The organism is Roseovarius sp. (genome assembly GCF_027019125.1).
Lineage (GTDB): Bacteria > Pseudomonadota > Alphaproteobacteria > Rhodobacterales > Rhodobacteraceae > Roseovarius.
The window spans coordinates 225,770-338,335 of the sequence record NZ_JALUXE010000002.1 but is presented as its reverse complement, the minus strand read 5'-3'; the positions used below and the strand labels follow the sequence as shown (position 1 = coordinate 338,335).

Here is a 112,566-nt window from a genome sequence, read left to right as displayed (position 1 = left end):
ACCGGCAAGATCAATGTCAATCTCGACGCCAAGACGGTGGATGCGGGCGGCAAGCCGGTGCATCTGACCGGCAAGGAATATCAGATGCTGGAGCTGTTGAGCCTGCGCAAGGGAACCACGCTGACCAAGGAGATGTTTCTCAATCATCTGTATGGCGGCATGGATGAACCGGAGCTCAAGATCATCGACGTGTTCATCTGCAAACTGCGCAAGAAGCTGTCGGAGGCCACGGACGGTGTCAATTACATCGAGACGGTCTGGGGACGCGGCTATGTGTTGCGCGATCCCGAACAAGGGGCAATCACAGGACGGCCGTTGGCCATCGGGGCCTGAGGGCTGCACAGGCTCTGGACGCTGGACGGGTCGGGCACTATCACTCTGATCAGGCATGGGGCGGGCAGGCAATGGCCGCCGCATCCGCGATCAGAGAGGGGCCGATGACCGACAGGATTGCCGTTGAGGATCTGACCGAAGGTGAGGCGGAGGCCGAGTTGGCGCGGCTTGCCGCGCTCTTGGCGGCGGCGAACCGGGCCTATCACACCGAGGATGCACCAGAGATCACGGATGCCGACTATGACGCGCTCAAGGCGCGGAATGCGGCCATCGAGGCGCGGTTTCCCGCGCTCAAGCGGGCGGACAGCCCGTCTGAACAAGTGGGTGCGGCCCCGTCCGAGGGCTTTGCCAAGGTGGCGCATAGCGTTCGGATGCTCAGCCTTGGCAATGCGTTCGAGGCCGAGGATGTGGCGGAGTTCGATACCCGCATCCGCCGTTATCTGGGCCTGTCCGATGACGCTCCGCTTGCCTATACCGCAGAGCCCAAGATCGACGGGCTGAGCCTGAGCCTGCGGTATGAAAGCGGCCGGTTGGTGCAGGCCGCGACCCGCGGCGATGGCGAGGTCGGCGAGAACGTGACCGCCAATGCCCGCACCATCACGGATATTCCCGAGACGTTGAGCGGCGCGCCCGAAGTTCTGGAAGTGCGCGGCGAGGTTTACATGAGCCACGAGGATTTCGCGGCTTTGAACGCGCGGCAGGCGGCCAAATCGGACAAGGTCTTCGCAAATCCGCGCAATGCCGCCGCCGGATCGTTACGGCAATTGGATGCCACCATCACCGCGGCGCGGCCGCTCAGGTTCTTTGCCTATAGCTGGGGCGAGGTGAGCGCGCCCCTGGCCGAGACGCAGATGGCGGCGATTGATCGCCTGGCGGCGCTCGGGTTTCAGACCAACCCGCTGACCATGCTCTGCGAGGGAACCGAGGCGCTGCTCGACCACTATGCGCGGATCGAGCAGGCGCGGGCCACCTTGGGCTATGACATCGACGGTGTGGTCTACAAGGTCAATGATCTGGGGCTGCAAGCGCGGCTTGGGTTTCGCTCGACCACGCCCCGTTGGGCGATTGCGCACAAGTTTCCCGCCGAACTGGCCTGGACGCGGCTTGAGGCGATCGACATTCAGGTGGGGCGCACCGGCGCGCTGAGCCCGGTGGCAAGGCTGACGCCCGTCACAGTGGGCGGGGTCGTGGTCAGCAATGCCACGCTGCATAATGAGGATTACATCGCCGGGCGCGACAGCAAGGGTGAGGTCATTCGCGGCGGCAAGGATATTCGCGTGGGCGATTGGGTGCAGGTCTATCGCGCGGGCGATGTGATCCCCAAGGTGGCCGATGTGGATTTGGCGAAGCGGGCAGAGGATGCCGCACCGTTCGTCTTTCCCACCTCATGCCCGGAATGTGGGTCGGATGCGGTGCGCGAAGAGGGCGACGCCGTGCGCCGCTGCATGGGCGGTCTCATCTGCCCCGCGCAGGCGGTGGAAAAGCTCAAGCATTTCGTGTCCCGCGCGGCGTTCGACATCGAAGGGCTGGGGGCCAAGCAGGTGGAGCAATTCTACCGCGATGGCTGGATCAAGGAACCGGCGGATATCTTTACCCTGCAAGAGCGCTATGGCTCTGGTCTGCAACAGTTGAAGTACCGCGAGGGTTGGGGAGAAAAGAGCGCGAAGAACCTCTTTGAAGCAATTGAAGAAAAACGGAAAATCCCGTTTGCTCGGTTGCTCTTTGCGCTTGGCATCCGGCATGTGGGCGAGCAGGCCAGCACGCTCATTGCGCGCAACTACGGCACTTGGGAGGAGTTCATCGTCGCGATGGATGCGGCGGAGGGTTTTGACGGGCCGGAATGGGAGCGCTTGCTTGGCATCGACGGGGTTGGGACCGTCATGGCGCGGGCCCTTGTCGGCGCCTTTGCAGAGCCACATGAGCGCGACAGCATCGAGCGTTTGACCCAGCATCTCACGGTGGAAGAGGCCGCGCGCCCCAGGACCGAGGGCAGCCCGGTGGCAGGCAAGACGGTGGTTTTCACCGGCACTCTGGAAAAGATGACGCGGGCCGAGGCCAAGGCGCGGGCAGAGAGCCTCGGCGCGAAGGTTGCAGGCTCGGTCAGTGCCAAGACTGACCTGTTGGTGGCCGGGCCGGGGGCCGGGTCCAAGGCGAAGAAGGCCGAGGAACTGGGGATCGAGACGATTGACGAGGATGGCTGGCTCGCCCTCATCGGGGACGCATGAGCGGGCGGCCGGAAATCCTGTTTCCGCTTTTTGCGGGGCTCGAAACGCTGGAGGGGATCGGCCCCAAGACCGCGCAGAGCCTTGCCGCGCTCGAGATCTCGCGACCACGCGATCTGTTGCTGACGCTACCGCATACGGGTGTGGATCGCCGCCGCCGCGCCACGGTGCAGGGGGCGGAGTTGCCGGGCATGGTGACGGTCGAGGTGACGGTGGGCCAGCATCGCCCGCCCGCGCGCAAGGGGGGGCCGTACCGCGTGGTGGTCGAGGATGCCGCGACCAGCTTTCACCTCATTTTCTTTCATGCCCGCGACGAGTATTTGCGCCGGATGCTGCCCACCGGCGCGCGGCGGATCGTGTCGGGCAAGGCCGAGCTTTTCGATGGGATCGCGCAGATGGTGCATCCCGACCATATGCTGCCGGTGGAGGACGCAAGCGAGATTCCAGAGTTTGAGCCGGTCTATCCGCTGACCTCCGGTGTCACGCAAAGAGTCATGGCCAAGGGGGTGCAATCGGCGTTGACGCGTCTGCCCGATCTGGCCGAATGGATCGACCCGGTGCAAAAGGCGCAGGCGGGCTGGCCCGATTGGGCGGATGCGATACGCGCCGTCCACCGGCCGCAAGAGGCGCGGGATCTGTCGCCCGCGCATCCCGCGCGCGAGCGCCTCGCCTATGACGAGTTGATGGCGCATCAGATGACGCTGGCCCTGGCCCGTTCAAAACTGCGCCGTGCCAAGGGACGTGCGACAGTAGGCACCGGGCGCTTGCAGGCGCGGGTGCTCGCGGCGCTGCCCTATGCGCTCACCGGGGCGCAGACACGGGCGATTGCCGAGATTGCCGCCGATATGGCCGCCCCACAACGGATGAACCGGCTGCTGCAGGGTGATGTGGGCGCGGGCAAGACGCTGGTGGCGTTCAAGGCGCTGCTGATTGCCGTTGAGGCAGGCGGGCAGGGGGTGATGATGGCCCCCACGGAAATCCTCGCACGACAGCATTTGCAGGGGCTGCGCCCCTTGGCCGAGAGTGCCGGTGTCGTGCTCGAAATCCTGACGGGGCGCGACAAGGGGGCCGAGCGGCGCGCCAAGCTGGCCGCCTTGGCGCGGGGTGATATTCAGATTCTGGTGGGCACCCACGCGGTGTTCCAAAAGGACGTCGAATTTGCCGATCTGCGTCTGGCGATTGTCGATGAGCAACACCGCTTTGGCGTCCGCCAACGTCTTGAACTGGGCCAGAAGGGCGCGCAGGCGGATGTGCTGGTGATGACGGCGACGCCGATCCCGCGCAGTCTGGCGCTTGCGCAATATGGCGATATGGATGTCTCGGTGCTGGATGAAAAGCCGCCCGGGCGTCAACCGATCAAGACCGCGCTCATCAGCATGGGGCGGATTGACGAGGTGGTCGACCATCTGCGCCGCGCCATCGCCGAGGGGCGGCAGGCCTATTGGGTCTGTCCCCTGGTCGAGGAAAGCGAGGTGGTGGACCTCAGCAGCGCCGAGGAGCGGTTCAAACGCCTGCGCGCGGCCTTGGGTGAGGGGGTCGTGGGGCTGGTGCATGGCCAGATGCCGCCCGAAGACAAGGATGCCGCCATGGCCGCCTTTCAGCGCGGTGAGACCAGCGTGCTGGTCTCGACCACGGTGATCGAAGTGGGGGTGGATGTGCCCAACGCCTCGATCATGGTGATCGAGCGCGCCGAAAGTTTCGGTCTCGCGCAGTTGCACCAGTTGCGCGGGCGCGTGGGGCGCGGGCAGGCGGCGTCGACCTGTCTCTTGATGTATCAGGCGCCGCTCAGCGAGGGCGGCGAGCGGCGGCTGACCACGATGCGCGACACCGAGGATGGGTTTCGGATCAGCGAGGTCGATCTCGAGATGCGCGGCGCGGGTGATCTCATTGGCACGGCGCAATCGGGTTTGCCACGGTTTCGGATTGCCGATCTCGAATCGCAATCGGCGCTGATGGCGGTGGCGCAATCGGACGCGCGCAAGCTGTTGCATGACGATCCCGACCTTGTGTCAGACCGGGGACGGGCGGCGCGGGTGCTCTTGTTGCTGATGGAACAGGATCAGGCGATCCGTTTGATTTCAGTGGGTTAGATATTTTGTTCACTTATGTTCTCAAAAAGTTCTTTACTTGATCGCTGCGGTGTGAGAACAAAGTAGCAACACAGAGGTTTTCAGAAGGAGCCCCCAGATGTTGCACCAGATCAAGACGACTGCGACTCGCGCGCAGGATACGATTGTGGGCGATGCGATTGGCGCGATTGCGCTCATGGTGACGCTCGTGGCTGCGCTCTATCTGCCCGGTCTCTTGTGATTTCTGCCTGAGTTTCTGCCTGCGGGTTTGTCCCGGCCCTGGCGCCATCCCTCCTGTCCCAACTTTGGGGATGCGCCACACCACCTGTCCTAGCCGGTTTTCGGGAATTGCCTCATTCCTCCCGAATGTCCGGGGCTTGTGACCCGCTCAACTCTGCCGCCGCCGCTGTCCCAAGCGTGCGGCGGTTTTTTCATTCCGGTGGCATGGGGGCGGGGCGCAGGCGCTGCACCAGCACGCTGCCGGTCTCGACGATGCCTTTCATCCGTTCTTCCAGGCGGATCATCTCGGACATGACATGGCGCAGGCACGTGTCAGGTTGCTGACCACCCTGCGCAGGCCCAAGAGCGGTTCGAGCCGGGCGCGCAGGATCAGGAACAACAGGACCGGGTGCAAGACGATCTTGGCCAGGGCCAGTAGGCCGGTGAGGCGCATGTCCTCGATCCATTGCGCAAAATCGGTGGCCAGATCGCGCCTGATGGTGACTTCGCCCAGCACATCGCCCACCGCCGCCTCGGTATGGCAGGCAAGGCAAAAGGGCTCTGCTGTTATGGCGAGCGTCGCACTGTCATGGCGCTGTCCCCGCCGTTTCTGCAAGGGAGGTAGCGCGCATTTCAGGAAAGATAAGGGGGGGTGGCCCTCACAAAGGATCGTTTTGGCGCGAGGGGGCGATCAGGCGCAGGAAGTTTCGGCGCGCACTGTCTCCATAGCCTCGACCGCGGCCTCGAGCGTGAGGAGGATCGAGGCGTGACGGTTCTTGTAGTCGCGCGCGGGGCGCAGAACCTCGAGCCCGTCAAAGGGTGCGGGCGGTGTGGGGCCGTCGGATTTCAGCATTTCGCGCAGGGCGTCGCGCGCCGCCGTCACCTGTGCGAGATCGCAGCCGATGATCGCGCGGCCCACAACACTTGCCGCCGCCTGACCAAGGGCGCAGGCCTTGACCTCGGCCGCGTAGTCCGCGATGCGCCCGTCCGCGCAGCGGATGTCGACGGTCACGGTCGAGCCGCAGAGCGGCGCGCGGCGTTTGACGCTGGCCTGCGGATCGGCCAGACGCCCGTGATGCGGTATGTCAGAGGCCAGTTCCAGGATCCGCGCGGAATAAAGCTTGATCAGGTCGGTTTCGCCGCTCATGGCTTTCCCTTTCGTGTGTTGCCCCATAAATAGGCGCGTGACGCGCAGATGCAAAAGGAAATCCGCCATGCCCTTCGATCCGGCGACACTAAAGTATGATGCAAACGGCTTGATTCCTGCCATCGCCCAGGAGGCCGAAACCGGCGAGGTGCTGATGATGGCCTGGATGAACGCGGACGCCGTTGCGCGCACGCTCGCGACAGGCCGCGTGACCTATTGGAGCCGCTCGCGGCAGGCGTTCTGGGTCAAGGGCGAAACCTCGGGTCATGTTCAGGAACTGATCGAAATGCGTGTTGATTGTGACCGCGATTGCCTGTTGGTGCAGGTCCGCCAGAGCGGTCCGGCCTGTCACACCAACCGCCGCTCGTGTTTCTACACAGCCGTGAGGGACGGCGACGAGACCGAGATCATGGCACCGATGGCGGGCGCGAAATGAGGATTTCCGGAACGCTGAAAGCCTAGAGGCCGACCATAGCGCGGATGTCTCTGGGACTTGCCCCCTGGGCGCGGTAGGTGGCGATGGCGCGCGCGTCGTCGCGTTTGGCCAGCCGCTTGCCCGCGTCATCGCGGATGAGCGCGTGATGATGATAGGTAGGCGTGGGCAGGCCCAGCAGGCGCTGCAAGAGCACGTGAATTTGCGTGGCCTCTTGCAGGTCTTCGCCCCGGATCACATGGGTGATCCCCTGATCGGCATCGTCAACGACCACCGAGAGGTGATAAGAGGCCCCCATTTCCCTACGGGCCAGCACCACATCCCCGACAGTCTGTGGCAGATCGCGCAATGTGATGATCTCGTTCTTTTCTTGGTAGAACAAGGGAGTATCTAGTATTTCGCAGGCGCGGGCCATGTCGAGGCGCAGGGCGGACTCCTCGGGCATCGGGCCCTGCGGCGGGGTCACAGGGCGACAGGTGCCGGGATAGATCACGCCATCGGGCCCCAAGAGCGGCGCACCCTCTTGCGGGGCGGAGGCGGCGGCGCGAATATCGGCGCGGCTGCATGAGCATTGGTAGAGAAGGCCCTGATCCCAAAGCGTTTTGAGCGCAGCGCGATAATGGGGCAGGCGGGTGGATTGGCGCAGCACGGGCCGGGGCCAGTCGAGACCGAGCCAGGTGAGATCGTCGAAAATCTGCGCCTCCCATTCGGGGCGGCAGCGCGTCTGATCCAGATCGTCGATGCGCAGAAGGAAAGTCCCGCCCTCTGCCAGCGCCCGGTCATGCGCCAGCATCGCGGAATAGGCGTGCCCCAGATGCAGCGGGCCGGTCGGCGAAGGGGCAAAGCGCGTTATGAACATTTTTCAATGGGTTAAGAGGCAATGCTCATGTCTTGCGCGGCCAGCCAGTCGCCCCAGGCCGCCTTGGCGCGGTCGGTGTAGCCCTTGTAACGCGTGACGCGCCCGCGCCGGCCGCCTTTCATGCCATCCAGGGGGCGAAACAGGCCGAAATTCACGTTCATCGGCTGAAAGGTCTTGGCCTCGGCCCCGCCGGTGATGTGATGGATGAGCGCGCCCATCGCGCTGTCATGTGGCACGGGAGGCAGGTTTTGCCCGAGGATCTCGGCTGCGGCCAGGCGCCCCGCCAAGAGGCCCATGGCGGCGGATTCGACATAACCTTCGACCCCGGTAATCTGCCCGGCAAAGCGGATATGCGGGCGTGAACGCAGGCGCATCTGCGCGTCAAGCAGCGTCGGAGAATTGAGGAATGTGTTGCGATGGATGCCGCCCAGGCGCGCAAATTGTGCGTTCTCAAGGCCCGGAATCATTTTGAAAACAGTAGTTTGCGCGCCATATTTCATCTTGGTCTGAAAACCCACGATGTTGTAGAGCGTGCCAAGCGCGTTGTCGCGGCGCAGTTGCACCACGGCATGCGGTTTGACGTCCGGCGCATGGGGATTGGTCAGGCCAACGGGCTTCATCGGGCCGTGGCGCAGGGTCTCGCGGCCGCGTTCGGCCATGACCTCTATGGGCAGGCAGCCGTCGAAATATCCCGCCGTTTCGCCCTCGTGAAACTCGGTCTTGTCGGCGGCCAGCAGCGCGTCGATGAAGGCCTCGTATTGATCGCGGTCCATCGGGCAGTTGAGATAGGCGGTACGCTCTGCCTCGGTCTCGCCCTTGTCATAGCGCGATTGCATCCAGGCGCGCGTCATGTCGATGCTGTCGTAATACACGATCGGCGCGATGGCGTCGAAAAAGGCCAGCGCCTCGGCGCCGGTTTCGGCGGCGATCGCGCGACCCAAGCCTTCCGAGGTCAGCGGGCCGGTCGCGATGATCCAGTGGCCGCTATCGGGAAGATCCGTGATTTCATCGTGTCGCACGGCGATGTTGGGGTGATCCAGGAGCCGCGCCGTGACCGATTGGGAAAAGCGGTCCCGGTCCACTGCCAGGGCCCCCCCGGCGGGGAGACGGTTTTCATGGGCCATGGCCATGATCAGCCCGTTCGCCGCGCGCATTTCCCAATGCAAAAGGCCCACGGCGTTCTGTTCGTCATCATCCGAGCGAAAGGAGTTGGAGCAAACCATTTCCGCCAGATCGCCGGTGCGATGGGCAAAGGTTTTGACGTTCGGGCGCATTTCATGGATGACTACGTTGACGCCCATGTTGGCGGCTTGCCACGCCGCCTCTGACCCGGCCATGCCGCCGCCGATGATATGCAATGTCTTGTCCATGGGCTGCGATCTAGGCCATTGAGTCTGGTTTGGAAAGGGGCGTCACTGATCCCAATCGGGGGCGCGTTTGTCGATGAAGGCGGCGATGCCTTCGGCGGTGTCGCGGTCGAGCATGTTCTCGACCATCACTGCGCCGGTATGGGCATAGGCAGCCTCCAGCCCCATTTCGAGTTGCTCGTAAAAGGCGCGTTTGCCGATGCGCACGGCAGAGCCGAGTTTGGCCGCGACGGTCTGGGCGAGGGCCATGGTCTCGGTCTCCAGATCCTCGGCCGGAACGGCCCGGTTGATGAGGCCAAGCTCTGCGGCGCGGGTGGTGTCGATGAACTGGCCCGTGGTCAGCATTTCGAACGCCTGTTTGCGCGGGATGTTACGGCTGAGCGCCACCATGGGGGTGGAACAGAAAAGGCCGATGTTGACGCCATTGACGCCAAAGCGCGTGCCATGCGCCGCCACGGCCATGTCGCAGCTCGCCACCAACTGGCACCCTGCCGCCGTGGCAATGCCGTGCGGGGCCGCAATGACGGGCTGGGGCAGGGTGCGGATCGTGGTCATCATCCGGGCGCAGCGTGCAAAGAGATCTGCGAAATAGGCGCGCCCACCATCCTCTGCCTGTCGCCCGGCTGTCATCTCCTTGAGATCGTGGCCAGCGCAAAACGCCTTGCCGGCGCCCTGGATCGTGATCACGCGGATGCTGCGATCCTGTGCCAGCCGGTCGAATTCGGCCTGAAGGGCCACCAGCAGCGCATCCGAGAGCGCGTTGAGATTTTCGGGTGAATTGAGCGTAAGCCGGGCGATTGCGCCCTCGTCGGTGCGGTCGAGAATTGCCATCTTGTAACCTTTTGTGCGTTGGGGCCATTCTAGCGTGGAACGAGGCAAGGAGCAAAGCATGAGCGTCAAGATGACCGCCGAAGACCTGATGGAATTTCTGGACCGGGAATTTCCGCAGGTCTCGGGCGAGTTTGCGATTGAAGAGGTGGGCGACATGCGGGTGCGCACGCGGCTCCTCGTGGGAGAGCGGCATTTGCGGCCCGGTGGCACGGTCTCGGGGCCGTCGATCTTTGCTCTGGCCGATGTGTCGGTCTATCTGGCAATCCTTGCGATGATTGGACCGCAAGGATTGGCTGTGACCACCAATTGCAGCATTGATTTCATGCGCAAACCGGCATCGGGCGTGGATCTGATCGCCGAGTGCCGGTTGCTCAAGCTGGGACGGGTGCTGGCGGTGGGGGATGTTCTGATCTATTCCGACGGGCTGAGCACGCCGGTGGCACGCGCAAGTCTGACCTATTCGATTCCTCCCAAGTGAGGACGCGGGCGGGGGGCGGTCTGCCCTTTGGATCACGCCGAAGGTATTTTGCGACGGGTGAGGCGGGAAAGGCTTGGGGTAATATAATACCTATTTTTTAAGGCATTGTTTTTGAACGTGTAATTTGAACACATGGCGGTTGACCTGCGCATCGAACTGATTATAACCCGCCCATCGCATCAGAGGCGCCCATTGGGTGCGAAACCTGATCAAGACCAAAGACCAAGCACAAGGTTCTGCCTGACATGAAAACATTCTCTGCTACCCCGGCAGATATCGACAAGAAATGGATCCTGATCGACGCCGAGGGCGTTGTTCTGGGCCGTCTTGCCTCGATCATCGCCATGCGCCTGCGCGGCAAGCACAAGGCCAGCTTTACCCCCCACATCGACATGGGTGACAACGTGATCGTCATCAATGCCGACAAGGTGCAGCTGACCGGCAACAAGCGCAACAAGCCCAACTACTGGCACACTGGCCATCCGGGCGGCATCAAATCCCGCACCACCGGCGAGATCCTCGAGGGCAAATACCCCGAGCGCGTCGTGATGCAGGCCGTCAAGCGCATGCTGCCTGGCAACCGCCTGAGCCGCACGCAGATGACCAACCTGCGCGTCTATGCAGGCGGCGAGCACCCCCACGAGGCCCAGAGCCCCGAGGTGCTGGACGTCAAATCCATGAACTCCAAGAATACGCGGGTGGCTTACTGATGGCTGACGAAATCAAATCCCTCGAAGGTCTCGAAGCCGTCGCTGGCGGTGTGAGCGCTGCAGCCGTGGCTCTGGATGCTCCGCGTGAGCCGGTGCGCGATGCGCTTGGCCGGTCCTATGCCACGGGCAAGCGGAAAGATGCGGTTGCGCGCGTCTGGATCAAGCCCGGTTCGGGCAAGGTCGTCGTCAACGGCAAGCCGATGAACGAGTATTTCGCACGCCCCGTGCTTCAGATGATCCTCAAGCAGCCCTTCACCGTGTCGGGCACCGAAGGTCAGTTCGACGTGATGGCGACGGTTGCCGGCGGCGGTCTGTCGGGTCAGGCCGGTGCGGTCAAGCATGGCGTGTCCAAGGCGCTGCAGCTTTATGATCCCTCCCTGCGTGGCGCGCTCAAGGCGGCCGGGTTCCTGACCCGCGACAGCCGCGTCGTGGAACGGAAGAAATACGGTAAGGCCAAGGCCCGCCGCAGCTTCCAGTTCTCGAAGCGCTGATCCATATCGGATTACACTCAAAGGGCCGCCCAGTGGGCGGCCCTTATCTTTTGTGACACAGGCGTCAGACGGTGGGCTGCGCCGGTGTGGGATTGCGGCGCTCGTCGATGAACTGATCGAATTCGGCCTTGTCGCGTGCGGCGCGCAGGCGCTGCAGGAAAGCTTCGAATTGCTCTTGCTCTTCTTCGAGGCGGCGCAGCGTGTCGGCCTTGTAGGCGTCAAAGGCGGCGTTGCCGGTGTTGCGCGTGGCGTGGCGGCGTTGAAAGCGGGGTGTTGCGCTGCGGCAGGTCATGCGGTTGCTCCAGATCATATAGCCGAGTAGGGCGAGGCCGATGGGCCAAAAGACGATGAAACCAAGGATCATGGCGATGATCCAGGCGGGTTTGCCTTGGCGATCAAGCCAAGATTCGGCCTGTGAAGGCCAGGCGGCGATGGCGGACATGTGGTCTCCTTCTTGGTTGTAAATGTTACTTACATTTACATAAGTGGGATGCCAGGTCCGCCATGCAAGAGGTATGTCCGGATTTTTTGATTCAGGCGTTGCTGTCCGGCGGAATGAGGCCCAGACCGCGCAGATAGACGCTGATCCCGGATTCAAGCAGGTCTTCGGGAGGGAAGGGCGCGCGCGCCCCCGGAGCACCGCGTGCGTAGAGTTCGACGACACCGTGGCTCATCGCCCAGACATGGGCCGCGAACATTGCCGCAGGTGGGCGGCGATCGGGTGGCAAATGCGCAGAAAGGGCGGCCGCGGCGCGGGTGAGGATCGCTTGCGCGCGCCCCGCCGCGTCGGCCAGTTCCGGGTTGGTATTGACAGACAGACCGGATTCGAACATCGCCACGTAATGCCCCGCATTCGAGCGGGCAAAGGCCAGATAGGCGCGCCCCGTCGCCATGAAAGCCGTCAGCGGATTGGGGCGGGCATCGTTGAACGCGGCCTCCATCCGGGTGACGAAGATTTCAAAGCCCTGACGGGCGGCCTCTGCTATGAGCGCCTCGCGGCCGGAAAAATGCCGGTAGGGGGCGGCGGTCGACACGCCAGCGAGCTTGGCCGCCTCGGCCATGGTAAAGCCCTGCGGCCCTTTTTCGGCAATCAGGGTCAGCGTGGCCTCGACCAGAGCCTGCCGCAAATTGCCGTGGTGATAGCCCTGTTTACCCATGCCAGATTTCAGGACCACCGACGATCCCCGGATCGCAGGTGCCCACCGCGCGGGCATCCTTGCGGGCATAGTCGAGTTTGCTGAGGACATGGCGGATGGCCTCGATCCGCGCCCGCCGCTTGTCATCCGAGCGGACCACGGTCCACGGGGCGTGATCACTATGACTGCGGGTCAGGGTTTCGGCGATGGCGGCGGTGTAGCTGTCCCACTTCTTGAGACCCTCAACGTCGATCCAACTCAGCTTCCATTGCTTGAGCAGGTCTTGCTCGCGCTCCAGAAACCGGCGGAGTTGCTCGGCGCGCCCGACATTGAGCCAGATCTTGAAGAGATGAATGCCCTCATCAATGAGCATCCGCTCGAATTCCGGCACTTGGGCAAAAAAGTGTTCGCGCTGTGCGTCAGTGCAAAAGCCAAAGACCTTTTCCACCACGGCGCGGTTGTACCAGCTTCGGTCATAGAAGACGATTTCGCCACCCGAGGGCAAGTGGTCGATATAGCGCTGGAAATACCATTGCGTCGCTTCGACGTCCGAAGGTTTGCTGAGCGCCACGACGCGCGCGCCGCGTGGGTTGAGATATTCGCGGAACCGCTTGATCGTGCCCCCTTTTCCCGCCGCGTCACGTCCCTCAAAGAGGATGGCAATGCGCGCGCCGCTTTCCTTGGCCCAATGCTGAAGCTTGACCAGTTCGATTTGCAGCTTTGCGATCTCTTTTTCATAGGTCTTTTTCGAAAGCTCCTCGGAATAGGGGAAATCGCCGCCCAGGATGTCATCCTTGTCGGCTCGGCGGATTTCCTTGCGGATCGCATCGGGGGCTTCGGTCTCGAAAAAGGCGCTGATTGCGCCGTCAAAGGGCAGGTCCATGGAGCCTCTCGCAATGGTTTCGGGCCAGTATGGCGGCTCAATCGGCGGGGCGCAATCCGGCGCGGGTTGCGGCGCGGTGGATTGCGGCGATGACCGCCTCGGGGGCGCTGTGATGCGGCATATGGCCGATGCCGTCGAGAACCGTCAGATGGGCGTCCTTGACCTGCGCCGCAAGCGGCTCGGAGTGGATCGAAAGGCCCACGGTGGTATCGGCAGTGCCATGTACGATTTCGACGGGCATGTCTATCTCGGGGTAGCGCTGATGCAGCGCTTCGATCTCGTGCAGCAGGTTGGCGCGTTGCAGGGCATTGGCGCGCAAGGAGTGGCGCCGCAATGTGAGCGCCGCGCCGATCTGATCCATATAGTCGGCGGGCGGCTCTTGCGGCGCGAAGATCTCTTGCACGGCATTTTCAACGCGGCTGTCGCGGACAAAGGCCGTGAGGAGCGGTATCACAAGGGGCCCCAGCACGGGATGCGAGAGCACGCGGTAATAGGTGGAGAGGCCCGCATCCCAAGGTTTCGCGGGACCGGCAAGGCTCACCATCGCCGCGATGTGATCGGGCTGCGTCACAGCCCAGGCAAGCGCCACGGCGCCCCCATAGCTGTGGCCCAGCACGATCGGTTTGTCGGCCCCCAGCTGCGCCGCCGCCTCTTGCAGGAGGGCCGCCTGCTGAGTGATCGTGGCACCGGTGCAATTGATCCGCGCGGTAAATCCAAGTCCGGGCCGGTCGAAAACGATCACGCGGTAGTCCTGCGCCAGACGTGGTGCAAGATCAAAGGTCATGTCGCGGGTGTTGCCAGAGGCCCCGTGAATGAGCACGAGATCGGGGCCCTCGCCCATCACCACCGCATGAACGGGGTGGCCTTGGACCGTGATGATCTGTCCTTCGGGGGGAAAGGCCGCCTCGGCGCGTGCCTCGTGGCTGCGCGCGCGATGCTGGGTCCAGCCCCAGAGCGCGGCCAGGCAGGCCGCGAGCAGGATCAGGGATTTAACCGCCAATGGCATTCATATCGAACGGGGTCGTTTGATAGATCTGGTTCACCCAGTTGCCATAGAGAAGATGCGCGTGGCTGCGCCAGCGGTTCTGGGGCGGGCGCGCGGGATCGTCGCCGGGATAGTAATTGCAGGGCACATTGATAGGCGTGCCATTGGCGACGTCCCGGTCATATTCCTGTTTGAGCGTGTCGCTGTCATATTCGAAATGGTTGAAGATATAGAGCGCGCGGCGCGTGGTATCTTCGACCAGGCAGGGGCCGACCTCGTCGCTGTCGAGAAGGATCCTGAGACCTGGCACAGCCTCGATCTCGGCGCGCTTCATTTCAGTCCAGCGGCTGACGGGGATCACGCAATCGTCGGAAAACCCGCGCAGATAGGGCGAGGCAGGGGCCATGTTGCGATGCCGGAAGCACCCGAACGCCTTGGCGGGCAGCATGTGCTTTTTCACCCCATGAAAATGGTTGATCATCGCCATCCCGCCCCAGCAGACGCCAAAGGTCGAATGCACGTGGGTCTGGGTCCAGTCAAAGACACGCTCCAGCTCTGCCCAATAGGTCACGGCGTCGAAATCGAGATGCTCGATCGGCGCGCCGGTGATGATGAGGCCATCGTATTTGTCGCCAGAGGCGGCGACCTCGTCAAAAGGGCGATAAAAGCTCTCCATATGCTCGGCGGCGGTGTTCTTGGTCTGATGCTCGCTCATGCGGATCAGGTCAAAGTCGATCTGCAGCGGCGTGGCCCCGATCAACCTGGCGAACTGGTTTTCGGTCTGAATCTTTTTCGGCATGAGGTTGAGGAGGCCGATGCGCAGCGGGCGGATATCCTGCCGTGCTGCCTGATCCGGGTCCATGACCGACACGCCTTCGCGCGTGAGCACGTCATAGGCGGGCAGGTCGGCGGGGATCTTGATGGGCATAGGGCGGTGTTCCTTGATTGTCTGGCCTTAGATAGGCGTGGCGGCGCGGCGCTCAAGGGCGGTGGCGATCAGCCCCTCGAAGTCTTGCGCGTTCTTGACCGCCGCCACCTCGTTGGCGCTTACGCTCACGCCCCATTTGACCATCGCCTCATAGCGCGGCTGACGATGGGCGAGCGCGCGCGCATAGGTCCAGCGAATGAAACTGTCAGGATCAACTTCGCTCTCTTGGCATTTGTTTTCGCTTAGATATTCCGTCCAGGCCGAATCGAGGAACTTGGGCTGATAGGCCATCGGCTTGGGCGCGCGATCAAAACGGCGGATGAGTTCGGCGGTATGCGCTTCGGACCCTTCGATATAGATGAGAAGGCAATGCGCCGAGAGTTCGGTCAGGATCGGATCGGCGGGATCGTCCCCGTCCACCCATTCGCAGATCGAGCCGCCGGTGTCGCAGATGAAATGCGGATAGCCATAAAGGGCACCCGCGCGACGGATGAAATAGGCGGTATCCATAAGAGCGTGAATTTCCGCCTGCCGGAACTGTTCCTGCCGGATGCGGTATTCGTCGATGGGCAGGCCGCCCTTGGCCGGGTTCCCCGGCTTGCCCAGATAGGTCGAGACCGGGGTAAGATTGTTGAAGGTGATGTTGGAGCCGATATAGATCGAATCCGAGAGCAGCAGGTCGCGCAGGAAGGGCACCTGCATCGCATGCGCCTTGGCGTTGTCGGCGATCAGCTCGCCCATGTAGCGCGTGCCGATGCGGTAATCGATGGAATAGTGAAACCAGTCGCCGGCGTCGCGAAGCATGTTGGAAAGATGCGTCTTGCCAAGCCCGGACATGCCGTAGAACAGCACCCGTTTATGCGTGGCGTCGCGCCAGTCTTGGGCCGAAGTATAGATCATGACTGCTCCCTCTCGCGGGCTTGGTACAAAGCGCGTGGCGCGGGGTCAAATGCAATCATGCAAAAGCCCCGCCCGGATGAGGGGCGGGGCCTGAATCTGCGAGGTCAGAGCGCTCAGAAGCGGAAGGCGACCTTGGTGCCGATGGCGATGGCATCGCTGCCAGAGAAGGCGGTCACGTTGGAATTGGCGTCGCCGATATCGAAATAGCGAATGCCTGCGGTGACTTCCCAAGCCTCGGTTTCATAGGTGGCGGCAAGGCCGTAGCTGAAATAGCCGTCCTTACCGGAAAGGTTGCCCACGATGTCGCCTTCGTCCTTTTCATAGCCAAGGATCAGCGCACCGCTCCAGTTTTCGTTGAACCGGCGACCGATACCCAGCTCATAGGTCCAGATGTCGCTCGGACCGCTGGCGATCGGCACGTTGACCGGAACGCCGGTGGCCACCGAGAAGAAGTCGCCCGGCTGAACGGCGAACTTCGACCATTCCCGCCATCTGACCGAGCCAAAGAGCAGCGTATCCTTGGCGATACCGGATTGCGCATGCAGCGTGAAAGATTGCGGCAGTTCCACCTGGAAATTCGCGCCGGTGTTGTCCTTGAAATCGTGCTCGGTCTTGGATTCGTAGGTCAGCGCCACACGCAGGGCGATATCAGGGATTTCATAGGCCGCGCCAAGCAGGTAGCCCAGCTGGAAATCCTTGGCCACGCCGAGGGTGTAGGGCGCGCCGGGGGCGGGGACCGCACTGCCGAGGGTGGCGGGCGAAATGACGGTAATATTGCCCGAGAGGCCGACATAGCGCAGACCGCCGTAAACGCTGAACCGGTCCGTGGCCTTGTACTTTGCGAGGCCCGTGAATGCGATGGCGTTCACCTCTGCATTCGACCCGCCAAAGAACGACCCGCCCAAGGCGGCAGGCAGCGCGCCGTAATCGACCGAGGCGCCAACAGGCTCGTCGATCACGAGGGCCAGCGACACGCGGTCATTGAGGTCGTGCTTGTAACCGCCCGCAAAGGACTGATACCGCTTCTGGATATTGCCGGTCGCCGGGGTCGGAATACCCGGACGGGGCGTGCCCGAAACCGATGGGTCGACTGTGGCGGCCGAAAACTCGAGATAATTCTTGCCCTTTTCGAACAGGATCATCGAGGGATCGCCCCGACGTTCGATTTCGCCGCCAAAGGCCGTTGATGCGGTAGCGGCGATCACTGTCGCCGCGAGCCAGGTCGTCTTCATGATGTCCCTCTCCTCCAGAGTTATTGACGTCACATTACCGTTACGCCGAATCTGGTCAATCTTTGACGCGGCGTCACGAATTGAGACGTGGCGGCGGGTGGCGTGTGGGACACACCTTATTGGGGAAAAAAGCGCGTATTCAGGCGCTTTTGCGCGTTTCGCGCCAAAGATTGAGGTAATTCGCGCCAAAGATTACAAGCGCACCCAAGATCACAAATGCGTCAACAGGTTCCGCATACACCAAAACACCGATGATCGCGATCACGGGCAGGCGCAAAAAATCTACCGGCGTGACCAGGGTGGCGGGGGCGAGCGAGAGTGCCGTGGTCAAACAGAAATGCGCCACGAGTCCCGCGCAGCCGATCAGCACCAGCCATGGGGCAGAGGTGAGCGAGGGCACAGCGATGTCGCCATCATACCCGGCGCAGGCCAAGCCAAGCCCGATTTGCAGCAAGGTCATCCAGAACAGAATGCAGGTGAGGGTCTCGGTCCGGGTCAGGCGCTTGGTCATCAGGATGGAGCCGGCAAAGCCGATGGCGGCGGCGGCCGCGGCGAGAGTGCCCATGTTGAGCGTCTCGGGGCTTGGGCGCGCGACGATGAGGATCCCGGCAAAGCCGATCACGGCGGCGAGGGCGCGGGTCCCGGTCAGACGTTCGCCGAGGACAAGAGGCGAGAGGATCAGAACCCACAGGGGCGCGGTAAATTCGAGGGCAAAGACCTGGGCCAGCGGAATCACGGTGATGGCGTAGAACCACAGGTTCTGCCCGGTGAAGTGGCACAGATTGCGAATGACATGCGTGCCGGGGCTGCGCGTGGTGATGGTGCCGATCTGGCCGGTCAGGCGGGCGACGCCAAGCACGAGGACAAAGCCCACGATGCTGCGATACATCATGATCTCGAACGTATCGAGTTCAAAACTGACTGCGCGGCCTGCAACCGCCATGGAGGAGAAGGAAGCGACCGCGCCCAGCATCCAGAGCGCGGCGCGCAGGGTTTGCGGCGCGGGCGCGGGTGCCGCGAGGCTCATTCTTCGACCACTTCGAAGCTGCGCGGCATGTGTGAGGTGACGCGCCACCAGTCGCTCGCTCGGGTGCGGGCCTGGTGCGCATCAAAGGCTGCGCGGTCAACGAACCGCTCGGCCACGGTGAATTCGCATCGCGCGGTTTCGGTCACGTCAAACGCAAGGCAGCCAGGTTCGGCGCGGCTGAGGCGGATATGCTCGGGCAGGGCGGCGCGCACGGTTTCGGCCTCTGCGGGCGCGCAAGTGAGCGTGCCGGTGAGCCGGATCACTCCCACTCGATTGTTCCCGGAGGTTTCGAGGTGATGTCATAGGTCACGCGGTTGATACCCTTGACCTCGTTGATGATGCGCGTTGCGGTTTCGCCCAGAAACTCGTGGGTGAAGGGGTAGTAATCCGCCGTCATCCCATCCACGCTCGTCACCGCGCGCAGCGCGCAGGCGAAATCATAGGTGCGCCCGTCGCCCATCACACCGACGGTGCGCACCGGCAAGATTGCGACGAAGGCCTGCCAGATTTCATCGTAAAGCCCGTGCTTGCGAATCTGGTCGATATAGACGGCATCGGCCTTGCGCAGGATCTCGAGCTTTTCGCGGGTGATCTCGCCGGGGCAGCGGATGGCCAAACCGGGGCCGGGGAAAGGATGACGGCCTATGAAGCTCTGGGGCAGGCCCAATTCACGCCCCAAGGCACGAACCTCGTCCTTGAAAAGCTCGCGCAACGGCTCGACCAGTTTCAGGCCCATTTTCTCGGGCAGGCCGCCGACATTGTGATGCGACTTGATGGTCACAGAGGGACCGCCGGAAAAACTGACGCTTTCGATCACATCGGGGTAAAGAGTGCCCTGGGCAAGAAACTCGGCGCCCTCGATTTGCCCGGCGTATTTCTGGAATACGTCAATGAACAGGCGGCCGATGGTTTTTCTCTTTATCTCCGGGTCACTTACGCCCTCAAGCTCACCCAGGAAAAGATCGGCCTCATCCGCGTGGATGAGGGGGATGTTGTAATTGTCGCGGAACATGGCCACGACCTCTTCGGCCTCGCCCTGTCGCAGCAGACCGTGATCGACAAAGACGCAAGTCAGCTGATCGCCGATGGCCTCGTGGATCAGAACGGCGGCAACCGAGCTGTCGACCCCGCCCGAGAGGCCGCAGATCACCCGCTTGTCGCCCACTTGAGCGCGGATTTTGGCAATCGCCTCTTCGCGATAGGCACCCATCGTCCAGTCGCCTTTAAAGCCGGCCAGACGCACGAAATTCTCATACAGCCGCGCCCCGTTCGGGGTGTGATGCACCTCTGGGTGAAACTGCACCGCGTAAAAGCGGCGCGCCTGATCGGCGGTGATCGCGAAGGGGGCACCGGGCGACGTGCCCAAGACCTCGAATCCGGGAGCGATTTCAGAGACATGATCGCCATGGCTCATCCAGACCTGCTCGCGCGCACCGGCGTCGAACCAGCCTTCGACAAAGCCGCTGGCAACCCCGGTGGGGGTCACATAGGCCCGCCCGAACTCGGCGGTGGCGTGCTCTCCGGCTTCCACCTTGCCGCCCAGATCCTGCATCATCACCTGTTGGCCATAGCAGATGCCAAGGATCGGCACGCCAAGATCATAGGCTGCGCGTGGCGGGCGCGGGCTGCCCTCGCGCATCACGCTGTCAGGGCCGCCGGAAAAGATGATCGCGCGCGGCGCCATTTCCCTCAAAAAGGCATCCGTCACCTTTTGATAAGGGTGGATTTCGCAATAAACATTCAGCTCGCGCAGGCGCCGCGCGATCAGCTGCGTCACCTGGCTGCCAAAGTCGATGATGAGGAGGCGGTCATGGGATATCTGGCTCATGTCCTGCCTAGTAATTGGCGTCCCGCGCCTGTGCAAGCGAAAGCAGCGCGCCTTACCAGCGATAGCTGAGGCCTGTAGCAATCTCGTGCTGGTGCATGCGTATTTTCACCGGCTGCGCGACGCCCGTCAGCGCGGGATTCGCCCCAGAGAAGCTGTTGGAAAACGCATGGGTGTAGGAGAACGTGAAAGACCAATGATCGTCGATCTTGTAGCTGCCGCCCGCAGAGAGATGCCATTGCGGCGTGCCGGGCGCGATGGTGTTGATCACCACGTCGCCATCGTTCTTGATGAACTCGGTCGAATAGCTGACACCGGTGCGCAGCGTGAGCTTGTCCGATGTCCGCCAGATGGCCGCGAGACGCCAGACATCAATATCCTGCCAGCCAAAGCCTACACCGTTCGGCGCGCCAAGCGGGCCATTCGGAGGTGCGCTCGGGTTGGCGATGGATTTTACATTGCCATAGAAAATGCGCTGATATTCGCCCGTGATCGTCCATTGTGGCGCAGAGGCGGGGGTATAGGCCGCGCCAAGGGTCAACATGGCGGGCACGTCGAATTCGCCCTCGGCAAAAAGGCCCTTGTAGCGGCTGAACTTGGACATCTGGATTTCATTGCGGTAGGCCGCGCCGATGGTCCACTCTGGACTGGCCTCGTAGAGAAGGCCAAGGTTCACGCCAAAGCCGGTGGACCAGTCGTGACCGCGATTGGTCACATCGCCGGGGCTGACCGAGAGGCCCGAAAAAGCCTGCAAGCCCTGCGCCTTGAACCGTTGGACCGCGAGAATGGGCGCAATTCCGAGGGACAGGCGGTCATTCACCTTGCGGGCGTAGTTCAGGGTGATGAACGCCTGTTCGAGATTGACCCCAAGCGGTGCGGAGCCTGCGCCGAGACCGGCAAGAAAATTCGTGTCGTATTCAGTGTTCATGCCGCCATTGGCAAAGACGAAGGCACCAAGCGATGAGCGGTCATCGAGCTTCCAGTTGGCGCCGCCGCAGGGAATGAAGAAGACGTCATTCTGGCTCTTGTGAGTGCCGGGGGTCAGCGGGCCACCCGGCGCGATTTCCACATCGCGGTTGGGTGAAAACGTGGTCAGGCAAAAGCCGGCCTGATTGCCCACTTTGACGCCCGTCGCCGGATTTTGCGCCATGCCAAGAACGCCCGTGGGCACCGCGACGCCCGCACCGGCCATGCCCTTGGACTGGCCGCCATATCCATTGGCGAAATAGCCGTTGGTGGCTGTTGCGGGGCTGGCTAGCATTGCTGCACTGATCAGGGCACACACCTTGGCCAAATGGCCGAAACGTATTTTCATCATACAATCCCTCGCGATGCAGTGCAGTTTAACCGCATCTGTCAGTTTGTCCCGCGCTTTTCCAGACCAGAAGTGTTGGTGCTGAAAAGATCAGGCTCAGGCTAAACCATTAGGGTTTGTGAATATATTCTGACATTCACTTTTCTGTGTGTCGAAATCAATCGCGTTCTGGGGGGAATTGATCTGCGACGCGTGTCGCTTTTTCCCCGCAATCGCCGGAATCTTCGCCTGAAGGCGGCGGGCAAACAGGTATGACCACAGTAGACCTGCCCTGAGGCGGGAGCCTTGGCTATTGCAATTGACCACACACGAAGGGTGCATCCATGTCAGAAGCAGCACTGAGCAGCAGACGGTCCCGGGGCGGCGGCGGGGCCGCGCGCCGCGCCGAACGCACCGCCGTCAGCATCGAGACCGCGCGCTATATCGAGCGCAACATTCCCAATTTCGAGGTCCTGACCGAAGAGGCGCTAGAGATCATCGAAGCCAATGCCGAAACGGTGCTGGCAGAGGTTGGCGTGAACTTTGTGCAGAACCCGGCGGCGCTGGAGCGTTGGCGCGCAGCGGGTGCCGATGTGCAGGGCGAGCGCGTGCGTATTCCGCGCGGTCTGGCGCGGCAACTCTGCGCGACCGCCCCGTCGCGGATTATCCAGCATGCGCGCAACCCCGAGCGCACGGTGGAAATCGGTGGCAAGTCGCTGGTTCTGGCACCGGTCTATGGTCCGCCCTTCGTGCGCGACATGGAAGGCGGCCGCCGCTATGCAACGATGGAGGATTTTCGCAAGTTCGTGAAGCTGGGCTATATGTCGAAATGGTTGCACCATTCTGGCGGCACGGTGTGTGAACCCACCGATATTCCGGTGAATAAACGCCATCTTGATATGCTGCTGGCGCATATGACCCTGTCGGACAAGCCCTTTATGGGATCGGTGACAGAGCCTAGCCGCGCGCAAGACAGCGTCGATATGTGCAACATCCTCTTTGGAGAGGAGTTCGTGCAGAACAACACTGTCATGACGTCGCTCATCAACGTGAACTCGCCGATGACGTTTGACGATGTCATGATGGGGTCGCTGGAAATCTATGCTGCCAACAATCAGGCCTGCATCCTGTCGCCCTTTATCGTGGGCGGGGCCATGGCACCGGTTTCGGTGGCGGGCACGCTGACGCAGGTTCTGGCCGAGGTTCTGGCGGGCATTGCCTATAGCCAGCTTGTGCGCCCCGGCGCGCCGATGATCTTTGGCGCTTTTGTGACCTCGATCGACATGAATTCGGGTGCGCCGACATTCGGCACGCCGGAGGCCGCACATATCACCTATGGTGCGGGTCAATTGGCGCGGCGTCTGGGGCTGCCGTTCCGGTCCTCGGGGTCGTTCAACGGCTCGAAACTGCCGGATGCGCAAGCCGCCTATGAGACGGCCAACAGCCTCAACGTGGGCCTGTTGTCAGGCGTCAACTTCATGCTGCATTCCTGCGGTTGGCTGGAGGGGGGGCTGGTGTCCTCGTTCGAGAAATTCGTGATGGATGCCGATCAGTTGGGCACGCTTCACCATCTGGCGCGCGGCGTGCAGGTTGATGAAGAGGCACAGGCGATGGATGCCATCCGCGAGGTCGGACCGGGCGGGCATTATCTCGGCTGCGCGCATACGCAGGCGAATTTCAAATCCGCCTTCTGGCGGTCTGACTTGCTGGATTACAAGCCGTTCGAGACCTGGGCGGATGAGGGCGAGCGCGACACGATGGTTCTGGCCAATGCCCGGGTTCACAAGCTCTTGGCGGATTATCAGCAGCCGCCGCTTGATCCGGCGATTGCCGAAGCGCTTGCGGCCTATGTCGCCAAGCGCAAGGCCGAAATGCCGGATGCATTCAGCTAAAAGACCCAAGACCTGATGTAAAAAAGAGCGCGCCGCACCCGTTTGCGGCGCGCTTTTTTGTCAGGTCTCGATCAGGGACGGGGCGATTGCAATATCCCGTGCCTCGCCCATCATTGCGATCAGCACCTCAACGTGGCGCGCGGGAGAATAGGCCGAATTGTCAAGGCGGCGTTCCTCATCCAGAGCGGCTTCGGTCTCCAGCAGGCGGATCAGCGCCGTGGCGCTCTGAGGGAGGGGGCCATCGCGGAGCAAGCGCCGCAAATGCACCTCGCGGCGATAGTCTTGCAGACCGATGCGCGCGGCGCGGATCAGCAGCGGGGGGCGGCGCAGCGCCCGGAGGGTTCCGAGAATATCATGCATGAGAGGCTCCTGTGATCGTGCATATGCTTCGTCGCACAGGTTGGATGGCTGTTGCGTTTTGGGGTGCTGCGGCGCGCGCAGGGCTTTGGATTTGTTTACGATTTGTCAATGAAGGTTGCATTTCTGGAAACAATTAACGAACCGGTAATCTTTGCACTCTTAAGTTGTGGATAACTCTGTGGGTAAGTTGCCAGGTTGCGATCTGGTGCCGGATGGCCGAAAATCTGGGGGACGGGCGGTGCACGAGGGGTATGCATTCAGAACCATTTTGCATGACGTGCCGTCCTGGGTGCCGGAAGCGGCGCTGCACTATCTGGCCCATACCGAATCCGGCACGCCGATCCGGGCATTGGCGCGGCACGCGGGGCGGCATGCCTCGACCGTGATGCGCCAGATCCGCGCCTATGAGACCCGCCGCGATGATCTCTTGGTGGATGAGGCGCTGCGGCGGCTTGGCCAGAGGGTCAGCCATGACAAGATGCCCGGTTCTCCTGCCAAGGAGGCCCCGATGACATCCCAGACCATCTCGCAAAAAGATCAGGCGCTTGAGTTGACTGAACTCCGGTTGAAATCTGAGGCGCAGCGCGTCTTGCGCCGCCTGTGTGAGGCGGGCGCTCTGTTGGCTGTCTCTGCCGATATGGACAAGGCCGTGGTGGTGCGTGACACTGGCATCGGTCAGACCCTGCGCACGGCCGTGGTCGAGCGCCAAGTGGCCGAGGCAATGGCGCTCAAAGGTTGGGTGGCCTGTGACGCGCCGGGGCGCATCGCGCGCTACCATATCACCGCAACGGGCCGCAACGCGCTGAGCCTGATGCTGGCAGAGGCGGAAAATCAGGCAAGCGGGTTCGGCGACGGGCCGGTGATGGCGTCGGGCCGCGCGGTGGCGCGCCCCGCCTCGGGGGCAAGCGGGCGGCGCGCGCGTTATGGGATGGTCGACTCGCCGCTCGTGGCACTGGCCCGACGACGCGACAAGGACGGTAGCCGGTTCTTGACGTCGGACCTTGTACGCGCGGGCGAACGGCTGAGAGAGGATTTCGAACTGGCCCATATGGCGCCGCGGGTCACGCAGAACTGGGATCATTTCCTGAGCCATGTCGACGACCAAGCCAGCCCCTCCGTCTCGCGGGGATATGATGCCGAGGCGGCCCGCCTACGCGTTCTGGAGGCGTTGCGTGAGTTGGGGCCGGGGTTGGGGGATGTGGTGCTACGCTGCTGTTGCTACATGGAAGGGCTGGAGCGCGCCGAAAAGAAAATGGGGTGGTCTGCGCGGTCAGGCAAGATCGTGTTGCGTATCGCGCTGCAACGGCTCAAGCAACATTACGAGAGGCTGGGCGACGCGGGCGGCTTGATCGGCTGACGGCGAATGAGCGCGCTGGCTGCAAACCTGTCATGCGATAATTCAGGGTTGTCCTTGGGTTGGTTAGCCATAAGCTGAAGATATGAACATCACTCTGCGACAGCTTGGCTATTTCAAGGCGCTTGCCGAACAACGCAATTTCGGGCGCGCGGCAGAGGTGGTCAATATTTCGCAGCCGGCGCTATCGGTTCAGATCAAGGAGTTGGAAACAACGCTTGGTCAAAAACTGGTGGAACGCCGCGCGCGCGATGTCGTGTTGACCCCGTTTGGCCGTCTTATACTGGCCCATGCGCAGCGCGTTCTGGACGAGATGCAGGCGTTGACCGAGGCAGCGCGCTGGCAAGGCGGGCTGGCTGGGCGGCTGTCTTTGGGCATTATCCCGACCATCGCGCCCTATATCCTGCCCGGCGTGCTCGAGGCGCTGCGCAGCCGCGACATCTCGCTCGATGTGCAGGTGCGCGAGGCCAAGACCGACCAGTTGATCGCGGATATCCAGAGCGGGCAGCTTGACGCCGCGATTCTGGCGCGGCCGGTCGGGGCCGAGGGGCTGCGCGAGCGGTTGTTGTTCGAAGATCGGTTCTTGTTGGCGGGCACCTCGGTCCGGTTGTCGGCACTCGGGCAGGGTGCCGAGGCGTTGCGCCCCACCTCGCTCGTCCATAGCCCGCTGCTGTTGCTGGAAGAGGGGCACTGTCTGACCGATCAGGCGCTGGAGGTCTGCGGTCGGGGCCGGGGCCATGCGCAGATCGACATGGGGGCCTCATCCCTCGGCACGTTGTCACGGCTGGTGGCGGCGGGATTTGGCCTGACGCTCATGCCCGAGATTGCGGCGGCAACCGAAGTGCAGGCCGCGCCGGGCATCCATCTGCGCCGGTTCGACCCGCCAGAACCCGCCCGCCAGATCGTGCTGGTGCGCCGTCAGAGCACGCACGACGAGGTCTGGTTCGAGAAACTGGCCGAGGTTCTGGAAACGGTTGGGGACGCGCTTATTGCTCTTGCGCGGACAGATGTACCGAACGCCGCCACCGTAACGCGACCTGCGCCGCAAGCGACGCAGGCCGACATTTACAGGGACACTCACTAAGCGCGATGGATACTCTTTACCCATGGCGCAGACGTCGGGATGTAACGCTGCGTGACTGGCACTCTCCATCGCTATGACTTATACTAGCGAAGCCTTACCAATTCATTCGCGGGGAAAAATTCGTGCGCGATCTCAAACTTCCGGACCAACGCCATCCTGAAAAGGCGCATCGCCCCGATAACGCCCAGCCGCGCAAGCCGGACTGGATAAGGGTGAAGGCGCCGACCAGCAAAGCCTATTTCGAAACGCACCGGATCATGCGCGAGCACAAGCTGGTGACGGTCTGTGAGGAGGCAGGCTGTCCCAACGCTGGCGAATGTTGGAGCCAGGGGCATGCCACCATGATGATCATGGGCGAGATTTGCACGCGGGGCTGCACCTTTTGCAATGTGGCGACCGGCAAGCCGCAAACGCTCGACGCGTTCGAACCGGGGCGCGTGGCCGATGCCGTGTCGAAACTGGGACTGAAACATGTGGTCGTGACCAGCGTTGACCGTGACGACCTTGCGGATGGCGGGGCCGAGCACTTTGCCCAGACCATTCGTGCGATCCGGCACCGCGCACCCGGGACGACGATCGAGATTCTGACGCCCGATTTCCTGCATTGCGATGAGGGCGCGCTGGAAACCGTGGTGGCCGCCAAGCCGGATGTGTTCAATCACAATCTCGAAACCGTGCCAGGGCTCTATCCGACCGTGCGCCCCGGTGCGCGGTATTTCCATTCCCTGCGTCTCTTGCAGCGGGTCAAGGAACTGGATCCCACGCTGTTCACCAAATCGGGGATCATGGTGGGGCTTGGCGAGGATCGGCAGTCCGTGCATCAGGTGATGGACGACATGCGCGCAGCAGGAATAGATTTCCTGACTATCGGCCAATATCTGCAGCCAACGCCCAAGCATCATGCGGTTGACCGTTTCGTGCATCCGGATGAATTTGCCGCCTATGAAAAGGCAGCCTATGGCAAAGGGTTCCTGATGGTTTCGGCGTCACCTCTCACGCGGTCCAGCTATCATGCCGGGGATGATTTCGCCCGGTTGCAGGCAGCGCGGAACGCGAAATTCGCCTGAAGGTGATGGCAGTCTGTTCCATGAAAAAGAAAACCGGCCTCAGGGCCGGTTTTTCGTTTGTGCCATGTCAGAGCCTGCGGTTCAACGGCCCCACGTACGGACCGGACCACAATCCATATGCACGAAATTGCTGCCTGAGTAGCGCCCGACACCGCCGCCGCCACAGGCCACGCCCGCGCGGTAAATCTGGCTGACCGAGCGGCTGCCAAGGCGCAGGTCGGCCGCTTCGCCGACCATATGCCGGGAATTGCGGGCAACGCCGCTGGATCGGCTGCGCAACATGGCGTTGGTCTGGGGGCTGCGATAGCCGCTCAAGAGCGTGTAGGGCTCGGAGACGTCAAGAAGATTGTGACTGGCGGCCATGATGTCGATGGTGCGAATGTCGATGTCGCGGACCTGATTGGTGCGCCAGTCGCGCATGAAGAGCGAAATCTCGCGGACCGCTTCCTTCAGGTAGTCGCCCTCAATCCAGTAAATCGTATCGAGCCGCTCACCGGTGCGCGGCGAAACCAGACGGATCCGGCGAATATCGCCCGCGCCACGTAGAAACCCGGCTGCATTCGAAAAAGTGGGAGCCGCTGACACGGCCGTTGCCGCGAACGCCAGCAGAACGCCACGCCGCGAGATGCCAGTTGAACTGATTTCTGTCATTGTTTCAATCGCCTGTCCCGTAGCCTACCTGTTGTTGCTGTCCCGCAACATTCCGTATCATCCCCAAGATGTGCGAATTGTATGGCACAGCAGGAATCAATGACCAAGCCCTGATTTTTCGTGTCGTTCAATATTCAAGTCCTTTCGGCGAGATTTCGCGCATAATTTCCTCGATGTGGCCTGAATGCGCATTCGCCGCTGCATTTTCGCCGCAGTCACGCGCTTGTCGGTGAATGTGACAGGGAATCCTTAGGAAAAAATTGAGAACGAACAGATATCCCGGCTATAGTTTCACAAAGCGATCCCGTGACTTAGAGGTAGAAAAATGTTCTTGGCACTTGGCCAATCGTGTATCCGCGCAGCTTCCAGGCCGTTTGTGATCCTGTTGACAGGTGTCTTCTTGCTGTTTGCAGGGATTGTGCCAGCTGCGGCACAAGAGGCGGCCTTTCGGCAGGCCGTGGCAGAGGCGGCAGCCGAGGATCGTGATCTGGCGGCCTTTTATCAGGAACAGGCGTATCGCCCGGTCTGGACGGGTAACGGAGCAGAGCACCTTGCGCGGCGTCAGGCCCTGGTTCAGGTCTTGGCGCGGGCAGGGGTGCATGGTCTGCCTGCGCAGCGCTACGACCTCAATGGGGTGATGACAGCCATGCGCACCGCGCGGTCGCAGCGCGATCTGGGACAGGTCGAAGTGGCATTGAGCCGTGCCTATTTGCGCTATGCGCGGGATGTGCAATCGGGGGTTCTGGTCCCCTCGGAGGTTGTCGGCGACATCAAGCGCGAGGTTGCACGGCGTGAGGCCGGGGCGCTTTTGACCGAGATTTTATCCGGCGATCCCGCGCGCAAAATGCGCAACCTTGCGCCTCAGAGCAATGAATATGCCCGGCTGCTCAAGCAAAAACTTCATCTTGAACACCTGATCGCCGACGGCGGCTGGGGGCCGACGGTGACGGCGGAAAAACTGCGCCCCGGTGACAGTGGTCCGGCAGTCATTGCCCTGCGCAACCGTTTGATTGCAATGGGTTATCTCGCGCGCAGCGCGGCGCAGACCTATGACATGCGGCTGCAACAGGCCGTGCAGGCCTTTCAGGCCGATCACGGGCTTGAACAGGATGGCGTTGCCGGGGCGACGACGCTTGCGGCGCTCAACACGCCCCCGAGCGAGCGGCTCAAATCGGTGATCGTTGCCATGGAACGGGAACGCTGGCTGAGCGAAGAGCGGGGTCTGCGGCACATCCTTGTCAATCTCACGGATTTCAGCGCGCGGATTCTCGACAATGACGAGGTCACGTTCGCCACCCGCGCCGTGATCGGCAAGAATGACCAGAACCGTCGCAGCCCCGAATTCTCGGACGAGATGGAGTATATGGTCATCAACCCGACGTGGCACGTGCCCTATTCCATCGCGGTCAATGAATACCTGCCGCAAATGCAGCGCAATCCGGGGGCGGCGTCGCATCTCAAGCTCTACAATCGCAACGGCCGCGAGGTAAGCCGCGGGGCAGTCAATTTTGGGGCGTATAACGCGCGGAATTTCCCCTTTGCGATCAAGCAACCGCCATCCGAGCGCAATGCGCTTGGGCTGGTCAAGTTCATGTTCCCGAACAAATACAACATCTATCTGCACGACACCCCGCAGAAGGCCCTGTTTGATCGGGAAAAGCGCGATTTCAGCCATGGCTGTATTCGCCTGCATCAGCCGTTCGATTTCGCCTATGCGCTCTTGGCGCGGCAGGAAAGCGATCCCAAGGCATTCTTCAAGTCCGTTCTGGACACAAGGCGCGAAACCTATGTGCAGCTCGAACAGCATGTGCCGGTGCATATCATCTATCGAACCGCATTTACCCAGGCACAGGGGCGTCCGCAGTATCGTGGCGACGTCTACGGGCGTGATGCGCGGATTTGGGAGGCGCTTGAAAAGTCCGGTGTGTCTCTGGACGCGCCACAGGGCTGAGCTGTAATTTTCTCGTGGGTTGAGGGTCCGTGCCGCAAGGTGCGGGCCTTTTTTTATGGGGTTTCGTGTGATAGCGCAGAGGACGCGCCGCGACGCCGTGTTTGGGTGCATTGAAAAGATTGTCTGGGCGTGGGACCGATCTTAAATAAACTGTTACAAAACCGACGCAAAAGACCAGCATCCGCCCGGGCCCCGGGCGTCAGAATGAAAGACCTTGCCATGAGCAGCATTCAGGACCGTGTGATCGCCATCATCGCCGAACAGGCTGTGCTTGAACCCGCGGATGTCACTCTCGACAGCACCCCCGAGGATCTGGGGATCGACAGCCTCGGATTGGTCGAGAGCATCTTTGCAATCGAAGAGGCGTTTGACATCTCCGTGCCGTTCAATGCCAACAACCCGGCAGAGAGCGATTTCGACATTTCCTCGGTGCGTTCGATCATTGCAGGCATCGAGCGGCTGGTCGCGGAGCAATCGTGAAACGCGTGGTCATTACCGGGGCGGGCACGATCAACGCGCTTGGCGCCGATGTGCCCAGCACCCTCGAGGCGATGCGCGAAGGGCGATGCGGCATTTCCGATCTGGAGTTTCAGGATGTCGAGCGTCTGTCGATTCGTATCGGTGGACAGGTCAAGAATTACGACCCCGAAGCGCAGTTCAACCGCCAGCAACTGGCGCTCTATGACCGCTTTACCCAGTTCACCCTGATCGCGGCGCGTCAGGCGATCGCGCAGGCGGGATTGGAGTTTACGGGTGAATTGGCGGCGCGGGCAGGGGTGATCCTTGGCAATTCGGGTGGGGGTATGACCACGCTCGACGAAAATTACCGCTCTGTCTACGAAGAGGGCAAGAACCGGGTACACCCCTTTGTCGTGCCCAAGTTGATGAACAACGCCGCGGCCTCGCATTTGTCGATGGAATTCAACCTCAAGGGGCCGACCTTTACCGTATCCACTGCCTGTGCCTCGTCCAATCACGCGATGGCGCAGGCGTTTCAGATGGTGCATGGCGGGATTACGCCGGTGATGGTCACGGGCGGATCGGAGTCAATGCTGTGCTTTGGCGGCGTCAAGGCGTGGGAAGGGTTGCGCGTCATGAGTCGCGATGGCTGCCGCCCGTTTTCCGCAAATCGCAACGGCATGGTGCAGGGCGAGGGGGCCGCGATCTTTGTTTTCGAAGAGCTGGAGCACGCCAGGAAACGCGGGGCCGAGATCCTCGCAGAGGTCGCGGGCTTTGCGATGACATCGGACGCGTCGGATATTGTGATGCCATCGAAACAGGGGGCGGCCAGGGCCATAACCGGAGCGCTCAACGACGCGAGGGTCAACCGCGAGGACGTGGGGTATATCAACGCCCATGGGACTGGCACAGCGGCCAATGACAAGACGGAAAGTGCTGCCGTTGCGGATGTGTTTGGCCATCATGCCGATCGGCTTATGATCTCCTCGACCAAATCCATGCATGCGCATCTGATTGGTGGCACGGGGGCGGTCGAGCTATTGGCCTGCATCATGGCGCTGCGTGACGGGATCATTGCGCCGACCATTGGCTATGAGGAACCCGACCCGGAATGCGCGCTCGATGTGGTGCCCAATGTCGCGCGCGAGGCGCGGGTGAACGTGGCGCTGAGCAATGCCTTTGCCTTTGGCGGGCTGAATGCGGTTCTGGCGCTCAAACGCTTTGCCTGAGATGTGAGACGCAAAACGCCGCCCGAATGGGCGGCGTTCGTTTGTGGCACAGGGCGCGCTTACTGCTGAAGAACAGAGGCTTCTTCGAAGGCGGCGGTAAAGCCCTTGAGCGAGGCGTCGATCTTGACCTTTTGCTCGGGGGCCTGTGCCGGGACGATCTCGATCGTCACTTTCACACCGCGCTTCATCGCATCGACATCCTGTTGCGTCAGGCCGATGCGTGCGAAACAGCCGGCCATGGTGCAGAACGAGTAGGCGTAGCTTTTGGCGTTTGCCCCATCGACCGAGAGCTTGATTTCCTCTGTCAGAAGCGTGCCGAGCGGGGCGGCAATCGTGGCCCCCGCAATTACGGGCGATCCTTCCGGCAGGCGATAGATGCTGAACTCCGCCACGGGATTTCCCGCGCTCTCGGTCAGCAGTTGATACATCTGGCAGAGGTCTTCCTGCCCTTCCACGCCGGTGCGGAAGCACTTGATCTGCCAATCGTCATGGGTGGATTTGATATAGGCCGGATCCTCTTGCACGGGGCGCCCTGTGTCGAGACCGACGGTGGGGGTCTCGGTCTCCGGCTGCGCTGCCTCTGCCGGGGCTTCGGGGGCCGGTTGTGTTGCCTCCTGCGCACTCAGGGCACCGCCCATAGCGAGGAACGCCATGATCGAAAAGCTGGTCAATAGTTTAGGCATCATTTCCCCATATCGGTCTATGTTTCCGCCGCGCTTTAGCATGGCGTGACAGGAGAGTCAGGATCAAAACAGCAACTATGCCGTCTTGCCAGCAGCTTTGCGCCATCTTGTAATATGCCGTGATTGCGCGCTTGGCTCAAAACGCACGGCACAAAAAGAAAGAGGCCTTGCGGCCTCTTCCTGCGTTTCTCCCCGTCGGACTGGCCGACTTAGTTATTGATCGGGACGCTAGGACAGAAGCGCGCATGCGTCAACAGGGAAGGTCGCAAAATTGCGAAAAAAGGCCGCACCCATTGGGCGCGGCCAGTCTGACAGGGAGGAAGTCACCCAAAACCAGAGGACAATCGGTTCCGGGCATGGATTCAGACTGGCATGAAAGGGTTAATTAAGTATGGTCGGCCCGTGACCTTTTCTGGACAGGGGGTGTAGGGGTGCAGACTTCGATTTTTGTAGGTGGCGGTGGCGTGGATTACGCCGAGCCTCAGGAGCTCTTGCTGAAATACGGCAATCGTCATGGTCTGGTCGCAGGGGCCACGGGCACCGGCAAGACCGTGACGCTGCAAGTGCTGGCCGAGGGGTTCTCGGACGCCGGCGTGCCGGTCATCCTGTCGGATATCAAGGGCGACGTGTCGGGCATGGCCGTGGCAGGTAGCCCCGATCACAAGCTGCACGGCCCCTTCACCGAGCGCGCCCGCAAGATCGGTTTCGACGGGTTTCGCTACGACACGTTTCCGGTGATCTTCTGGGATCTTTTCGGCGAACAAGGCCATCCGGTGCGCACCACCCTGTCCGAGATGGGGCCGCTCTTGTTGTCACGGCTGATGGGGCTGACCGACGCGCAGGAAGGCGTGCTCAATATCGCCTTTCGCGTGGCCGATGAAGAGGGGCTGCCGCTTCTTGATCTCAAGGACCTGCAGGCGCTGCTGACATGGGTGGGCCAGAACAGCGCGGATCTGTCCTTGCGCTATGGCAATGTCGGGACATCTTCGGTCGGCGCCATTCAACGCGCGCTTCTGGTGCTGGAAAATCAGGGGGGCGCGCATTTCTTTGGCGAGCCTGCCCTGGCGCTTGAGGATTTGATGCGTGTGACGCCCGAGGGGCGCGGTTATGTCAACATCCTCGCTGCGGACCGGTTGATCAACTCGCCCCGGCTCTATGCGACGTTCCTGCTCTGGCTCTTGAGCGAGCTGTTCGAGACCCTGCCAGAGGTGGGCGATGTCGAGAAACCCAAGCTGGTGTTCTTCTTTGACGAGGCGCATCTCTTGTTCGACGACGCACCCAAGGCCCTTGTGGACAAGGTCGAACAGGTGGCACGGCTGATCCGCTCCAAGGGCGTTGGCGTTTACTTCATCACCCAGAACCCTGATGATGTGCCCGAGGATATTCTGGGCCAGCTGGGCAACCGGTTTCAGCATGCGCTGCGCGCCTTTACCGCGCGGGACCAAAAGGCGCTCAGCCGCGCCGCCGAGACCTATCGTCCCAATCCGCGCTTTGACACGGTCGAGGCGATCCGCGATGTGGGCGTGGGCGAGGCCGTGACCTCGATGCTGCAGAACAAGGGCGTGCCGGGCGTGGTGGAACGCACGCTCATTCGTCCCCCCGCGACACAGCTTGGCCCTTGCGATGCCGCTACACGGCGCGCGGTGATTGCAGCATCGCCCGTGGCAGGCAAATACGAGGTGGCGATTGATCGCCATTCGGCTCATGAGATTCTGGCTGCCCGCGCCGAGGCTGCGGCGAAAGAGGCAGAAGAGGCTGAGGCCAAGATTGCCGCCGCTGCCGCCGCCGAAGAGGCGGAGGCGGAGCGTGCTCGTGAATTCAAGGCAGCGCGGCGTTATGGTGCCGGGACGTCTTCGGGCCAGAGCCGCCGTGCGCGCGAACCCGAAAGTCTCGGGGGGGCGCTTGCCTCGGCGGTGATGAAGGAATTGACCGGCACCACGGGACGCCGCATCGTGCGCGGCATCTTGGGCGGGCTCTTCAAGGGCCGCTGAGGCGCGACCGCTCAGGGTCTGGCCGCGCGTTGCAGCATGCCAAAGAGGTCGCGGGGATCGTCCGGATCGGCCAGAAGGTCGAGGTCGAGGAATAGTTCGGTTCCCGCGATATGGTCGCGCACATAGCGTAGGGCCGAGAAATCCTCGATCGCAAAGCCCACGCTGTCGAAGAGCGTGATCTGATCATTGCTGGTCCGGCCCTTCGCGGTGCCGTTGATCACCTGCCACATCTCGGTCACGGGGTGATCCGGGGCAAGCTGCTGGATTTCCCCCTCGATCCGGGTCTGTTCGGGATATTCGACGAAGATGCTCGCGCGGTGCAGCACGCCGGGGGCCAGTTCCGTCTTGCCCGGACAGTCGCCACCGATGGCGTTGATATGCACACCTGCGCCAACCATGTTGTCGGTCAGAATGGTGGCATATTGCTTGTCCGCCGTGCAGGTGGTGATGATCTGCGCGCCTTCCATGCTCTCCTCTGGGGTGGTGCAGGGGATCACCTCCAGCCCAAGCCCTTGCAGATTGCGGGCGGCCTTGGCGGTGGCGGCGGGATCGATGTCATAGAGGCGCACGGATTTGAGGCCGCAGATTGCCTTCATCGCCAGCGTCTGAAACTCGGACTGCGCGCCATTGCCGATCATCGCCATGGTATCCGCGCCCTTGGGGGCCAGATACTTGGCCACCATCGCCGAGGTGGCGGCCGTGCGCAGCGCCGTGAGCACGGTCATTTCGGACAATAGCACCGGATAGCCGTTGCCCACATTGGCCAAGAGGCCAAAGGCAGTGACGGTTTGCAGTCCCTCACGGGTATTCTTGGGATGGCCGTTCACATATTTGAAGCCATAAACCTCGCCGTCCGAGGTGGGCATGAGCTCGATCACGCCCTCCTTGGAATGGCTGGCGATGCGGGGGGTCTTGTCGAACAGTTCCCAGCGGCGGAAATCGGCCTCTATATAGTCGGCCAGACCGCGCAACATCGGCTCTATCCCGATGTGATGCACCAGTTTCATCATGTCGTCGACAGAGACAAAAGGCACCAATGCCTTGTGAGAGGGGGCGAGCGTCATATTGGGGTCCTCAGCTATAGGCTTGGGTCGGGCGGTCAAAGACGCGGCGGCCAAGGGCCGACGCCGCGAGATCGACCATCACCTGTGCGGTGCGCCCGCGTTCGTCCAGAAACGGGTTGAGTTCCACGAGATCGAGCGAGGTCATGAGCCCACTGTCGCAGATCATCTCCATCGTCAGATGTGCCTCGCGGATTGTCACGCCACCGGGCACCGTGGTGCCCACGGCGGGTGCAAAGATCGGGTCGATGAAATCGACATCGAGGCTGACATGCAGCGCGCCCCCCGCCGCAGCGACACGGTCGAGAAAGGCCGCGAGCGGGCGGGAAATCCCCTCTTCGTCGATCACCCGCATGTCGTGATAGCGGATGCGGCTGGCCTGAAGCGCCTCGCGTTCCGCCCGGTCCACAGAGCGCAGGCCAAGGATACAGATATTCTCTTCGGGCACCGGATGGGCCACCGGGGGAAAGCCGTGAAACCCGGCGCGTCCTGTGACATAACCAAGGGGTGTGCCGTGCAGATTGCCCGAGGCCGTGGTCTGCGGCGTGTGAAAATCGCTATGGGCATCGAGCCAGAGCACGAATTGAGGGCGCCCCATGGCGGCGGCATGGCTGGCCACACCCGCGACAGAGCCGAGCGACAGGCTGTGATCGCCCCCCAGAAAGATCGGAAGCCCCTCTTGCATGGCCGTTTCCGCGGCCTGCATCAAGGAGGCCGTCCAGCCCGCCGTTTCCGCGGGTGCATGAACATGCGCGGGCAGGGCGGGGTCGGCGGCGACCGAAGCAGGGCTGAGATTGCCAAGATCGCGCAAGCTGTGCCCGAGATCGCCAAGCGCCTCGGCCAGCCCGGCCGTGCGATAGGCATCGGGACCCATCAGGCAGCCGCGCCGATCCTTGCCACTATCCACAGGGGCACCGATCAGAAGAATGGTTTGTGGCGTCATCCAAAGCCCTCCCTTTGTGGTTTGGGGTCAGGATGCCGCCGAATTGGGTTGATTTGAAGCGGCTAATTTGCGCAAATAGGGCAGCAATTGCGCAAATTGGATCAAAGGTTTTGCGAAATGGATGATGCTGATCAGAGGTTGATCTCCATGCTGCGGCATGACGCGCGCGCCTCTCTGTCAGATCTGGCAATCGGGCTTGGCATGTCGCGCACAACGGTCCGCGCGCGGATCGAACGGCTGCGCGCCAGCGGGGCGATTGTTGGCTTTACCGTCGTGCTGCGCGGCGACGCGGCCCGCGATCCGGTGCGGGGCCTCATGATGCTGGGGATCGAAGGGCGCGGTACCGACCGGATCCTGCGTCAGCTCAACGGGCTGAGTGCCGTGCGCGCGACCCACACCACCAATGGCCGGTGGGATGTGATCGTCGAGATTGGCACCGAGACGCTGGAGGAACTCGACAAGGTGCTGGCGCAAATCCGGCGGTTCGAAGGGATCGCCCAGTCCGAGACAAGTCTGCTCCTCAATACCTGGAAATCGGGGGCCTGACGCTGTTTCAGCGCGCGCGCAAGGCCATCAGCCAGAGTGCGGCCAACCCCAGCGACACGAGCATGTTCCAACTGGCCATTGACAGGCCAAGCATTTCCCAAGGCACCTGATCGCAGCGAACCAAGGGGGCCGCCATGATCTGTTCAAAGAGCGCATCGGCGCTGATCCCGTCCGTACCGGAGGAGGAGCAACTGGTCGGACCTTGCCACCAGCCACGCTCGACCCCGGTGTGATAGCCACCAATAGCCGCGGTGGTCATGGCCGCGAGGAGACCTGCAAGGCTGAACAGGCGGGGCAGGGCAATGAGGGCTGCGGCGCCGAAACCGATTGCGAAAACATGTGGCCATCGTTGCCAGATGCAGAGCTTGCACGGGGCCATGCCGCCCAGGTGCTGAAACCCGAGTGCGCCCAGCATGAGGGCTGCGGACCCGCCTGCGGCGAGGAGAATTAGGTGCTTCTGGCTTAGTTTCATCAAAGGAACCTCGTCGCGTAAAAGCCGCCAAAGAGCAGGACCACAAAGGCGATGGTCACGAGGCCAAGACGGCGCTCGATGAAATCGCGCACTGGGGCCCCGAATTTCCACAACAGGGCCGCGACCAGAAAGAACCGGATGCCGCGCGCCAGAATCGAACTGGCGATGAAAACGCCCAAAGGCATCGCGGTCCAGCCAGACATGATGGTGATGACCTTGTAGGGAAAGGGCGTGATGCCGGCGGTCAGCACCGCCCAGAACCCGAAGTCGTTGAACCGCCCGCTGAAGGCGGCCATCGCGTCGCCCTTGCCGAGGGCTGCGAGGATCGGTTGGCCAATCTCCTGAAAGGCAAAGGCACCGATGGCATAGCCCAAGAGCCCCCCCAGAACCGAGGACACAAGGGCCACGACCGCGATCAACCATGCGCGCGACGGGCGGGCGAGGATCATCGGGATCATCAGCACATCGGGCGGAATCGGAAAGACCGAACTCTCGACAAAGGACACCGCCGCAAGGGCCCAAAGCGCATGGCGGTGATCGGCCATGCGGATCGTCCAGTCATAAAGCGCGCGGATCATCTGTGTCTCTCGGGTTGCCTGACGCGAGACACCACGCCAATTGGCCGGGGTCAAGGCCCGAGAGATTTCTTGTGCAATTTCCGCCGAGAGACTCCGTTTCGCCACTGGACGCCGGTCGCTTGCTTGGCTAGAGAAAGGACAGTGCCCAAGTGGCGGAACGGTAGACGCAGCGGATTCAAAATCCGCCGCCTTTACGGGTGTGTGGGTTCGAATCCCACCTTGGGCACCATTCGCTTTCCCAGACCAGTATCTGAAAATAATGTCTGTCCGGTGTCCTGGCTCAGGGCGCGAAGGCGAAGGTGTCGGGGCGGGCGTGATCCCAGTATTTCGCAAAAGCCGGATGCGTGACATGACCGCTGAGCAGCTCACCCGGTTGCAACCAGAGATATTGGCTGGCGGCGGACCGCACTTCGCGACTGTTGACACGGATCATCAGGTGATGCGGGGTGAATTCCTGTGGGCGGTGGAGACCAGAGGATTCCACCGCCTCCTTGAGTGCAAAGACCGTGTTGCGGTGATAATTAGCGACGCGCAAATGCTTTTCCGTCACGACGATGGCGCGGTAACGCCCGGGGTCCTGCGAGGTAACGCCCGTGGGGCATTTGCCGGAATGACAGACCTGCGCCTGAATGCACCCTACCGCGAACATGAAACCGCGCGCGATGTTACAGCCATCGGCACCCAGGGCGAACATGCGGCACATGTCGAAGGCGCTGATGATCTTGCCCGATGCGATCAGGCGGATGCGGTCGCGCAACCCCATCCCGACGAGGCTGTTGTGCACCAGCATCAGCCCCTCGCGGATGGGGGCCCCCTTGTGATCGGCGAATTCCACCGGGGCCGCGCCGGTGCCGCCTTCGGCCCCGTCAATGGTGATGAAATCGGGCGTAATGCCGGTGGCATGGAAGGCCTTGACCATGGCGAACACCTCCCACGGATGGCCCACGCAGAGCTTGAGCCCCACAGGCTTTCCGCCTGAGAGTTGCCGCAGGCGGTCTATGAACCGGCAGAGTCCCTCGGGCGAAGAGAATTCGGAATGGGCGGCGGGGCTGATGCAGTCCTGGCCGACGCGCACGCCGCGCGCCTCTGCGATCGCCTCGGTCACTTTGGCGCCCGGCAGGATGCCACCATGCCCGGGTTTGGCCCCTTGGCTCAGCTTGATCTCGATCATCTTGACCTGGTCGTTGGCGGCATTCGCGGCAAACATCTCGGGGTCAAATGCGCCATTGGCCGTGCGGCATCCGAAATAACCGGACCCAATCTGCCAGATCAGATCGCCGCCATGTTTGCGATGAAACCGAGAGATGGAGCCTTCGCCGGTGGTATGCGCAAAGCCACCCAGTTTCGCGCCCCAGTTCAGCGCCTCGATCGCCGTGGGCGAGAGCGCGCCATAGGACATGCCAGAGATGTTGAGCACAGAGCTGTCGTAGGGTTGGGCGCAGTCCGGGCCGCCGATAAGGTGACGAAAGGAAATGTCGCCAAGATGGCTTGGTGACATGGAATGATTGATCCACTCGTGACCCACGACATTGACGTTGCGCAAGGTGCCAAAGGGGCGCAAGCCCTCGATCCCCTTGGAGCGACGATAGACGAGCGCGCGCTGTTCCCGAGAGAATGGGGTCTCGTCATGGTCGCTTTCGAGAAAATACTGGCGGATCTCGGGGCGAAAATGTTCGAAGAGAAAGCGCAGCCGTGCAGAGAGCGGGTAGTTCTTGAGCACGGCGCGTTTGGTCTGGAACAGATCGTAAAGGCCGATAAAGGCGGCCACACCTGCAAGCCCGGCCAGCAATCCGCCCCAGAAGGGAAACCAGAGGGCCAGCAGCCCGCCAACAGGCACGAGCAGAATACTGAGCAAAAGTGGAATATAACGCATGTAATCCTCCCTTTTGTCCGACCGCTGCACAAATCGCTCCAAGCGCCGAGACCTTAGGTCAGTTTTTTATGCACTAAGTCTAAGCAATCCGTGAAAGACTTTTCGTAGACTCTCAATAGTCGCGTTCAAAGAACACGCCGACTCCTGAGGAGCCGTCGTTAGAGGCCCCGCCCTTGAGTGTGACACTGTCGCTCAGATCAAAGTTGAGGTTTATGCGTTGTTTCCCGTCGCTGTCGGCTGTGACCTCGGTATAGACCTTTTCCGAGACATACGCCCCAGCACTGACCTCGGTGCCGCCATCTTCGGTTTGGGTGACATCCAGATCCGAGAGGCCGATGGCACCGCGCAGCTTGCCGACCACATCTGCGTTGCTGTTGCCCGACAGTGTCGCCACTGCCGAGGCCATCTGCGCGGCCTGAAACGCCGAGATATTGTCGAGACCACGGCCAAAGATAAGCCGCGAGACGACCTCTTCCTGTGGCAGATCGGGATCAGAGGCAAAACGCACCTCGGGCGCGCTTGCCAAGCCTTCGACGATGACCTGAACGGCAACATCGCCGGCATCGGTTGTGGCCACAAATCGTAAGAATGGATCGAGCGAGCCTTGCATGGTGATGCGCCCCTCGGTCATCGTAAGCCTTTGGCCGAGGATGTCGATCCGACCACGGATCAGCTCAAAGAACCCGTCTGGGGCAACCGCTTCTGTGGTTCCCGCAAGCCGCAAACGGCCGCCCAGTTCGGCATCAAGCCCGCGCCCTCGAACAAATATCCGGTTGGGCGCGGTGATCGACAGGTCGAGCACATAGGGCCGTGCGCGCCCTGCGGTTTCGGTCTGGATCAGGCCGGCGCGCGCGCGGGTCTGGCGCACCGCGGCCGGTTCGTTCCGATGCTGAAGATCCGGCAGCGAGACCGAAGACGCCCCCAATCCCGATGGGATGCGGATATTGGTTTCCTCGAGTGTCAGCGCCCCGCCGATCCGTGCGCCGCCCGTCAGGGGGCCCTTAACGCCGATGTTGCCATTCACGGTGGTGGTGTAGATCAACTGGTCGGTCAGCACGAGACCGTCAAGCCCAACCTCCAGATCACCCGAGAAACCGGGTGTCAGGCCAATCGGCCCCGTCACTCGTATCTCACCACCATCGCGCATCCGGGCGGTAAAGTCTGTCTGCACACGGCTTTGACCGAGGGTTGCGGTGCCGCTCAGGGTTTCGACCGTCAGGCCGGTTGCGGGCAGGGCGATACGTGTGTCAGAGGTGCTGATCGTGCCCGAAACAGAAGGCAGGGCAGGGGCCCCGTTGATCCGCAGATCATAGCGCGCCGTGCCCTGAACCGCATTTGGCCGGATAAAGCCATTGGCAAGCGCCAAGGGGAGCGCGCCGCTGGCGCTCAGATCAAGCCGCGCGCCGTGATCTACGATGTCGCCCGAGACCTGCGCCGTCGTGCCCCCCGGACCCTCTGCCGAAAGTGTCACGGTCACACGTTGTGCAAGATCGCCGGACAGGCTGGCGCGCCCCGTAGCCGTCACGGGGCCTGCAAAATCCGGGGCAAAGAGCCCCAGATTGGCCAGACGCACACTGAAATCAACGGGGTCCTCAGGGCCGGGCGAGCCGGCTGATAGCGTGAGTTGCGGTGTCTCAAGCTGGACCGTTTCAATCTCGATCCGGTCAAGGCGCCGCGCACCGGCCGCCGTCAGTGTAAGTTGTCCGGCGATGAGCTTGTCAAGCTCCGCGATCCCGGTCCGCAGATCAAGCCCGTCAACCTTTGTGTTGATTTCCACATCCTTTCCGCGATCCCTGGCTTTACCCGCGACCCTGAGGTCAAGCGCGCCGCGCAAGGGCTGACCAACCAGAGCGCTGAACCGCGCCAGATCGGTGATCTCGGCCCTGAGTTCGCCGCTTACCGGCAGGCCCGTCACCTCGGGCGAGAGCGATGCATCGGCGCGCAAGCGGCTGCCCATGAAGGCTGCGTCAAGCCCGGTCAGCGTCACGTCACCGCCGGTTTGCCACGCAACATTGCTGCTGAGTTCCGCCGGGCCGGACAGACGCGGATCGGCGAGCGCGAGATCAGTCAACCGCGCTGCAAGGCTGAGCGCGCCGCTGTCCCCGTTCAAACGCCCCGATGCCGTGGCGCGAATAACCTCGTTCTCGACCTGAAGTCGGTCGAGCGCGATGCCTGTTGTGTCGCGGCGTGCCGCGAGCGAAAGCGTGCCCACGCTCGCGATCAGGGGGTCAACCTGGGCAATACCGAGCGCCAGTTGCTCCGTTTCGGCATCGAGCGTGATGTCGAAATCCCCCCCAAGCAGGCTGCCGGACCCTGTCATGGTGGCCTTGGCGGCACCTGCGATACTCTGTCCCGTGAGGGCAGCAAAGCGTTTGAGATTGGGTGCCTCCAGCGTTGCGGTGCCGGAGACGGGAAAACCCTCGGCAAAGGCGGCGATCTGCCCCTTGCCCGTCAGCTGTGCCGCGCCGGACGTAAGGCGGAGCGCCCTGAGCATAAGGGGGCGGTCTTCGGTGAAATCGAAAGAGGCGAGCCCGGAAAGCTCTGTTCCGACGGCCTCGGCCAATGCCGGATCGTCAAGGCGTAGCCCGCCAACGCCGAATTCCATCAGCGCGGTCACGCCGCGTGGCGCGGTGCGCTCCAATGCACCACGCCCCGAGAGTGTCGCTGTGGCAAGGTCGATGCCGGGGCGCTCGAATCCGGTCAATCCCAGCTGGGCGCGCCAACGGTCACCGCGCGCGGCATCAAAAGCGGCGTCAATCGTGGCGCCGAGGACATGGGTTGCCGGACCGCTGATCGGCAAACGCACTCGGGTGTCGCCGTCCCCCAATTGCCCGTTGAGCCTGAATCGCTGTGGCCAACCCGCCGCATCGAGCGACAGCGCACCGGAGACAGAGATCTGCGCCGCCGAAAGCGCGAAATTCGCGATCTCCAACGCCCCGCTCTGTTCACGCGTGCCGGTCAGTTCAAGCGTGCTTTGCGGGCCAAAGAAAGGGCGATACTCGGCGGCAAAGAGCGGAGTGAGGTCGCCAGAAAGGTCCGCGCGAAAGGCCTTGGCTGTTGCCCCCTCCGTGGCCGTGTCGCGGATTGTGACTTGCCCGGTCAGACGGGGGGTGCCGTCCGAAGCAAGGCGGATGTCGGCGGTATAGTCATTCAACGGGGCCGTGCCGTTGATCCCGAGCGCGAGCGCGGGCTGCCCCGGCAGTTGCAGCAATGTGGCAGCGATGCCGCCTGCGTCCTCTTGCAACGACAGATCAAGCGCCAGAACCTCTGCCGCATTGACAAAACTCGCGTCGAGCGTGACCGCGCCGCGCCCGTCCAAACGGGTCACGTCGATCTCTGCTGCGCCCTCACCGCCGCCCAGGGACAGTCGGCCGAGCAGGCGCAGGTCGATTTCTTCGCCCAGCAGGGGCGCGCCAAGCGTGAGCGTCTCGGCGCTGATCTCGCCGATGTTGACCGAGACCGGAAGCTCTGGCAGGCGGAATGGCGTGGCCTCTGCCATCTCTGGCGAGAGCGGTTCTTCGGCGATGGGCGCGCGTGCCACAATGATTTCTCGTGCGGTCAGGCGGTTGACCTCGACCCGGCCCCGTAAAAGCGCCGTGCGCGTCCAATCGAGCGCCACCTCACGCAGCGTGAGCCAGATACCATCGCGGTCGGCAATGGTCAGTTCCTCGATCGTCGCCCGCGACGACAGCGCCCCGGCAAAGCCGGTGATCCGCACGTCGCGCCCGGCACCGGACAGGTTGTCTTCAAGAAGGGCTTGCAGATAGCCGCGATCCTCTTCTGCGGATTGCGCCAAGAGCGGGCTCGCAAACGTCGTCAGCACCAGCGAAAGGATGAGGAATAGACGCGCCATCAGAACGCCTGTCCAATACCGATATAGATTTCGAGGTCTTCCCCGACCTTGTCGCCCAAGGGCGTTGCGATATCCACGCGAATTGGGCCCACAGGGGTGAAATAGCGCGCGCCAATCCCGGCACCGCTGTGCCAATCCCCGCGACCCGTGCCAAGGGCATCCTGACCGACAAAACCCGTGTCGGCAAAGGCGACGGCCTGAATCTTGTCGGTAACGGTGGCGCGAAATTCGCCTGAAAAGCCGACAAAGGCGCGCCCGCCAACGGTGACGCCCGGGGCAAGATCGACCCCGAGAGATTGGTAATCCTGTCCGCGCACAGTGCCCGCCCCGCCGGAGTAAAACAGCATGTCGGCTGGAATTTCGCCAACCGATGGCCCTGCGACCGATCCGATCTGCGCGCGCCCGGCCAGGGTAAAGCGGTCGCCATCCCCAAAGCTGCGGTAATGCCGGGCATCGGCAAACATGCGCACACCGTCCCCTGAATTGTCGTCGAGACCGATAAAGGGCGTCAGCGTGACGTCGATGAAATGTCCAGAGGTTGCGTTGAGCGGATCATTGCGCTTGTCCCACGTGAGGCTGGCGGGGAAGAGGAGATGCTGCAATTCACGCCGCCCGAGATCATCGTCGATGTCGGAATAGCGATAGGAAATCCCCGCTTCGCCGCGCAACTCCTGCGAGAATATCCGGGTAAAACCACCGCCGACCTCGACCTTGGATTCGGTATAATCCGGTTCGTCATTGCCCTCGACCACTGCCAACAGGAAGAGCCCGGTATCGGGGTGCAAGGTTGCGGGCCGGTCAAAGCGCGCGCCAAGGCGGTAATCCTCGCCGCCGGAGTCGCCACCGATGCCGCCGATCATGGCATCAAGCCGCAATCGTTCCGCGCCCCCAAAAAGGTTGCGATGCAGCCAAAACCCCGAGAGCGTCAAGCCTTCGAGCGAGGCCAGTTCCGCGCCAAAGCCAAGGCGGCGCGGTTTGGCGTCGCTGACGCGGGCCGTAATGTCGAGACTGCCGTCGGCATTGGGCCTGTCCGCCTCGATCATGACGACCGACCGAAAGGCACCGCTGCGGCGCAGTCGCGCGGCGGCCTCGTCCAATTCCTTGGGCGAGAACTGTCGTCCGGTCGGCAGGCCCGCAATATCGCGAATGCGCTCTGGCCGCACATGGCTGTCCCGACTTTCCTCGGCAAGCAAAAGCCTGCCGAAACGCAGCCGCGGGCCTGGATCGAGGCTGATGTCGGCAAAAAGCGTCGAGTCCGCGTGATCGGCGATAATGGTTTGCTCTGCAACAAGCGCCTTGGCATGGCCGCTGGCGCGCCACGCGGCGATACTGCTGCGCGTGGCCTCGCCGATCAGATCGCCCTTGGCCCGGTTGCCGGGGGCAAATTCAGGCGGCAGGGCTGTTTCGGGCGCAAGCGGCATGACGCGTGCGGTTGAAAAGACGAAAGGCGCGTTGCGTTCGACCGTGATGTCGATCTTCCGGATTTCGCTCGGGGCGCGCAAAGGCGGGATGCTGGCGGCTTCTTGCCCGTCCACACGGATGCGGATCACACCCCCGTAGAAGCCTTCGGCGTAGAGCACGCCAATCAACCGCCCGTAATCCGCTTGCGCGGCGGCCAACAGATCCTGCGCGGTCGCTTCTTCCTGCGCGGCGGTGGTGATGGAGAGAGAGGCGCTCCGCAAGCGGTCCGCAAATCCGTCCCCGGCCTCGGGCGCGGTCAATACCACCTCTGCGGCCGATGCAAGCGGCGGTGAAAGACACAGGCAAAACGCGGTCAGGACAGATTTTCCGAACCGTGATTGCAGCACCTCATACCCCCCTTTGATTAGGTCTTATATGGCATTGCCCCCTTGGAATTGCCACCCTTGGAGACCGTAAAACGGGGCGCAGACAGCGCTCTTGGCGAAAAATCACTCAGCGGGCTGGCCGCTCTTGCCAAGGGCTGCATCGAGCGTCTTTTCAATCGCGCCGCGCGGACGGGTGAAGCGTGCCATGAGGTCATAGAGGATGGGCGTGACAAAGAGCATGAGCGCCGTGGCCATCGCCAGACCGGCGATAATGACCGTGCCCACAGCAATCCGGCTCTCGGCCCCCGCACCCGAGGCGGTGACAAGGGGTACGGCACCCAGAACGGTCGAAATAGCGGTCATCATGATGGGGCGCAGGCGCAGTACCGAGGCCTCGATCACCGCCTCGCGCAGGCCATAGCCTTCGTCGCGGAGTTGATTGGCAAATTCGACAATCAGGATGCCGTTCTTGGATATAAGCCCAATCAGGAGAATGATCCCGATCTGGCTATAGACATTGAGCGACAATCCCCCCGCCGCCATGGCATAAATTGCGCCCGCCACTCCGATCGGCACGGTCAGCATGATGACGAGCGGATGCACGAAGCTCTCGAACTGCGCGGCCAGCACAAGATAGACAATCAGCAGTGCCAGCAGGAACACGACGCCCACCCCGGCCGAGGTGTCCATATAGGTGCGCGATTGGCCATCGTAGCCCAGCTTGGCCTCGGGGGGCAGGATGTCTGCTGCGATGTCCTGAAGCTCAGCCAGAACGTCCCCGAGTTCGGCATCCGGGGCAAGCGCGCCCGACAACTGGATAGAGGGCAGGCGGTCAAAACGTCGGAGCGACGGTGTTGCGGCATTCTCGTTCAGGGACACGAGCGCGCCAAGTGGCACCAGCGTTTCGCCATCGCCTGCGCGCAGAAAAATGTTCTCGATGTCCGTGGGCGAGCTGCGGTCCGCATCCTCGGCCTGCACCAGCACCGGGTATTCGCGCCCGCGGCTGACAAAGGTCGTCACCTCACGCGACGCAAGCATGGTTTGCAGCGTGGTCGCGATCACATCGGCAGAGATGCCCAGATCATCGGCGCGGGCGCGGTCGATCTCGATATCAAGCTGGGGCAGGTTCTGTTCGAAATTGATCTCGGGATTGACGAGGCCCTCCACGGCTTCGGCGCGTTCCAGCAATGTTGTCGCCCATTCCTTGACGCTCTCGAAATCTGGCCCACCGATGACCACCTGGACAGGTGTCGAACTGCCGCGCAGGCCAAGGCCCGCCGGGGTTACAGGAAAACCGCGTGCAATAGTGACCTGACCCATCTGCGGGGCGATTTCGCCGACGATGGCGGATACGGGGCGATCGCGCTCTTCCCAAGGGGCAAGGCGAAACACCACGAACGAGCGCCAGGCCCGTCCGCCCCAGCCGGTAAAGCTGAACACGGTCTCGATCTCTCCGGATTGGCGGAGGGGTTCGAGAATTGTCTCGACTTGACGGGCGGCCATGTCGGAGTGGCCCACGGTTGAGCCTTGCGGTGCCGTGAGCGGCACAAAGCCTACACCGCGATCCTCGCGTGGGGCCAACTCGCGGGGCAGGCTGTCATAAAAGAGTGCAGCCCCCGCCGTGATGGCAAGGGTCAAGGGCAGGATCACCAGAGGCATGCCGATGGCGCGGGTCAGAAGCGCGCGATAGACGCGCTGTATCCACGACGGCGGGCGTGGGCCGGTAGGGGCGTTTGCGCGCAGTTTGCGCGCGCTCAGCACCTTGGAGGCAAGCGCCGGGCAGGCGGAGAGGGCGACGAAGGTCGAAATCGCGACCGTGCCGGCCATAACCCAGCCAAATTCCACAAAAAGGCGCCCCACCTGACCGGGCATGAACGAGAGAGGAACAAACACCGCGATCAAGGTGACAGAGGTGGCGATGACCGCAAAGGTCACTTGGCGTGCGCCCTGCACGCTGGCCACAAGCGGCGTTTCCCCATCCTCGATCCGCCTCTGGATGTTCTCGAGCACCACGATGGCATCGTCCACCACAAGTCCGATGGCGAGTAGCAGCGCGAGCAATGTCAGCGTGTTGAGCGAAAAGCCCCACATGCCGATCAAGAGAAAGCTGCCGATCAAGGATACGGGGATGGTGATGAAGGGCACGAGCGTCGCGCGGAGGCTGCGCAAGAAGAGGAGGATGACCGCGACGACAAGCGCCAGCGAAATGAAGAGCGCGATGACCACTTCGCGGATCGAGGCCCCGACAAAGAGCGCATCGTCCGAGCCCACGATGATCCGCATGCCTTCTGGCAGGTTGGGTTGCAGTGCCTTGATCTCGGCGCGCACGGCCTTGGAAATCTCGAGCGTGTTGGACTGGCTCTGCCGCAATATCCACATACCCACGGCTTCTGTCCCGTTGGTGCGCACGATGGTGGAGTCGTCGGCCACTCCCGGCACAACGCGCGCCACATCGCCCAAACGCACCGGATAGCCTGCCACGCGGTCGATCACGATGTCGCGGAAATCCTCGACGCTGTGCAATCGGCTGTTCAACCGCACCGTCATCTGCCGGTTGATCGATTCCACCTCGCCTGCGGGAAGTTCGAGGTTGTTGCGCAAGAGCGCCGCCTCGACATCAGAGACCGTGAGGTTGCGCGCGGCAAGGGCGCGGCGATCAATCCATATCCGCACGGCAAAGGGCTGCGCGCCGATCACATCGACATTGGCCACCCCGTCGAGGGTAGAAAACCTGTCCACCACGAAACGGTCTAGATAATCCGTGATCTCGGCCGTGCTCATACGGTCAGAGGTCACAGCGACACGCATCACCGGGTCGGCGTCGGCATCGCTCTTGACCACTTCCGGCTCGTCGGCCTCTTCGGGCAGATCGCCGCGCACCCGGCCGACGGCATCGCGCACGTCATTGGCGGCCACGTCGATATCGACACTGGTTTCGAATTCGATGGTGACGCGGCTGCGGCCCTGACGGCTCTCGGAACTGATGGTGCGAATGCCGGATATGGAGGCGATGGCACCCTCGACCGTTTCCGTGATGTCCGTGTCGATCACTTCGGGGGCAGCCCCCCGATAGGTGGTGGTCACGGTCACGACGGCGTTGTCCACATCGGGCAATTCGCGCACGGGAATGGACCGAAGCGCCGCGACACCGAAGATCACGATCAGGAGGCTGGCCACAGCGGCCAGAACCGGACGTCTGATCGAGATGTCCGACAGTGTCACGTGGCACTCTCCGGCTTGGCGAGATCGGTTTTCGCCGTGGCGTCCTTGTCTGCGCCCAGGACCTTGAGCGTGCTGCCGTCACGAACGCGTTGCAGCCCGCGAATGATCACCTCTTCGCCCGCCTCCAACCCGGACAGGATCGCCACCCGCCCATCCTTGCGCTGACCCGAGGTGACGGTGCGGCGGCTGGCCTTGCCGTCCGCAACGACGAAAACATAGGTTTCTGCGGCCTGAAAGACCAATGCCTCTTCCGGCACGGTGACATGCGCGCTCTCGGATAGCACCAGCGTCAGGGACAGGAACATACCCGCCGCCAATGTGCCATCGGCGTTCGGGATACGCCCACGAGCCCGAAAAGCGCGACCGACCGGATCAATCCTGCTATCGACCACGTCGAGCGTGCCCTCAAAAACCCGGTCCGCAAAGGCAGCGCTGCGGGCGATCAGGGATTGGCCGGGGCGCACTTGGGCAAAAACGGTTTCAGGCAGGGAAAATTCCACCTCGACCTCGCTCAGATCATCCAGCCTGGTGAGAACCTGACCCTCGACCACGCGCGCACCGACATCGTAATTGGTCAGCCCGACCACCCCCCCGAAGGGCGCGGTGATGGTGCGATCCTCAAGCCGCCTGCGCGCGCGCTCGACCTCGGCCTCGGCCAGACGTGCCACGGCCTCTTCCTCGGTCGCCTGCGACACGGCGGCGGTCTGACGCAGTTGGCGCGTGCGCTCGAGGGTTTGCCGCTGTTCGACCAACACCGCCTCGGCTTCGGTCAGGTCGGCACGCTGGATTGTGTCGTCAAGCTGCGCCAGTACATCGCCTTGCGCGACGCGGGCGCCGGGGGTGATCCTGAGGCTCGTCAGCCGGCCGTCGACCTCGGGGACGATGTCGATGGATTGCAACGCCCGTGTCGTGCCGACCGCTTCGATGGTTTGTTGCAACGTGCGCTCTTCTGCGACGGCAATCTCAACCGTCACGGGTCGCTCTGTCGGCGCATCTGCCGCCGCATCGGGCGCGTCGACAAGATAGGACTGATAGCCGACATAGCCGCCATAGGCCGTGCCGCCGATCAGGCAGAGCAAGAGCAGTTGTTTCCATATCTGCATAGGTGCGGCAATCCGTTGTCAGAGGGCGATAGTGTGCACGAGGGGCACGGGCACAGTCTAGCTTCATGCAAACGTATAGTCAGCCCGCGAAAAGGCAATTCTTTGTGCGACAGTCAGCTCGCGCGATTGTACTCGTTGAGTTGGCGCAGCGTCTCCTGCAACAGGGAGGGCAAGGCCGAAATCGCCGTTTCCGCCGCTTTCGTGTCGCCCCCACGCAGCGCGGATTCCGCGCGGCCCAACAGGGCTTGCAACGCGAGCCCACCCGTCGCCGCCGCCGTGCCTGCGAGCTTGTGGATACGGTCGGCAAGATCCGTGCCGGTCAGAGGATCGTCTCGCTTCAGATCGTCGAGAATGGCTGTGCCTTCGGTCTCGAACTCGACCAGAAGGCGGTCGATGCGGTCCTGCGGCAAGGCGATGCGCAGTTGTTCCATGTAAATCGGATCGACTTGGCGGGGTTTGTCGGAAGGTGCGCCGGCGGTTGATTCAATCCCCGCCACAAGAGCGCGCAGGGCCTCCCGGCGCAGGGGTTTCGTTTCGACCCGGTCAAAGCCCATTTTTTCTAGATCGCCGCGATCCTCGGCCCGCACATGCGCGGTGAGTGCGACGATAGGCGTCCGCGCATTCGGCCCCTGACTGGCGCGGATATGCAGCGTCGCTTCGCGCCCGTCCATTCGGGGCATGCTGATGTCCATCAGGATGAGGTCAAAGCGCCGTTTCTGGGCCGCCTCGACGCCTTCGATCCCGTCGCAGGTCAGATGAACCTTGTGGCCGTCGCCCGTCAGCATTCCCTCCAGCACGATGCGATTGGTGGCATTGTCCTCGACCACCAGAATGTCGAGGGCGCGCACCGGGGTGTGGGGCTGCGGAGGGGTCGCCACCGCCATTGGTTCCGGCGCGGCTGCGACGACTGCATCGGGGAGGGGCAGGCGTACCCAGAAGAGACTGCCTTCGCCAAGCTCGCTTTCGACGCCGATCGCGCCTTTCATCAGCTTCACCAGTTGACGCGCGATGCCAAGGCCCAACCCGGTTCCCTCGGGGCGGTCCCCCGTAGTGTCCTGAACCCGCATAAAATCGTCAAACACCTTTGGCAGGTTGTCCCTGCTGATGCCGATGCCAGTGTCAATCACCTGAAACTCGATCATGTCCGGCTCCGTGTGTGTCGCGGGCAGACGGGTTACGTCGAGTGTTATTTCCCCATCTCGGGTGAACTTTATCGCGTTCGAGACAAGATTGAGCAAAACCTGATAGATGCGCGCCCGGTCCCCGACAACACGGCCAAACCCGTCCTTGGGGGCCACCAGCCGGAGGCTGTTGCCGCGTGACTGCGCGGGGCCCTGCTGGGTCTCCGTCAATTCCCCAAGCAGTTGGTCAAGATCAAAGGCCGCAGGCCGCAACACGATCTGACGCGCGGCGGCCTGCGTGAGGTCCAGCGCGTCGGTGATCTGCGTCAGCAAAAGCTGGCCGGAGGAGCGCATGATGCGGGTGAATTTCTCTTGTTCCGGGGTGAGCCCGGTGTCCCCCAAGAGTTCCAGCGCGCCCAGGATGCCGTTGAGGGGCGTGCGCATTTCGTGGCTGATCATGGCCAGGAACCGCGCTTTGGCGCGCTCACCGGCCAGGGCCTTTTCACGAGAGCGTTCGATTTCGGCTTCTGCGGCCAGACGTTCCGAAATGTCGCGGATGAAAAGAATGCATATGGTACTCGCACCCTGCCGTGCGAGATCGGCGGAGAGTTCCGCCGCAAACTCCCGACCTTCGAGATCGCGCACGATCACATCCTCGCGCCGCGAGGGTCCGGTGGCGCAGCTGTTGCGCAAGAGCGTTCCTGTGAGCGGCTTCAACGCCCCGTCTTCGCCCTTGCAAAATAGAACATCGCCCAGTTCGACCTTTGCGTTCAGCCGATTGTTCAACGCCAGGAGATCATCGGCGCGTGCATTGGTGTCGCCGATGAGACCATCGGCGCCTACCACCAGCACCGCGTCCTGAGATGTATTAAGAGTGGTCGCTAACCTATTGGATTTGCTTTTGTTCTGTTTGGCCTCGGTGCGATAGTTCCGGTAGAGACGCCAAAGCAGCAGCAGGAGCGAGGACAATGCGGCCAGCATCATCAGGATGAGCATGGCGAGGCTCAGGATCTTGGCCGTGAGGGCTGCCCGTTCGGCATCCGAGCGCTGCGAGTGCGCCGCCAGCCCGCGCGCGGCAATGTTGCGGATGGGATCAGCCATCTGGACGCCAAGCTGGATCAACCGCGCGCGGTCCTTGAATATATTGCTCTGGTCGCCGTCGATGATGGGCACCATGGTCGTCAAAAGCTCGGTCAAGAGCTCGATATCCGCATGTTCAATGTCATGTGCGAGAACCTCGCGGTACACCCGGCCATCCCGCAGGGCGGTCGCGCGGCTGTAGAGTATATCGAATTGGCGGCGCACCTTGTCGATCAGCTCTGCCTCTGGGCCCGTGAGGGTATAGAGCGAGGCGAGGAATTTGAGTTGGTCCACCTCAAGACGCGAGGTGGTCCAATAGACGTTGTCCTGACTGGCGCTTCGATAGTCGTCCAGCTGCACGAAAACCCGACTTGTTTGCAGGACGGCAGCCACCATGCACCCGGCGGCGAACAGGCTCAGAAGCACCAAAACCACTTTGCTGCGACCGGAGAACCTGCGGGAGAATGGGACGGGCATGTCGGGCCTTACACTGGAAAACTTGAGCGGCGGACGACGCGGTTTGATCGGGGTCCCCGACGTGATGAGGTGGGCACAGTTTCCGAGTGATCTTCGGCGCTTGCCTGTGTAATGTATATCAACCGGGGCGGTTCCTTGTCACGCGGGGTCATCATCACGGGCGAATTTCTTGTAGTCTGATTGGCATTTGCTTTTTTTACAACGTTTGACCAGCCCCCTATCCCGAAAGGTAGGTGGGATTTGAGTTTGGCACGGAATTTGCCGGGTAGGGGGATAGGTAGGGCATACCTGCCTATGGTTGTCTTGGGATTGTCATGGCTCGACGGCTGTCTTAGTTGTTGAAAAAGGTGATAAAAAGGACATTTGAGGTGGCAGAAGAAAGGACGCGCCGATGACCAAACTCTTGTTGGCCGACGATCATGATCTGGTTCGGGAAATGATTGCGGCCTACTTGCGCGCGCAGGGCGGGTTCGAGGTGCATGTCGCCGAGAGCTTGGGAACCGCCTTGAATGTTCAGGAAAAACACGGCCCCTTTCAATTGGTTATGCTGGATCTGATGATGCCGGGGATGGATTCTCTGACCGGTCTCGGGGTCATGAAGGCGCGTGCGAAATGCCCTGTTGCGATTTTGTCGGGGACGGCGACGGCGGAGATCGGGCGCAGGGCGCTGAGATCCGGGGCGGCCGGGTTCTTGCCCAAGACGCTTGATCCGCAATCTCTGGTTGCGGCGGTCCACCATATGTTGTTGGGGGAAACCTATGCGCCGCTAGATTTTCTTGAACCTGCCGAGGATGAGGCGGAGGGGCCGGTGCGCCTGACCCCGAGGGAAACCGATGTTCTGGTTGGCATCCTGCATGGCAAGTCCAACAAGGAGATCGCCAGAGACCTTGATATTCAAGAGGTTACGGTGAAATTGCACCTCAAGACGCTGTCCCGCAAACTTGGTGCCAAGAACCGCACCCACGCCGCCATGATCGCCCGGGATATGGGCCTGACCTGAGGTTGACTGTGTAAGGTCTGTAAGGTTTGGGTGGGGGTTTTGTAAGGTCGGGGGAGCGGTTCGTCGGGACTGAGATGCGCCAGTCAAAGCATGTTGCATGAGCGGCAATCCCGGTCGTGAAAGATAACATCGTCGCGGCATGTCTCATGTCGCCCTCGCGCAGAGTGCAGTCGCCGCATTTTCATTAAACCGGCCCAACCCGGTCGCCAGTGCTAATTCAAATACCTGAGTACGACCAAGGCAAAACATGACCGCTCTAGTCATCAGTGACGACTCAAACATCGAACTATCCTTGACGTTGGTAAAAACCGCGCTTGGTCTCGCTGTTTCTTGGGCAGCCTTGTCGTTGGCGCTCGGGGCACCACATCTCTTCAGTGCTGCAATCGCTGCAGTGGTGGGGTTTTCGGCAGCCTTATATCTACACTCTGCCGGACGGCATTTGGCTGCGCGGACGCTGTGGATTGTCACGGCGAACCTTGCGATCTTTTTCGGTTCCCTTGTCGTCCACGAAGACGGACACGTAGCCTTTATGCTGGTCGCAACGGCCGGGTTGCCGTTTCCGCTTTACCATTGGGAAAGGCGCAGGAGGCTTATTATTTTTCTGTCCGCGCTGTCGTTTACCTTATGGGGTGTTGCTCTCTACTTACACGTGGCTGTTTTGACCGATTATGAAGTTGCCAACGCGACAGCGACACTTGCATCGACGATATTGGTCGGTGTGACTGTTTTTTTGATGGTCGTCTCGGAGTTGGGATATTTCTCGTATTTTCAAGCAAGATACCGGGCACGGTTACAAAGCGAATTTCAGCTTTCCCAACTGCTGGGGGAAAGCCGGTTGAAATTCCTGGAGTCGATCAATCACGAAATCAGAACGCCCTTGAATGCCATTGTCGGTCTGTCCAGCCTGCTGAAAGACACGGCGGTGCTTGATGAGGGGCGGAAAGAGCATGTCACTTTGATTCACGACGCAGGCCTGAAGATTGCTGAGATGATGGAGAAGTCAGAAAGGCTGGTCTCCCTTCGGAGTGACGACCGGCTGGAGGCGCTGACGACGGAGAATATCCCTGAGCTTGTTGCAGACGTGGCTTGGCAATTTTTTCGGAATGACCCTGACAGGCATGTTCGCGTTCAGTCGGAGAAAGAGATCAACGCGAGGGTGAGTAAGAACCTTTTGCGCACCGCACTCACGGAACTGCTTGATAACGTGCAGAAATACACTCCGAAAGGATCATCCGTCGATGTGAGCGTTCAGGAGGTTGGCGAACAGATCGTGATTTCCATGGAAGACAACGGCCCTGGCTTTGATCCAGAGAGACTGGGCGAAATGGGCAATGATTTCTTGCGGCTCAATCATGGGCACGGCACCATTCGAGGGTTGGGTATCGGGTTGATCATCGCCATGGAAACAATGCTGAGGGTGGGGGGGCGCCTCGAAATCCGCAATCGCGAGCAGGGCGGCGCGGTGCAAGCGCTGCTCATTCCCAAGAGCTAGGCAAACAGGCGGCGACGAGGGGCGCCTTGGTGCCATCGGCAAGTGGCTGGACCGGTTGTGCACTGGTTCCGCACAACGAAAAAGCGCGACCCTGTGGGGGCCGCGCCTGGGTCTTCGAGATGGCTTGTGCCTTAGCCGCGGCGGCGGCTGCGGGAACCGGCGCGGCCGCCGCCGCGGGCCTCTTCGCCGGGCTTGGGGGGGGCCTTGTTGAACTTGATCCAGTTGCCGCCGTGGGGGTCGTTGTTCATCAGGAAGTTGGCGGCCATGATCGCCTCCATTTCCTTGCCCGCACGCGCCTTGGTGGAGCCGAGGCCGAAGAGCTGGCAGAAGGTCTCGTCATCCATATCCTCGGGCAGGATCAGGCCGGAGGCGGCGACTTCGGCCTTTTTCGCCTCGATCTCGGATTGTTTCACCGGCAGGGCGATGGGGTTCATGATGGCGGAGGTCATGCCCGACTCGATCGCCATGGGCAGGAAGGCATTGTTGATGCCATGCCGGTTGGGCAGACCGAAGGAGATGTTGGAGGCGCCACAGGTGGTGTTGACGCCCAGTTCCTCGCGCAGGCGGCGCACCAGGGTAAAGACCTGACGGCCCGCGGTGGCCATGGCCCCCACGGGCATGACGAGCGGATCGACCACGATGTCATGGGCGGGGATGCCGAAATCGGCCGCGCGCTCGACGATCTTTTTCGCCACGGCGAAACGCACGTCGGGATCCTCGGAAATGCCGGTGTCGTCGTTCGAGATGGCGACGACGGGGACGTTGTATTTCTTGACCAGCGGCAGGACGTATTCGAGACGCTCTTCCTCACCCGTCACCGAGTTGAGGAGGGGGCGGCCATGGGCGGCCTTGAGACCGGCCTCGAGCGCGGCGGGCACCGAGCTGTCGATGCAGAGCGGCAGATCGACGAGGCCCTGAACCAGCTCGATCATCTTGGTCATGAGGGGCGGTTCGGTCTCGTTCGGGTTGGGGTTGGAGTTGTAGACCACGCCCGCGTTGATATCGAGCACGGTGGCCCCGGCGGCGGCCTGAGCCAGCGCGTCGGATTCGACGGTGGAGAAATCGCCCGCCTCAAGCTCGGCGGCTAGTTTCTTGCGGCCGGTGGGGTTGATGCGTTCGCCAATGACGCAGAACGGTTCGTCAAAGCCGATGACGGCGGTTTTGGTTTTGCTCTCGACGATGGTGCGGGTCATGGTCTGGTCTTATCCTTGCTGGTTGGCGGGCGTGGCGGAGGCCCCGCCGTTTTCGATGGCCCATTCGGCATTGGCCTTGATCCCGCCAAGCGGGAAGAAATGCACATGCTCGATGTTGAAGTTCGGGTTCGCGGCCTTGTGGGCGGCGAGGTCGCTCAGAACGTCTGTCGGCTCGTAGGGCAGGAGCAGTTTCGAGACGTCCATGGCGCGTTTCTGCAGGACCTTGAGCGAGGGGCCGACACCGCAGGCGATGGCGAACTTGATCAGGGTCTGCAATTTGGCGGGACCGGCGATGCCGATATGGATGGGCAGGGTGATGCCCGCCGCGCTGAGGCTGTCGGCCCAGGCGATGATCGGCTTGGCGTCGAAGGCGAATTGCGTGGCAAGGGCCATTTTCGCGTCCGTGGTTTCCGAGAATTTCTGTTTCCAGCGCAGCGCATCCTCGACGTTCTTCATGCTGCCGTCGGGGTCGATGTCCTTGTTGCCCTCGGGGTGGCCGGCGACATGCAGGCGTTTGAAACCGGCGCGGTCGAATTCACCGGATTCGAGGAGCTGCATGGAGCTGTCGAAATCGCCATGGGGCGTGGTGACGCCACCGGCGAGCAGGAGAGCCTGATCGACATTGGCCTCACCCTGATAGCGGGCGATCCAGTCGGCGAGCGTGGCGCGGTCCTTGATGATGCGCGCGGGGAAGTGCGGCATCACGGGATAGCCTTCGGCGTTGAGGCGTGCGGCGGTGGCGACCATATCCTCGATCGGCGTGCCCTCGATATGGGCGATGTAGACGCGGGTGCCGGCGGGCAGCAGGTCGCGGAAGTTCTCGACCTTTTCGGCGGTGCGCGGCATCACCTCTATGGAATAGCCTTCAAGGAACGCCTCGAGCTGGCCATTGGCGGGGGTGAATTTCTCACGCTTCTTGAAATTGAACAGTGCCATCGCGGCCTCCCATAGAGATCCAGGGCGCATTCACGCCCAGCCATCATTTGCGATCAGGGCCTTGATACGCTCCTGATCGTAATCTGCGTCGATCCGGGCCGCCTCGGATTGGGCGACGGCGTCGGGTTCGCCTTCGATGGAATAGGGATCGGCCTTGCGCCATTCGGCGAGGTAGGCATCGGTGCCCGCTGCGCCGCATTTCATCGCCGCGCGGTCGATGGCCTGCTCGAAACGCTCGGGCAGCTGAACCTTGCTGCCGCGACGCCCCTTGCCGACGATGACCTGCGCGGGGATGTCCCGCCAGTAGACGATGGTGACGTCAACCATGGCTGATTCCTTTTTCCTTCGTGGTCACTACCTAATGCAGGAGCGACGTTGCACAGGGTCGGATTTCGACAGAACGGGCGCGTCATGCGACCTGTGCACCCTAGCCGCAGGTCGCAATAGGGACCATGGGCGGATTTGCGAAAAATACTCATCATCATCATGACCGCTCGCAACGCTTGCGTGCGCTTTCGCTTCGGATTACTTTGGGAGCAACTTGAAATGGAGGGCGTGTTGCTATGGCGCCCAAGCGTCCCGAAAGTGCGGGCGCGGTCCCGAAACCGGTTGAGAGCCCCGCACTGACCCGTCCGGATCGGGGGCCGCTGTATGCGGCACTGGATCTGGGAACAAACAGTTGTCGCATGCTGATTGCCCAACCCGAGGGCCATCAGTTCAAAGTCGTGGACAGCTTTTCGAAGTCGGTGCAGTTGGGCGCGGGGCTCGAAGGCTCTGGCCGTCTGTCGCGGGCGTCGATTTACCGGACGATTCAGGCGCTCCGGGTGTGCAAGCAGAAGTTGAAGCGGCACGGGGTGACGCGGATGCGGCTGGTCGCGACCGAAGCCTGTCGGCGCGCCAGCAACGGGGCCGATTTCATGCTGCGGGTGGAGCGCGAAACCGGGCTCAAGCTGGACATCATCGCACCGCAGGAAGAGGCGCAACTGGCGGTCGTGTCCTGTGCGCCGCTGGTGAGCCAACGCACCGATCAATTGCTGGTGGTGGATATTGGCGGTGGGTCGACGGAACTGGTCTGGATCGACCTGACGGCGGTTCCGCATGACGAGCGGCGGCGCGCGATCATGCGGATGCATATGGGCTTTCATGCCAGCCCCGTGGGCCTGCCTGCGGCGAAGGTCGTGGACTGGATCAGCGTGCCTTTGGGCGTGGCGACGCTACGCGACCAGTTCCGCGATGTCGAGGATGACGCGGCCCGGTTCGCGTTGATGAGCTGGTTCTTTGAAGAGAACCTCGCCGAATTCGCGCCCTACAAGGACGAGCAATCGCGCGAGGGGTTTCAGATCGTGGGCACGTCCGGCACGGTGACGACCGTAGCGGCGAGCCATCTGGGCCTCAAGCGGTATGATCGCAACAAGGTGGACGGGCTGACCATGACGAGCGACGAGATTGACCGGGTGATCCGGTCTTATCTGGCGCTTGGGCCGGCGGGGCGGCGGCGTGATCCGCGCATCGGGCAGGACCGGCAGGCGCTGATCATGTCGGGGGCCGCGATCTTGCAAGCGTTGCTCAGGTGTTGGCCCACGGATCGGTTGAGTGTGGCGGATCGCGGCCTGCGTGAAGGTATGCTCTATGCCCAGATGGCGGCGGATGGCGTGCTGACGGAAAAGGACGGATAGATGGTGCACGACGGATCGGCGCAATCGCAAGACCTCTGGCCATTGCGGAAGTTTCATTTTCGGGTGACCTGGGATACTTTGGAGCTGAATTTCCAAGAGGTTTCGGGGCTGGATGCGGACACCCAACCGATTGAATATCGCGCGGGCAATGCGCCTGTGTTTTCGCCGGTGAAAATGCCCGGGATGCTGAAATCGGGCACTATCACCATGAAGAGAGGGGTATGTGCCAAGGAAAGCGGACTCTTTGATTGGTTTGCGGAGATCGGGATGAACAGGATCACGCGCAAGGAGGTGACGATTTCCCTGATAGACGAAAGCGGCGCGCCGACGATGATCTGGAGGGTCAAGAATGCCTTTCCGGTGAAGATCAGGGGCACCGATCTGAAGGCCCAGGGCAATGAGGTGGCGGTTGAGTCCATTGAGCTGGCCCATGAAGGACTGACAATTGAAAACCTGTGAGACGGAATAGATGGCCAAGACACCGGATGGCAAGAACACCTCGGGGCGCGGACAGCGCGACCTGACGGTCAAGGTCAAGACGGCGCGCGGGCGGCGGTCGTCCTCGACGCGCTGGTTGCAGCGGCAGTTGAACGATCCCTATGTCAAGCGCGCGCAGGCCGAGGGCTATCGCGGGCGGGCGGCGTTCAAGATCATGGAACTGGATGACAAGTTCCGCTTTCTGGTGCCGGGCGCGCGGGTGCTCGATCTGGGGTGTGCGCCCGGTGGCTGGTGTCAGGTGGCGGTGCCGCGGGTCAATGCCCTGGGGGAAAAGCAGGGCAAGGCGATTGGCCGGATCGTGGGGGTAGACCTGCAAGAGGTGGAGCCGCTGGCGGGCTGCGAGATCCATCAGTTGGATTTCATGTCCGACGATGCCGATCAGCAGGTCAAGGCCTGGCTGGGCGGCAAGGCGGATGTGGTGATGTCGGATATGGCGGCGGCCAGTTCAGGGCACAAGCAGACCGACCATTTGCGGATCATCGCGCTCTGCGAGGCGGCGGCGCATCTGGCCTTTGACGTGCTGGAAGTGGGGGGCACATTCGTGTCCAAGGTGTTGGCGGGCGGTGCCGAGGGCGAGTTGCAAAAGCTGTTGAAGCAGCGGTTCGACAAGGTGGCCAATGTAAAGCCGCCGTCGTCGCGTGCCGACAGTTCCGAGAAATTCGTGGTGGCCACCGGCTTTCGCGGCTGACGCCTCAGCGCGGTGCGCGCTCGTCCGGGGCGATGGACCGGGCGGCGGCGGCGGCAAAGAGATGCAGGTCGGCAGGGTCCATTTCGGGAAGGTTGGCGGATCTGCGCGACACATGGTCCGCCATGCTGCGCTGCCGGATCAATTCGAACAGAAGCGCGTGGCGCGCACGGTCGAGTTTGGGGCGGGGCCACGGAGTGGACTGGGACATGAATTACCTCGTGAGAACGCTCGAACATGTGAATGCAAATGTCTTGTCAAAGGATTGCGGCATTTTTAGCCCCATATCCAAGCGGCGGTGAGGCGTTTTGCGCAACGCGCCACGGGTGGCGCAGGCAGGCGGCGATACGTCGGCGAGCGATTTGCGTCTGGGCGCGAGTTGCGGGATAGTCGGCGCAAACAGGGCCGAGTCAGGCGGGGTCTGACCGGCGCAACAACAGGAAAGGATGGCCGAAATGCGATATGAGGCACCTCAGGATGTCGAGGCCGCAGTGCGGATCCTCGCGGCGGAGCAGGGGGCGTATGTGCTGGCGGGGGGCACGGACCTGTTGGTCAAGCTGCGCTCGGACATGATCGAGCCGGAGGTGGTGGTCGACATCAAGCGCATCGCGGGGATGAAGGCGATCACCGCCGAGGATGGCGGCTGGCGGATCGGGGCTGCGGTTTCCGGCGCCGAGATGGGCGAGCACGCCGGGCTCTGCGCGGATTGGCCCGGTGTGGTCGAGGCGGCGGGTCTCATCGGCTCGACGCAGGTGCAGGGGCGGGCCACATTGGCGGGAAATCTCTGCAACGCCTCGCCAGCGGCGGATTCGGTGCCGGCGATGGTGGCGGCGGGGGCCGTGGTGCGCGTGGTTGGCCCCAAGGGCACGCGCGATGTGGATGTGATTGATATTCCCAAGGGGCCGGGCAAGACGACGCTGGCAGCGGGTGAATTCATTGCTTCGGTCTTTCTTCCGGCGCGGGGCGCGCGGTCGGGCGATGCCTATCTGCGTTTCATCCCGCGCACCGAGATGGATATTGCCGTGGTGGGCTGTGGCGTGGCGCTCGGTCTGGACGAGGCGGGCAAGGTCAGTGCCGCGCGGGTGGCCCTGGGCGCGGTTGGCCCCAAGGTGATGCTGGTGGATACCGCGGCAGAGGCCCTCATCGGCCGGGTGTTGGACGAGGCGGCGCTGGCGGATCTGGCGGCGGCCTGTTCCGCGGCGGCAACGCCAATCGAGGACAAGCGCGGCACGGTCGATTTCCGCCGCCATGTGTCGGGTGTTCTGGCCCGTCGCGCGGCAGTGATCGCAGAGGCGCGCGCGAAAGGAGAAAAGGCATGAGCCGGATTCATGTGACGACCAAGATCAACGGCGACGAGACAGAGTTTCTTTGTGACGCCGAGGCGACGCTGCTGGATGTGCTGCGCGACGAGTTGGGCCTGACGGGCACCAAGGAGGGCTGCGGCACCGGCGATTGCGGGGCGTGTTCGGTGACGGTGGATGGGCGGCTGGTCTGCTCTTGTCTGATGCTGGGGGCCGAGGCCGAGGGCCGCGAGATCGCCACCATCGAGGGCATGGCGGCGGGCGAGGTGCTGCATCCCTTGCAAAAGAAATTCATCGAGATGGCGGCGCTGCAATGCGGGATCTGCACGCCCGGCATTCTCGTGGCGGCGAAGTCGCTGCTCGAGCGCAACCCGGACCCGTCCGAGGAAGAAGTGCGCTATTGGTTGGCGGGCAATCTCTGCCGCTGCACCGGCTATGACAAGATCATCCGCGCCGTTCTGGAAACGGCGGCGGACATGCGGAGGGCGTCGTGATGGCACTGGATGACAGCAAGAAAGTCAAGAACTTCAAGGTCGTAGGCACGCGGCCCAATCGCCCTGACGGCATCGACAAAGTGACGGGGCGCGCGCGTTTCGGGGCCGATATGGTGGCGCCGGGGATGCTGACCGGGCGCATCCTGCGCAGCCCGCATGCCCATGCGCGCATCCTGCGGATCGACGCCTCCAAGGCCGAGGCGCTGCCGGGGGTCAAGGCGGTGGTGACACGCGCCGATTTCGGCGATGTGCCGGATCACGTGGCCGATGTGATGGACAACTGCATGGCGGGCGACAAGGCGCTCTATGACGGGCATGCGGTGGCGGCGATTGCCGCCAGCTCGGCGGCGGTGGCGCGCAAGGCGCTGAAGCTGATCGAGGTCGACTATGAGGTGCTGCCGCATGTGACGGATGTGGACGAGGCGATGAAGCCCGGCGCGCCGGTGCTCCATGAGGGGCGGCAGCAGGAAACCGTGCCGTCGGGCATGTCGGGCAATGTGATCGCCCGCTCGGAATTCGGGCATGGCGATATCGAGGCCGGATTGGCCAAGGCTGACCGCGTGGTCGAGCGGACCTATCGCACCGGGGCCACGCATCAGGGCTATATCGAACCGCATGCCTGCCTTGCGACGATGAGCGCGGATGGTCAGGGTGATCTCTGGGTTTGCACCCAAGGCCATTACATGGTGCGCAACGTCTGCGCCGCGATCCTCGGGCTGGAGCAGGGGCAATTGCGGGTCACGGCCAGCGAGATCGGTGGTGGCTTTGGCGGCAAGACGGTGGTGTTCCTTGAGCCGGTGGCGTTGATGCTGGCCAAGAAATCGGGCCGCCCGGTCAAGATGGTGATGAGCCGGTCCGAAGTGCTGCGCGCCACGGGGCCCACGGCCTCGACCTCGATCGACGTGAAGATCGGGATGACCAAGGAGGGCCGGATCACCGCCGCCTTTGCCGAGTTGCGCTATCAGGGCGGCGCCTATCCGGGCTCGCCGGTCGATATGGGCGCGATGTCGGCCTTTGCGCCCTATGATCTGGAGAACGTCAAGACCGTGGGCTGGGACGTGGTGACGAACCGGCCCAAGGCGGCCGCCTATCGCGCGCCCGGCGCGCCGATGGCGGCCTATGCCGTGGAGAGTGCCATTGACGAACTGGCCAAGGGTTTTGGCCTTGATCCGCTGGCGGTGCGGTTGATGAACGGGGCGGATGAGGGCACGAAAGCCTCTTACGGTCCGACCTATCCGGCGATTGGCCTGAAGGCCACGCTTGAGGCGGCGCATCGGCATCCGCATTGGACCGCCCCCTTGGGCGAAAACCAGGGGCGGGGTGTGGCCTGTGGGTTCTGGTTCAACTTTGGCGGCGATACCTGCGTGTCGCTCAACGTGACACCGGACGGGACGGTGACGGTTTCGGAGGGCAATCCCGACATCGGCGGCTCGCGCGCCTCGATGACGATGATGGCCGCCGAAGAACTGGGCATTCCCTATGATCAGGTGCGCACCATCATTGCCGATACCGGATCGCTGGGGCAGAACGAGGTGACGGACGGCAGCCGCGTGACCTTTGCCGTGGGTCTGGCCACGATCGAGGCGGCGCGCGCCGCCAAGCGCGAGATGTGCCGCCGCGCCGCGATGATCTGGGGCATCGACGAAGAGGCGGTGGAATGGGAAGACGGGGCCGCGCGCCCCGCTGGCCCGAATGCCGGGAAATTCCCGCCCATGACCATCAAGGAAATCGCCGCCGTGGCCAGCAATACCGGCGGGCCGATTGCGGGGCACCATGAGGTGACGGCAGAGGGCGCAGGCGTGAGTTTCGCCACCCATATGGTCGATGTCGAGGTGGACCCCGAGACCGGCGCCACCAAGATCCTGCGCTACACGGTGTTTCAGGACGCGGGCCGCGCGGTGCATCCGTCCTATGTCGAGGGGCAGTTCCAGGGCGGGGCCGTGCAGGGCATCGGCTGGGCGCTCAACGAGGAATATATCTATGGCGAGGATGGTATCCTGCAGAACGCGGGCTTTCTCGACTATCGGATTCCCGTGGCCTCGGACCTGCCGATGATCGACACGGTCATTCTGGAAATCCCCAATCCGGGCCATCCTTATGGTGTGCGCGGGGTGGGCGAAACCTCGATCGTGCCGCCGCTGGCGGCGGTGGCCAATGCGGTATCGGCGGCGGCGGGGGTGCGGATGACGCGCCTGCCGATGTCGCCGCCGCGCGTTCTGGCGGCGATGCAGGCGGCCAAGGGCTGATGGTCAAGGTCGTGCTCTGGGGGTCTCTGGCCGAGAGCGCGGAGGGCCAACGCGAGGTGGCGGTCGAGGCCGCCACCTTGCGTGACTTGCTCGACGGGCTGGGAGAGACATTCCCCGGCCTGCGGGCCGAGTTGGAGCGCGGCGTGTCGGTGTCGATCGACGGGCGCGTCTATAACGACAGCTGGTTCACGCCCATTCGCCCAGATAGCGAAGTCGTGTTGCTCAAGCGGCTGAAGGGCGGCTGAGCCGCGCGGATTCGCCGCTTTTCCTGCGCTGTAGCTTGGCCTATGCCGGTTGCAGACCTAGGAGATTTACGATGATGTCTGCCTCTGTTCCGCTGACCCGTGATCTGGTGCTGATCGGGGGTGGTCATGCACATGCGCTGGTGCTGCGGATGTGGGGAATGGACCCGCTGCCGGGGGCGCGGCTGACGGTGATCGACCCCAATCCGGTGGCCCCCTACACCGGCATGTTGCAGGGGTTGGTGGCGGGGCATTACCGGCGCGAAGACCTGGAGATAGATCTGGTGCGGCTGGCGCGGTTCGCGGGGGCGCGGCTGATCGTGGGCGCAGTGACGGGGATTGATGCCGGCGCGGGCCGTGTGACGGTCGCGGGGCGGGGCGAGATCGGCTTTGACGTGGCCTCGGTCGATGTGGGGATTCATTCGGGCATGCCACAGGTGCCGGGGTTTTCCGAACATGGTGTTGCCGCGAAACCGCTTGGTCCCTTTGCCGGGGCGTGGGAAGCGTTTCTCGACCGGGTGGCGCAAGGGGCCACACCGCAAGCGGCGGTGATCGGCGGCGGGATTGCCGGGATCGAGCTGGCCATGGCGATGGCCTATCGGTTGCGGGGCGTCGCGGGGCGGGCGGAGGTCACGCTGATCGAGCGCTCGGCAGAGATCGCGCCGGGCGCGCCGGTGATCCGACCGCGCCTGATGCGGGCCTGCGCGGCGGCGGGGGTGCGGATCGTGACGGGCGCTGACGTGGTTGAAGTGACGGGCGCGGGGCTGGTTCTGAACGATGGACGCGCGATTGCGGCGGGGTTTGTCGCAGGCGCGGCGGGTGCGCGGGCGCATGGCTGGCTGGCCGAGACCGGGTTGCCGGTGACGGAGGACGGGTTCCTGCGCGTGGGGGCGGATTTGCGGGTTGAGGGGCAAGAGGCGATCTTTGCCGCCGGGGATTGCGCGCATCTGACCCATGCGCCGCGCCCCAAGGCCGGGGTCTATGCCGTGCGCGCCGCCCCTGTGCTGCGGGACAACCTGCGCGCGGTGTTGAGCGGGGGCAGGACGCGGGCGTTTCATCCGCAGCGCGATTACCTCAAGCTGATTTCCCTGGGCGAGAAGTCAGCCTTGGCCGAGAAACTGGGCATGGCCTTTGGCGGGCCTATGCTCTGGCGGTTGAAGGATCGGATCGACCGGAAATTCATGCTGCAATTTGGCGATTTGCCTGCGATGGCGGCGGCGGAGGCACCACGCCTGCGCGCCTTGGGGGCTCAGGGGCCGGAGCCGCTCTGCGGCGGGTGCGGGGCCAAGGTGGCACCGGGGGTGTTGTCGGCGGTCTTGGCACAAGAAGGGCGCCCGGTGCGTGCGGATATAATGACCGGGCCGGGGGATGACGCGGCGGTGATCCGGGTGGGCGATGTGCAGCAGGTGCTGACCACGGATCACTTGCGGGGCTTTACCGAGGATCTGGGCGTGATGGCGCGGATTGCGGCGCTGCATGCCATGGGCGATGTCTGGGCGATGGGGGCCAGACCGCAGGCGGCGCTGGTCTCTGTCACCTTGCCGCGTATGGCCGAGGCGTTGCAGGCGCGCACGATGGCCGAGATCATGGCGCAGGCGGGCGACGGCCTGCGCGCGGCGGGGGCCGAGATCGTGGGCGGGCATTCGACCATGGGGGCGGAGGCCAGTATCGGCTTTACGGTGACGGGGATATTGGAGCGCGCGGCGATTACGGTCGCGGGGGCAAAGGTTGGCGATGCGCTGATCCTGACGCGGCCTGTCGGGTCGGGGGTTCTTTTGGCGGCGGAGATGCGCGGGCAGGCCGATGGGCGCGATATTGCGGCCTTGATGGCGGCGTTGCAGGTACCGCAAGGGGATGCGGCGGAGATTTTGGGCGATGCCCATGCGATGACGGATGTCACGGGCTTTGGTCTGGCGGGGCATCTGATGGCCATGTGCCGGGCGTCGGGTGTTGGGGCCGAGGTCGATCTGGCGGCGGTGCCGGTCTACGAGGGGGCCGAGGCGCTGGCAGAGGCGGGGGTGCGCTCGACGATCTGGGCAGCCAATGCGGCGGCGGCGCCGGTTGAAGGGGGAACGGGCGCGCGGGTGGCGTTGTTGCACGATCCGCAGACGGCGGGCGGAATGCTGGCGGCTGTCGATGGTGGAGAGGCAGAGGCGTTGGTGGCGCGTTTGCGCGCGGCGGGGCATGAGGCGGCGGTGATCGGGCGGGTTGTGGCAGGGCCGGTGGGGATCAGGGTGAGCCAAAAGCGCTGAACCGCGCGGATCGCTGGGCCGGGGACTAGCGAAGCAACGGAAAAGGCTGCCACTTTATGCCAGCAAAGTCCGTATGACACATCAGATTTGCGCTCCCTCTCGAAATCGCTAGGCCGCGGGACGGCCCAGCGATCCGCGCGGCGGCGCGTGCCGCGCCTTGATTCCGCGCGGGGAACTGGGGTCGATGTTTGCAATAATCCAAGCCTACGCGTTGTGGATCAAATCCCTTGCTGCCGCTTGCAGCGTGGCCTCTGACAAATCGGGCAACTCCAGAGGCGTTGTTCCTTCGGGGCGGGGTTTGCGGATGTAGCGCGGATCGTAATGGGTCTCGATCAACTGCGCCACGAGGGTGGGAAAATCGCCCGTGGCGGCAAGGGCGCGCCATTGGTCAACCTGCGCATGGCCGTGATAGGGCACGAGCCGGGTCAGGATCGCGTTGAGCCGGTCGGGATCGGCGATGAGGTCGGCGTAATCGGCGCAGACGTTGGACACGCGCGCCGCAAGCGGCACTTCTAGCCGGATCGCCGGTGCGCTGCGCATGGCGTGGGTGAGCATGGGGGGCAGGTTGATGCGACCGATGCGGCTGCTCTCGGCCTCGATATAGACCGGGCGGGTGGGATCGAGCCGGGCCATCTGTGCGGCCAGAGCGCTCTCAAAGGATTTTTGCGAAGGCTGACCGCCGAGCATGGGACCAAAGAGCGAGCCGCGATGGGCGGCGAGCCCCTCAAGGTCGATTACCTGTGCCCCGTGGGCCGCAAGATGGGTCAGCAGATGGGTCTTGCCGGTGCCGGTGCCGCCGTCGATGAGGCGGATGGGGGCGGGAAACGCCTCTTCATAAAGCGCGCGGGCGACGAGGCGGCGGTAGGATTGATAGCCGCCCTGGATGGTGTCGGCCTTCCAGCCGATCTGTTGCAGGATGACGGTGAAGGAGCCCGAGCGCTGACCGCCGCGCCAGCAATAGACCAGCGGACGCCAGCCGCCGTGACGATCCGCGAGCGGGCCCTCAAGATGGGCGGCGGCATTGCGCGAGACGAGGGCTGCGCCGATCTTGCGCGCGAGAAAACGGTCCTGTTGCACATAGATCGTGCCCACGCGGGCGCGTTCCTCGTTCGAGAGGACGGGAAGATTGAGCGCGCCGGGGATGTGATCCTCTGCGAATTCGGCGGGAGACCGGACGTCGATCACCTCGTCAAAGGGCAGAGCCGCGAGCGCCGCGAGACTATCGAGGGCAATCGGCATCAGGGAAAATCGGCATGAGGGCGGGGATGGGACATGGCCCTTTGCATGCGATGCCACGCGCGCAAGATCAAGCCCTGTTGCAGCGATAAAAAAAGGGTGGGCAGCACGAGGCCGCCCACCACAGGTAGGGAAAGTCAGTTCTGGAGGTAAACTTCGAGGCTGTCGTCGAGGGCGTCTTTCCATGGCGTGTGGTGCAGGGGGGCCATGGTGCCGGTGATGACAGATTTATAGGAATTGTTGCGGAAGCCCATGATGTCTTTCTTCTTGTGGCCTTTCCATTCCTTGAAGGCCTGACAAGCCCCTTCGACATCGAAGCTGGGATAATCGGTCTCGTCGATCAGTTCCTTGACGTAATCGCCCTGATACCAGATCGCGTCATAGTCATCCTGACCGGCATCCTCGCGGGCGACACGGTCGGCGACGTCGGCCTCCATCGTGGCGCGGTCGGGAAGCGCGATGCGGCCCATGATCGCGTCGCGCACCCACCAGGCCTGCGCGTCGAACATGTTGAAGGTGAACCACTGATCCTGCATGCCGATGTAGAACAGATCGGGTTCGCGCACGAAAACCACGCCCTTGTAGAGATCGGCGGTGGCAAGACGGTTGGCGGTCTTGAGGCGCAGAGCGTCGGGCAGGAAGGGGAAGTGGTGCTTGTAGCCGGTGCAGAGGATCACGGCATCCACGTCCTTGGTGGTGCCATCCTTGAAATAGGCGGTGTTGCCCTCGACCTTTTGCAGGAGCGGCACCTCTTGCCAGTTGTCCGGCCATTTGTAGCCCATGGGCGCGGTGCGGTGGCTGACGGTCACGGATTTGCAGCCGTATTTCCAGCATTGCGAGCCGATGTCTTCGGCGGAATAGCTGGTCCCGACGATGAGGATGTCCTTGTCCTTGAATTCCAGCGCGTCGCGGAAATCATGGGCGTGCAGGACGCGGCCCTTGAAATTCTCGAAGCCGGGGAAGTAGGGCACGTTGGGCGTGCTGAAATGGCCCGAACAGACGATGACGTGGTCGAACTGTTCCGTATAGGTGTGATCCTCGGGGAGATGGCAAACGGTGACGTTGAACTTGTCGCCGTCTTTCTCGACCCAGCGGACGGCGGTGGAGAAGCGGATGAGGTCACGCACGCCGGCCTTTTTCACGCGGCCTTCGATATAGTCGAAGAGCACGGCGCGGGGCGGATAAGAGGCGATCTGCTTGCCGAAATGCTCTTCGAAGGAATAGTCGGCGAATTCCAGGCCTTCCTTGGGGCCGTTCGACCAGAGATAGCGATACATCGAGCCATGGACCGGCTCGCCGTATTCATCGAGCCCGGTGCGCCAGGTGTAGTTCCAGAGGCCGCCCCAATTGTCCTGCTTTTCAAAACAGACGATCTCGGGGATCTCTGCGCCCTTGGCGGCGGCGGATTGAAAGGCCCGCAACTGGGCCAAGCCCGACGGTCCCGCGCCGATGATCGCAATTCTTTTTTTGGTCATGTTGCCCTCCAAGCTGGTATGGACCAATTTCATGTATTGGTGCTTTTGGTTCATGCCAGATTGGAGTCGGTTCGGCGGGCTTGTCAATAAATATTCTTTCTAAGAATAATATTTTCCCACGAGATGGCTGGTGCTGCGCCGGGAACCTGCTAGGAATTGATCATGTCCAATTCGAGTTTCGCCCAAAGACTGGCCATCAGAAGCGCATTGCCGCGGTTTTCCGTGGGCATGCGAAAGACGTTGACCATCGGATTTCTTGCCCCGCTGAGCGGCCCGGTCGAATCCTGGGGCTTGCCGGGATTGCAGGGGTGTCGGCTTTGGGTGGACTGGCTCAACCGTGCGGGTGGCGTGCTGATGGGGGGGCGGCGATTCCCTGTGCGGCTCGAGGCCTATGATTGCGGATATGACGGGGCGGACGCCCTGGCCGGGGCGCGGCATCTGGTGCAGGAGCATGATGCCGCGCTGGTGATGATGCTGGGGGGCGATTCGTTCACCGAGGTGCGCGACTACCTGATGGGGCAGAAGGTGCTGACCTCATCCTTGCTGACCAGCGACCTGTCGCCGGACACGCCCTATCTCATTGCGCCGGGCGAATCGCTGCCGATCTACACGGTGACGGCGGTGGAATGGATCGCAAGGCACCGGCCCGAGATCCGGACCGTGGCGCTTTGTGCGCAGACCGATGCGCTTGGGTTGCCGGCCCTTGCCGCCTATCGCGCGGCGTTCAAGGCGGTGGGTATCGAGATCGTCGAGGAAATCCGCTATGACCCCGGCACGGCCACGGCCCCCGAGGTGGTGGCCCCGATGCTGGCCGCGGCGCCGGATATGTTGTGCTGGTGTACGAGCTATACGCCGATGGTGCATGCGATGACCGAGTACGCCTATCATCAGGGCTACGCGGGCCAGATCCTGAGTTGCACGGCGGATTGTTATGAACAGTTGATCGCGCTCACCTCGCCCGAGTTCATGGAAGGGTTCCTGTTCCAGTTCCCCGACTTTGACGATCCGGCGCTGGCGGAAAAGGCGTTCTTCTTTAACCAGCCCCAGGCGTTCTACGAGGAATACAACGCGCGCTTTCCCGGAAGCTGGACAGCGGTGAGTTGGGAATATGCGGCGATTCTCGACATATGGCAGTCAGCGGTGGAACGGGCAGGGACGGTCAATTCGGTGTCGGTTCTGGCGGCGATGCGGCAGTTGGGCGAGGTCAACCACGCCTTTGGCCCGGCGCAATGGTGGGGCCAGGATATGTTTGGCCTCGACCACACGCTGATCGGCGATTGGCCGGTGGTGCAGATCCGGGGCGGCAAGGCGCGGATCGTCGATTTCGGGTCGATCCCCGATTGGCTTGCGCGGCATGAGGCGCTGTTGCGGGTGGAAATGGCGGCGCTCGGCCAGCTTTGGCATCAGCGGCACGGGCAGGGCACTGGCAAGGCCTGTCTGGAGGCGCGCCTGGTCGGCAGCTGATCCTGCTCAATCCTCTTGCAGCAGGGTCTTTTGTTCTTCGATCAGGTGCAGCTTGATGTATTCCACGGCAGTTTCGACATCGCGCGAAGAAATGGCGTTGAAGAGCGCGTTATAGCGTTTCTGGTAATCCTCGATGCGTTTGGGCGTCAGGTGCCGCCGCATCATGCTGGAGCGGTGGGTCTGCAAACAGGCCTCGATTGCCAGATCGTAACAGGAGGCGAGCAGGGGGTTGCCCGTGCCCGCCGCGATCTTGCGATAGAAATCCTCTTCGCAGGCGACGAATTCCGCGGCGTCGGTGCTGATGCCTTCCATCCGGGTGAGAATGTCGTCGAGTTCCATGATGTCGCGCGGGGTCATGTTGATGACCGCGAGGCGGATCATCTCGGGCTCGAGAATGCCGCGGACGACGAGATGATCGAGCGGGCTGGTGTTCTCGGCCAAGGCGTTGCGGCTGGGGGTGCGGGTGAGTTCGCTCTTGTAGGTGACAAAGCTGCCAGACCCGGCGCGGCGGCGGATGATGTTGCGCGCCTCGAGCACGTCGAGCGCGTCGCGCACGGTGTTGCGGGCGACACCCAGTTCCGACGAAAGGGTGCGCTCGGAGGGCAGGCGCGCGCCCTCGGGGTATTCTTCTGATTTGATCCGGGCAAAGAGGCTGTCGATCACCACCTGCACGGTGGCCCCGACCGAGTGGCTGGTGACAAGCTGGGCTGTGGTGCTCTGGTTGGCCATCGTAGCGGGGTCCTTGGTGTGGTGCGGGGGGCCGTTTACGGTAAATCTAGGCGGAACCGGACACTGGCACAAGCCGCAGGTCAGGGCCAGAGAACCAATTTCGATCCCCTTTCGGACCAGTTTTGCGGGCAAAAAGAGGGGTTTTGCGAGGTGCCTCTAAAATGACCTTTTGGAAATTATATTTAAATTGAGTGACTTGGTCGGTTGGCCCGGCTAAATTATAACTCTAAGAAACAAATTTTCTTGTGAGTTTCAAATCGCTTTGCTAGCCTTTGTTCGTGGGCCGAAACCAATTTCGGAAACTGGTATAGTCTCTGGGGTTGTCAATGAACCAGAACAGGTCGTCCTTGGCTCCGCTCTGCTGCGCGATACCGCGCGGTGCCAACAGTTGGAGGAATGCATGCTTTCCAAATATATATCCAAGGGGTTCACACGTCGGACCTTTCTGAAAACCTCCGCGGCGGCGACGGCAGCGCTTGGCTTGCCGAAAGTGGCGCTGGCGGCGGGTGAACCGATCAAGATCGGATTTCTGGCCCCCCTGACGGGCGCCGTGGCGGCCTGGGGTAAACCCGGTCTCGATGGCTGCATGATCTGGGCCGAGCGGGTCAATGCCGCGGGCGGGATCATGCTGGCGGATGGCCCGCACCCGGTCGAATTCGTGGCCTATGACGAGGAATACGATCCCGCCAAGGCGCGCACCGGGGCCACCAAGCTGATCCGCGAGGATGGCGTGAGCTTTATCATGATGCTGGGCGGCGATCCCTGGCCAGGTGTGCAGCCGGTGGCGGAACGCACGGGGATGCTCTTTTCCACGCTGCTGCCTTCGGATCTCTCGCCCGATACCAAGACGCTGTTGGCCCCGGCCGAGGTGCACCCCATCTATAACGTGACCGGAGTAGAGTGGCTGGCGCAGAACAAGCCGGAGCTGAAAACCGCCGTGATGTGCGCGCAGGACGATGCGCTTGGCCTGCCGTCGGTGGCAACCTATCTGGCGGCCTTCGAGGCGGCGGGGATCGAGATGTTGGACGAGCCGCTGCTCTTTGACCCGGCCACCACGGATTTCGCACCGGTGGTGACACGGTTGATGGCCAAGAACCCCGACATCATCTGTCTGGACACCTGCTATTCGGATTATGTGCACCCGATTGCCGAGCAGCTCTTTCAGCAGAATTTCAAGGGTCAGATCATCAGCTGCACGGCGGATTTCTATGACCAGATGATCGCCAAGACCTCGAAGGAATTCATGGAAGGGTTCATCTTCCAGTTCCCGGATTTCGACGATCCGGCGCTGAATGCCGAGAACGTCAATTTCCAGGACCCCAACGGGTTCTATGCCGAATACAACACGCGGCATCCCGGTCAGTGGGGCGCGGTGAGCTGGGAATATGCCTCGATCATGGACCTGTGGAAGGTTGCGGCCGAAAAGGCAGGCTCTGCCGACCCCGAAGCGGTGCTGGCCGCGATGAAGGACGGCCCCGGCAACCATGCCTTTGGCGAGGCGGAATGGTGGGGCGAGGAACTCTTTGGTATCGACAACGCGCTGGTGGGCGATTGGCCCGTGGTCGCCATCGAGAACGGCAAGGCCGTGATCAAGGAATTTCGTTCGATCCCCGACTGGTATAGCCGGCATGGCGATCTCTTGATCAAGCATATGCAGGCCTATGGCCAGATGTGGGATCAGCGCGGCTGACCCAGTCCCATGACAGCGCCCGGTTGGCGGGCGCTGTTATCCTGTCTCTCTAAAATTCGAGCATTCCGATGATGGAACTCCTGGCGCAGACCGGCCTGAACGCCGTCTATGCAGCAAGCTATATTTCCCTGGTGGCGGTTGGCCTCGTGCTGATCTTTGGCGTGATGGGCGTGATCAACTTCGCCCATGGCGAATTGTTCATGGCCGGGGCCTATGCGGTGGTCGCCCTCTATGCCGACATGCATCTGCCGTTCTTTGTGGCGGTGCCGATCGGCATGATTTTTGTGGGCGTTTTGGGCCTGGTGATGGAGCGAGGGCTGTTTCGACCGCTCAAGGGCAATCCTTTGGGCGGGCTTGTGGCCTCGATCGGCTTTCTGATGATCCTGCAAGCGCTGGCGGTGATGGGATTTGGCGTGCGCATGGAGCATATTCCGCCCGTCACGCAAGAGGTGTGGCGTATCTCTGACAAGGTGGGTCTGCCGGTGGCGCGCATCTATGTGATCGTTGCGGCGGTCGTCCTGTTGAGCGCGCTGTGGTATTTCCTCAAGCGGACGCGGTTTGGCTGGGCGCTGCGCGCCTCGGCGCAAGACCCTGAGGCGGCGGCATTGCAGGGGATTTCGATCACGCAGACCGCGCGGATCGCCATGTTCATCGGGGCCGCATTGGCGGGTGTGGCGGGGGCGCTGACCGCGCCGCTGGTGTCGGTCAACCCGCATATGGGCCATTCGGTGATTGTCACGGCCTTTATCGTCATCATAGTGGGCGGGGTCGGATCGCTGGAAGGGGCAATCATCGCCTCGGTGGTCTATGCCTTTGTCCACACCTTCGTCACCACGTTCTCGGATGGGGTGTTGGCTGATATCGTGGGGCTGATGCTCATGCTGGTGGTGCTGATCGTCAAGCCTACGGGTCTGTTTGGGAGTGCGGATCGTGCTTAAGCCGGTGATGTTCCTTCTTGGCGCTGCGGCGCTGATCGCGCTGCCACATGGCCTGAGTTTTTCGCAGCAGGAAATTCTCGTCTTTCTCGTGATCAATATCCTGTTGGTCATGTCCTACCGCTTGCTCACGCTGACCGGCGAATGGTCCCTCGGTCATGTGGTGATCATGGGGGTGGGGGCCTATGCCTCGGCTTTGATGACGAAAAACCTCGGCGTGCCGGTGCCGGTCGGGTTGATCCTGGGCGGGGTCACGGCGGCGCTTTTGGCGGTGCTCTTGTCCTTTCCGCTGTTCCGGATGAAGGGGTTTTACTTTCTCATCGGATCCTTTGCGGCCGGTGAGATCATCCGCCTGATCTGGAAGCGGTTCCGCGAGCCCTTTGGCGGCGTCCGGGGGATTTCGGGGATTGATCCGATGCCGGATTTTTCCATCGGTTTTTACAGTTTCGATTTCTTCGAGCCGGTCTCTTATTACTATTTCGCCGGTGCCATCGTCGCCTTTTGTCTCTGGGTGTTGTGGCGGATCGAGAAATCTCCGGTGGGCCTGACCTTTCACGCGGTGCATTGGCAGGACAAGCTGGCGCAGGCCTCGGGGGTCAATCTGCGGGCCTATCGGACGCTGGCCTTTGCCATCGCCTCGGGTTTTGCCGGGATCGCGGGGGCGTTGCAGGCGCATTACGTGGGCACGGTGAACCCCAATTCCTTTGACATCGAGGTGATGGTGTTCGTGCTGACATGGGCCATCGTGGGGGGCACGACGACGTTTTACGGGCCAATTCTGGGCTGTGTTCTCTTGACGGTGCTCAATGAGATCGTGCTGCGCGGGATGGGCTTCGAGCAGGCGCGGCCATTGTTCTACGGGGCCATCATGATCCTGTCTATTCTCTTTCTTCCCAATGGGTTGGAGAGCATTGTTCAGAAGTTTATCGCGCGCAAACCCACGGCGAAATCCGACAGAAAGGCCGAAGCATGACCGATTTTCTCGAAATGCGGAACCTGACCATGCGCTTTGGCGGGTTGATGGCGGTGGATGGTCTGTCCTTCAAGGTGGCGCATGGCAGTATCCACGGGTTGATCGGGCCGAATGGCGCGGGCAAGACCACGACGTTCAACATGATCTCGGGGTTCTACAAGCCGACCTCCGGACAAATCCTGCTCCGGGGCGAGGATATATCCGGCCTCGCCATGCATGAGGTGGCGCGGCGCGGCGTGGTGCGGACATTCCAGCACTCGACACTCTTTGCCGAGTTGACGGTGTTGGAAAACGCGCTGGTGGGCACGCATATGCCGTTCCGCCCCAATATCTTTGCCGCGATCGTCGGCTGGGACCGGGAGGACCGGCGCGGCGCCGAGGCGCGGGCGCGCGAGGCGCTGGAATTCTTCGGGCTGGATGATCTGGTGGACGAGCGCGCCGGGGATCTGTCGCACGGGCACCAACGCGCGCTCGGGCTGGCGGTGGCCTATGCCAGCCATCCCGATGTGATGCTGCTCGACGAGCCGTTTACCGGCATGAACCCCGAGGAAACCCGGCAGATGATGGAGCTGATGCGCCGCCTCAAGGCGGATGGGATCACCATCCTGCTGGTCGAGCATGACATGCAGGCGATCATGGGTCTTTGCGACAGCATCACCTGCATGAGTTTTGGCAAGTTCCTGGCCGAAGGGGGACCGGCGGAGATCCGGCACCACCCGGCGGTGATCGAGGCCTATCTGGGAGGCGCGCGCCATGTTGCTTGAGATGCGCAAGATTGCCGTGAACTATGGCAAGATCAACGCGATCCGCGACATTTCCATTGCCGTGCCCGAGGGCAAGATCGTCACGATCATCGGTGGCAATGGCGCGGGCAAGACCACGACGCTGCGCGCGATGTCGGGAATGATTCCGATTTCGGCGGGGGAAATCCTGTTCGAGGGCCAGCGGATTGATCATCTGCCCGCGCATAAGGTGGTGGCGCATGGCATCGCGCATGTGCCCGAGGGGCGGCGCATCTTCAAGGACATGACGGTCGAGGAGAATCTGCGCACCGGCGCGTTCCTGCGCCGCGACAAGCCCGAGGTCGAGCGCGACCTGGAAAAGGTTTATGACCGTTTCCCGCGCCTGCGTGAACGGCGCGTGCAACGGGCGCAGACCATGTCGGGCGGCGAGCAACAGATGCTGGCGATTGGCCGCGCGCTCATGTCCAAGCCGCGCCTTTTGCTGATGGACGAGCCGTCGATGGGGCTGGCCCCTGTGATCGTCGAGGAAATCGCGCGGATCATCGAGGAGATCAACGCGCAGGGGCTGTCGGTCGTGCTGGTGGAGCAGAATGCCGAACTGGCCCTTGAACTGGCGCATCATGCCTATGTCCTGGAAACCGGAAACACCGCAATGGAGGGCCCTGCCCATGAGCTACGTGGAAATGAACATGTTCGCGCCGCGTATCTGGGGCTTTGAGCGCGGCGATACCGAAATGCGGGTGGCGCGCGAGGCCGGGTGGTCGCGGGCCGATCTGGTTTGGGAGCGTCTGACCGAGGCGGGCTGTGCGGCCTATACGGCGGGCGACCGGGCGGGGGCCGCGCGGGCGCTGCGGCGCGCGGGATGGGTGGCGCGGCTGTTCTTCCGCGCGCAGGATATGCGGCGGGCCACCAGCCTTGCCAATCTTGCGGTTCTGGCGCGCGACGCCGGGCAGGGCGCGCGGGCGGAGGCCTTGCAAAAGCAGGCGCTGAACCTCTGGCGGCGCGCCCCCGAGATGGTGGGCGGGATCGTGTTCAAGCCGCGCAGCCGCTCATCGCTGTTTCATCTGCGGATGGAGGCGCTGCACCGCGACACGTTCCACGACAACATGCGCAAGCGCTATCGGGCCATTGCCGCCGAGAGCGATCAGGCGCTGCGGCGATTGCTGGTGGGCGCGCGGCCTGAACGACCGATCTGTGCGCGGTGGCGAGGCGAAAAGCCGCCCGTGTTTGATGACGGGCGCAAGTTTCTGGCCGCAGCGCTCTTGATTGCCGAGGGCTGAGATTTTTCGAGCATTTGAAGAACGATGAAAGGCGGGTCCGATGGGGCGCGACGCGCCCTAGTGCCCGCCGCCCAGGATGCCGATGGCGGTAAAGACGCCCAGCACCGCCAGCCATTGCGTGCCGCGCAGGCGTTCGCGCAGGAAGATGGCGGCAAAGAGCACGGTGATCACGCCAAAGGTCGAGGCGCCGATGGCGGCGAATTCGGGGCGCGCGGTCTGGCCGGCGCCGATCACGCAGCCGATGGCCAGCGCGTCGAGCGTGCCCATCAACAGGAGGAGCGGCACATGACGGCGGCTGAGCGCAAGGGGCGCACCCAGGGCCAGTGCAAAGCCCAGCACCACCACAAGAGCCGCGGCACGGGTGGGGGCCAGAAGCAGCAGTTCGCCGCCCGTCGCCGTGGCCTGATGCCCGATGGCGAAGGTGAGCGCAAAGCCCGCAGCGGCGAGCAGCGACCAGCCGATGGCGGGCAGGGGGCTGGCCGGGGCCTCGGCGGTGTCATGGCCTGCATCGCTCTGGGCGATATAGGCCACGCCGCAGATGATGAGACCGACCATGATCCATTCGAGCGGCGTGGTGGGCGCGCCATTGAGGCTGGCCCAGCCGACCGAGAGAATCGGATAGGCCCCGATCACCGGAGCCACGAGCCGCACCGGGCCGATGGAAAAGGCGCGGTAGAGCGCCGTGCCACCGATGCCGAAGAAAACGCCGGCGAGCAGGGCGAGGCCGATGTCGCCGCCTTGGGGCGTTTGAATGCCCGCATAGGCGCTGATCGGGGTCACGATCATGAGGCCAAAGGCCAGAACCCACACCAAAGGCGCAAAAATCCCGTTGTTCTGGCTGACATAGCGCACGCAGACGTCATGGGTGCCCCAGGCGAGTGCCGCGACAAGGCCAAGGATGAGAGCGGTCATGCGGGGTTTTCTCCAGTGGTCATCGCTGAGAATTCCGGGGTTGGTTCGGGTTTGATGTTGCTGGCGCGGCAGGGTTGCGATATTCTTATTGTTAAATAAATATTCCGCTTATGCAAATATCTTGCAGGGAAAGAGGAGGTCCGCAGTGTTGGAAATGCGCTATCCCGAGGTCAAGGCCGGGCCGCCCCGGCCCAGTGTGATTGTTCAGCCGCGTGTCTTCTCTCTGCCGCCTGGAACCGAACGCTATGTGGTCGAAGGCGCGGGTGCAATCCTCATTCGCGTCGAGGCGGGAGATCGCTTGCGGGTGGTGAATACCGAAGGCGGGCAGCGCTGCGAGATCGTGACGACGCGGCCGGATGGGGCGATTGATCCGGGCATTCTGGGTGAAGCGGGCACGGGCGAGGCGGCAGGGCTCAAGGCGCTCTTGGCGGGGTCTGAGACCTCGTTGCGCGGATTGCGCATGGGGCTGGAGGCGCGGGGGATCGATCTGGCGCGGGCGCGGTCGGTGGATGTTTTCGATTCGGGCAGCCCGGCGGGGGACGAGGCGGAGTTCATGGTGCAGCGCGACGGGGTGGCGGTGATCGCCGCGCCTGGGGGCATCATGGATTTCACGGCGCAGGATACCGCGACGCCGCTGACCGTCTGGGTCACGCGTGCCACGCTCAAATCCGCTGCGCGGTTCGAATTGCCCGATCCGCTGGCCGATCCGGTGACGGATTTGCGCGTCCATTCGGCGACGGCCGAGTCCTATTTCGTCAAGGCGGGGGATTATATCCAGATCCTCGACGTGGACGGGCGGCAATGCACGGATTTCCAGTGTTTCGCCGCGCGCAAGCTGGACAAGGGGATCGAGCATGCGCTGGATGTGACCACGACGCGCACGCTGATGGGCCATGCCTATCCGATGCCCGGTCTGCATGCGAAATACTACGATCAGGACATGCTGCCGCTGGTCGAGGTGGTGCAGGATACGGTCGGGCGGCACGATGCCTTTGCGTTGGCCTGTGCCGCGAAATATTACGACGACATCGGCTATCCGGGGCATGTGAACTGTTCCGACAATTTCAACGCCGCCCTTGCCCCGCATGGGGTGACGGCGCGGGCGGGCTGGATGGCGATCAATTTCTTCTTCAACACCGGCCTTGATGCGCATGGGGTGATGTATGCCGACGAGCCCTGGACGCGGCCGGGCGACTATGTGCTGCTGCGCGCCTTGACGGATCTGGTCTGTGTGAGTTCGGCCTGCCCGGATGACACCTCTGCCGCCAATGGCTGGAACCCCACGGATATTCACGTGCGCACCTATAGCGGCAAGGAAACCTTTCAAAGATCGGTGGCCTATCGGCCCACCCCCGACGCGGAGCCAAAGATGACCAAACAGACAGGATTTCACCCGTGTTTCGCGCGGTTTACCGAGAATTTCATCGAGTATAACGGATTCTGGCTGGCCAGCGCCATGTCGAGCGCGGGGCCGATTGCGGAGTATCACGCCTGCCGTCAGAAATCCGTGGTGCTGGACCTGAGTGCGTTGCGCAAGTTCGAGATCACCGGGCCGGATAGCGAGGCGCTCTGCCAATATGTCTTTACCCGCGACATCAAGAAACTGCCGGTGGGCGGCGTGGTCTATACCGCGATGTGCTATCCGCATGGCGGCATGATCGACGACGGCACGGTGTTCCGCCTGGGGCAGGACAATTTCCGCTGGATCGGCGGCAGTGATTACGGCGGCGAATGGCTGCGCGAGAAGGCGCAGGAGCTGGGGCTGAAAGTGCTGGTGCGGTCCTCGACGGACATGCAGCACAATATCGCCGTGCAGGGACCGGAGAGCCGCGATCTTCTGAAAAAGGTGATCTGGACCGCGCCGCATCAGCCCAAGTTTGAAGAGCTGGGATGGTTCCGATTTGCGCCCGCGCGCATCGGCGATCACGACGGGATTCCGGTGGTGGTCTCGCGCACCGGCTATACCGGCGAGTTGGGCTATGAGATTTTCTGTCACCCCAAGCACGCGGTCGAAGTCTTTGATGCGGTCTGGGAAGCGGGCAAGGATCATGGGCTGACGCCCATGGGGCTGGAAGCGCTCGACATGGTGCGGATCGAGGCGGGGCTGATCTTTGCGGGCTATGATTTCAGCGATCAGACCGATCCGTTCGAGGCGGGGATCGGGTTTACCGTGCCCTTGAAGTCGAAGCCGGATGATTTCATCGGGCGTGAGGCGCTCATCCGGCGCAAGGAGCATCCGGCGCGGGTGTTGGTGGGCCTCGACATCGACAGCAACGTGGCCGTTGGCCATGGCGACTGTGTCCATATCGGGCGCGCGCAGATCGGTGAGGTGACATCCTCGATGCGCTCGCCGCTCCTGGGCAAGAATATCGCGCTGGCACGGGTTGATGTGGCGCATCATGCGGTGGGAACCGCCGTTGAGATCGGCAAGCTCGACGGGCAGCAAAAGCGCCTGCCCGCGACCATCGTGCCCTTTGCCCATTACGATCCGCAAAAGACGCGCCCGCGTTCTTGACTTGCGTCAAGGCGCGGGGCTCGTCCGGCTGAAAGACTGGCGGGTATGAGCACGGCACTCGAAGATATGGGCGGCGAAGAACGGCTGCGGGACCTGGTTCGGACGTTCTACGACCGGATGGAAGGGGACCCTGCCGTCTATCCGCTGCACCGGCTGCATTTTCGCGGTCATGGGCTGGAGCATACGCGCCAGACGCAGTTTGAATTCCTGTCCGGGTTTCTGGGCGGGCGCGCCTATTATCGCGAGCGGTTCGGGCATATGGACCTGCGCGAGATCCATGCGCATGTGCCCATCCGCCAGGCGGATGTGACCATGTGGCTCGAGACATTCGACGCGGCCCTGCGCGCCGAAGGGATGGAGGGGCCGGTGGTGGATCGGTTTCGCGCGGTGTTGAACCGGGCGGCGCATATGCTGATCAACGAGGTGCCGGATTGGCGCGTCGAGGCGGACCGGACGGGGCAGGGGTGCCCGGTGTCGGACGGGTGAGAGCCGACGTTGGGTATATCCCCGCGCGGAACAGGGCGCGGCACGCGCCGCCGCGCGGATCGCTGGGCCGTCCCGCGGCCTAGCGATTTGGAGAGGGATCGCTATTCTGTCGGGTCACACGGGCTTGGCAGGCATAAACTGCCAGACAGTGCCGTTGCTTCGCTAGTCCCCGGCCCAGCGTTCCGCGCGGCTCATGCCTCGGGTTCAACGATCCGACAGAACCCAGCGATAACCGCACCCTTGCCTGTCTGAAAAAAAGCCCGCGCAATTTCTCGCGCGGGCCTGTTGTTTGGTGCGTTGCACTCTCAGATGTCGAGCGTGTTGTCGCGTTCCCATTTGGTGAAATGGCTGACAAAGGAATTCCATTCCTGCCGTTTCAGCTTGAGATAGGCGGCCGAGAAATCTTCGCCCATCGTCGCCTTGAGTTCCTTGTCCTTGTCGTACTCGCGCAGCGCGTCGAGCATGTTGAGCGGCAGCTTGGGCGCGCCGCGCACCTTGTGGCCCTCGGCATACATGTCGATGTCGTGGCGCTTGCCCGGATCGGCCTTAGAGCGGATGCCCGAGAGACCCGCCGCGATGATCACGGCCTGCAGGAGATAGGGGTTGACCGCGCCATCGGGCAGGCGCAGCTCGAACCGGCCGGGGCCGGGGACGCGCACCATGTGGGTGCGGTTGTTGCCGGTCCATGTCACCGAGTTGGGCGCCCATGTGGCACCCGAGATGGTGCGGGGCGCGTTGATGCGCTTGTAGCTGTTGACGGTCGGGTTGGTGATGGCCGCAAGCGCGCTTGCGTGCTTCATGATGCCGCCGAGGAAGTGCTTGCCGCGCTCCGACAGGCCCACTTCGCCGGTCTGGCCTTCGCCCTTGCCGGCAAAGACGTTGGTCTTGGCCTTGGCGCCGGGGCCATCCCAGACCGAAATATGCGCGTGACACCCGTTGCCGGTCAGGCCTTCGATCGGTTTGGGCATGAAAGTGGCGCGGAAGCCATGCTTTTCCGCGACCGATTTGGTCATGAACTTGAAGAAGGAATGCTTGTCAGCGGTGACCAGCGCGTCGTCGTATTTCCAGTTCATCTCGAACTGGCCATTCGCGTCCTCGTGGTCGTTCTGATAGGGTTCCCAGCCCAGTTCGAGCATGTAGTCGCAAATCTCGCGCACCACGTCATAGCGGCGCATCACGGCCTGCTGGTCATAGCAGGGCTTGCCGCTGGTGTCATGAGGATCGCTGATCTTGTCGCCCTCGGGGGTCAGCAGGAAGAACTCGGCCTCGATGCCGGTCTTGACATGCAACCCTTCGGCGGCGGCCTCGCCGATGAGGCGGCGCAGCACGTTGCGCGGGGCCTGGGCCAGATCCTGGCCATCCATCACGCAATTGGCCGCGACCCAGGCGACATCGCGCTGCCAGGGCAGCTGGATCACCGATGCGGGATCCGGCACGGCCAGCATGTCGGGATGCGCGGGCGTCAGATCAAGCCAGGTGGCAAAGCCCGCGAAACCGGCGCCGTCCTCTTGCATGTCGGCAATCGCCTCTGCCGGCACCAGCTTGGCGCGCTGTCCACCGAACAGGTCGGTGTATGAAATCATGAAATATTTTACGCCCTTGTCCTTGGCAAATTTCGCCAGATCACTGGTCATTTTCTCGGTCCCTGTTGTCATGTGTTTTCGGAAAGTGGTGGGCGTGGCCGAAAAGGCCACGCCGGATCGGGGATCAGAAGCCGGTGCCGGGTTTGCCGGGCCACCAATCGGTTCCGGCAAGCGGAACCTTGGCCATGGCGGCGGCCTCCATCGTCACGGCGCAGAGATCCTCTGGTTCGAGATTGTGCAGGTGGCTCTTGCCGCAGGCGCGCGCGATGGTCTGCGCTTCGAGCGTCATCACCTTGAGGTAGTTGTTGAGGCGACGCCCCCCTTCGATGGGGTCAAACCGCTTCATCAGCTCGGGGTCCTGGGTGGTGATGCCCGCGGGGTCCTTGCCCTCGTGCCAGTCGTCATAGGCGCCCGCGGTGGTGCCAAGCTTGTTATACTCGGATTCCCACTTGGGGTCATTGTCGCCAAGGGCGATCAGGGCTGCCGTGCCGATGGCCACCGCATCCGCGCCAAGCGCCATGCATTTGGCCACGTCCGCGCCGGTGCGGATGCCGCCCGAGACAATGAGTTGCACTTCGCGGTGCATGCCCAGATCCTGAAGCGCGCGCACTGCTTCGCGGATACAGGCGAGGATGGGCTGGCCCACGTGTTCGATGAACACGTCCTGTGTCGCAGCCGTGCCACCCTGCATCCCGTCGAGCACGACCACATCGGCCCCGGCCTTGACCGCCAGCGTGGTGTCGAAATAGGGGCGTGCGCCGCCAACCTTGATATAGATCGGAACCCGCCAGCCGGTGATTTCGCGCAGCTCCAGCAGTTTGATTTCCAGATCGTCGGGGCCGGTCCAGTCGGGGTGACGGCAGGCCGAACGCTGGTCAATCCCCTTGGGCAGGTTGCGCATCTGCGCCACGCGGTCCGAGATCTTCTGACCCAGAAGCATACCGCCGCCGCCGGGCTTGGCGCCCTGACCGACCACCACCTCGATGGCGTCAGCGCGGCGCAGGTCATCGGGGTTCATGCCATAGCGCGAGGGCAGATATTGATAGACCAGTTTCTTGGAATGGCCGCGTTCCTCTGGGGTCATGCCGCCGTCGCCGGTCGTGGTCGAGGTGCCCGCCAGCGTGGCACCGCGCCCCAGCGCCTCTTTGGCGGGGCCGGAGAGCGCGCCAAAGCTCATGCCCGCGATGGTGATCGGAATGTCGAGCTGGATCGGGTTCTTGGCAAACCGGGTGCCCAGCGTCACCGAGGTGTCGCAGCGCTCGCGATAGCCTTCGAGCGGGTAGCGCGAGATCGACGCGCCAAGAAACAGCAGGTCGTCGAAATGCGGCACCTTGCGTTTGGCCCCGCCACCGCGAATGTCATAGATGCCGGTGGCCGCCGCGCGGCGGATTTCCGCGTTGATCGACTGCGAAAAGGTTGCCGACTGGATCGGCATGGTGCGCGGAGCGCCGTGGGTCTCGTCTTTCATGGTCTGAGCCCTCAGTATGCGTTGTCAGGTTTGAAGTTATAAAGCTGGCGCGCCGAGCCATAGCGGCGGAACTCTTCGGGTTTGGCGTCACAGCCGCCACGTTCGAGCAACTCGGCAAGGAGTTCCAGATGTTCGGGGCGCATTTCCTTTTCGATGCAATCGGCCCCGAGGGATTTCACGCTGCCGCGCACGAAGAGCCGCGCCTCGTAGAGGCTGTCGCCCAGAGCGTCCCCGGCGTTGCCGCAGACCACGAGATTGCCTGATTGCGCCATGAAGGCGGACATATGGCCGATGTTGCCATGCACGATGATGTCGATACCCTTCATCGAGATGCCGCAGCGCGACGAGGCATTGCCCTTGATGATGAGCGTGCCGCCATTGCCGGTTGCCCCGGCGTATTGGCTGGCGTCGCCTTCGACGATCACGGTGCCGCTCATCATGTTCTCGGCGACGCCGGGGCCGGCGGAGCCGTGCACATGCACGGTGGCCTGTTTGTTCATGCCGGCGCAGTAATAGCCGGTCGAGCCCATGACATGCACTTCGATGGGAGCGTCGAGCCCGACGGCGATGGCATGGCTGCCGCGCGGGTTGATGATGTCCCAACCGGTCTGGTTGGTTTCCTTAGCCTGTGCCTGAAGGGTGGCATTGAGGCTGCGCAGCCCTTCGGCGGCGAGGTCAAATGTCTGCATATCAGTGCTTCCAGAAATAGACGGTTGCGGGCTCGGGTTCCCAAACGCGGGCCTGTTCGATGCCCGGCAGGTTGACGAGGGCGCGGTATTCGCTGCCGAAGGCAACGTATTGATCGGTTTCGGCCATGACGGCGGGTTTGCAGGCGATGGGATCGCGCACCACGCCAAAGCCGTCCTCGGTGCCGACCACGAAGGTGAAGAACCCGTCGAGATCGACCAGCGAGCTTTCGAGTGCCTCGCCCAGGGTGGCGCCTTCGCGCATTTTCCAGGTGAGGTAGGCGGCGGCCACTTCGGTATCGTTCTGGGTTTCGATGCGCACGCCTTCACGCAGCAGCTTGCGGCGCAAGGAGTTGTGGTTGGAGAGCGAGCCATTGTGCACGAGGCACTGGTCGGAACCCGTGTTGAACGGATGCGCGCCCATGGTGGTCACGGCCGATTCGGTGGCCATGCGGGTATGGCCGATGCCATGGGTGCCGCTCATCTTGGAAATCTCGAACCGGGCGGCCACGTCCTTGGGCAGGCCCACTTCCTTGTAAATCTCGATGCTCTCGCCTGCGGACATGACGCGAACGCCGGGGGCGATTCGCTCGAGCGTGGCGCGGGTCTCGGAGGCCTTGTCGGCGGGGAAATCCAGCACCGCATGGGTATCCTTGCGGGTGAGGGTGACGGGTGCGCCCAGTTCGGACGAGAGGCGCTCGGCCAGACCGTCGAAGTCCTGGGCGGCGTTATCTGACTGGATGGTCAGTTTGGCATGGCCCGCCTGTGGTGCGCCGTAAACGGCGATCCCGGCACTGTCGGGGCCACGGTCGGTCATCGTGATCAGCATATCGGTCAGCAAGCTGCCAAGCTGGGGTTCAAGTGCTTTGTCTTTCAGGAAAAGTCCGACAATCCCGCACATTCGCGTTTGCTCCACTTTGGTGATTCTGCCCCGGGGGGCTCCCTGAGTCCGAGTCTAGCATCGGACTGAAGGTGCTGCAACTCAAATGAATAAAAGTTTCCTGTGGGTAATTTGCGCGGACCGGTGTGGCCCGCGCAAATCACGGCAGGATCAGTAGCGTTCGAGATGCTTGCGCACCTTTTCGGGATCGCCCATCCGGCGCGCTTGTTCCAGATGCTCGCCCTCGCGGACGAACTGGATTCGGTGCCACGCGAGCCAGAAGATCACACCGACCACGGTCATGGCCATTTCCCAGCCTTGGAAGGGATAGACGGCGCCGACTTCGGCCAGATCAACGGCCCAGGATTCGTATCCGATTGTAGACATGTGCCTTTTCCTTATTCTGCTGGGGTTGCTTTGGCTGCGAGATAGGCCTTGTCGGCCTCGATGACCTGAACGATGGCATCCTCGTAGGCATGGTGTTCTGCGTAATCGAGACCCTGCAATTCCACCTCGACCGGGATGCGCAGCACGCCGGCGGCGGCCTGCATCTTGGACACGATGAAGGCGGGCAGGAAGCCCAGGACGAAGAACATGATCACCGCACCAAGGGTCTGACCCAGCGGGTTGATCGTGGCATAGCCCTCGAAGGGTGAGGAGGGCGCGCCCCAGAGCATGAAGCCCGCGATGATGAGGCCGACGACGCCGGAATAGCCATGCACCGCAACTGCGCCCACGGCATCATCCAGTTTGAACCGGCGTTCGACCCAGTAGTGGAGCTTGTAGACGATCACGACACCGACCGCGCCGACCAGCATGGCCTGAATCGGGTGGTAGAGGTCATTGCCCGCGGACGCGGTGATCACCCCGGCAAGACCGCCCGAGAAGGTCCAGAAGGCATCGCCCTTGGACACGACATAGGCCGCCATGAGACCGCCCGAGAGCGACATCAGGAAGTTGAAGGTGATGGCCGACAGCGAGGTGGGCGCGAGATAGATGTTTGTGGCCGTCCAGGTGGTGCCGGTGATCTGGCCGCCGATAACCTCGGGCGCGATGAGCGGCACGTTGCAGGCGGCATAAAAGCCCCAGAAGCCGGTATAGATCAGGAAAATCCCGATGGTGAGCATCCAGGGGTTATGCGGCGGGATGTCCCGCGGTGTGCCATCGGCGGCGAATTTGCCGATCCGCGGCCCCAGAACCATGATCACGCCGAGCGCATAGCCACCTGCGATGGCGTGGATCACGCCAGAGGCATAGGCATCGTGATAGCCCAGGAACTTGACCATCCAGCCGTCATAGTGCCAGCCCCAGGCGGCGTCGATGATCCACCAGACCGATCCGATCAGCACCGCATGAACCCAGAGGGCGGAGGAGCGAATCCGCTCGATCACGGAGCCGGAAACGATCGAGGCTGCCGTCCACGAGAAGAGCAGGAAGGCCGCCCAGAACACGCCGGTGATCCGGTCGCCAAGATTGGTACCCATGGTCTCTGACCAAGGCAGGTTGGCATCGCCCAATTCGTGATTGAGCCCGCCAAAGAAGGGGAACATCGGGAAGGCCCAATAGATCCACCAACCGAAGAAGAAGAAGGTCACGGTGACAAGGGGAATCACCATCACGTTTTTCATCAGCGTGTGCATGTGGTTGCGGCGGCGGCTCGCGCCCACCTCATACATGCAAAAGCCGACATGGATCAGAAACATAAAGACGACCGTCACCCAATAGTAGAATTCGGTGAAGATGGTCGTCAACGCATCAAGGTTGCCGTTCATCGCACTCTCCCTGTTGTGCAGTGTTGTTTTAATGGTGGTGAAAACTTTTTCTTCTTAGGGGGGCAAAAAATTTTCTGTCTGTCAAGAAATTTGTATCCAAACGGTGTTCAATTCCGGATCTGCCCGGAATTCGGGCGGAAAGAAGGGCGATATTCCCCTTAGGAAAAAAATCTGCATGAAAGTATTGATTTTTGCCACGAACTGCGTCTGAATATCGTCAAACATAACACCGACAGGGAGGCTTACATGGCCATTATCTACAGAACTTCTGCCCTTGCACCGCGGCATGCCGAAATCGGCGGTGAGCTGACCGATTGGAATGGCATGGGCACGGCATGGTTTTATGACCATACCGACGAACGCGCCGAGGCGGATTATCTGGCGGTCCGCACCAAGGCGGGCCTGATGGATGTATCCGGCCTCAAGAAAATTCACATTGTGGGCCCGCATGCCGCCGCCGTGATCGACCGCGCAACCACGCGCAACGTGGACAAGATCATGCCGGGCCGCGCCGTCTATGCCTGCATGTTGAATGACGCGGGCAAGTTCATCGACGATTGCGTGATCTACCGCCTCTCGGTCAATCACTGGATGGTGGTGCATGGCACCGGCACTGGCCACGAATCGCTGGCGATGGCCGCCTATGGCAAGAACGTCGCGATGATCTTTGATGACGATCTGCACGATATGTCGCTGCAAGGGCCGGTGGCCGTGGATTTCCTCGAAAAGCATGTGCCGGGGATTCGTAATCTGGCCTATTTCGGCATCCTGCAAACCAAGCTCTTTGATTTGCCGGTGATGATCTCGCGCACCGGATATACCGGCGAGCGCGGCTACGAGATTTTCTGTCAGGGTCGCCACGCGATCCAGATCTGGGATCGCATCCTGGAGGACGGCAAGGACATGGGCATCGTGCCGGTGCAGTTCTCGACGCTCGATCTCTTGCGCACCGAAAGCTACCTGCTGTTCTATCCGGGCGACAATTCCGAAACCTTCCCGTTCAAGGACGATTTGTGCGGCGATACGCTCTGGGAACTGGGTCTCGATTTCACCGTCTCGCCGGGCAAGACCGGGTTCCGTGGCTCGGAAAACCACTATGCGCTCAAGGGCAAGGAACGGTTCAAGATCTACGGCGTGCGGCTTGAGGGCAAGCGCGCGGCCGACATGGGCGCGCCGCTGCTCAAGGATGGCGAGGTTGTGGGCGTCGTGACCTTCGGTCTCAATTCCAACCTCAACGGCTATAACGTGGGGATCGCGCGGATGCCCGTGGACTGCGCCGTTCCGGGCACCAAGATGAGCGTGCGCTACGCCGATGGCACCGAGGTTGGCTGCGTGGCCGAAGAGATGCCATTCTATGACAAGGACAAGCTGATCCGGGCGGCCAAGGGATAACCCTTGGCCTTCGGGCCTTTGGCTCTAACGACGCGAAAGGGAGCAGACGCAAAGATGTCGAAATTCCAGTTTCCGGAGAGTATCACCAGCCGCCCGGTCTATGGCACATTGGCCCCGCGACCGGGCAAGGCGCATCTGATGATCGCCGATGCCGAAGGGGCCGAGGCGCTGCTTGACCTGGCGGCGCAGGATGCGGGGCTGATGGCCAAGGCGCATATCCTCTATATCCCCAAGGGGACCGGCGAGACCTATGTGGAGAAGCTGCGCGCGGCGGGTCCGGCGCAGCTCTATATCGGGCCGAGTTATGCGGCATCGGTGCAGCGGCTGCGGCGGGTGCTGTCGGATGCGCATATGGGCTTGCAGGTCTATCTTGCAGGGACCGAAGGGCTGATGGGGCAGGCGATGAACGAGGCGGTGAGCGCGGGCATTCCCCACAGCGCCATCCAGACCGAGCATCGCGGCTCGACCGCGCGGCGGATGCAATGCGTACATTGCAAGGGCATCACAGAGGATGTGACCACCGATCCCTTTGTCTGTTCGCATTGTGGCCTGAACCTATTCGTGCGCGATCACTATTCGCGGCGGCTGGCGGCATTTCAGGGCGTGTGCATTGATGCCGAGGACCCCGGCGAAATCCCCCCTGCAAAGGAGTTGTATTCATGAGCGCCGCCCCCCAGAAGGCCCGTGCCGGGGCTGAAAAGATAGATGTTGTCGTGGCGGCCGTGGTGCCGGTGAACGAATTGGTGACACGGTTCGAATTCCGCCGCCCGGATGGGGCGGAGTTTCCGCCGTTTTCCGCCGGTGCGCATACGGTCGTGGAAATGCACGACGAGGGGCGCACGCGGCTCAACCCCTATTCGTTGATGTCGGATCCCGGTGATCGCTCGCTCTATGCCATTTCGGTGCGCCGCGATGACGAGGGGCGGGGTGGATCGCTCTATATGCATCGTCATGTGAAACCGGGCGATGCGATGACCATCACCTATCCGGTCAACCTCTTTCCGCTCGATCTGCGGGCGCGCAAGCATGTGTTCTTTGCCGGCGGCATCGGGATCACGCCCTTCATGGCGATGATCGCGCAGTTGGAGCAATCGAACGGCAACTGGGAATTGCATTACGCCTGCCGGAGTGCGGCGCTTGGATCCTATGCGGATGAGTTGCGGGGCAAATACCCAAACAAGGCGCATATCTATTATGACGATCAAGAGCAGGCGATTGCGCTCGACGATCTCTTGAGCGGGCAGCCTCTGGGCACGCATGTCTATGTCTGCGGTCCCAAGGGGATGATCGCATGGGTCAAGACCCGTGCCGCAGCGCTAGGCTGGCCGGATGAGGCGGTGCATTCCGAAGAGTTCCTGGCCCCGCAGCCCGGTGCGCCGTTCGAAGTGCGGCTCTGCAAATCCGATCTGGTCATTCAGGTGGGCGAGCATGAGAGCCTGCTGGAAGCCATCGAGCGGGCAGGGGTCGATGCGCCCTTCCTCTGCCGGGGCGGTGCCTGCGGGCAATGCGAGACCGACGTGGTCGAGTTGGACGGCGAGATCGTGCACCGCGATCACTGGCTGGACGAGGCCGAACATGCCAGCGGCAAGAAAATCATGCCCTGCGTCAGCCGCTTTGTCGGCAAGACGCTGGTTCTGGACCGGTAAGGAGCCAAGCGAGATGACCATTCAGTTCAATAACGAAACCTTCCGCGACGACTATTCCTTTCGCAATTCGCCCTGGGCGATCAAGCGGTTCCCGTTCCCGTTCCACGAAGACAGCTACATGTATTCGGTCAACATGGAGCAGCATCGCGGCGGGCCTGCGGGCTCGGTCTATGAAAAGCGGTTCGATGTGGACGAGCATTACCTGTCGGAAATGCGGGACCGCGCGATCGTGCTGGCCGAAGACCCGCTGCGCTGTCAGTCCTTGCCGCATATGACGCTGGCGGGGTGGGATACGCTTGAACTCATCATGACCTGCAAGGCCGAGGATTACCCGGACCTTTTTGAATTGCACCGCGACGGCAACCGCTGGCGGTGGATCAACAAGCCGATGGGGATTGACCAGAGCTTTACCTTTCTTGACGAGACCACGCTGCCCTGTGGCCCGCTGGAGTATATCACGCGGCAGACGCAGGGCGATTTCGCCGTGCTCGATCAGCGCGACGAGATGCTGTGGATGGATGCGGGGATGGTCACGACGCAGGCGGACTGGTCGCTCGACTTCGACATCGGCATGAACTTCTTTGAGTGGCACGCGCCGGTGCCTCTGGCGCATGAGATGGGGATTTTCCAGCGCGCGTTGAAATTCCTGCTCAATGTGCAGCAGGGCGCACCGGCGCGGCGGCTGAACTGGACGATGACGGTCAACCCGCTCTTGGACACCAGCCCCGAGAACTACCACAAATGGGGCGTGCAAAAGACCACGCTGACGCCCGAGAATATCGGCGCGAAACAGCATTTGCGGGTGGAATTGCAGACGTTTTTCCGGCTGCCGCGCTCCAATGCGCTGCTTTTCCCGATCCGCTGCTATCTGATCGCGTTTCAGGATGTGGTGAGTGTGCCGAAATGGGGCCGCCGGTTGCACCGGGTCGTGCGCGATCTGCCCGAGGAACTGGCGACCTACAAAGGGTTCATTCGCAACCGGCCGATGATGATCGACTATCTGAGCCGGTTCGATGATGGTCTGCCCACCAGCCCCGGTGTCTGGCCCGATCTGGAGACGGAACCGCCGTTGCAGAAGTGAAGAGTATCGCTGGGCCGTGCCGCGGCCTGGCGCCTCTGCGCTGCCTTGGCGAGGTCCCGGGTCAGGCCCGGGACGGGGGGGGGCGATGGGCGCGATGCGCCCTGACGCTCCGCGCGCGTCATGGCTTGCGGCGAGGGGAAGCAACCGTTCGCCTCTGGCCTCAGCTCTTTTGCGGATAGCTGATGATCGACAGGTAGCGGATCGGAAAGCGGATCAACTGGTCCGGCCCATGCGGCGCGTCGGCATCGAAAAAGAGCGTGTCACCGGGGGTGAGGTGATAGGTCTCGTTGCCGTGGCGATAGCCGACCTCGCCCTCGAGCATGTAGATCATTTCGATCCCTTCATGCTGAAAGGTCTGGAACGTGTCGGATTCGGAGTTGAGCACAATGAGATAGGGCTCGACCATGACACCGCTGCTGTTCGATCCGATATGGCCGAGGAGATTGTATTGATGGCCCGCGCGGGTGCCGGCGCGCTCGATCTCGACGCCCTGACCGGCCTTGGTATGCACGGCCTCGCGGCGTTCTTCGTATTCCTTGAAGAAGGCCGTGAGCGGCACGGAGAGCGCGCGCGCCAGGGTTTGCAGCGTGGTCAGTGAGGGTGAGGTATTGCCGTTCTCGATCTTGGAGAGCATGCCGATGGACAGATCCGTCATGTTCGACAGTTCGGCCACGGTGATATTCTGTTTCTTGCGATAGGCGCGCACTTCGCGACCGATCGCGACTTCAAGCACTTTCTCGCGTTCTTCGCGCAGCTTGTGAGGGTCCTGAGTCAGTTTGACCAATTTTGCGGCTTCCATGATGCTCATTGTTTTCCTCTCAGCTTTAGGGCGAATGCGTCGAAAAGGCCAGAATGTCTGTTCAGACTTATCGTCTTCACCATATTGCATAAATTTTTCCCAAGTGGAAAATGTTACGTAGAGGCACAGGCAGTTCCGACAAGAGGCCGACCGAGATGACACAGCGCGTGATCCGAATAGGGTTCCTGATCTTTCCGGGATTTCCGATGTCATGCCTGACCTCGGTGATCGAGCCGCTGCGCGCGGCCAACGAGATTTCGGGGCATCGCACCTTCGCCTGGGATCTGGTGGCCGAAGGGGCGGAGCGGGTGATGTCGAGCGCGGGCATCGGGTTTGAACCGGGCCGGCGTCTGTCAGAGACCGACGATTGCGATTACCTGCTGCTCTTGTCGGCCCCCACCAGCCGCTTTGCCGATGCGCGTTCTGCTGCACATTTGCGGCGCGTTGCGCGGCATGGCACGGTTCTGGGCGCGATCAGCGGCGGGGTATTCCCGCTCTTGCGCAGCGGGGCGGTGGCGGATGTCGCGCTGTCGGTGCATTGGTGCTATCAGGCGGCGTTTCTGGCCGAGTTCCCGGGTGTGCCCGCGTCCGATCAGGTGATCGAGATCGACCCGCGCTGCGTGACCGCATCGGGGGCGGCGGCGGCCTTTGATCTGGCGCTGCATATGGTCGAGACAGCACTTGGCGCGGGAATCGCAACCGAGGTCGCCTGTTGGTTCCAGCATCCGATGATGCGCAAGGCTGGCGTGCAGCAAATGGTGCCCGTGCTGGGCGAGGGGGCGCGGGCGACCGATCTGCCACCGATGGTTGCAAAGGCGATTGACCTGATGGCGCGGCATATGTCGGCGCCCTTGTCGATGGCGGAGGTGGCCGAGGAGCTGGGCATCACCCCTCGGCATCTGGAGCGCAGCTTCAAGCGGGCGACAGGGCAGAACCCGACCAATTATTTCCGTGCCATGCGGATGAAGGCAGCGCGGCAGATCGTGATGTATTCCAACGACACCATGGCGCAGATTGCCGAAGCGGTGGGCTATGCCAGTTCCAAGGTGCTGGTGCGGCATTACCGCGATGCATTCGGCATTTCGCCGCGTGAAGATCGGCAGCGGATCAACCTGACGCGGGTCAAGGGCAATCTGCCGGTGCCCTCGGTTTGAGGTCCGGGGCGGTGTCACTTCCGATGAGACGCACTGTGCACTAGCGGCGCAAGCCTGTGCCGATCTGGTTCAGGATGGCCTCGATGGCGGCGTCAGGCGCGTCACCTTCCCCTGCCACCCGCGCCTTGATCGCATCGAACCGGGCGCGGAGGGCTGTTTTCTCTGCCCCTTGGCAATCGTTCCAAGGCCGCCCCTGCAAGCCCATGACAAGGGCATAGTAGCCGATGAAATGCGGGGCGGTGCCGTTGCGCAAGAGCGCCTCATAGGCGGCATCGGCCCCCATGGCGCGCAGGCTGTCGGCGTCATGGATGCCCGCGCGCGCAAAGCCCGCGTCCGAGGCCGGGCCGAGATTGCGGATCGAGGAAACGGGGGCGGGCATGGGCGGCAATCCCTTGATCTGGTAGGCCCGGAGGGACTCGAACCCCCAACCAAAGCGTTATGAGCGCTCTGCTCTAACCAATTGAGCTACAGGCCCCACCTGCGGCAACTGGTAAGCCGGGGACGGGGCGGGGTCAAGGCTTTGAGATTGCGCAGCGGCGGTCAATCGGCTAACGGGTGGCGCATTCTAGCGATGGGGACTTGAGGCCATGACCGAGCGACAGAACGGGATCACCTATGCCGATGCAGGCGTCGACATTGACGCGGGCAATGCGCTTGTGGAGCGGATCAAGCCTGCGGCCAAGCGGACCAACCGTTCGGGCGTCATGTCGGGTCTGGGCGGCTTTGGCGGGCTCTTTGACCTCAAGGCTGCCGGGTTCAGCGATCCGGTGCTGGTGGCGGCGACCGATGGGGTGGGCACCAAGCTGCGCATCGCGATTGACACGGGCCATGTCGATGGCGTGGGGGTCGATCTGGTGGCGATGTGCGTCAATGATCTGATCTGCCAAGGGGCAGAGCCGCTGTTTTTCCTCGACTATTTCGCCACGGGCAAGCTGGAGCTGGAGCAGGCGACGCGGATCATCGAAGGCATCGCGCGGGGCTGTGAAGGATCGGGTTGTGCGCTCATTGGCGGCGAGACAGCGGAAATGCCGGGCATGTATCCCAAGGGCGATTTCGATCTGGCGGGATTCGCCGTGGGGGCCATGGAGCGGGGCACGGAACTGCCTGCGCATGTGGCGGAGGGCGACGTGCTGCTTGGCCTTGCCTCGGACGGGGTGCATTCCAACGGCTATTCCCTCGTGCGGCGGATCGTCGAGATGTCGGGGCTGACGTGGGAGGATGCCTGCCCCTGGGCCGAGGGCAGTCTGGGAGAGGTTCTGCTCACGCCCACGCGGCTCTATGTGCGCCCGGTTCTGGCGGCGCTCGACGTGGGGGGGATTCACGGCCTTGCGCATATCACCGGCGGCGGTTTGACCGAGAACCTGCCGCGTGTGTTGCCCGAGGGGCTGGGCGCGGAGATTGACCTTGGCGCGTGGGAGTTGCCGGGCGTGTTCCGCTGGCTCGCCGAGACCGGCAACATGGCTGAGCCGGAATTGCTCAAGACCTTCAATTCCGGCATCGGCATGATCGCGGTGGTCGCGGCGGACGAGGCCGAAGCGGTGAGCGCGGCCCTCAGCGAGGCCGGTGAAACGGTTTGCCGCCTGGGACAGGTGGTGGCGGGCAAGGGCGTGGCCTATCGGGGCCGTCTTTTGTGAGCAAGCGGGTCGCGATCTTTCTCTCGGGGGGCGGCTCGAACATGCGCGCCCTGGTCGAGAGTATGCGCGCCGATCATCCGGCGCGCCCGGCGCTGGTACTGTCGAACCGGGCAGACGCGGGGGGCATCGCCTGGGCTGCCGAGCGCGGGATTGCCACAGAGGTGGTGGATCACCGCCCCCACGGGGCCAATCGTGCCGCGTTCGAGGCCGAGTTGACCGAGCGTCTGATGCCTTACGGCATCGACATCATTTGTCTGGCCGGGTTCATGCGCGTGCTCACGGCCGGGTTCGTGACGCCATGGCAAGGGCGGATGATCAACATCCACCCCTCGCTCTTGCCGAAGTACCGCGGCCTGCACACCCATGCGCGTGCGTTGGAGGCGGGCGAGCAGGAGGCGGGCTGTACCGTGCATGAGGTCACGGCCGAGCTGGATGAGGGGCCCGTTCTGGGGCAGGCGCGGGTGCCGGTCCTGACCGGCGATACGCCGGACAGCCTTGCGGCGCGGGTGCTGGCGCAGGAGCATATCCTCTATCCCATGGTGCTGCGGCGCTTTGCCGAGGGCAATCGCGCGCCGCTCTATCTGCCCTGAGCGCGGCGGTTGCATTTCCGCCGTTCTTCACTATAGCTTGGGCTGGGGGATAGAACCGGGCACCTGAGACAAGAGCAAAGATCACCCCTTATGAAAACCATCACCACGACTGACGATCTGGCGGCCTTTTGCGCAATGGTGCGCAAACATTCCTATGTGACCCTCGACACCGAGTTTTTGCGCGAACGCACCTATTATTCCAAGCTCTGTCTCTTGCAGATGGCCGTGCCGGGCGGTGACGAGGACAGTGCCGTTCTGGTCGATCCGATCGAGGGCGCAGAGATGTCGATGGAGCCGCTATACGAGCTGTTCCGGGATACGTCGGTGGTCAAGGTGTTTCACGCCGCGCGGCAGGATCTGGAGATTTTTCACGTCGATGCCGGGGTGATTCCCGATCCGCTGTTCGATACGCAGGTGGCGGCCATGGTCTGTGGCTTTGGCGAACAGGTGGGCTATGAGACGCTCGTCAAGCGGATCGCCAAGCAGAGCGTCGACAAAAGCTCTCGGTTCACCGATTGGTCGCGGCGTCCTCTGACCGAGGCGCAAAAGCATTATGCGCTGGCGGATGTGACGCATCTGCGGGTGATCTACGAATATCTGGCCAAGAAGCTGGCAAGTTCCGGGCGCGACAAATGGGTGGCCGAGGAACTCAGTGTGCTGACCGATCCCGCGACCTATCGCACCGATCCGGCCGAGGCGTGGCAGCGGGTCAAGACACGCAACACCTCGCCCAAGTTTCTGGCGATTCTGCGGGAACTGGCGCGGTTTCGCGAAGAATATGCCCAATCCCACGACGTGCCGCGCAGCCGGGTCTACAAGGATGATGCGCTGGTCGAACTGGCCTCGACCAAGCCGGTGACGCCGCAGGATCTTGGGCGCTCGCGGCTTTTGCTGCGCGAGGCGCGCAAGGGGGAGATTGCCGACGGGATTCTGGCGGCGGTCAAGGCGGGGCTGGAGTGCCCGGCGGACCGGATGCCGCGCGCGGACACCCTTGAGGATCGCGCACAGGTCAATCCGGCGCTGGCCGATCTCTTGCGGGTGCTGCTCAAGGCCAAGAGCGAGAGTTACGGCGTTGCGGCCAAGCTCATTGCCAGTGCGAGCGACCTTGACGCGCTGGCGGCGGGCGGGCGCGATCTTCCGGCACTGCGCGGCTGGCGGTTTGACGTCTTTGGGGCCGACGCGCTGCGGCTTTGCAAGGGCGAGGTGGCGCTGGCGGTCAAGGGCAGCGGCGTGGAGATCGTGGACCTCTGAGGCGAGGCTGTGACCGCGCCCTTAGCGGCGGCTGATCTGCTCGTTGCGGGCACCGATCACGCGGATCTCATCCGAGCGCTCAAGCACCTGGTTTGAGACAAACACCGCAGCCAGCACGGTGCGCGCGCGCTCTGGACCCTGGGGTTGGTCCTCGGGCTGAATGGCCATCAGGCGATAATCCAGCCGGCCGTTCACGGGTTTGTCGTCTGTCTCGGAAACCAGTCGCACGTCGAAGGCCCCCTGTTGCAGGGTCACGCCCTCGACCCGGATGATGGCGCCGTCGCTGGTGCGTTCGATCACCATGCGCGTGACCTGATCCACGGGTGTGCCCTCATAGACCTTGTCGCGGCGGCGACGAAAGATCGTGTCCTCACGCTCGGGGATAAGGGGATTGGTATTGGCGGGCGCGGGTTCGGCGGGGCGGCGGCGCGGGGTGCTGCGCCCGAACCAATTGCGCGGATTGGCACGCGACCGGCGATACCCGCCACAGCCCGCCAGAACCGACATTGCCACCAATGATAGAAAGACCCGCCGTTGCATGCCATCCGCCCCTGTCATCTTTTCCTTCCGACTATCCTATCGCGTCCGGCTTGAAAAGGTGCAAGCGGGGTCTGGACCTTTTTCCGACCCGGCCCTAGGTCTGAGGCAGAGTGAAGGAGAGTGTCATGGCTGCTGCCGCCTTTGAAGAGATTGTCGATGATTTCGAGTTTCTGGAGGATTGGGAAGATCGCTATCGTTACGTGATCGACCGGGGCCGGGCGATGGACCCTCTGGATGACGCGCTGAAGGTGCCCACGACCAAGGTCGAGGGCTGTGCAAGCCAGGTCTGGCTGCATCCACGGATCGAGGCGGGTGTCTTCAGCTTTGACGGCGATAGCGATGCGATGATCGTGCGGGGCCTGATCGCGGTGCTGCGCGCGCTTTATAACGGCGTGCCCGTGGCGGAGGTGGGGCGCGTGGATGCCCCTGCGGAATTGGCGCGGCTGGGGCTGGATGCCCATCTGTCGGCACAACGCTCGAACGGGGTGCGGGCGATGATTGAACGGATCAGGCTGGTGGCGGCGGAGGCCGCGTAAGACAGCAGCATGGGGGCGCTGCCCCCACACCCCCGAGGCACTTCTGGCAGGATAATTTTTAAATCAAGACCTTGCGGCTTGTTTCTCAAGTGATGCCTTAAGATCGCCATAGCCCGTGAAGCGGTATTCATAGGCGAGACCAAGGCGCGCGGCACAGTCCTCTGCCTTGGCGCGCAGGGCCGGATCATCGGTTTGCGCCTGATAGACCAGCTTGGTGTAATTGCCAAAGATCATGTCCCGCAGCTGCGGGTGGCGGTCGAGCCCCATGGGTTTCCAGACAAAGGCATCGAACTGCCGCACGAGGAAATCGGTGAGGTAGAAGGCACTGATTTCATCCTCATGGGCGGCAAAGCGGTCGAGACCTTCGTAAAAGGCATAGCAATGCGGGCCTGCCACCATGTCCACGCCCAGTTCGGCGCATTTTGCCTGGAGCAAGCCGCCGGTGCCGCAATCGGCATAGACCACGAAAATACGGTCATAATCCTGGCGATGGGCGAGGACGGATTTTTCCACCTCTTCGGTGATCTGGTCGGGGTAGAGATGGAGCTTGGCGGGGAGACATTGCAGATCCATGTGATCCCAGCCGTTCAGGCGTTTGAGCGCAAGAATCTCATGCGCCAAGGCCCCGCAGGCAATGAGCAGAAGGCGGCCTTGCCCCTCGGCCTCAAGCCCCTGGTCGGTCAGGTGATCGTCGCTCGGATCCATGGCGGTCCTCTCAAATGCAAACGGCCCGCGCAGGGGCGGGCCGTTTCGGAGCGTGTCGGTTGCTCAGCCTGCGGCCAGCCGATTGTGCTTGCGCGCCATGAAATCCTTGGCGGTTTCCACGGCCACGGCGGCATCGCGGCAATAGGCATCGGCACCGATGGCCTTGCCGAATTCCTCGTTGAGCGGTGCGCCGCCCACGAGGACGATATAATCATCGCGCTTGCCCTGTTCCACCAGCGTGTCGATCACGACCTTCATGTAGGGCATCGTGGTGGTCAGCAGCGCGGACATACCGAGGATGTCGGGCTGTTCGGCTTCCAGCGCTTCGAGATATTTCTCGACGGCGTTGTTGATGCCGAGATCGACGACTTCAAAGCCGGCGCCTTCCATCATCATGCCGACGAGGTTCTTGCCGATGTCGTGAATGTCGCCCTTGACGGTGCCGATCACCATCTTGCCCACGCGCGGTGCGCCGGTTTCGGCCAGAAGCGGCTTGAGGATGGCCATGCCGCCCTTCATGGCGTTGGCCGCCAGCAGAACTTCGGGAACAAAGAGGATGCCGTCGCGGAAATCCTTGCCGACGATGGTCATGCCACCGACCAGCGCCTCGGTCAGGATGCGGTAGGGTTCCCAGCCGCGCTCGAGCAGGATGTGAACGCTCTCTTCGATCTCTTCCTTGAGGCCGTCATAGAGGTCGTCGAACATCTGTTGGACAAGCTCGTCATCGTCGAGGTCGGCGAGGATGATGTCGTCGTCTTGGTCGGACATTGCGGGAATCCTTGAGTTCTCTGCGCGCGCGCATCTGGGTTGACTGGTTGCAGCTTTCGTCAATTTGCGGCGCGGCCACTTTCCGAATTGCGACGCTGCCCGCGCCGCAACCGACCTATAGCTTGGAATCGCGCGGGATGTGACTGAATTATCGGCATGATGATATTCGAAATTCCGCAACACAGCGGGCTTTCGCCCCGGCTGGGCACCCCAGAGTGCTGACCGCCGGGGCGGGAGAGTCAGGCGCGGCGACGCATAAGAACAATTCCCCCGAGCGCCGTCAGCAGCAACAATCCCCCCGCCGGAAGCGGGACAACAGCGGCGCGGACTTCTTCGGCGATCAGCGCGTGGACGCGGTCGGTGGGATGGATGCTGTCGTGAAAGACAAACCCCTGATCGGTGGCACAGTCGGTGGCAGGCACCAGCGTCAGGATGCAGGCATCGGTAGTATTGGTAAACTGCAGGGCATCCGCATCGGCGAGGATGTCCTCGAACAAGGCAAACGTATCAAGAAACTGCACGTTGCCGAGTGGCGTCAGGGTGCTGAGCCCGGACCTGAGTGCGTCATTGAAGCCCTGAGTGGCCGCTGTCGCGCCGGCGATGGCGGTTCCGGCTGGTGCGGCACCGATACTGGCCAGAAATGCATCCAGCGACGTCACCTCGGGGATGCGGCCCAGATTCGGCAGACCAAAGACAAGGACATCGGTCAGTCCGCGCGAGAAAAGATCACCCACTCCGGTGACGATCTCGGTCACCGCTGCCGAGATGACCGCGCCAATGCTGGCCGGGTTGGCCAGACCGGCGCGCAGGTCGTTGCCACCGAACCACACAGTCGCCAGGGGGTTGGGCCCGAGGCTTGGGGCAGTCAGGCCGAACAGGTCGCGCTGTGCTGCAAAATCGGGAATGGCATCTGTATTGTCATCCATGTCTCCCCCGACAGGCTCCGGGTTTGCCACGGCCCTCGCCCCGCCAAAGGCGAAATTGGTCCCTGAGGCGAAATTCGCCCCCAGTTGGCTAGCCCATGTGTTGCCATTGGTGAACTGACCGTTGGGATAGAGCGTGGGATCGGGCACCGTGCCGCCAGTGATGGCGAAAATATTGCCAGGATCACTCAGGCTGTCGCCAAAAACAACAAGATCGGAAAATGGCCCGATGGGGGCGGCAGAGCCGAGCGTTGGCAGCAATGCTGTCACCCCGGCCAAAAGAATATTACGAATCATGATCCCTCCCAGACATGAAATTTCGATACGGTCGAGGTGAACATGGCTATCAGATGCAGAGCAAATCAATTTCCCGTTTGAGCATCAGGCCGTAGCGTCACTTGCGCGCGTTCATGAAATGTTCCATTCTTCGCGCCATGACCCATGATCCGACTCTGCCACATGATCTGCGTCCTCGGGCGCGCGGCGCGGCCAGCAATGCCGCCGGCCGGTTCGAGGTGTTTGCCGTACGCTATGAGGCAGATGGCTGGGGGCCCGTGAAGGAGGAAGAGCGACTGCTGCGCACGCAGGTCACGACAGAGCGCCCGCGCCGGATGATCACCTATAACCGCTCGCCCGATCTTCCGTTCGACCGCTCGATCAATCCGTATCGCGGCTGTGAGCATGGCTGCATCTATTGTTTTGCGCGGCCGAGCCATGCCTATCTGGGCCTGTCGCCGGGGCTTGATTTCGAAACACGACTGATCGCGCGGCCCGAGGCCCCAGCACGTCTAGAGGCGGAATTGCGAGCGCGCAGCTACCAGGTGGCGCCGATTGCGATCGGCACGAATACCGACCCCTATCAACCGATCGAGGCGGAGTTCGGCATTACCCGTGGCTGTCTCGAGGTCTTGCAGCGGTTCCGTCATCCGGTGGCGGTTGTGACCAAGGGGGCGCTGATCGAGCGGGATATTGATATTCTGGGCGAAATGGCCGCGCACGGGCTGGCGCGGGTCGGGATTTCGGTGACCACGCTCGACGAGGTCCTGGCGCGGCGGCTGGAGCCGCGCGCGCCCACACCGGCACGACGGCTGGAGATCATCCGGCGGTTGGCGGCGGCGGGCATTCCCGTGCGCCTGATGGTGTCGCCGGTCATTCCGGGGCTGACCGACCCGGAGATCGAGGCGATTCTGGCGGCAGGGCGTGAGGCCGGGGCAGGGGCCGCAAGCTGGATCATGCTGCGTCTGCCGCGTGAGGTGTCACCGCTCTTTCAGGAGTGGTTGGCGGCGCAGTATCCCGACCGGGCGAACAAGGTGATGACCCGGCTGCGAGAGATGCATGGCGGGCAGGAGTATAGCGCCGAGTGGCACAAGCGGATGCGGGGCGAGGGGGTGCATGCGCGGATGATCGCGCGCCGGTTCGATCTTGCGGCGCGGCGGCTGGGGTTTGATCAGGCGCAAGGGCCGTTGCGCACCGATCTCTTTGAGGTGCCGCTTGCGCGGGGGGATCAGTTGGCGTTGTTTTGAGCGGCAGGGTTGGTTGGCACCCACCCTACGCGCGGCGGCGGCGGGGGCGGCGAGGGGCCGCGCTATCGTCGCCGGTGCCATCCCCGCCCGAGGAGAAACCGCCGAGCGCGTCGGTGATCTGGTCCAGCGTGGGGCGGGGGCCGCGCGGGCGGCTTTCGAGCGCCGCGCGCATTTTCGACAGGTGTTCGGGCATCGTGCCACAGCAACCGCCGATGATGGTGGCGCCTGCATCGCGCGCGAGCACGGCATATTCCGCCATAAGGTCTGGCGTGCCGTCATAATGGATATGGCCGTCATGGTATTTCGGGATGCCGGCATTGCCCTTGGCAATGATGGGGCGCTCGGATCCCTGGGCCACGAAACCGAGAATGGTGCGCAGAAGGTCCGACGCCCCAACGCCACAATTGGCGCCATAGGCGAGCGGCGGATTGCCCAGCTTTTCGACCATAGCGGCCATGTCGGAAGAGGTGACGCCCATCATGGTGCGCCCGGCGGTGTCAAAGCTCATGGTGCCGCACCACGGCATGTCGGCCAGCTTGAACGCTTCGGCGGCGGCCTTGTATTCCTCGGGGGCGGAGATGGTTTCGAGCCAGAGCACGTCGGCCCCGCCTTCCTTGAGGCCCTCGGCCTGTTCGTGAAAGATCTCGACCGCCAGTTCATGGGTGAGCGCGCCCATCGGCGCCATGATCTCGCCCGTCGGGCCGACAGAACCAGCCACGATCACGGGGCGGTCATAGCGGTCGGCCACGTCGCGGCCAATCTCGGCGGAAATGCGCGAAAGTTCCCGCGCGCGCCCCTGAGCGCCATGCAGTTTCAGGCGCGCCGCATTGCCACCAAAGGAATTGGTCAGGAACAGGTCGCTGCCCGCATCCACGGCCTCGGTATAGAGGCGCTTGATCCGGTCGGGATGCTGATCGTTCCACATTTCGGGGGCATCGCCCGATTGCAGGCCCATGTTGAAGAGATTGGTGCCGGTGGCCCCATCGGCGAGAATCCAGTCGCGGGTGGCGAGCATCTTGGTGAGGGCGTTTGTCATCTGGGCTGTCCCGTAATTCGTGAGCACGCAGATGTGCCATCAAATCGGGCATGCGCGCAAATGCATTTAATTCATGTAAATGGTGAGGCGCGTTTGTATTGGCTCACCATGAGAAAGGGCGCGCCGTTTCGTGGCGCGCCCCTGCTATCGTCGCCTGTGACGACTCAGGCCTCTTTCGCGAGTTGGCCTTTGGCGATCTTCAAGAGCTCGTCCATCTTGGAGCGGATGGTGTCGACATCGGCGATGTCGCCCAGATCGCCCGCGACCTTGCGCACCACGTCTTCATGGCCTGCTTCTTCGAAATCGGCCTTGACCACTTCGAGGGCGTAGGCATTGGCGTCGTCGCCGGTCTTGCCCAGAAGTTCCGCAGCCCAGAGGCCCAGGAGTTTGTTGCGACGGGCCACGGCGCGAAAGGCCATTTCCTCGTCATGGGCGAATTTGTTTTCGAATGCGCTTTCGCGATCGTCAAAGGTGGTCATTGGGCCGGTCCCCTTGCATGCGTTGCCGTTGTCCCCGATATGCAATCTGGCACGCAAAAGGGCAAGGGGCCAACGCCATCTTGCGACGTGTTGGCCCATGCACTATGAGAGCGCATCGGCATGAGGGGACTCACGCCCCCCACCCTCAACGATGGAGTTCCCATGGCGCGGCGCAAGAAAATCTATGAAGGCAAGGCCAAGACCCTCTATGAAGGGCCGGAGCCGGGCACGATCATCCAGTATTTCAAGGATGACGCTACCGCCTTTAACGCCGAGAAGAAGGCCGTCATCGAGGGCAAGGGCGTGCTCAACAACATGCTCTCGGAATATTTCATGGTCGGTCTGACCAACATCGGAGTGCCCACGCATTTCATCAAGCGGCTCAACATGCGCGAGCAACTGGTGCGGGCGGTCGAGATCATCCCGCTCGAAGTGATCGTGCGCAATTATGCCGCGGGCACCATGGCCAAGCGTCTGGGCATCGACGAGGGCACGCAATTGCCGCGCCCGATCGTGGAATATTGCCTCAAGGATGACAAGCTGGGCGATCCGCTGGTCACGGAAGAGCATATCGCCGCCTTTGGCTGGGCCAGCCAGCAGGATATGGACGACATCCTCAGCCTTGCGCTGCGCGTCAATGATTTCCTTGCAGGCGTCATGTATGGCGTGGGCATCAAGCTGATTGATTTCAAGATCGAGATCGGTCGCGTCTATGATGGCGATTTCCAGCGGTTGATCGTGGCCGATGAAATCAGCCCCGACAGTTGCCGTCTGTGGGATATCGCCACCGGTCGCAAGCTCGACAAGGATGTGTTCCGCCGCGATCTGGGCAGCCTGACGGATGCCTATACCGAGGTCGCCACCCGTCTGGGTGTCATGCCCAAGGGCAGCACGCCGATGGCGCGGCCCAAACTGATCAACTGAAGAGGTATCCCATGAAAGCGCGCGTGCATGTCATGCTGAAATCCGGCGTTCTCGACCCCCAGGGCGAGGCGGTGCGCCATGCCCTCGGCTCGATGGGGTTCGATGGGGTCGAAGCGGTGCGGCAGGGCAAGGTGATCGAGCTTGATCTGGCCGAGACCGACGCGGACAAGGCCAAGGCGACCGTGACCGAGATGTGCGAAAAGCTGCTCGCGAACACCGTTATCGAGAGCTATTCGGTGGAGTTGGCCTGATGCATGCCGCCGTCATCGTCTTTCCTGGATCGAATTGTGACCGCGATCTGGCGGTGGCCTTTGAGCGCGCGGGCGCGCGGGTGTCGATGGTCTGGCACAAGAATACGGACCTGCCGCAAGGTGTCGATGTGGTCGGCGTGCCGGGCGGGTTTTCCTATGGCGATTACCTGCGTTGCGGGGCGATTGCCGCCAATTCGCCGATTTGCCGGTCGGTCATCGCCCATGCGGACAAGGGCGGCTATGTGCTGGGCGTGTGCAACGGGTTTCAGATCCTGACCGAGACAGGCATCCTGCCGGGCGCCCTGTTGCGGAATGCCGGGCTGAAATATGTTTGCAAGCCTGTTGGCCTGAAGGTTGCGACCTCGGACAGCGCCTTTACCCAAGGCTACGCGGCGGGCAGCACGATCACCGTGCCGATTGCCCATCACGATGGCAATTACTATGCCGATGCCGCCACGCTGGAGCGGTTGGCCGCCGAAGATCGGATTGCGTTCACCTATACCGAGAACCCCAACGGGTCGGCGCGCGACATCGCGGGTATCCTGTCCGAGAATCGCCGCGTTCTGGGGATGATGCCGCATCCCGAGCGCATGGCAGAGCCGTTGCAGGGGGGCACCGATGGGGCCGCGCTCTTCACCGGCGTGATGGGAGCGCTGGAGCGCGCCTGAACGCTTGCGCTTGAGAAGCGGCGGCGCGCGGCATAATCTGAACGCATGAGCAAAGCCGCCTCTTCGACTGCACGTCATCGTATGCGCACCATTTCCTGGCGCGCGCGCGCGGTGCTTTTTGCGCTCTTCGCGGTGGCGGTGGCGGTGGTGCTGACCACCAACCGGCTGTTGACGGATCGCTTTACCGAGAACACGCGCAACCGTGCGGAGCTGCGTCTGGTGCTTTATTCCGGCAACCTGCTGTCGGAGTTGCGCCAGAATGCGATTGTGCCGCAGCTATTGGCGCGGGACCCGGCGCTGATCGCGGCGCTGAATACGCAGGACTATGCGCAATCCACGCAACGCCTGATTTCGTTTCTTGAGGAAATCGGCGCGGCCAGCCTGACCCTGCTCGACAGGGACGGGCGCGCGGTGGCGGCAACCGACCGGTTGCGACTGGGAGAGAGCCACAAGGCGGCCGCCTATTTCGTGGATGCGATGCGCTCGCGCGATACGATTTTCCATGTTTTGCGTCAGGAAACCGGGCAATTCAACTTTTACTACTCGCGTCGGATCGAGACCCAGAATGGCACATTGGGCGTGATCGTGGTCGAGGTGGATCTGCGCAAATACGAGCGCGCCTGGGCAGGGATTTCCGATGCCGTGATGGTGACGGATACCGAGGGGCGGATCATTCTGGCGACCGAGCCGCGCTGGCGTGGGTTGACAGAGGCCGAGGCGCTGCGCCGCGAACCGGTCAACAGCGCCATTCAGCGCGCCATTCAGGCGACCTCGGATTGGACGGCGCTGCCGGCGGATGCCTATGTGCGCGGCGAGGCGGTGATGCGGGTCGAGGGGCGGGTGGCCTTTCGCGGCTGGCGGATCGCCGGATTCACCACCTACACCGCGGTGCGCGACAAGGTGAACGGCTATCTCGCGCTCGAGATCATGGGATTCGCGATTCTCCTCGCGCTCGCGTTCTACTTTCTGAACCGCAAGGCGGCGCTGCGGATGGCGCTGTTTCAGCGGGAATCGGCAGAGCTTCGCGCATTGAATGCCCGCCTACAGCGGGAAATCGCCGAGCGCAGGCGGGCGCAAGAGAACCTTGCACAGGCCGAACAGACCATCCAGCAAAGCTCGAAACTGGCGGTGCTGGGTGAGATGTCGGCGGCGGTCAGCCACGAGTTGAACCAACCTCTTGCCGCGATGAAAACCTATCTGGCGGGGGCGCGGCTCTTGCTGTCGCGCAACCGGCCCGACGAGGCGCTCTCGGCCTTTCAGCGGATTGACGATCTGATCGAGCGGATGGGGGCGATCACCAAGCAGCTCAAGTCCTACGCGCGACAGTCGGGAACGCAGTTTTCCCCTGTAAACATGGCGGATGCCGTGGCCTCGGCGCTCTCGATGATGGAGCCGCAGTTGCGCCAGCGCAAGATCACCATCACCCGCACCCTGCCGGATCAGCCGGTCATAATCATGGGCGACCGGGTGCGGGTGGAGCAGGTGATCATCAACCTCTTGCGCAACGCCATCGATGCCACGAACGCGGTGCCTGATGCCACCATCGACATTCTGCTCGCGGCGGGGGAAACGGCGGTGTTGACGGTGCGTGACAACGGCGAGGGGATCGGTGATTTCAAGAATCTGTTCGAGCCCTTTTACACCACCAAGCAGCCCGGCGATGGGGTCGGGCTTGGGCTTGCTATTTCCTCGGGGATCGTCAACGACCTTGGCGGACGTCTTGTGGCGCGCAATGCGCCCGACGGAGGGGCTGTATTCGAGATGCAGCTTCCCATATTGGCCGATGAGACCCGAGCAGCGGAGTGATGTGAAATGCCAGCAGCTATGAAAATCGCCATCGTCGATGATGAAAAGGACATGCGCCAGTCCATCAGCCAGTGGCTCGCGCTGTCCGGCTATGACACCGAGGCCTTTGCCTCGGCGGAAGAGGCGCTGAAATCGCTGGGGCCGGATTATCCGGGGATCGTCGTGACCGACGTGCGGATGCCCGGAATGGACGGGATGCAGTTTCTCAAGAAGCTGATGGGGTCCGACAGTTCGCTGCCGGTGATCATGATCACCGGACATGGCGATGTGCCGATGGCGGTTGAGGCGATGCGCATCGGTGCGTTCGATTTTCTGGAAAAGCCCTTTAACCCGGACCGCATGACGGAACTGGCCAAGAAGGCCACCAATGCCCGCCGCATGACGCTGGACGCGCGCGCGCTGCGCAAGGATCTGTCGGACGGTGGCCAGTTGATGAAAAAGCTGATCGGCACCAGCGGCGCGATGGAGCGTCTGCGTGAGGATATTCTGGATCTGGGGCAGGCGGATGGCCATGTGCTGATCGAAGGCGAGACCGGCACGGGCAAGACGCTGGTGGCGCATGCGCTGCATGCGGTGGGCGCGCGCGCGGGGCGCAAGTTTGTCTCGGTGGCCTGTGCCGCGTTTGACGATGAGGGGCTGATCAAGCGCCTCTTTGGTCCGGTGCAGCCCGAGGATGCACGGCTTCCGGCCTTTGAAGAGGCGCGCGGTGGCACCCTGGTGCTGGAGGATATCGAGGCGTTGAGCGAGGCGGGGCAGGCCAAGCTGCTGACCCATATCAACGCGGAAGGCACCCCACCCGAAACGCGCGTCGTCGCCATTTCGAACATGCAGGACGAGGGGCATACCTGCGAGGACGCGTTGCGGCCCGATCTCTTTTACCGGCTGGCGAGCCTGCGGATCACCGTGCCGCCGCTGCGGCAGCGGGGCGAGGATATTCTGACGCTGTTCACGCGTTTTGCCGAGCAATTCGCCGAAGATTACGGCTGTGACGCGCCGCAGGTCAGTGCGCAGGAGGCCACGCAGCTCTTGCAGGCACCCTGGCCCGGCAACGTGCGCCAGCTCTTCAACGTGGCCGAGCGTGCGGTGTTGCAGGCGCGGCGCGGGTCGGGGACGATCACTTCGCTGCTGATGTCGGATCATCAGGACATGCAGCCGGTGATGACCACCGAGGGCAAGCCGCTCAAGGAATATGTCGAAGCCTTCGAACGCATGCTGATCGACAACACGATGCGCCGCCACAAGGGCAGTATCGCGGCTGTGATGGACGAACTTTGCCTGCCGCGCCGCACTTTGAATGAAAAAATGGCCAAGTATAATCTGCAACGGTCCGACTATCTTTGAGGCCGGTCGGCGCTGCTTTTCATTTTGTCCATTGTCATTGGCGTGTGGGTCGCTTTACTGTGACACTATGGTGACGGGCGTAATCCGCCCCGCCGCCACGAGAGATTCGCTGTTTCAGTCCTCCGTACGGATCAGTCCGACATGATTGAGCAGACCGATTGGGCCCCGTTCACGGGACCACATACAAGCCTGACCCCTTGCAAACGGTGGACAGGCCCTGAATTGGCACCGCAAGGGGCCGGAGAAGAAGAACCGCGATGAAGCGCGCGAGACATCACTTTGTCAGTGCAGGGGCCGAGACCGGCACCCATTGCTGCGCGCCCGCCATCGCCCTTATCAGACATCTGCCGCAACGCGCCGCCCCACCGGGGCAGGCAGCCGCGCCGCGATGCAAACGGAAAACATGGCTACGAAAATGCTCATTGATGCCACCCACTCCGAGGAAACTCGGGTCGTGGTGGTCGACGGAAACAAGGTCGAGGAATTCGATTTTGAGTCTGAAAACAAGCGCCAGCTAGCTGGCAATATCTATCTGGCCAAGGTGACGCGGGTTGAACCCTCGCTCCAGGCGGCCTTTGTCGATTACGGCGGAAACCGGCACGGATTTCTGGCGTTCTCTGAAATTCATCCCGATTACTATCAGATCCCGGTTGCCGACCGTGAGGCCCTGATGGCCGAGGAAGAGGCGCTGGCCAACGCGCAGAACGACGACGACGACGATCGTCCGCGTCGCAGCGGGGGTGGCAATGGCGGCGGTGAGATCCGCAGCGGTCGCTCTCGGTCGCGGTCGCGGTCGCGCTCGCGTGCCGAAAAGACGCAATCTGACGACGCGGTGACCACCTCGGAAATCTCTGGGATGGAGACCATTGATCTCGAGGAAGACGCGGCAACGCCCGCCGACGTGCCCGAGGCAACATCGCCGATGGAGCGTGTGGCGGAAACCCCGGTCGAAGAGCCGGAGGATACCGGCGCAGAAAATGCCGTCGATGACGAGCCCGAGGCTGATACCCGCGATCATGCCGCCCAGGACGACGAGATCGAATCCGTTGCCGAAGAAGATGACAGCGAGGATATTCGCCCGGTGCGCAAGCCGCGTGCGCGGCGCTACAAGATCCAGGAAGTGATCAAGGTGCGCCAGATCATGCTGGTGCAGGTCGTCAAGGAAGAGCGCGGCAACAAGGGTGCGGCGCTGACCACCTATCTCAGCCTTGCGGGTCGCTACTGTGTGCTTATGCCCAACACCGCGCGTGGGGGCGGCATCAGCCGCAAGATCACCAATGCCGTGGACCGCAAGAAGCTCAAGGAAATTGCCACAGAGATCGACGTGCCGCGCGGCGCGGGCCTGATCGTGCGCACCGCCGGGGCGAAACGCACCAAGGCCGAGATCAAGCGCGATTACGAATACTTGCAGCGTTTGTGGGAGCAGATCCGCGAATTGACCCTGCGCTCGATGGCGCCGGCGAAAATCTATGAAGAGGGCGATCTGATCAAACGCTCGATCCGCGACCTCTACAATCGCGACATCGACGAGGTTCTGGTCGAGGGTGAGCGCGGCTATCGTATCGCCAAGGACTTCATGAAGATGATCATGCCGTCCCATGCCAAGAACGTGAAGCATTACGTCGATCAACAGCCGCTCTTTGCGCGGTTCCAGGTCGAAAGCTATCTCTCGGGCATGTTCAATCCCACGGTGCAGCTCAAATCCGGCGGCTATATCGTGATCGGCGTGACCGAGGCGCTGGTCGCCATCGACGTCAACTCTGGCCGCGCCACCAAGGAAGGCTCGATCGAGGAAACCGCGCTCAAGACCAACCTTGAGGCCGCAGAAGAAGTGGCGCGCCAGTTGCGCTTGCGCGACCTTGCCGGTCTGATCGTGATCGACTTTATCGACATGGACGAGCGGCGCAACAATGCGGCGGTGGAAAAGCGGCTCAAGGACAAGCTCAAGACCGACCGCGCGCGGATTCAGGTGGGCCGGATTTCAGGCTTTGGCCTGTTGGAAATGTCGCGCCAGCGTCTGCGTCCGGGCATGATCGAGGCCACGACCCAGCCGTGTCAGGCCTGCCATGGCACCGGCCTTATCCGCTCGGATGACAGCCTGGCCCTGTCGATCCTGCGCCAGATCGAGGAAGAGGGCGTGCGCCGCCGCTCGCGTGAGGTATTGGTGAAATGCCCGGTGGGCATCGCCAACTATCTGATGAACCAGAAGCGCGACCATGTCGCGCAGATCGAGGGGCGCTATGGCCTGTCGGTGCGGATCGAAGGCGATCCGCGTCTGGTCAGCCCCGATTTCACGATGGAGAAATTCAAGACCGCGACCCGCAATGTGCCCGAAGTGCCTATGGCGCAGTTCGTGTCGGGCACGTCGGCATTGATGGATGACATCGACGACGAGGTCGAGGACGAGATCGAAGAGGAGGCCGAAGCCGACACAGGCGAGGAGGCCAAGAGCACGCCGGGCACGGGCGGTGAGGGGGGCGACAAGCCCAAGAAGAGCCGCCGCCGCCGCAGCCGTCGCCGCAAGCCCAAGAACGGCAACGGGGCGGAGCGCAATGGCGAGGGGTCCGATGAGGGCCGCGAGGAAGAGGAAGTCGGTGGCGCCGAGGCGGCAGAGCAGCCCGCAGAGGGGGCGGTCGCCGAGGCCGTGACCGCGCCCGAGACCGAGGCCGCATCCGAGGTGTCCGCAGAGGCGGCGGAAGAGCCTGTCTCGGAGGAGAAGCCCAAGCCCAAGCGCACCCGCGCGCCGCGCAAGAAGAAGGAGCCTGCGGCGACAGAGGAAGCGACCTCTGACGAGGACGCCAAGCCCGAAGCGGCAGAAAAGCCCAAGCGCACCCGGACCCCGCGCAAGAAAAAAGCGCCTGAAGCCGTGGCTGCCGAGGAATCCAGCGTGCCGGTCGAGCCAGAGGCTGCAACCGCGGTGATTGAGGCGGAACCGGTTGCAGAGGTGGCACCGGAACCCGTTGCCGAGGCCGTAGTGGAACCCGCGGCAGAGGTGACACCGGAGCCCGTGGCAGAGACCGAAGCCCCGGAAGCCGCGCCCGAGCCAGAGCCTGTGTCCGAAGCCCCGGCACCGCAGGAAGAACCCAAGCCGAAACGCCGTGGCTGGTGGTCGCTGGGCTGAGCGCAGAAGAAACGGACGTCAAGGATGCCGCGCCCTCGGGTGCGGCATTTTTCTTTGTGCGGGGGGCATGCATGTCGTGTCTGATCGGTTTTGCATCGCTCCGGCGTTTGGGCCGTGGCCGCGATGCCAAGCTGCCCCGGGTAAATCCCGGAACTTGTGTTTTGCATGGGTCGCAGGACGCCTTAGCGCGTCTTGCGGATCAGGTAGGTCTGGACGCCATCCGCATCGGTCGCGGAAATGAGATCATGGCCGGATTCGGCGCAGAAATGCGGTACGTCGATCACGGCCGCCGGATCATCCGCCTGCATCGTTATCACCGCGCCAATCGTCATTGATTTCAAGCGCTTGCGCAGCTTGAGCACAGGCAGGGGGCACAGGAGGCCGCAGGCGTCTAGGGTCTCATCAGGGGTCATGAAATGTGAGATAGCGGGCTTGTTACAGCCTGTCCACAGGGATGTGACCGATTGTCGGGTGACGCGGACAACGCGGCGGGCTATGTCTGGCGCATGTTCGGAATCGAAATCATAGATGCGGCGCTGTTGCCCGCCATGTTCGTGGCCCTGGCCGCAGGGATCATATCCTTTCTCAGTCCCTGCGTGCTGCCCATCGTGCCGCCCTATCTGGCCTATATGAGCGGTGTCAGCCTGAGTGATCTTTCGGAAAGCGGGCAGAGCCGGGCGCGTGCCGTCGTGCCTGCGCTCTTTTTCGTGCTGGGTCTGTCCACAGTCTTTATCTTTCTTGGGTTCACGGCCTCGGCGATTGGCACGGTATTCCTGCAATACCAGAGCTATTTCAATACGATAGCGGGCGTTCTGGTGATGGTTTTCGGCGCGCATTTCGTTGGGGTCTATCGTATCAAGTTCCTTGATCGCGAGGCGCGGATTGATGCGGGCGACCGGGGGGGATCATCCCTTGGCGCCTATATCCTCGGGCTGGCCTTTGCCTTTGGCTGGACGCCCTGCATCGGACCGCAACTGGGTGCGATCCTGTCTCTGGCGGCATCGGAAGGGTCGGTTGCGCGGGGAACGACGCTCTTGGCGATTTATGCCATCGGGCTGGGCGTGCCCTTCCTGCTGGTGGCGGCGTTCCTGCCGCGTCTGCAAGGGCTGATGGGCTGGATGAAACGCCATATGGAGCAGATCGAGCGGGTGATGGGGCTGTTGCTCTGGACCATCGGCCTCTTGATGCTGACGGGTGGCTTCTCTGCGTTTTCCTTCTGGCTGCTGGAAACCTTCCCCGCCCTTGCGGTGCTTGGATAACGCCTTACGCTTGCCAGATTTTCACGCTAGGCTCTGTTCAACGCGAGGTTGGACATGAGCAGCGAGCCCAAAGTGCGCCGCAGGCGCGTGT

Annotated in this window: 106 protein-coding genes and 2 tRNA genes (2 of these 108 only partly in view); 55 read left to right on the top strand and 53 right to left on the bottom strand. The window is 62.6% G+C overall.

The window, feature by feature from the left end:
• The 4 genes from ctrA to MVC20_RS01810 all read left to right on the top strand — a co-directional run.
• Positions 1 to 333, top strand: the 3' portion of a protein-coding gene (ctrA, locus tag MVC20_RS01825) for a response regulator transcription factor CtrA (RefSeq protein ID WP_297537846.1). Its footprint begins 384 nt before the window's first position; 333 of the gene's 717 nt are visible here — the last part of the coding sequence; its start codon lies beyond the left edge, outside the window; its stop codon occupies positions 331 to 333.
• Between the two features lie 104 nt (positions 334 to 437).
• Positions 438 to 2,558, top strand: coding sequence for an NAD-dependent DNA ligase LigA (gene ligA, locus MVC20_RS01820; RefSeq protein WP_297537844.1), 2,121 nt, complete (start codon positions 438 to 440; stop codon positions 2,556 to 2,558).
• Entirely contained in the window at positions 2,555 to 4,645 is a 2,091-nt protein-coding gene (gene recG / locus MVC20_RS01815) for an ATP-dependent DNA helicase RecG (protein WP_297537842.1), read from the top strand. Before ligA ends, recG begins: the two co-directional genes overlap by 4 nt.
• A gap of 97 nt (positions 4,646 to 4,742) precedes the next feature.
• On the top strand, positions 4,743 to 4,865 hold the full coding sequence (locus tag MVC20_RS01810; RefSeq protein ID WP_297537840.1) for a hypothetical protein: 123 nt from the start codon (positions 4,743 to 4,745) through the stop codon (positions 4,863 to 4,865).
• Between the two features lie 279 nt (positions 4,866 to 5,144).
• On the opposite strand, the gene MVC20_RS01805 is transcribed toward MVC20_RS01810, so the two are convergent.
• Both MVC20_RS01805 and MVC20_RS01800 read right to left on the bottom strand, forming a co-directional pair.
• A complete protein-coding gene (locus MVC20_RS01805; RefSeq protein ID WP_297537838.1) occupies positions 5,145 to 5,459 on the bottom strand; it encodes a hypothetical protein in 315 nt (104 codons plus the stop codon).
• A 75-nt stretch (positions 5,460 to 5,534) separates the two neighbouring features.
• The gene (locus MVC20_RS01800; RefSeq protein ID WP_297537837.1) at positions 5,535 to 5,990 is read right to left on the bottom strand and encodes an iron-sulfur cluster assembly scaffold protein; all 456 of its coding nucleotides are present in this window, start codon (positions 5,988 to 5,990) and stop codon (positions 5,535 to 5,537) included.
• A 67-nt stretch (positions 5,991 to 6,057) separates the two neighbouring features.
• Between MVC20_RS01800 and hisI the strand changes: the two genes are divergently transcribed.
• Positions 6,058 to 6,426 (top strand): phosphoribosyl-AMP cyclohydrolase, encoded by a 369-nt coding sequence (gene hisI / locus MVC20_RS01795; protein WP_297537835.1) that lies wholly within the window; start codon positions 6,058 to 6,060, stop codon positions 6,424 to 6,426.
• A 22-nt stretch (positions 6,427 to 6,448) separates the two neighbouring features.
• On the opposite strand, the gene gluQRS is transcribed toward hisI, so the two are convergent.
• Genes gluQRS through MVC20_RS01780 form a run of 3 tightly spaced genes read right to left on the bottom strand, consistent with a single transcriptional unit; the run spans position 6,449 to position 9,480 of the window.
• Positions 6,449 to 7,282 carry a tRNA glutamyl-Q(34) synthetase GluQRS gene (gene gluQRS, locus MVC20_RS01790; protein WP_297537833.1) on the bottom strand — a complete coding sequence of 278 codons (834 nt, stop codon included), beginning with the start codon at positions 7,280 to 7,282 and terminating at the stop codon, positions 6,449 to 6,451.
• A gap of 11 nt (positions 7,283 to 7,293) precedes the next feature.
• Positions 7,294 to 8,652: a methylenetetrahydrofolate--tRNA-(uracil(54)-C(5))-methyltransferase (FADH(2)-oxidizing) TrmFO gene (trmFO, locus tag MVC20_RS01785; RefSeq protein ID WP_297537831.1), complete on the bottom strand. Its 1,359-nt coding sequence runs from the start codon at positions 8,650 to 8,652 to the stop codon at positions 7,294 to 7,296.
• Positions 8,653 to 8,694: 42 nt separating this feature from the next.
• Positions 8,695 to 9,480, bottom strand: coding sequence for an enoyl-CoA hydratase (locus MVC20_RS01780; protein WP_297537829.1), 786 nt, complete (start codon positions 9,478 to 9,480; stop codon positions 8,695 to 8,697).
• 58 nt (positions 9,481 to 9,538) lie between these two features.
• Between MVC20_RS01780 and MVC20_RS01775 the strand changes: the two genes are divergently transcribed.
• From MVC20_RS01775 to rpsI, 3 genes are all read left to right on the top strand, one after another.
• Positions 9,539 to 9,958, top strand: coding sequence for a PaaI family thioesterase (locus MVC20_RS01775; protein WP_297537827.1), 420 nt, complete (start codon positions 9,539 to 9,541; stop codon positions 9,956 to 9,958).
• 245 nt (positions 9,959 to 10,203) lie between these two features.
• On the top strand, positions 10,204 to 10,668 hold the full coding sequence (gene rplM, locus MVC20_RS01770; protein WP_297537825.1) for a 50S ribosomal protein L13: 465 nt from the start codon (positions 10,204 to 10,206) through the stop codon (positions 10,666 to 10,668).
• Entirely contained in the window at positions 10,668 to 11,159 is a 492-nt protein-coding gene (gene rpsI / locus MVC20_RS01765) for a 30S ribosomal protein S9 (RefSeq protein WP_297537823.1), read from the top strand. The genes rplM and rpsI overlap by 1 nt, the downstream gene beginning before the upstream one ends.
• 64 nt (positions 11,160 to 11,223) lie before the next feature.
• Here the strand turns inward: rpsI and MVC20_RS01760 are convergent, their stop codons facing one another.
• The 11 genes from MVC20_RS01760 to MVC20_RS01710 form a co-directional block, all read right to left on the bottom strand.
• Positions 11,224 to 11,601: a DUF2852 domain-containing protein gene (locus MVC20_RS01760; RefSeq protein ID WP_297537822.1), complete on the bottom strand. Its 378-nt coding sequence runs from the start codon at positions 11,599 to 11,601 to the stop codon at positions 11,224 to 11,226.
• Positions 11,602 to 11,692: 91 nt separating this feature from the next.
• A complete protein-coding gene (locus MVC20_RS01755; protein WP_297538082.1) occupies positions 11,693 to 12,316 on the bottom strand; it encodes a TetR/AcrR family transcriptional regulator in 624 nt (207 codons plus the stop codon).
• The gene (gene ppk2 / locus MVC20_RS01750; protein WP_297537821.1) at positions 12,309 to 13,178 is read right to left on the bottom strand and encodes a polyphosphate kinase 2; all 870 of its coding nucleotides are present in this window, start codon (positions 13,176 to 13,178) and stop codon (positions 12,309 to 12,311) included. Before ppk2 ends, MVC20_RS01755 begins: the two co-directional genes overlap by 8 nt.
• Before the next feature lie 37 nt (positions 13,179 to 13,215).
• The gene (locus MVC20_RS01745) at positions 13,216 to 14,184 is read right to left on the bottom strand and encodes an alpha/beta hydrolase (protein ID WP_297537820.1); all 969 of its coding nucleotides are present in this window, start codon (positions 14,182 to 14,184) and stop codon (positions 13,216 to 13,218) included.
• The gene (gene metA / locus MVC20_RS01740; RefSeq protein ID WP_297537819.1) at positions 14,168 to 15,091 is read right to left on the bottom strand and encodes a homoserine O-succinyltransferase; all 924 of its coding nucleotides are present in this window, start codon (positions 15,089 to 15,091) and stop codon (positions 14,168 to 14,170) included. Before metA ends, MVC20_RS01745 begins: the two co-directional genes overlap by 17 nt.
• A 27-nt stretch (positions 15,092 to 15,118) precedes the next feature.
• On the bottom strand, positions 15,119 to 15,991 hold the full coding sequence (locus tag MVC20_RS01735) for an ATPase (protein WP_297537818.1): 873 nt from the start codon (positions 15,989 to 15,991) through the stop codon (positions 15,119 to 15,121).
• Between the two features lie 113 nt (positions 15,992 to 16,104).
• On the bottom strand, positions 16,105 to 17,223 hold the full coding sequence (locus tag MVC20_RS01730; RefSeq protein ID WP_297537817.1) for an outer membrane protein transport protein: 1,119 nt from the start codon (positions 17,221 to 17,223) through the stop codon (positions 16,105 to 16,107).
• Positions 17,224 to 17,362: 139 nt separating this feature from the next.
• Positions 17,363 to 18,250, bottom strand: coding sequence for a DMT family transporter (locus MVC20_RS01725; RefSeq protein WP_297537816.1), 888 nt, complete (start codon positions 18,248 to 18,250; stop codon positions 17,363 to 17,365).
• Positions 18,247 to 18,513 carry an antibiotic biosynthesis monooxygenase gene (locus MVC20_RS01720; RefSeq protein ID WP_297537815.1) on the bottom strand — a complete coding sequence of 89 codons (267 nt, stop codon included), beginning with the start codon at positions 18,511 to 18,513 and terminating at the stop codon, positions 18,247 to 18,249. Before MVC20_RS01720 ends, MVC20_RS01725 begins: the two co-directional genes overlap by 4 nt.
• Complete coding sequence (gene guaA, locus MVC20_RS01715) at positions 18,510 to 20,078, bottom strand: glutamine-hydrolyzing GMP synthase (protein ID WP_297537814.1); 1,569 nt, start codon at positions 20,076 to 20,078, stop codon at positions 18,510 to 18,512. The genes MVC20_RS01720 and guaA overlap by 4 nt, the downstream gene beginning before the upstream one ends.
• 52 nt (positions 20,079 to 20,130) lie before the next feature.
• Positions 20,131 to 21,390, bottom strand: a complete 1,260-nt coding sequence (locus MVC20_RS01710; protein WP_297537813.1) for an outer membrane protein transport protein — start codon at positions 21,388 to 21,390, stop codon at positions 20,131 to 20,133.
• Between the two features lie 323 nt (positions 21,391 to 21,713).
• Between MVC20_RS01710 and MVC20_RS01705 the strand changes: the two genes are divergently transcribed.
• Positions 21,714 to 23,261, top strand: coding sequence for a trimethylamine methyltransferase family protein (locus MVC20_RS01705; RefSeq protein ID WP_037269681.1), 1,548 nt, complete (start codon positions 21,714 to 21,716; stop codon positions 23,259 to 23,261).
• 60 nt (positions 23,262 to 23,321) lie between these two features.
• Here the strand turns inward: MVC20_RS01705 and MVC20_RS01700 are convergent, their stop codons facing one another.
• The gene (locus tag MVC20_RS01700) at positions 23,322 to 23,621 is read right to left on the bottom strand and encodes a DUF6477 family protein (protein ID WP_297537812.1); all 300 of its coding nucleotides are present in this window, start codon (positions 23,619 to 23,621) and stop codon (positions 23,322 to 23,324) included.
• A gap of 289 nt (positions 23,622 to 23,910) precedes the next feature.
• On the opposite strand from MVC20_RS01700, the gene MVC20_RS01695 reads away from it, so the two are divergent.
• From MVC20_RS01695 to lipA, 3 genes are all read left to right on the top strand, one after another.
• A complete protein-coding gene (locus tag MVC20_RS01695) occupies positions 23,911 to 24,978 on the top strand; it encodes a DUF6456 domain-containing protein (protein ID WP_297537811.1) in 1,068 nt (355 codons plus the stop codon).
• Between the two features lie 82 nt (positions 24,979 to 25,060).
• A complete protein-coding gene (locus MVC20_RS01690; RefSeq protein ID WP_297537810.1) occupies positions 25,061 to 26,059 on the top strand; it encodes a hydrogen peroxide-inducible genes activator in 999 nt (332 codons plus the stop codon).
• A gap of 104 nt (positions 26,060 to 26,163) precedes the next feature.
• Positions 26,164 to 27,126 carry a lipoyl synthase gene (gene lipA / locus MVC20_RS01685; RefSeq protein ID WP_297538079.1) on the top strand — a complete coding sequence of 321 codons (963 nt, stop codon included), beginning with the start codon at positions 26,164 to 26,166 and terminating at the stop codon, positions 27,124 to 27,126.
• Between the two features lie 81 nt (positions 27,127 to 27,207).
• On the opposite strand, the gene MVC20_RS01680 is transcribed toward lipA, so the two are convergent.
• Complete coding sequence (locus tag MVC20_RS01680) at positions 27,208 to 27,777, bottom strand: DUF882 domain-containing protein (RefSeq protein ID WP_297537809.1); 570 nt, start codon at positions 27,775 to 27,777, stop codon at positions 27,208 to 27,210.
• Positions 27,778 to 28,102: 325 nt separating this feature from the next.
• On the opposite strand from MVC20_RS01680, the gene MVC20_RS01675 reads away from it, so the two are divergent.
• The 3 genes from MVC20_RS01675 (at position 28,103) to MVC20_RS01665 (ending at position 31,416) form a co-directional block, all read left to right on the top strand.
• Positions 28,103 to 29,728, top strand: a complete 1,626-nt coding sequence (locus MVC20_RS01675) for a L,D-transpeptidase family protein (RefSeq protein WP_297537808.1) — start codon at positions 28,103 to 28,105, stop codon at positions 29,726 to 29,728.
• Between the two features lie 219 nt (positions 29,729 to 29,947).
• Positions 29,948 to 30,208 carry an acyl carrier protein gene (locus MVC20_RS01670; RefSeq protein WP_297537807.1) on the top strand — a complete coding sequence of 87 codons (261 nt, stop codon included), beginning with the start codon at positions 29,948 to 29,950 and terminating at the stop codon, positions 30,206 to 30,208.
• Positions 30,205 to 31,416, top strand: coding sequence for a beta-ketoacyl-[acyl-carrier-protein] synthase family protein (locus tag MVC20_RS01665; protein ID WP_297537806.1), 1,212 nt, complete (start codon positions 30,205 to 30,207; stop codon positions 31,414 to 31,416). Before MVC20_RS01670 ends, MVC20_RS01665 begins: the two co-directional genes overlap by 4 nt.
• Before the next feature lie 59 nt (positions 31,417 to 31,475).
• On the opposite strand, the gene MVC20_RS01660 is transcribed toward MVC20_RS01665, so the two are convergent.
• Positions 31,476 to 32,099: an invasion associated locus B family protein gene (locus MVC20_RS01660; RefSeq protein ID WP_297537805.1), complete on the bottom strand. Its 624-nt coding sequence runs from the start codon at positions 32,097 to 32,099 to the stop codon at positions 31,476 to 31,478.
• A gap of 431 nt (positions 32,100 to 32,530) precedes the next feature.
• Here MVC20_RS01660 and MVC20_RS01655 point away from each other — a divergent pair, with 431 nt between their 5' ends.
• Positions 32,531 to 34,090: a helicase HerA-like domain-containing protein gene (locus tag MVC20_RS01655; protein ID WP_297537804.1), complete on the top strand. Its 1,560-nt coding sequence runs from the start codon at positions 32,531 to 32,533 to the stop codon at positions 34,088 to 34,090.
• A gap of 11 nt (positions 34,091 to 34,101) precedes the next feature.
• Here the strand turns inward: MVC20_RS01655 and MVC20_RS01650 are convergent, their stop codons facing one another.
• On the bottom strand, positions 34,102 to 35,154 hold the full coding sequence (locus MVC20_RS01650) for an ornithine cyclodeaminase (RefSeq protein WP_037269688.1): 1,053 nt from the start codon (positions 35,152 to 35,154) through the stop codon (positions 34,102 to 34,104).
• A gap of 10 nt (positions 35,155 to 35,164) precedes the next feature.
• A complete protein-coding gene (gene rocF, locus MVC20_RS01645) occupies positions 35,165 to 36,094 on the bottom strand; it encodes an arginase (protein ID WP_297537803.1) in 930 nt (309 codons plus the stop codon).
• 117 nt (positions 36,095 to 36,211) lie between these two features.
• Between rocF and MVC20_RS01640 the strand changes: the two genes are divergently transcribed.
• The gene (locus MVC20_RS01640) at positions 36,212 to 36,640 is read left to right on the top strand and encodes an Lrp/AsnC family transcriptional regulator (RefSeq protein WP_037269691.1); all 429 of its coding nucleotides are present in this window, start codon (positions 36,212 to 36,214) and stop codon (positions 36,638 to 36,640) included.
• Positions 36,641 to 36,647: 7 nt separating this feature from the next.
• On the opposite strand, the gene MVC20_RS01635 is transcribed toward MVC20_RS01640, so the two are convergent.
• Positions 36,648 to 37,112, bottom strand: a complete 465-nt coding sequence (locus MVC20_RS01635) for a disulfide bond formation protein B (RefSeq protein WP_297537802.1) — start codon at positions 37,110 to 37,112, stop codon at positions 36,648 to 36,650.
• Entirely contained in the window at positions 37,112 to 37,690 is a 579-nt protein-coding gene (locus tag MVC20_RS01630; protein ID WP_297537801.1) for a YqaA family protein, read from the bottom strand. The genes MVC20_RS01635 and MVC20_RS01630 overlap by 1 nt, the downstream gene beginning before the upstream one ends.
• A gap of 143 nt (positions 37,691 to 37,833) precedes the next feature.
• Here MVC20_RS01630 and MVC20_RS01625 point away from each other — a divergent pair.
• Positions 37,834 to 37,919, top strand: a tRNA-Leu gene (locus MVC20_RS01625).
• Between the two features lie 51 nt (positions 37,920 to 37,970).
• Here the strand turns inward: MVC20_RS01625 and MVC20_RS01620 are convergent.
• From MVC20_RS01620 to MVC20_RS01595, 6 genes are all read right to left on the bottom strand, one after another.
• Positions 37,971 to 39,563: an FMN-binding glutamate synthase family protein gene (locus MVC20_RS01620; protein ID WP_297537800.1), complete on the bottom strand. Its 1,593-nt coding sequence runs from the start codon at positions 39,561 to 39,563 to the stop codon at positions 37,971 to 37,973.
• 112 nt (positions 39,564 to 39,675) lie between these two features.
• On the bottom strand, positions 39,676 to 43,416 hold the full coding sequence (locus tag MVC20_RS01615; RefSeq protein ID WP_297537799.1) for a translocation/assembly module TamB domain-containing protein: 3,741 nt from the start codon (positions 43,414 to 43,416) through the stop codon (positions 39,676 to 39,678).
• Complete coding sequence (locus tag MVC20_RS01610; protein ID WP_297537798.1) at positions 43,416 to 45,143, bottom strand: BamA/TamA family outer membrane protein; 1,728 nt, start codon at positions 45,141 to 45,143, stop codon at positions 43,416 to 43,418. Before MVC20_RS01610 ends, MVC20_RS01615 begins: the two co-directional genes overlap by 1 nt.
• A 183-nt stretch (positions 45,144 to 45,326) precedes the next feature.
• Complete coding sequence (locus MVC20_RS01605; protein ID WP_297537797.1) at positions 45,327 to 48,425, bottom strand: efflux RND transporter permease subunit; 3,099 nt, start codon at positions 48,423 to 48,425, stop codon at positions 45,327 to 45,329.
• Complete coding sequence (locus MVC20_RS01600) at positions 48,422 to 49,528, bottom strand: efflux RND transporter periplasmic adaptor subunit (RefSeq protein WP_297537796.1); 1,107 nt, start codon at positions 49,526 to 49,528, stop codon at positions 48,422 to 48,424. The genes MVC20_RS01605 and MVC20_RS01600 overlap by 4 nt, the downstream gene beginning before the upstream one ends.
• Before the next feature lie 113 nt (positions 49,529 to 49,641).
• Entirely contained in the window at positions 49,642 to 52,155 is a 2,514-nt protein-coding gene (locus MVC20_RS01595) for an ATP-binding protein (RefSeq protein ID WP_297537795.1), read from the bottom strand.
• Positions 52,156 to 52,597: 442 nt separating this feature from the next.
• Between MVC20_RS01595 and MVC20_RS01590 the strand changes: the two genes are divergently transcribed.
• Both MVC20_RS01590 and MVC20_RS01585 read left to right on the top strand, forming a co-directional pair.
• Complete coding sequence (locus MVC20_RS01590; RefSeq protein ID WP_297537794.1) at positions 52,598 to 53,206, top strand: response regulator transcription factor; 609 nt, start codon at positions 52,598 to 52,600, stop codon at positions 53,204 to 53,206.
• Between the two features lie 247 nt (positions 53,207 to 53,453).
• Positions 53,454 to 54,698, top strand: a complete 1,245-nt coding sequence (locus tag MVC20_RS01585; RefSeq protein WP_297537793.1) for an ATP-binding protein — start codon at positions 53,454 to 53,456, stop codon at positions 54,696 to 54,698.
• A 131-nt stretch (positions 54,699 to 54,829) separates the two neighbouring features.
• Here MVC20_RS01585 and MVC20_RS01580 read toward each other — a convergent pair whose 3' ends face one another.
• From MVC20_RS01580 to MVC20_RS01570, 3 genes are read right to left on the bottom strand one after another with little or no spacing between them, the layout of a single operon-like run.
• Positions 54,830 to 55,891 carry a methyltetrahydrofolate cobalamin methyltransferase gene (locus MVC20_RS01580; protein WP_297537792.1) on the bottom strand — a complete coding sequence of 354 codons (1,062 nt, stop codon included), beginning with the start codon at positions 55,889 to 55,891 and terminating at the stop codon, positions 54,830 to 54,832.
• A 9-nt stretch (positions 55,892 to 55,900) separates the two neighbouring features.
• Positions 55,901 to 56,827, bottom strand: a complete 927-nt coding sequence (locus MVC20_RS01575; RefSeq protein ID WP_297537791.1) for a methylenetetrahydrofolate reductase — start codon at positions 56,825 to 56,827, stop codon at positions 55,901 to 55,903.
• A 30-nt stretch (positions 56,828 to 56,857) separates the two neighbouring features.
• Entirely contained in the window at positions 56,858 to 57,154 is a 297-nt protein-coding gene (locus MVC20_RS01570) for a virulence factor (protein ID WP_297537790.1), read from the bottom strand.
• Positions 57,155 to 57,390: 236 nt separating this feature from the next.
• Between MVC20_RS01570 and MVC20_RS01565 the strand changes: the two genes are divergently transcribed.
• The 3 genes from MVC20_RS01565 to MVC20_RS01555 are packed head-to-tail and all read left to right on the top strand — an operon-like array spanning position 57,391 to position 59,689.
• The gene (locus MVC20_RS01565; protein WP_297537789.1) at positions 57,391 to 58,503 is read left to right on the top strand and encodes a Ppx/GppA phosphatase family protein; all 1,113 of its coding nucleotides are present in this window, start codon (positions 57,391 to 57,393) and stop codon (positions 58,501 to 58,503) included.
• Entirely contained in the window at positions 58,504 to 58,962 is a 459-nt protein-coding gene (locus tag MVC20_RS01560; RefSeq protein ID WP_297537788.1) for a phage tail protein, read from the top strand.
• A 10-nt stretch (positions 58,963 to 58,972) separates the two neighbouring features.
• Positions 58,973 to 59,689 carry an RlmE family RNA methyltransferase gene (locus tag MVC20_RS01555; RefSeq protein WP_297537787.1) on the top strand — a complete coding sequence of 239 codons (717 nt, stop codon included), beginning with the start codon at positions 58,973 to 58,975 and terminating at the stop codon, positions 59,687 to 59,689.
• A 4-nt stretch (positions 59,690 to 59,693) separates the two neighbouring features.
• Here MVC20_RS01555 and MVC20_RS01550 read toward each other — a convergent pair whose 3' ends face one another.
• Entirely contained in the window at positions 59,694 to 59,897 is a 204-nt protein-coding gene (locus MVC20_RS01550) for a hypothetical protein (protein WP_297537786.1), read from the bottom strand.
• Between the two features lie 244 nt (positions 59,898 to 60,141).
• On the opposite strand from MVC20_RS01550, the gene MVC20_RS01545 reads away from it, so the two are divergent.
• The 5 genes from MVC20_RS01545 (at position 60,142) to selD (ending at position 66,221) form a co-directional block, all read left to right on the top strand.
• Positions 60,142 to 61,005, top strand: a complete 864-nt coding sequence (locus tag MVC20_RS01545) for a xanthine dehydrogenase family protein subunit M (RefSeq protein ID WP_297537785.1) — start codon at positions 60,142 to 60,144, stop codon at positions 61,003 to 61,005.
• Positions 61,002 to 61,481 (top strand): (2Fe-2S)-binding protein, encoded by a 480-nt coding sequence (locus MVC20_RS01540; protein ID WP_297537784.1) that lies wholly within the window; start codon positions 61,002 to 61,004, stop codon positions 61,479 to 61,481. The genes MVC20_RS01545 and MVC20_RS01540 overlap by 4 nt, the downstream gene beginning before the upstream one ends.
• The gene (locus tag MVC20_RS01535; RefSeq protein ID WP_297537783.1) at positions 61,481 to 63,727 is read left to right on the top strand and encodes a xanthine dehydrogenase family protein molybdopterin-binding subunit; all 2,247 of its coding nucleotides are present in this window, start codon (positions 61,481 to 61,483) and stop codon (positions 63,725 to 63,727) included. Before MVC20_RS01540 ends, MVC20_RS01535 begins: the two co-directional genes overlap by 1 nt.
• Positions 63,727 to 63,972 (top strand): MoaD/ThiS family protein, encoded by a 246-nt coding sequence (locus MVC20_RS01530; protein WP_297537782.1) that lies wholly within the window; start codon positions 63,727 to 63,729, stop codon positions 63,970 to 63,972. The genes MVC20_RS01535 and MVC20_RS01530 overlap by 1 nt, the downstream gene beginning before the upstream one ends.
• A gap of 71 nt (positions 63,973 to 64,043) precedes the next feature.
• Entirely contained in the window at positions 64,044 to 66,221 is a 2,178-nt protein-coding gene (gene selD / locus MVC20_RS01525) for a selenide, water dikinase SelD (RefSeq protein ID WP_297537781.1), read from the top strand.
• Positions 66,222 to 66,425: 204 nt separating this feature from the next.
• On the opposite strand, the gene mnmH is transcribed toward selD, so the two are convergent.
• A complete protein-coding gene (mnmH, locus tag MVC20_RS01520) occupies positions 66,426 to 67,460 on the bottom strand; it encodes a tRNA 2-selenouridine(34) synthase MnmH (protein WP_297537779.1) in 1,035 nt (344 codons plus the stop codon).
• Positions 67,461 to 67,594: 134 nt separating this feature from the next.
• Complete coding sequence (locus MVC20_RS01515) at positions 67,595 to 68,932, bottom strand: NAD(P)/FAD-dependent oxidoreductase (RefSeq protein ID WP_297537777.1); 1,338 nt, start codon at positions 68,930 to 68,932, stop codon at positions 67,595 to 67,597.
• A 162-nt stretch (positions 68,933 to 69,094) separates the two neighbouring features.
• On the opposite strand from MVC20_RS01515, the gene MVC20_RS01510 reads away from it, so the two are divergent.
• A complete protein-coding gene (locus MVC20_RS01510; protein WP_297537775.1) occupies positions 69,095 to 70,396 on the top strand; it encodes an ABC transporter substrate-binding protein in 1,302 nt (433 codons plus the stop codon).
• Positions 70,397 to 70,402: 6 nt separating this feature from the next.
• On the opposite strand, the gene MVC20_RS01505 is transcribed toward MVC20_RS01510, so the two are convergent.
• Positions 70,403 to 71,125, bottom strand: a complete 723-nt coding sequence (locus MVC20_RS01505; RefSeq protein ID WP_297537773.1) for an FCD domain-containing protein — start codon at positions 71,123 to 71,125, stop codon at positions 70,403 to 70,405.
• A gap of 400 nt (positions 71,126 to 71,525) precedes the next feature.
• Between MVC20_RS01505 and MVC20_RS01500 the strand changes: the two genes are divergently transcribed.
• From MVC20_RS01500 to MVC20_RS01475, 6 genes are all read left to right on the top strand, one after another.
• Positions 71,526 to 72,815 (top strand): ABC transporter substrate-binding protein, encoded by a 1,290-nt coding sequence (locus tag MVC20_RS01500; protein WP_297537771.1) that lies wholly within the window; start codon positions 71,526 to 71,528, stop codon positions 72,813 to 72,815.
• Between the two features lie 68 nt (positions 72,816 to 72,883).
• Complete coding sequence (locus MVC20_RS01495; protein ID WP_297537769.1) at positions 72,884 to 73,753, top strand: branched-chain amino acid ABC transporter permease; 870 nt, start codon at positions 72,884 to 72,886, stop codon at positions 73,751 to 73,753.
• The gene (locus tag MVC20_RS01490) at positions 73,737 to 74,723 is read left to right on the top strand and encodes a branched-chain amino acid ABC transporter permease (RefSeq protein ID WP_297537767.1); all 987 of its coding nucleotides are present in this window, start codon (positions 73,737 to 73,739) and stop codon (positions 74,721 to 74,723) included. The genes MVC20_RS01495 and MVC20_RS01490 overlap by 17 nt, the downstream gene beginning before the upstream one ends.
• On the top strand, positions 74,720 to 75,487 hold the full coding sequence (locus tag MVC20_RS01485; RefSeq protein ID WP_297537765.1) for an ABC transporter ATP-binding protein: 768 nt from the start codon (positions 74,720 to 74,722) through the stop codon (positions 75,485 to 75,487). The genes MVC20_RS01490 and MVC20_RS01485 overlap by 4 nt, the downstream gene beginning before the upstream one ends.
• Positions 75,477 to 76,184 (top strand): ABC transporter ATP-binding protein, encoded by a 708-nt coding sequence (locus MVC20_RS01480; protein ID WP_297537763.1) that lies wholly within the window; start codon positions 75,477 to 75,479, stop codon positions 76,182 to 76,184. The genes MVC20_RS01485 and MVC20_RS01480 overlap by 11 nt, the downstream gene beginning before the upstream one ends.
• Positions 76,135 to 76,746 carry a tetratricopeptide repeat protein gene (locus tag MVC20_RS01475; protein ID WP_297537762.1) on the top strand — a complete coding sequence of 204 codons (612 nt, stop codon included), beginning with the start codon at positions 76,135 to 76,137 and terminating at the stop codon, positions 76,744 to 76,746. The genes MVC20_RS01480 and MVC20_RS01475 overlap by 50 nt, the downstream gene beginning before the upstream one ends.
• A 57-nt stretch (positions 76,747 to 76,803) precedes the next feature.
• Here MVC20_RS01475 and MVC20_RS01470 read toward each other — a convergent pair whose 3' ends face one another.
• Complete coding sequence (locus tag MVC20_RS01470; protein ID WP_297537760.1) at positions 76,804 to 77,658, bottom strand: DMT family transporter; 855 nt, start codon at positions 77,656 to 77,658, stop codon at positions 76,804 to 76,806.
• A gap of 145 nt (positions 77,659 to 77,803) precedes the next feature.
• Here MVC20_RS01470 and tdm point away from each other — a divergent pair, with 145 nt between their 5' ends.
• Entirely contained in the window at positions 77,804 to 80,173 is a 2,370-nt protein-coding gene (gene tdm, locus MVC20_RS01465) for a trimethylamine-oxide aldolase Tdm (RefSeq protein ID WP_297537758.1), read from the top strand.
• Positions 80,174 to 80,218: 45 nt separating this feature from the next.
• On the top strand, positions 80,219 to 80,659 hold the full coding sequence (locus MVC20_RS01460; RefSeq protein WP_297537756.1) for a cyanoglobin: 441 nt from the start codon (positions 80,219 to 80,221) through the stop codon (positions 80,657 to 80,659).
• A gap of 305 nt (positions 80,660 to 80,964) precedes the next feature.
• Here MVC20_RS01460 and glnT read toward each other — a convergent pair whose 3' ends face one another.
• The 6 genes from glnT to MVC20_RS01430 form a co-directional block, all read right to left on the bottom strand.
• Entirely contained in the window at positions 80,965 to 82,293 is a 1,329-nt protein-coding gene (gene glnT / locus MVC20_RS01455) for a type III glutamate--ammonia ligase (protein WP_297537754.1), read from the bottom strand.
• Positions 82,294 to 82,366: 73 nt separating this feature from the next.
• A complete protein-coding gene (locus tag MVC20_RS01450; RefSeq protein WP_297537753.1) occupies positions 82,367 to 83,710 on the bottom strand; it encodes an FMN-binding glutamate synthase family protein in 1,344 nt (447 codons plus the stop codon).
• A gap of 11 nt (positions 83,711 to 83,721) precedes the next feature.
• Positions 83,722 to 84,399 carry a protein GlxC gene (locus MVC20_RS01445; RefSeq protein WP_297537751.1) on the bottom strand — a complete coding sequence of 226 codons (678 nt, stop codon included), beginning with the start codon at positions 84,397 to 84,399 and terminating at the stop codon, positions 83,722 to 83,724.
• Position 84,400: 1 nt separating this feature from the next.
• Positions 84,401 to 85,297, bottom strand: a complete 897-nt coding sequence (locus tag MVC20_RS01440; protein ID WP_297537748.1) for a glutamine amidotransferase family protein — start codon at positions 85,295 to 85,297, stop codon at positions 84,401 to 84,403.
• 150 nt (positions 85,298 to 85,447) lie between these two features.
• A complete protein-coding gene (locus MVC20_RS01435) occupies positions 85,448 to 85,663 on the bottom strand; it encodes a hypothetical protein (RefSeq protein WP_037274857.1) in 216 nt (71 codons plus the stop codon).
• An 11-nt stretch (positions 85,664 to 85,674) separates the two neighbouring features.
• Positions 85,675 to 87,048 carry an ammonium transporter gene (locus MVC20_RS01430; RefSeq protein ID WP_297537745.1) on the bottom strand — a complete coding sequence of 458 codons (1,374 nt, stop codon included), beginning with the start codon at positions 87,046 to 87,048 and terminating at the stop codon, positions 85,675 to 85,677.
• A gap of 246 nt (positions 87,049 to 87,294) precedes the next feature.
• Between MVC20_RS01430 and MVC20_RS01425 the strand changes: the two genes are divergently transcribed.
• Genes MVC20_RS01425 through MVC20_RS01410 form a run of 4 tightly spaced genes read left to right on the top strand, consistent with a single transcriptional unit; the run spans position 87,295 to position 91,167 of the window.
• Entirely contained in the window at positions 87,295 to 88,440 is a 1,146-nt protein-coding gene (locus MVC20_RS01425) for an aminomethyltransferase family protein (RefSeq protein ID WP_297537743.1), read from the top strand.
• Between the two features lie 54 nt (positions 88,441 to 88,494).
• A complete protein-coding gene (gene dmmA, locus MVC20_RS01420; RefSeq protein ID WP_297537741.1) occupies positions 88,495 to 89,103 on the top strand; it encodes a dimethylamine monooxygenase subunit DmmA in 609 nt (202 codons plus the stop codon).
• Positions 89,100 to 90,086, top strand: coding sequence for a PDR/VanB family oxidoreductase (locus tag MVC20_RS01415; RefSeq protein ID WP_297537739.1), 987 nt, complete (start codon positions 89,100 to 89,102; stop codon positions 90,084 to 90,086). Before dmmA ends, MVC20_RS01415 begins: the two co-directional genes overlap by 4 nt.
• Before the next feature lie 13 nt (positions 90,087 to 90,099).
• A complete protein-coding gene (locus MVC20_RS01410; RefSeq protein WP_297537737.1) occupies positions 90,100 to 91,167 on the top strand; it encodes a DUF3445 domain-containing protein in 1,068 nt (355 codons plus the stop codon).
• A gap of 160 nt (positions 91,168 to 91,327) precedes the next feature.
• On the opposite strand, the gene MVC20_RS01405 is transcribed toward MVC20_RS01410, so the two are convergent.
• Positions 91,328 to 91,975, bottom strand: a complete 648-nt coding sequence (locus MVC20_RS01405) for a helix-turn-helix domain-containing protein (protein ID WP_297537735.1) — start codon at positions 91,973 to 91,975, stop codon at positions 91,328 to 91,330.
• A 146-nt stretch (positions 91,976 to 92,121) separates the two neighbouring features.
• On the opposite strand from MVC20_RS01405, the gene MVC20_RS01400 reads away from it, so the two are divergent.
• Complete coding sequence (locus MVC20_RS01400; protein WP_297537733.1) at positions 92,122 to 93,120, top strand: helix-turn-helix domain-containing protein; 999 nt, start codon at positions 92,122 to 92,124, stop codon at positions 93,118 to 93,120.
• Between the two features lie 40 nt (positions 93,121 to 93,160).
• Here MVC20_RS01400 and MVC20_RS01395 read toward each other — a convergent pair whose 3' ends face one another.
• On the bottom strand, positions 93,161 to 93,499 hold the full coding sequence (locus MVC20_RS01395; RefSeq protein ID WP_297537731.1) for a TfoX/Sxy family protein: 339 nt from the start codon (positions 93,497 to 93,499) through the stop codon (positions 93,161 to 93,163).
• 19 nt (positions 93,500 to 93,518) lie between these two features.
• Positions 93,519 to 93,595, bottom strand: a tRNA-Ile gene (locus MVC20_RS01390).
• Between the two features lie 112 nt (positions 93,596 to 93,707).
• Here MVC20_RS01390 and purM point away from each other — a divergent pair.
• From purM to rnd, 3 genes are all read left to right on the top strand, one after another.
• On the top strand, positions 93,708 to 94,754 hold the full coding sequence (gene purM / locus MVC20_RS01385; RefSeq protein ID WP_297537729.1) for a phosphoribosylformylglycinamidine cyclo-ligase: 1,047 nt from the start codon (positions 93,708 to 93,710) through the stop codon (positions 94,752 to 94,754).
• Positions 94,751 to 95,344 (top strand): phosphoribosylglycinamide formyltransferase, encoded by a 594-nt coding sequence (gene purN, locus MVC20_RS01380; RefSeq protein ID WP_297537727.1) that lies wholly within the window; start codon positions 94,751 to 94,753, stop codon positions 95,342 to 95,344. The genes purM and purN overlap by 4 nt, the downstream gene beginning before the upstream one ends.
• A 90-nt stretch (positions 95,345 to 95,434) precedes the next feature.
• Positions 95,435 to 96,595: a ribonuclease D gene (gene rnd / locus MVC20_RS01375; RefSeq protein WP_297537725.1), complete on the top strand. Its 1,161-nt coding sequence runs from the start codon at positions 95,435 to 95,437 to the stop codon at positions 96,593 to 96,595.
• Between the two features lie 21 nt (positions 96,596 to 96,616).
• Here the strand turns inward: rnd and MVC20_RS01370 are convergent, their stop codons facing one another.
• Positions 96,617 to 97,135 (bottom strand): hypothetical protein, encoded by a 519-nt coding sequence (locus MVC20_RS01370; protein ID WP_297537723.1) that lies wholly within the window; start codon positions 97,133 to 97,135, stop codon positions 96,617 to 96,619.
• A gap of 125 nt (positions 97,136 to 97,260) precedes the next feature.
• Between MVC20_RS01370 and MVC20_RS01365 the strand changes: the two genes are divergently transcribed.
• Positions 97,261 to 97,671 carry a SufE family protein gene (locus MVC20_RS01365; RefSeq protein WP_297537721.1) on the top strand — a complete coding sequence of 137 codons (411 nt, stop codon included), beginning with the start codon at positions 97,261 to 97,263 and terminating at the stop codon, positions 97,669 to 97,671.
• Between the two features lie 63 nt (positions 97,672 to 97,734).
• Here MVC20_RS01365 and MVC20_RS01360 read toward each other — a convergent pair whose 3' ends face one another.
• From MVC20_RS01360 to MVC20_RS01350, 3 genes are all read right to left on the bottom strand, one after another.
• Positions 97,735 to 98,376 (bottom strand): DUF1638 domain-containing protein, encoded by a 642-nt coding sequence (locus MVC20_RS01360; protein ID WP_297537718.1) that lies wholly within the window; start codon positions 98,374 to 98,376, stop codon positions 97,735 to 97,737.
• A gap of 63 nt (positions 98,377 to 98,439) precedes the next feature.
• Positions 98,440 to 99,144: a corrinoid protein gene (locus tag MVC20_RS01355; protein ID WP_297537716.1), complete on the bottom strand. Its 705-nt coding sequence runs from the start codon at positions 99,142 to 99,144 to the stop codon at positions 98,440 to 98,442.
• Between the two features lie 239 nt (positions 99,145 to 99,383).
• Positions 99,384 to 100,364, bottom strand: a complete 981-nt coding sequence (locus tag MVC20_RS01350; RefSeq protein ID WP_297537714.1) for an SGNH/GDSL hydrolase family protein — start codon at positions 100,362 to 100,364, stop codon at positions 99,384 to 99,386.
• A 137-nt stretch (positions 100,365 to 100,501) separates the two neighbouring features.
• Here MVC20_RS01350 and MVC20_RS01345 point away from each other — a divergent pair, with 137 nt between their 5' ends.
• Positions 100,502 to 101,590 carry a PA0069 family radical SAM protein gene (locus MVC20_RS01345; RefSeq protein ID WP_297537713.1) on the top strand — a complete coding sequence of 363 codons (1,089 nt, stop codon included), beginning with the start codon at positions 100,502 to 100,504 and terminating at the stop codon, positions 101,588 to 101,590.
• 25 nt (positions 101,591 to 101,615) lie between these two features.
• Here the strand turns inward: MVC20_RS01345 and bmt are convergent, their stop codons facing one another.
• Complete coding sequence (bmt, locus tag MVC20_RS01340) at positions 101,616 to 102,626, bottom strand: betaine--homocysteine S-methyltransferase (protein ID WP_297537711.1); 1,011 nt, start codon at positions 102,624 to 102,626, stop codon at positions 101,616 to 101,618.
• A gap of 164 nt (positions 102,627 to 102,790) precedes the next feature.
• Positions 102,791 to 103,105: a DUF1476 domain-containing protein gene (locus tag MVC20_RS01335; RefSeq protein WP_297537709.1), complete on the bottom strand. Its 315-nt coding sequence runs from the start codon at positions 103,103 to 103,105 to the stop codon at positions 102,791 to 102,793.
• A 162-nt stretch (positions 103,106 to 103,267) separates the two neighbouring features.
• On the opposite strand from MVC20_RS01335, the gene purC reads away from it, so the two are divergent.
• From purC to MVC20_RS01305, 6 genes are all read left to right on the top strand, one after another.
• Positions 103,268 to 104,029, top strand: a complete 762-nt coding sequence (gene purC, locus MVC20_RS01330; protein ID WP_297537708.1) for a phosphoribosylaminoimidazolesuccinocarboxamide synthase — start codon at positions 103,268 to 103,270, stop codon at positions 104,027 to 104,029.
• 11 nt (positions 104,030 to 104,040) lie between these two features.
• The gene (gene purS / locus MVC20_RS01325; protein ID WP_297537706.1) at positions 104,041 to 104,280 is read left to right on the top strand and encodes a phosphoribosylformylglycinamidine synthase subunit PurS; all 240 of its coding nucleotides are present in this window, start codon (positions 104,041 to 104,043) and stop codon (positions 104,278 to 104,280) included.
• Positions 104,280 to 104,948 (top strand): phosphoribosylformylglycinamidine synthase subunit PurQ, encoded by a 669-nt coding sequence (purQ, locus tag MVC20_RS01320; RefSeq protein WP_297537704.1) that lies wholly within the window; start codon positions 104,280 to 104,282, stop codon positions 104,946 to 104,948. The genes purS and purQ overlap by 1 nt, the downstream gene beginning before the upstream one ends.
• A gap of 45 nt (positions 104,949 to 104,993) precedes the next feature.
• Positions 104,994 to 106,754, top strand: coding sequence for an ATP-binding protein (locus MVC20_RS01315; protein WP_297537703.1), 1,761 nt, complete (start codon positions 104,994 to 104,996; stop codon positions 106,752 to 106,754).
• A gap of 6 nt (positions 106,755 to 106,760) precedes the next feature.
• The gene (locus MVC20_RS01310; RefSeq protein ID WP_297537701.1) at positions 106,761 to 108,095 is read left to right on the top strand and encodes a sigma-54 dependent transcriptional regulator; all 1,335 of its coding nucleotides are present in this window, start codon (positions 106,761 to 106,763) and stop codon (positions 108,093 to 108,095) included.
• Between the two features lie 403 nt (positions 108,096 to 108,498).
• Positions 108,499 to 111,216, top strand: coding sequence for a ribonuclease E/G (locus MVC20_RS01305; protein WP_297537699.1), 2,718 nt, complete (start codon positions 108,499 to 108,501; stop codon positions 111,214 to 111,216).
• Between the two features lie 182 nt (positions 111,217 to 111,398).
• On the opposite strand, the gene MVC20_RS01300 is transcribed toward MVC20_RS01305, so the two are convergent.
• Complete coding sequence (locus MVC20_RS01300; protein WP_297537697.1) at positions 111,399 to 111,629, bottom strand: sulfurtransferase TusA family protein; 231 nt, start codon at positions 111,627 to 111,629, stop codon at positions 111,399 to 111,401.
• Between the two features lie 93 nt (positions 111,630 to 111,722).
• Between MVC20_RS01300 and MVC20_RS01295 the strand changes: the two genes are divergently transcribed.
• Entirely contained in the window at positions 111,723 to 112,475 is a 753-nt protein-coding gene (locus MVC20_RS01295) for a cytochrome c biogenesis protein CcdA (RefSeq protein WP_297538077.1), read from the top strand.
• Positions 112,476 to 112,529: 54 nt separating this feature from the next.
• Positions 112,530 to 112,566 carry the 5' portion of a hypothetical protein gene (locus MVC20_RS01290; RefSeq protein WP_297537695.1) on the top strand. 1,166 nt of this gene lie beyond the right edge of the window, so only the first 37 of its 1,203 coding nucleotides appear in the window; its start codon is at positions 112,530 to 112,532; its stop codon lies beyond the right edge, outside the window.

Coding starts and splice junctions, on each gene's coding strand:
- MVC20_RS01775 (WP_297537827.1), top strand. CDS start 9,539: ATGAGCGTCAAGATGACCGCCGAAGACCTGATGGAATTTCTGGACCGG.
- ppk2 (WP_297537821.1), bottom strand. CDS start 13,178: ATGGACCTGCCCTTTGACGGCGCAATCAGCGCCTTTTTCGAGACCGAA.
- MVC20_RS01800 (WP_297537837.1), bottom strand. CDS start 5,990: ATGAGCGGCGAAACCGACCTGATCAAGCTTTATTCCGCGCGGATCCTG.
- MVC20_RS01315 (WP_297537703.1), top strand. CDS start 104,994: ATGAGCAAAGCCGCCTCTTCGACTGCACGTCATCGTATGCGCACCATT.
- MVC20_RS01675 (WP_297537808.1), top strand. CDS start 28,103: ATGTTCTTGGCACTTGGCCAATCGTGTATCCGCGCAGCTTCCAGGCCG.
- ligA (WP_297537844.1), top strand. CDS start 438: ATGACCGACAGGATTGCCGTTGAGGATCTGACCGAAGGTGAGGCGGAG.
- MVC20_RS01505 (WP_297537773.1), bottom strand. CDS start 71,125: ATGGCCAACCAGAGCACCACAGCCCAGCTTGTCACCAGCCACTCGGTC.
- MVC20_RS01495 (WP_297537769.1), top strand. CDS start 72,884: ATGATGGAACTCCTGGCGCAGACCGGCCTGAACGCCGTCTATGCAGCA.
- MVC20_RS01445 (WP_297537751.1), bottom strand. CDS start 84,399: ATGCAGACATTTGACCTCGCCGCCGAAGGGCTGCGCAGCCTCAATGCC.
- MVC20_RS01570 (WP_297537790.1), bottom strand. CDS start 57,154: ATGGTTGACGTCACCATCGTCTACTGGCGGGACATCCCCGCGCAGGTC.
- MVC20_RS01710 (WP_297537813.1), bottom strand. CDS start 21,390: ATGAAAATACGTTTCGGCCATTTGGCCAAGGTGTGTGCCCTGATCAGT.
- bmt (WP_297537711.1), bottom strand. CDS start 102,626: ATGACAAACGCCCTCACCAAGATGCTCGCCACCCGCGACTGGATTCTC.
- MVC20_RS01635 (WP_297537802.1), bottom strand. CDS start 37,112: ATGAAACTAAGCCAGAAGCACCTAATTCTCCTCGCCGCAGGCGGGTCC.
- MVC20_RS01705 (WP_037269681.1), top strand. CDS start 21,714: ATGTCAGAAGCAGCACTGAGCAGCAGACGGTCCCGGGGCGGCGGCGGG.
- MVC20_RS01660 (WP_297537805.1), bottom strand. CDS start 32,099: ATGCCTAAACTATTGACCAGCTTTTCGATCATGGCGTTCCTCGCTATG.
- MVC20_RS01305 (WP_297537699.1), top strand. CDS start 108,499: ATGGCTACGAAAATGCTCATTGATGCCACCCACTCCGAGGAAACTCGG.
- MVC20_RS01640 (WP_037269691.1), top strand. CDS start 36,212: ATGGATGATGCTGATCAGAGGTTGATCTCCATGCTGCGGCATGACGCG.
- MVC20_RS01475 (WP_297537762.1), top strand. CDS start 76,135: ATGAGCTACGTGGAAATGAACATGTTCGCGCCGCGTATCTGGGGCTTT.
- purQ (WP_297537704.1), top strand. CDS start 104,280: ATGCATGCCGCCGTCATCGTCTTTCCTGGATCGAATTGTGACCGCGAT.
- MVC20_RS01370 (WP_297537723.1), bottom strand. CDS start 97,135: ATGCAACGGCGGGTCTTTCTATCATTGGTGGCAATGTCGGTTCTGGCG.
- MVC20_RS01780 (WP_297537829.1), bottom strand. CDS start 9,480: ATGGCAATTCTCGACCGCACCGACGAGGGCGCAATCGCCCGGCTTACG.
- MVC20_RS01335 (WP_297537709.1), bottom strand. CDS start 103,105: ATGACCACCTTTGACGATCGCGAAAGCGCATTCGAAAACAAATTCGCC.
- MVC20_RS01515 (WP_297537777.1), bottom strand. CDS start 68,932: ATGACCAAAAAAAGAATTGCGATCATCGGCGCGGGACCGTCGGGCTTG.
- gluQRS (WP_297537833.1), bottom strand. CDS start 7,282: ATGTTCATAACGCGCTTTGCCCCTTCGCCGACCGGCCCGCTGCATCTG.
- MVC20_RS01300 (WP_297537697.1), bottom strand. CDS start 111,629: ATGACCCCTGATGAGACCCTAGACGCCTGCGGCCTCCTGTGCCCCCTG.
- MVC20_RS01435 (WP_037274857.1), bottom strand. CDS start 85,663: ATGTCTACAATCGGATACGAATCCTGGGCCGTTGATCTGGCCGAAGTC.
- MVC20_RS01485 (WP_297537765.1), top strand. CDS start 74,720: ATGACCGATTTTCTCGAAATGCGGAACCTGACCATGCGCTTTGGCGGG.
- selD (WP_297537781.1), top strand. CDS start 64,044: ATGATGTCTGCCTCTGTTCCGCTGACCCGTGATCTGGTGCTGATCGGG.
- MVC20_RS01725 (WP_297537816.1), bottom strand. CDS start 18,250: ATGAGCCTCGCGGCACCCGCGCCCGCGCCGCAAACCCTGCGCGCCGCG.
- MVC20_RS01745 (WP_297537820.1), bottom strand. CDS start 14,184: ATGCCATTGGCGGTTAAATCCCTGATCCTGCTCGCGGCCTGCCTGGCC.
- MVC20_RS01630 (WP_297537801.1), bottom strand. CDS start 37,690: ATGATCCGCGCGCTTTATGACTGGACGATCCGCATGGCCGATCACCGC.
- mnmH (WP_297537779.1), bottom strand. CDS start 67,460: ATGCCGATTGCCCTCGATAGTCTCGCGGCGCTCGCGGCTCTGCCCTTT.
- dmmA (WP_297537741.1), top strand. CDS start 88,495: ATGTCGAAATTCCAGTTTCCGGAGAGTATCACCAGCCGCCCGGTCTAT.
- rplM (WP_297537825.1), top strand. CDS start 10,204: ATGAAAACATTCTCTGCTACCCCGGCAGATATCGACAAGAAATGGATC.
- MVC20_RS01365 (WP_297537721.1), top strand. CDS start 97,261: ATGGCTGCTGCCGCCTTTGAAGAGATTGTCGATGATTTCGAGTTTCTG.
- MVC20_RS01530 (WP_297537782.1), top strand. CDS start 63,727: ATGGTCAAGGTCGTGCTCTGGGGGTCTCTGGCCGAGAGCGCGGAGGGC.
- MVC20_RS01620 (WP_297537800.1), bottom strand. CDS start 39,563: ATGCGTTATATTCCACTTTTGCTCAGTATTCTGCTCGTGCCTGTTGGC.
- purC (WP_297537708.1), top strand. CDS start 103,268: ATGGCGCGGCGCAAGAAAATCTATGAAGGCAAGGCCAAGACCCTCTAT.
- MVC20_RS01760 (WP_297537822.1), bottom strand. CDS start 11,601: ATGTCCGCCATCGCCGCCTGGCCTTCACAGGCCGAATCTTGGCTTGAT.
- MVC20_RS01400 (WP_297537733.1), top strand. CDS start 92,122: ATGACACAGCGCGTGATCCGAATAGGGTTCCTGATCTTTCCGGGATTT.
- MVC20_RS01560 (WP_297537788.1), top strand. CDS start 58,504: ATGGTGCACGACGGATCGGCGCAATCGCAAGACCTCTGGCCATTGCGG.
- MVC20_RS01470 (WP_297537760.1), bottom strand. CDS start 77,658: ATGACCGCTCTCATCCTTGGCCTTGTCGCGGCACTCGCCTGGGGCACC.
- trmFO (WP_297537831.1), bottom strand. CDS start 8,652: ATGGACAAGACATTGCATATCATCGGCGGCGGCATGGCCGGGTCAGAG.
- MVC20_RS01580 (WP_297537792.1), bottom strand. CDS start 55,891: ATGACCCGCACCATCGTCGAGAGCAAAACCAAAACCGCCGTCATCGGC.
- MVC20_RS01590 (WP_297537794.1), top strand. CDS start 52,598: ATGACCAAACTCTTGTTGGCCGACGATCATGATCTGGTTCGGGAAATG.
- MVC20_RS01545 (WP_297537785.1), top strand. CDS start 60,142: ATGCGATATGAGGCACCTCAGGATGTCGAGGCCGCAGTGCGGATCCTC.
- MVC20_RS01350 (WP_297537714.1), bottom strand. CDS start 100,364: ATGATTCGTAATATTCTTTTGGCCGGGGTGACAGCATTGCTGCCAACG.
- MVC20_RS01540 (WP_297537784.1), top strand. CDS start 61,002: ATGAGCCGGATTCATGTGACGACCAAGATCAACGGCGACGAGACAGAG.
- MVC20_RS01615 (WP_297537799.1), bottom strand. CDS start 43,416: ATGGCGCGTCTATTCCTCATCCTTTCGCTGGTGCTGACGACGTTTGCG.
- rocF (WP_297537803.1), bottom strand. CDS start 36,094: ATGACGCCACAAACCATTCTTCTGATCGGTGCCCCTGTGGATAGTGGC.
- MVC20_RS01440 (WP_297537748.1), bottom strand. CDS start 85,297: ATGTGCGGGATTGTCGGACTTTTCCTGAAAGACAAAGCACTTGAACCC.
- MVC20_RS01690 (WP_297537810.1), top strand. CDS start 25,061: ATGAACATCACTCTGCGACAGCTTGGCTATTTCAAGGCGCTTGCCGAA.
- MVC20_RS01575 (WP_297537791.1), bottom strand. CDS start 56,827: ATGGCACTGTTCAATTTCAAGAAGCGTGAGAAATTCACCCCCGCCAAT.
- MVC20_RS01735 (WP_297537818.1), bottom strand. CDS start 15,991: ATGATCTATACTTCGGCCCAAGACTGGCGCGACGCCACGCATAAACGG.
- purS (WP_297537706.1), top strand. CDS start 104,041: ATGAAAGCGCGCGTGCATGTCATGCTGAAATCCGGCGTTCTCGACCCC.
- metA (WP_297537819.1), bottom strand. CDS start 15,091: ATGCCCATCAAGATCCCCGCCGACCTGCCCGCCTATGACGTGCTCACG.
- MVC20_RS01360 (WP_297537718.1), bottom strand. CDS start 98,376: ATGGATCCGAGCGACGATCACCTGACCGACCAGGGGCTTGAGGCCGAG.
- MVC20_RS01395 (WP_297537731.1), bottom strand. CDS start 93,499: ATGCCCGCCCCCGTTTCCTCGATCCGCAATCTCGGCCCGGCCTCGGAC.
- hisI (WP_297537835.1), top strand. CDS start 6,058: ATGCCCTTCGATCCGGCGACACTAAAGTATGATGCAAACGGCTTGATT.
- MVC20_RS01730 (WP_297537817.1), bottom strand. CDS start 17,223: ATGAAGACGACCTGGCTCGCGGCGACAGTGATCGCCGCTACCGCATCA.
- MVC20_RS01310 (WP_297537701.1), top strand. CDS start 106,761: ATGCCAGCAGCTATGAAAATCGCCATCGTCGATGATGAAAAGGACATG.
- rpsI (WP_297537823.1), top strand. CDS start 10,668: ATGGCTGACGAAATCAAATCCCTCGAAGGTCTCGAAGCCGTCGCTGGC.
- MVC20_RS01295 (WP_297538077.1), top strand. CDS start 111,723: ATGTTCGGAATCGAAATCATAGATGCGGCGCTGTTGCCCGCCATGTTC.
- MVC20_RS01425 (WP_297537743.1), top strand. CDS start 87,295: ATGGCCATTATCTACAGAACTTCTGCCCTTGCACCGCGGCATGCCGAA.
- MVC20_RS01355 (WP_297537716.1), bottom strand. CDS start 99,144: ATGTCCGACCAAGACGACGACATCATCCTCGCCGACCTCGACGATGAC.
- rnd (WP_297537725.1), top strand. CDS start 95,435: ATGAAAACCATCACCACGACTGACGATCTGGCGGCCTTTTGCGCAATG.
- MVC20_RS01670 (WP_297537807.1), top strand. CDS start 29,948: ATGAGCAGCATTCAGGACCGTGTGATCGCCATCATCGCCGAACAGGCT.
- MVC20_RS01405 (WP_297537735.1), bottom strand. CDS start 91,975: ATGAGCATCATGGAAGCCGCAAAATTGGTCAAACTGACTCAGGACCCT.
- MVC20_RS01680 (WP_297537809.1), bottom strand. CDS start 27,777: ATGACAGAAATCAGTTCAACTGGCATCTCGCGGCGTGGCGTTCTGCTG.
- MVC20_RS01430 (WP_297537745.1), bottom strand. CDS start 87,048: ATGAACGGCAACCTTGATGCGTTGACGACCATCTTCACCGAATTCTAC.
- MVC20_RS01410 (WP_297537737.1), top strand. CDS start 90,100: ATGACCATTCAGTTCAATAACGAAACCTTCCGCGACGACTATTCCTTT.
- MVC20_RS01700 (WP_297537812.1), bottom strand. CDS start 23,621: ATGCATGATATTCTCGGAACCCTCCGGGCGCTGCGCCGCCCCCCGCTG.
- glnT (WP_297537754.1), bottom strand. CDS start 82,293: ATGACCAGTGATCTGGCGAAATTTGCCAAGGACAAGGGCGTAAAATAT.
- MVC20_RS01565 (WP_297537789.1), top strand. CDS start 57,391: ATGGCGCCCAAGCGTCCCGAAAGTGCGGGCGCGGTCCCGAAACCGGTT.
- MVC20_RS01510 (WP_297537775.1), top strand. CDS start 69,095: ATGTCCAATTCGAGTTTCGCCCAAAGACTGGCCATCAGAAGCGCATTG.
- MVC20_RS01450 (WP_297537753.1), bottom strand. CDS start 83,710: ATGAAAGACGAGACCCACGGCGCTCCGCGCACCATGCCGATCCAGTCG.
- purM (WP_297537729.1), top strand. CDS start 93,708: ATGACCGAGCGACAGAACGGGATCACCTATGCCGATGCAGGCGTCGAC.
- MVC20_RS01555 (WP_297537787.1), top strand. CDS start 58,973: ATGGCCAAGACACCGGATGGCAAGAACACCTCGGGGCGCGGACAGCGC.
- MVC20_RS01415 (WP_297537739.1), top strand. CDS start 89,100: ATGAGCGCCGCCCCCCAGAAGGCCCGTGCCGGGGCTGAAAAGATAGAT.
- MVC20_RS01755 (WP_297538082.1), bottom strand. CDS start 12,316: ATGGGTAAACAGGGCTATCACCACGGCAATTTGCGGCAGGCTCTGGTC.
- MVC20_RS01585 (WP_297537793.1), top strand. CDS start 53,454: ATGACCGCTCTAGTCATCAGTGACGACTCAAACATCGAACTATCCTTG.
- MVC20_RS01600 (WP_297537796.1), bottom strand. CDS start 49,528: ATGCAGATATGGAAACAACTGCTCTTGCTCTGCCTGATCGGCGGCACG.
- recG (WP_297537842.1), top strand. CDS start 2,555: ATGAGCGGGCGGCCGGAAATCCTGTTTCCGCTTTTTGCGGGGCTCGAA.
- MVC20_RS01480 (WP_297537763.1), top strand. CDS start 75,477: ATGTTGCTTGAGATGCGCAAGATTGCCGTGAACTATGGCAAGATCAAC.
- MVC20_RS01500 (WP_297537771.1), top strand. CDS start 71,526: ATGCTTTCCAAATATATATCCAAGGGGTTCACACGTCGGACCTTTCTG.
- MVC20_RS01550 (WP_297537786.1), bottom strand. CDS start 59,897: ATGTCCCAGTCCACTCCGTGGCCCCGCCCCAAACTCGACCGTGCGCGC.
- MVC20_RS01460 (WP_297537756.1), top strand. CDS start 80,219: ATGAGCACGGCACTCGAAGATATGGGCGGCGAAGAACGGCTGCGGGAC.
- MVC20_RS01650 (WP_037269688.1), bottom strand. CDS start 35,154: ATGACGCTCGCCCCCTCTCACAAGGCATTGGTGCCTTTTGTCTCTGTC.
- MVC20_RS01345 (WP_297537713.1), top strand. CDS start 100,502: ATGACCCATGATCCGACTCTGCCACATGATCTGCGTCCTCGGGCGCGC.
- MVC20_RS01535 (WP_297537783.1), top strand. CDS start 61,481: ATGGCACTGGATGACAGCAAGAAAGTCAAGAACTTCAAGGTCGTAGGC.
- MVC20_RS01810 (WP_297537840.1), top strand. CDS start 4,743: ATGTTGCACCAGATCAAGACGACTGCGACTCGCGCGCAGGATACGATT.
- guaA (WP_297537814.1), bottom strand. CDS start 20,078: ATGAGCCAGATATCCCATGACCGCCTCCTCATCATCGACTTTGGCAGC.